Raw genomic sequence first — 110291 nt, 5'->3', positions numbered from 1 at the left:
TCGACGAGCCGGCCTGATCGGCTTGTCACTCCGTCCACGGATATCCGAGCCAAGTTGGGGCGCCCGGCAGCGGGCGCCCCTTTGGTGCCTGCGGACATGACCCGCGTGCTCGAGCTTCGGGGCATCACCAAGCGGTTCGGTGCCGTCACCGCGAACGAGGACGTGTCGCTGCATCTCGACCAGGGCGAGATCGTCGCGCTGCTGGGTGAAAACGGCGCGGGCAAGACGACGCTCATGTCGATCCTGTTCGGCCACTACACCGCGGACGCCGGCACCGTGCGGGTGGATGGCGCCGAGCTGCCGCCGGGCCGATCGCGCGCCGCCATCCAGGCGGGCGTGGGAATGGTGCACCAGCATTTCGCGCTGGCCCCGAACCTGAGCGTGCTCGACAACATCGTCACGGGGACCGAGCCGCTCTGGCGCCCGGTTTCGCGCCGGTCGGCGGCGCGGGCCAAGCTGGCGGGCCTGATGGACCGCTTCGGCCTGACCGTGGACCCCGACTCCCTGGTGGCCGACCTGTCGGTGGGCGAATGCCAGCGGGTCGAGATCCTGAAGGCGCTCTATAACGACGCGCGCATCCTGATCCTGGACGAACCCACCGCCGTGCTGACCACGCAGGAGGCCGAGCGCCTGTTCGCCACCCTGCGCGAGATGACGGGGCAGGGGCTGTCGCTGATCTTCATTTCCCACAAGCTGAACGAGGTCATGGCCGCCGCCGACCGCGTCGTGGTCCTGCGCGGGGGGCGCGTGGTAGCCGAGCGCGCGACGGAAGCGACGTCGAAGGACGAGCTGGCCGAGCTGATGGTTGGCCGCCGGGTCGAACGGCCGCGCCGTCCGCCCGCGACGCCCGGGCCCGTGGTGCTCGAGGCGCGGGACCTGCGGCTGTCGGGCCGCGGCGGCGCGTCGCTCAACGGTGTCAGCTTCGCCCTGCGATCGGGCGAGACGCTGGGCATCATCGGTGTCTCGGGCAACGGCCAGACGACGCTTGCCGGCCTGGTGTCGGGACTGTACGCGCCCGATAGCGGTGCCCTGCTGGTGAAGGGGCGCGAGATCACCCGCCACGCGGTCCCCGACGCCATTGCAGCCGGGATCGGACGTATCCCCGAGGATCGCCATGCCGAGGGCGCCATCGGCGACCTGAGCCTGTGGGAAAACGCGGTGCTCGAGCGGATCTGGTCGCCGGAATTCTCCCGCCGCGGCCTTGTCCGCCGCCGGGCGGCGCGCGCCGCCACCGCCGAAATCATAAGGGGCTACGACGTGCGCGGGGCGGGCGTGGACAGTCGCATCCGCCTGCTGTCGGGGGGCAACATGCAGAAACTGATCCTCGGACGGGCGCTGAGCGCGGATCCCGACATCCTAGTGGCCGCGCAGCCCAGCCGCGGGCTGGACGAGGGTGCCATCGCCGCCGTCCACGCGCGGCTGCTCGAAGCGCGGGCGCGCGGCGCCGGCGTTCTGCTGATCTCCGAGGACCTGGACGAGGTTCTGGCGCTGTCGGACCGGGTCCGGGCCATCGTTGGCGGCCGCCTGTCGCCCGCGATCCCGTCCGACGACGCCGATGCGCGGCGGCTGGGGCTGATGATGGCCGGCGACTGGGCCGCGGCCGGGGAGGACGCCCATGCGGTTTGAGCGGCGCGAACGCCCGTCGCGCGCGCTGAGCGTGCTGGCGCCGCTGGGCGCGATCGTTGCCGCGTTGCTGGTGGCGGGTGTTCTCATCGCCATCGCGGGGGCCAACCCGCTGACCGCCTACGCGCTGATCCTCGACGGTGCCTTCGGCTCGCGGCTGGGCTTTTCCGAGACGCTGACCCGCACCACGCCGCTGATCCTGACGGGGCTGGCCGCCGCCGTCGCCTTCCGCGCGCGGGTCTGGAATATCGGGGGCGAGGGGCAGTTCTACCTGGGCGCGCTGGCCGTCGCCGCCATCGGCATGGTGCCCGCGCTGGCCGGGCTGCCGTCGCCCCTGGCCATCCTGGTCTGCGCGGCGGCGGGCGCAGCGGCGGGGATGGTCCTGTTACTGGTGCCGCTGGGCCTGCGCCTGCGCTTCGGCGTGGACGAGGTGGTGACCACCCTGCTGTTGAACTTCGTCGCGGTGCTGTTCGTGTCGCTGATGATCGAGGGGCCGATGAAGGATCCGCTGGCCTTCGGCTGGCCGCAATCGGTGCCGATCCCCGACAACGCCATCCTTCCCACGCTGATGGACCGCACGCGGCTGCACGCGGGGCTTCTGATCGCGCTGGCGCTGGCCGTCGCGGTCTGGTGGGTGCAGGCGCGCAGCGTCTTCGGGCTGGGCGCGCGGGCCGCCGGGCTCAGCCCCCGCGCCGCCGCCTTCGCGGGTGTGCCGCTGGCGCGGACGCTGCTGCTGGTGGGGTGCCTCTCGGGCGGGCTGGCGGGCCTGGCCGGCGCGGTCGAGGTCATGGGCGTGAAAGCCTACGTCACCACCGACCTGTCGCCGAACTATGGCTACTCGGGCATCGTGATCGCCATGCTCGCCAATCTGAACCCGCTGGGCGTGATCGCCGCCGCGCTGTTCTCGGCGGTGATGTTCGTGGGCGCCGACAGCATGAGCCGCGCGCTGTCGATCCCGTCCTACATCGCCGATGTCACCGTGGCGCTGTCGCTGCTGACCATGCTCGTGGCGATCTTCCTCACCCAGTACAGGATCCGGCGATGAGCGTGATCTTCGACATCCTCGCCGCCGTCGGCCTGTGGGAGGCGGTCCTGCGTATCGCGACGCCGCTGATCTTCGGCACGCTGGGCGTGTTGCTGTGCGAAAGGGTGGGGGTGCTGAACCTGGGGATCGAGGGGATCATGACCTTCGGCGCCATGGTGGGCTGGCTCACCGTCTATTCCGGCGGGGATCTCTGGACCGGCATGGCCGCTGCGGCGCTGGGCGGGGCGGCCTTCGGGCTTCTCCACGCGATCCTGACCGTGCCGCTGGGCCTGTCGCAGCACGTGACCGGCCTTGGCATCACGCTGTTCGCGTCGAGCTTCGCCTACTACGTCTTTCGCCTTGCCGTGCCGGTCGCCACCTCGCCCCCCACGGTCGAGCCGTTCCGCCCGTTGGACGTGTTCGGCCTGGCCGACCTGCCCGTGGTCGGCCCGGTCCTGTTCGGCCAGACGGCGCCCACGTACCTCGCGCTGGCGCTGGTCGTGGTGCTGGCCTGGGTGATCTATCGCACGCCGCTGGGGCTGGCGCTGCGCATGGCCGGGGAAAACCCGCACGCGCTGGACGCGCAGGGCGTGGACCCGATCCGGCTCAGGATCTGGGCGATCATGGCGGGATCGGCGCTCATGGCGATGGGGGGTGCGTTCCTGACGCTCGCGGCCTTCAATTCGTTCTTTCCCACCATGGTGCAGGGGCGCGGCTGGATCTGCGTGGCGCTGGTGGTCTTCGCCTCGTGGCGGCCGGGCCGGGCGTTGCTGGGGGCGCTGCTGTTCGCGTTCTTCGACGCGTTCCAGCTGCGGCTTCAGACGGTCGTGGACGGCGTGCCCTACCAGTTGTTCCTGATGGCGCCTTACCTGCTGTCGATACTCGCGCTGATCGTCATGGCGCGGCGGGCGCGGGTGCCGCAGGCGCTGATGCAGCCCTATCGGCGGGGCGAACGCTGACGGCGCCGGGTTTTTCGGCAGGGCGCCCATTTTGGCAGCATTTTCTTGACCGGCGGTCTGAGAAGCCGCAGCCTCGCCGGGCGGGCTCTGGCCATCGCGCGCGTCTCTGGCATCACTCGGGCGCCAACCATACGCGGACGGCAAACCGTCCCGCAACGACCAAGGGGAAAACACATGCTGCACCGTACGATCCTGGCGATGGGCCTGCTGGGCGCCACCGCCGCCCACGCGCAGACCGACCTGCCATTTGCGCTGGACTGGAAATTCGAGGGCCCCGCCGCGCCCTATTTCGCCGCCATCGACCAAGGCTTCTACGAGGAAGCGGGCCTGAACGTCACGATCGAGGCCGGCTCCGGCTCGCTCGACGCGATCCCGAAGGTGGCGACCGGCGCGTTCCCGGTGGGCATGGCCGACATCAACAGCCTCGTGCGGTTTCTCGACCAGAACCCCGGCGCGCCGGTGATCGGCGCCATGATGCTCTATGACAAGCCGCCCTTCGCGGTGATCGGCCGGGCCTCGCAGGGGATCGACGGTCCGAAAAGCCTTGAGGGCAAGGTTCTGGGCGCGCCGCCGCCCGACGGCGCCTGGGCGCAGTTCCCGATCTTCGCCGCCGAGAACGACATCGACGTGGACGCCATCACGGTCGAGCCCGTGGGTTTCCCCACGCGCGAGCCCATGCTCGCCGAGGGCGAGGTGGACGCCATCACCGGCTTCAGCTTCACCTCCTACCTGAACGCCGCCCGCCTGGGCGTGCCGGAAGATGACTTGGTCACCCTGCTGATGGCCGATTACGGCGTGGACCTCTACGGCAACGTCATCCTCGTCAATACCGAGTTCGCCGAGGCCAACCCCGAGGTGATCGAGGGCTTCCTGTCGGCCACCGCGCAGGGCTGGGCCGCCGCCGTTGCCGACCCCGCCGGCGTCATCCCGTCGTTGATCGAGCGGAACCCGGCCGCCGATGCCGAGCTCGAGCAGCGCCGGCTGGAGCTGGCCATCGACGCCAACGTCCTGACCGACGCGGTGCGCGAGAACGGCTTCGGCGTCATCGACGACGACCGCTTCGCCAGCGCGCTGGAGCAGATCGGCACCACCTACGAGTTCCAGTCCGAGCCGGACGCGTCGCTGTATTTCACCGACGCCTACCTGCCCGAGGGCGGTTTCTCGCTGACCGAGTGAGCGCGTGACCGACGATCCGCTCATCGACATCCGGGGCGTGCGGCACACCTTCCGCACCGCCTCGGGTCCGCTCAAGGTGCTCGACGGGCTCGACCTGTCGGTGCCCGAGGGCGGGTTCGTCGCCGTGGTCGGTCCGTCCGGCTGCGGCAAGTCCACGCTGACCCGGCTGGTGGCCGGGCTGATGATCCCGGACGAAGGCGCGGTGCGCGTCCATGGCGCGCCCGTCACCGGCCCGCGATCGAACGTGGGCATGGCGTTCCAGAATCCCGTGCTGCTGGAGTGGCGCAGCATCCTCGACAACGTGCTGCTGCCGCTCGAGATCGTGCCCACCAAGCTGAGCAAGCCCGAGCGCGAGGCCCGCGCCCGCCGCCTGCTGGCGCTGGTGGGGCTGGAAGGGTTCGAGAACAAGCGCCCGTCCGAGCTGTCGGGGGGCATGAAGCAGCGCGCCTCGCTCTGCCGCGCGCTGATCCACCAGCCCGAGGTCCTGATCCTGGACGAGCCCTTCGGCGCGCTGGACGCTTTCACGCGCGAGGACCTGTGGCAGACCATGCACCGCGTGAAGGAGGAAGAGCCCTTCACCGGCGTGCTGATCACCCACGACCTGCGCGAGTCGATCTTTCTGGCCGACCGGGTCGTGGTGCTGTCGGGGCGTCCGGCGCGCACGCAGTTCACGCTCGAGGTGCCCGATACCGGGCGCCGCACGCTCGACCACCTCTACACCCCCGAGGCCGCCGAGATGCTGAATACCCTGCGCCACCAGATCGAGATCGCGCAGGGACGTGCGCCCGCCGCGCAGGCCGCGGAATGAGCGCGCGCAAGATCCTCGTGCCGCTGGCGGCCATGGTCGTGTTCCTCGCGCTGTGGGAGCTTCTGGTCTGGGTCATGGGCTGGCCCAACTACAAGATGGCGTCGCCGTCGGACCTGATCCCGGCCTTCCAGCGCTACTGGGGCCTGTTCCTGGAAATGGGATGGCAGACGCTGTGGCGCACGGTGGTCGGCCTGCTGCTGGCGGTGGTTTTCGGCGTGGCGCTGGGCATGATCATGGGCTTCTCGCGCACCATGCGCGACGCGCTCTACCCCCTGCTTGTGGGGTTCAACGCGGTCCCGAAGGCCACCGTCGTGCCGATCGTGGCGCTGATGTTCGTGGGATGGCACGATTTCAACACCGTCCTGATCGCCTTCATGATCAGCTTCTTTCCCATTGCGGTGTCGGTCAGTATCGGCCTGTCGACGCTGGAGCCTGAATACCGCGACATCCTGCGGTCGCTGGGCGCGTCGCAGGCCACGATCTTCTGGAAGATCGCCCTGCCCAAGACGCTGCCCGAGTTTTTCGGCGCGCTGAAAGTCTCGGTCACGCTGGCCTTCATCGGCACCAACCTGATGGAGATCGTGTCGCCCCACGGGCGCGGGCTGGGCGCGCTGTTCGATTCCGGCAAGACGAACTCGGACTACCCGCTGATGTTCGCGGTGCTGATCGCCTTGGCCTTCCTGGGCATCGTTCTCTACTACATCGTCGTCGCGCTCGAGCGGATCTTCGCGGGCTGGGCCGACCGCACGGTCTGACTTGCGGGCCGGGCGCGCGTCCGACAGGTTGGCGGCGCCGCAACACCGGAAGGCCGCCCCATGACCGACACAGCCGCCATGCCCATCGCCATCGTCGGCGTCGGCAAGATCGCCCGCGACCAGCACATCCCGGCCATCGCCGCCGACGACCGGTTCACGCTTGCCGCAACGGTCAGCCGTTCGGGCGGCGTCGAAGGTGTCGAGAATTTCGAGACGGTCGAGGATCTGCTGGGCGCGCGGCCGGACATCCCGGCGCTGTCGCTCTGCATGCCGCCGCTGCCCCGTTTCGCGGCCGCGACCGCCGCGCTGGCCGCCGGGCGCCATGTCATGCTGGAAAAGCCGCCCGGCGCCACGGTGGCCGAAGTCTTCAAGCTCGACCGGCTGGCCCGCGCGCGCGGGGTCACCCTGCACGCCACCTGGCATTCGCGCTGCGCCGATGGCGTCGCGGCCGCCCGCGCGTGGCTGCGGGACCGTCAGATCACCCGCCTGCGCATCGACTGGCGCGAGGACGTGCGCAAGTGGCACCCGGGGCAGGACTGGATCTGGCAGGCGGGCGGTCTGGGCGTGTTCGACCCGGGCATCAACGCGCTGAGCATCATGACCGAGATCCTGCCGCACCCGCTGCACCTTTCGGGGGCCGATCTGCACTTCCCCGAGAACCGCGAGACGCCCATCGCCGCCGACCTGCGCTTCGCCGGGCCCGGCGGAATCGACGCCAGCGCGGGCTTCGACTGGCGCGAGGAGGACGGCGAGGTCTGGGAGATCACCGTCGACACCGATGCGGGCGAGCTGCGCCTCGTCGACGGAGGCGCCCGGCTGCTGATCGACGGGACCGAACAGCCGGTCGAGGGGCCGGGAGAATACCCCGCGCTCTACCACCGCTTCGCCGAGCTGATCGAGACGGCGCAAAGCGACGTGGACCCCGCGCCGCTGATTCACGTGGCCGACGCCTTCATGCTGGGCAGGCGCATCGTGGTCGAGCCGTTTCACGATTGAACTTGCCGCCTGTCCGGGCTTCTGAGGAACCAACCCGGCGCAAGGACCCTTTTGGTTGCAAGCATCCAACGCAAAAGGGGCCCCCATGCAAATCACCCTCACCGTGAACGGTGCGGCGCGCGAGGTCGATATTGATCCGCGCACCACGCTGCTCGACGTCATGCGCCATCACCTCGACCTCACCGGCTCGAAGAAGGGCTGCGATCACGGCCAGTGCGGCGCCTGCACGATGCTGGTCAACGGCCGCCGCATCAACGGCTGCCTGTCGCTGGCCGTCATGCATGACGGAGACGAGATCACCACCATCGAGGGCCTGGGCGACCCGGGCAACCTGTCGCCGCTCCAGGCCGCCTTCGTGCGCAACGACGGCTACCAGTGCGGCTATTGCACGCCCGGTCAGATCATGTCCGCGAAGGGCATGTACGACGAGTTCAACAAGGGCTGGCCGTCGCATGTCAGCGACGATCTGACCGCCGAGCCCAACTTCTCCACCGCCGAGATCAAGGAACGGATGAGCGGGAACCTCTGCCGCTGCTCGGCCTATCCCGGCATCTGCAAGGCCATCGAGGAAAGCGCCGAAGAAGAGGGTCTGACCACAAGAAAGGCCGCGGAATGAAAAGCTTCGACTACGTACGCGCGTCGGGCATCGCCGACGCACAGGACACCGCCGGGCGCATCATCGCCGGCGGCACCAACCTGATCGACCTCATGAAGCACCAGATCGAAACGCCGCCCAAGCTGGTGGACGTGACCCGTCTGGAAATGACCGAGATCGAGCAATCCGCCCATTCGCTGCGCATCGGCGCGCTGGTCACAAATTCGGACCTCGCCGCCCATGACACGGTGCGCCGCGACTACCCGGTGTTGAGCCGTGCGCTGCTGGCCGGTGCGTCGGGGCAGCTACGCAACAAGGCGACGACGGGCGGCAACCTGCTGCAACGCACGCGGTGCCCGTATTTCTACGACACGACGCAGCCCTGCAACAAGCGCGCGCCGGGCAGCGGCTGCCCGGCAAAGGAGGGGATCAACCGGATCCTTGCCGTGCTGGGAACGTCGCCAAACTGTATCGCCACGCACCCCTCGGACATGGCGGTGGCCATGCGGGCGCTGGACGCGCGGGTCGAAATCGAAAGTCCCAATCGTGGGACCGAGATGCTGACCCTCGACGAGATGTACGTCCTGCCGGGCGATGACCCGTCCAAGGAAACCGTGCTCGAGGCCGGCGACCTGATCACGGCCGTGCACCTGCCGCAGCCCCCCAAGGGCAAGCAGACCTACCGCAAGGTGCGGGACCGCTCGTCCTATGCCTTCGCTCTGGTCAGCGTCGCGGGGATCGTCGATGTCGAGGACGGCAAGATCACCGAGGCCGCGCTGGCCTTCGGCGGCCTGGCGCCGCGCCCCTGGCGCGACGGCGCGGTCGAGGACGTCCTGGTGGGCGAAGCACCGTCCGATGCGCTTTTCGACAAGGCCGCCGATGTCCTTCTGCAGGACGCGCAGGGCTTCGGCGAGAACGATTTCAAGATACCGCTCGCCCGCCGCACGCTGAAAGCGGTGCTGGCCGAGCTGACGGGGGTGACCCAATGACCGAACATCTGAAGATGGACCAGGTGCAGCCGCACCTTCTGGACGAAACCGGACAGGGCGTGCTGAGCGTGCCGATGCCGCGTCCCGAAGGCCCGCTGAAGGTGACGGGCCGCGCGCCCTACGCCGCCGAGTACAAGGCCGAGGGCATGGCGACCGGCGTGATGGTCCGCGCCGCCATCACCAAGGGTACCTACGCCGTCGACACCGCGTCGGTCGAGGACATGCCGGGCTATCTGGGCGTGTTCACCGACAAGATGGTGCGCAACGCGGCACAGGGCACCATGGGCACCAACCCGGCGCAGATGGGCGACAAGATCCTGTATCTCGGGCAGCCCATCGCCGTCGTCGTGGCCGAGACCTTCGAGCAGGCGCGCGACATCGCCGCCGTGCTGAAGGTCGACTACACCGAGGACGACGACGCCGTTTGCGATTTCGACGGCGTGAGCGACTGGCCCGACAGCGACAAGCCCGACCAGGGCGACCTGGACCAGGCCATGTCCGACGCGACCTTCACCGTCGACAGCATGTACACGACCAAGCCCCACAACTCGGCCGCGATGGAGCCGCACGCGGCGCTGGCCGAGTGGGACGGCGACAAGCTGACGCTGCACGGGTCGTTGCAGATGCTGGGCTACAACCGCGACGAGGTGGCGGATTCGCTGGGCATCGACGCGAAAAACGTGCGCCTGCTGGCACCCTATGTGGGCGGCGGCTTCGGCTCCAAGCTGGGCATGTCGCCCGATTGCGTCGGCGCCGCGGTCGCGGCCAAGGCGCTGGGCCGGCCCGTCCGGGTGGTCCTGAGCCGCAACAACGTGTTCGAGATGATCGTCCTGCGCACCGCGACGCGGCAGCGCCTGCGTCTGGCCGCCGACAAGGACGGCAAACTGCTGGGCCTGGGGCAGGAGAACTGGCAGTCGAACCTGCCCGACGAACCCATGGCCGAACCCGTCGACCTGGCGACCCACTTCCTCTACGGCGGCGAGAACCGCCGTTACGGCCAGCACGTGGCGATCCTGAACCGCCCCGCGTCGGGGTCCGTGCGCGCGCCAGGCGAGGCCGTGGGCATGCTCGCGCTGGAAAACGCCATGGATGAGCTGGCCGAGAAATCGGGCATCGACCCGATCGAGCTGCGGTTGCGCAACATCCCCGAGAAGCACCCCGAGACCGGCGTGCAATACTCTGCCCGTTCGCTGGCCGAGGCGCTGACCGAAGGCGCCAAGGCGTTCGGCTGGGACAAGCGGCAGAAGGCCGGCACGCGGCGCGAGGGCGAGTGGTATATCGGCATGGGCGTCGCCTCGGCCGCGCGCACCAACATCCTGATGGAAAGCCGCGCCAACGTGACGCTCAACCCCGACGGAACGGCGCTGGTGCAGACCGACATGACCGATATCGGAACGGGCACCTACGCCATTCTCGGCCAGATCGCGGCCGAGATGCTGGGCCTCGATCCGCAGAAGGTGACCGTCGAGCTGGGCGATACGGACCTGCCGAAAAGCTCGGGCTCGGGCGGTTCCTGGGGCGCGGCCTCGGCGGGCTCATCGGTGTTCCTGGGCGCCAAGGCGATCCGGCGCAAGCTGGCCGAGCGGCTGGGCTGCGATGTCGAGGCACTGCGGTTGCAGGACGGCGTCGCCACCGGTGGCAACAACCGCCGCCCGCTGGCCGAGCTGATGGACGCGCCGATCACCGAAGAAGGCCATATCGAGCCGGGCCAGACCGACGAGGACTTCCACCAGGCCGGCTACGGTGCGCATTTCGCCGAGGTCGCCGTGAACGCGGTGACGGGCGAGGTGCGCGTGCGCCGGATGCTGGCGGCCATGGCGGCCGGACGGATCCTCAACCACCAGACCGCGACCAGCCAGGTCTGGGGCGGGCAGATCTGGGGCATCGGCACCGCGCTGACCGAGGCGATCGAGCACGATCCGCGTACGGGCCACGTGGTGAACAACGACCTGGCCGAGTACCACGTGCCGGTGAACCTGGACGTGGGTGACCTCGAGGTGATGTTCATCGACGAACGCGACGACGCATCGAGCCCGATCCAGGCCAAGGGCATCGGCGAGCTGGGGCTTTCGGGCGCCGGGGCTGCCGTGACCAACGCGATCTACAATGCGTGCGGTGTGAGGGTGTACGACTATCCGGCGACGCCCGACCGGATCTTCCCTCACCTGCCCTGAGCCATGACCGGGCCGCCCGCCGATCGGGCGGCCCGCTTTTTTCTGTGCCCTGCGATCCCTTTGGACGGGTGGTGCCTCGGTCCGGTGGACGCCCCGCGGCAAAGCGGCTAGACAGCGCCGACCGCCTGCAAGCAAGGGACCACGCGTGAGCCGGGCCAGCCGCCGCACCAATTCGCCCTACAGCGACCGCGCCATGTTCGCCCGCTTCTGGCGCGATTACCTGCGGCCGCATACGCGCATGGTGATCCTCGCCGCGATCCTGATGACGATCGAGGGCAGCACGCTGGGCGCGCTGTCCTACATGCTGAAGCCGGTCTTCGACCTGGTCTTCGTCGCGGGCCGCGAGGATGCGATCGTCTGGGTCGGCCTCGGGATCATGGGGCTGTTCGTGCTGCGCGCCGTGACGGGCGTGGCGCAGAAGGTCATCATGACCCGGGTGGCGATCCTGACCTCGACCAAGATGCAGGACGACCTGCTGGGCCATGTCCTGACGCTCGACAATGCCTTCTTCCAGAAGATGCCGCCGGGCACGATGATCAGCCGCGTGATCTCGGACGCCGAACAGACCCAGGGGCTGTGGCAGGCGCTGATCCTTGGGGCGGGCCGCGACGTCATCAGCCTCGTGTCGCTGTTCGTGGTCGCGTTGCTGATCGATCCGGTCTGGACGGTGGTCGCGATGGTCGGCACGCCGCTTCTGATCCTGCCGAACATTTTGCTGCAAAGGTATCTGCGCCGCAAAAGCGCGCGGTTGCGCGACATCACCGCCGACCGGACCACCCGGCTGGATGAGGTGTTCCATGGCATCACGCCGGTCAAGCTGAACGCGCTGGAGGCCTACCAGACGCGCCGCTTCACCAAGCTCACGGGCGATTTCGTCCGCGCGCAGGTCAAGACGGCCGCGGGCGCCGCCACGCTTCCGGGGCTCATCGACATCGCGGTCGGGCTCGGGTTCTTCTGCGTCCTCGTCTACGGCGGGCAGGACATCATCGACGGCGAGAAGACCGTGGGCGATTTCATGTCCTTCTTCTCGGCCATGACATTGGCGTTCCAGCCGCTGCGCCGCCTGGGGTCGCTCGCGGGCACCTGGCAGCGCGCGGCCGCCAGCCTGGAACGGGTGTTCCAGCTGTTCGACACGACACCTACCGTGGAGGCGCCCGGCGCCACGGCGAAACGTCCCGACCTGCCGGACACCACCATCCGGTTCCACGACGTCGCGCTGTCCTACGGCGACACCGACGTGCTGCGCGGCGCCGCGTTCACGGCCGAAGACGGGTCGACCACCGCGCTCGTGGGGCCATCGGGCGCGGGCAAAAGCACAGTCTTCAACGTGCTCACCCGCCTGGCCGAGCCCCAATCGGGCCAAGTCACGATCGGCGGGATGGATATCCGCGACATGGAGGTCGGCGGCCTGCGGTCCATGATTTCGGTGGTGACGCAGGACGCGATCCTGTTCGACGAAACCATCCGCGAGAACATCCTGCTGGGCCGCACCGACGTGTCCGACGACGCGTTGCAGGCGGCGCTGGACGCGGCCTTCGTCACCGATTTCCTCGACACCTTGCCGCAGGGGCTGGACACCCCCGCCGGGCCGCGCGGATCGGCCCTTTCGGGGGGGCAGCGGCAACGCGTGGTCATCGCGCGGGCGCTTCTGCGCGATACACCCATCCTGCTTCTGGACGAGGCGACATCGGCGCTGGACACCGTGGTCGAGAAGAAGGTCCAGAAGGCGATTCAGTCGCTGTCACAGGGCCGCACCGTCCTGGTAATCGCGCACCGGCTGTCCACGATCACCGCCGCCGACCGGATCGTGGTCATGGACGCGGGCCGCGTGGTCGAGACGGGGACGCACGACGATCTGCTTGCCGAGGCAGGGCTTTACGCGCGACTTCACTCGCTCCAGGTCGAGCGGAAATAGCCCGCTTGCACCCCGGCGTGCGGCCCGCGTAACGTGACGCGACGCCCCTAGCGCAAAGCCCTGGCCCCCGATGCTCACACTTCCGCTCGATCCGGCCATCCAGGCAATTCTGGCCTTCGCCGTCGTGATCGTGATGTTCGTGCTGTTCGCGCGCGAGACCTATCCGACCGAGGTCGTCGCCATCTCGGGCGCCGCGATCATGTTCGCGCTGGGCCTTCTGCCCTACGAGGCCGCGCTCGAGGTGTTGTCGAACCCCGCGCCCTGGACAATCGCGGCGATGTTCCTGATCATGGGCGGGCTGGTGCGGACGGGGGCGTTGCAGGCCCTGACGGAACTGGCCGATGCGCGGGCCGAGGACAACCCGCGGACCGTTTTGATCCTGCTGCTTATCGCGGTCGCGCTCGGGTCGGCCTTCATGAACAACACGCCCGTGGTCGTGGTGATGATCCCGGTCTTCGTGCAGCTGTCGAAGCGCCTGGGCGTGGCGCCGTCCAAGATCCTGATCCCGCTCAGCTATGCCGCGATCCTGGGCGGCACGCTGACGCTGATCGGCACGTCGACCAACCTGCTGGTGGACGGCGTCGCGCGGGCGCAGGGGCTCGAGCCGTTCTCGATCTTCGAGATCGCGCCGCTGGGTCTGGTGCAGGTGGCGATCGGCGGGACCTTCATGGCGCTGGTCGGACGCAGGCTGCTGCCCGAGCGGCACAGCCTTGGCGTCATGCTGTCGGACCGGCGGCAGATGAAGTATTTCACCGAGCTCGCCATCCCCGAAGGCTCGGGGCTGATCGGCCGCCCGGTGCTGGAGGTCGAGCTGTTCAAGCGCGAGGGCGTGCGCGTGGTCGACGTGCTGCGCGGGGACGCCTCGCTGCGGCGCGACATGAACGGCGTCGAACTGGCCGCGGGCGACCGCGTGGTGCTGCGCACCCAGATGTCGGAGCTCCTGAGTCTCCAGCAGAACCGCGACCTGCGCAGCGTCGACCAGCTGGGCTCGGTCGAGACGGAAACGGTCGAGGTCCTGATCACGCCGGGCTGCCGGATGATCGGGCGCAGCCTGGGCGCGCTGCGCCTGCGCCGCCGATACGGCGTCTATCCGCTGGCCGTGCACCGGCGGAACCAGAATATCGGCCGCCAGCTGGACGAGGTCGTCGTGCGCGTGGGCGACACGCTGCTTCTGGAAGGCAACGGCGCCGATATCAGCCGGCTGGCCCAGGACATGGAGCTGGTGGACGTCTCGAAACCGACCGACCAAGCGTATCGCAGGCAACGCGCGCCCTATGCTGTGGGCGCGCTGGCGGTGGTGGTCGTCCTGGCCGCGCTGGGCGTGGCGCCGATCCTCGGGCTGGCCGTGATGGCCGTCGCCGTTGTCCTGCTGACCCGCTGCATCGACGCGGACGAGGCGTTTTCCTTCGTCGAGGGCCGGCTGCTGGCGCTGATCTTCGCCATGCTCGCCGTGGGCGCGGGGCTCGAGGCGTCGGGCGCGGTGGCCATGCTGGTCGGCTGGCTGTCGCCTCTCTTCGCCGACCTGCCGCCCGTGCTGGTGCTGTTCTGCGTCTACGTCCTGGCCAGCACGCTGACCGAGATGGTGTCGAACAACGCGGTGGGCGTGATCCTGACGCCCATCGCGATCCAGCTGGGCACGTCGCTGGGCATCGACCCGCGCGCGCTGGTGGTGGGGGTGATGTTCGCCGCCTCGGCCGCGTTCTCGACGCCCATCGGATACCAGACCAACATGCTGGTCTATGGCCCGGGCGGCTACCGATTTTCCGACTACCTGCGCGTGGGGATCCCGATGAACCTGCTTCTGGCCTGCACGGCCACCCTGACCATCCCGCTGATCTGGCCGCTGTGATGCGCTGGATCGTCCTTCTCGCCTGCCTCGCCACGGCCGGATGCGCCACCGGCTCCGCGCCCTCGGCATCCGGCGGGGCCGGGGTGCGGCCCGTGGCGGTGACCCTGTTCCGCGACACGGTCACGGCACGGATGAGCGACGGGGGTCTCTGCACCGGCGTGCGCGAGGGCCGGGCGGGGCCGTGGTCCACCACGCTGGCGGGCTGCCCCCAGACCTGGCCGGTCGCTGTCCTGCGGCCGACCGGGCGGCCGCGCCTGCCGCTGGCGCCCGCCGCGGAGGCGCCCTGGGTCACGATCACCCCGCCGGATCGCCCCGCCCTGGGCTTCGGCCCGCGCGTGGGGTCTTGATGCGCCCGGCCCTCGCGGCCTATATCCCTGCCGATCCAGGATACATGATGAGGTAAGCCATGGCGGGCCATTCCAAATGGGCCAACATCCAGCATCGCAAGGGCCGCCAGGACGCCGCCCGGTCGAAGCTGTTTTCCAAGCTGGCAAAGGAAATCACCGTGGCCGCCAAGATGGGCGACCCGGACCCCGACAAGAACCCGCGGCTGCGCCTCGCGGTGAAGGAGGCGAAATCGTCGTCGGTGCCGAAGGACGTGATCGACCGCGCCATCAAGAAGTCGCAGGGCGGAGACGCCGAGAACTACGAGGAAATCCGCTACGAGGGCTATGGCCCCAACGGCGTGGCGATCATCGTCGAGGCGATGACCGACAACCGCAACCGGACGGCCTCGACCGTGCGCTCGACCTTCTCGAAGAACGGCGGCAACCTGGGCGAGACGGGCAGCGTGTCCTTCATGTTCGACCGCAAGGGGCAGGTGATCTACCCGGCCGATGCAGGCGACGCCGATGACGTGATGATGGCCGCGATCGAGGCCGGCGCCGAGGACGTGGAAAGCTCGGAGGACGGCCACGTGATCTGGTGCGCCGACACCGACCTGAACGAGGTGTCCACCAAGCTGGAAGAGCAACTGGGCGAATCCGAGACCACGAAGCTCGTCTGGCGGCCGCAGACCACCACCGAGATGGACCTGGACGGCATGCATAAGCTGATGAAGCTGATGGACGCGCTGGACGATGACGACGACGTGCAGAACGTCACCGCCAATTTCGAAGCCTCGGACGAGGTGATGGAACAGCTCGGCTCGGAGTGAGCCGCCCCGATCGCTGGCGCGATGCGAGAGGCGCTGCCTCTCGCGCTCTCCGAGGTATTTACCGAAAGATGAAGGGGCGGGCCGCGGGTCCGCCCCTAGTCGTTCCGGAAGAAGGGAACGATGAAGGCGATGCAGGCCAGCAGGAACAGCACGCTGCCCGCGAGCGCCCAGGGGCTGCCGATGCTGGCCACGATGAAGGCGCAGGCCGAGCCCACGAAGAGCAGCCAGCCGATGAAGTCGATCTGACGGTTGGTGATCCTGCGTCGTCCGTCGTCGTGGCGGTGGAAGGCGAGCTTTTGCGGGCCGCGGGGCTTGCGGCTCATTTCAGCTGGCTGTCCTTGCTGCCGCGCCGGTTGATGCCGCCGCGCGCATTGTAGCTGCCGTCACGTTCCTGCTGGCAGTCGATGCAGAGCTGCACGCCGGGTTTCGCCGCGCGCCGGGCCTCGGGGATCGGTTCCTCGCATTCGGCGCAGTGGGTGCGGCTTTCGGCCTTCGCCCGTGCCTGCGCCGCGCGCATGCGCTGCAATTCATCCGAGATCGAGGCTTCGATCTGTTCGTTCACGGCCCCGTCGCGGGCCCATCCGCCTGCCATGGCTGATCCTCCTGTCGCGGGAGCGAAACGCGCCGCGCGCGCGCCCGTTCCGCTCACCCCACGCTTGTCGCCCCTCGGCCTTGGGTCTAGCAAGGGCGAATGAACGCCCTCCTGTCCGGCTTCGCGCTGGGCTTTTCCCTTATTCTCGCCATCGGCGCGCAGAACGCCTTCGTCCTGCGCCAGGGGCTGAGACGTGCCCATGTGCTGCCGGTTGTCCTGACCTGTGCCCTGTCCGACGCGGTGCTGATCACGGCGGGCGTGGCCGGGTTCGGCGCGCTGGTGCAGGCCGCGCCCTGGATTACCCCGGTGCTGAGCTGGGGCGGCGCGGCCTTCCTCGTGGTCTACGGCGCGTTGGCCATGCGCAGCGCCATCGCGGGCGGGGCGGCCATGCGGCTGGACGACGGGCCGCGTGAAAGCCTGCGCTCGGCGGTGCTGACATGCCTCGCGCTGACCTGGCTGAACCCGCATGTCTACCTGGACACCGTGGTCCTGCTGGGGTCGGTCGCGGCGGGGTCCGATAGCCGCCTGCTGTTCGGCGCGGGCGCGGTGACGGCGTCCTTCGTGTTCTTCTTCGGCCTGGGCTACGGCGCGCGGCTGGTGGCGCCGCTTTTCGCGCGGCCGGTGGCGTGGCGCGTGCTCGACGCGCTGGTGGCGGCGGTCATGTGGGCCATCGCGCTGAAGCTGGTGTGGCCATGAGCGGCGGTCAGAACCGGCCCGTGGCGGGCGCGCTGTGGATGCTGGTCACTGGCCTGCTGTTCGTGGCCGTGACCGCCACGGTCAAGCACCTGGGCGACCGGGTGCCCGCGCCCGAAGCGGCATTCCTGCGCTATCTGCTGGGGCTGGTCTTCCTGCTGCCGATGCTGGGCGGGCTGCGCCAGGCCCGGCTGGGCCGGCGGGCGCTGACGCTGTTCTCGGTGCGGGGGCTGGTGCACGCACTGGGTGTGATGCTGTGGTTCTATGCCATGACGCAAATTCCCATCGCCGAGGTGACGGCGATGAACTACGTCTCGCCGGTCTACGTCTCGCTGGGCGCCGCGCTGTTTTTGGGCGAGCGGCTGCGCTGGCCGCGCATGGGCGCGATCGTCGTGGCGCTGATCGGCGTGCTCATCATCCTGCGGCCCGGTTTCCGCGAGGTGAGCACCGGCCACCTGGCCATGGTCGGCACCGCGATTTTCTTCGCCGGGTCCTACCTGATTGCCAAGATCATGTCGGACGAGGTGGCGCCGTCGGTGGTGGTCGCCATGCTGTCGATCTTCGTGACCATCGGGCTGGCGCCCTTCGCGGTGGCGGTCTGGGTCTGGCCCACCTGGTCCGAGCTGGGCTGGCTGTTCCTGGTGGCGACGCTGGCCACCACCGGGCATTTCACCATGACGCTCGCCTTCCGCGCGGCGCCCATCACGGTGACGCAGCCCGTCACCTTCCTGCAGCTGATCTGGGCCACGGCGCTGGGATACTATGCCTTCGGCGAGGGGCTGGATGCTTTCGTGGTCCTCGGCGGCGTGATCGTCATCGCCGCCGTGCTGGTCATCACCCTGCGCGAGGCGCGGATGCGCGCGGTGCAGGAGCCGGCCCAGACGCCCTAGGCTCGGGCGTGGCCAGCGCGGTGTCCTCGGGCGCGATGAACCGCGCGCCAAGGCGCCGCAGCCAGTCGTCGGTCAGGGCGCGGGCCGTGTCGCCCGTGTCCTGCGCGCGGGGATAAAGCGGCCGGTCGCGGTCGGTGGCCACCGGCAGGTCCCACCCGTCCGTCGTTTCCATGAAGCGGGCCACGCCCGCGGGGCCGAACTGGTCGAGGAAGCCGCGCACCACCACGTCGAGATAGCTGAGCAGGATTGGGCAGGGCGTCTCGGCCCCCGTGGCGTCGGGGATCGCGTAGACCGCCACCTGAGCCGCGGGGCCGAGGTCATGCTCCAGCCCCAGAGCGTCCAGCCGGTCGTAGCCCCGTTCGCGATGGTCGAGCGCGGCCCAGTCGGCGCCGGGCACCGGCGCCACCAGCCCGTCGATCGCGTGGCCCGGCGCGCGATGGGCCGTCAGGAAGGCCGCCGGGCGCAGCCGCGTGGCCCGCCAGCGCCGCCGCCAGCCGGGCAGGCGGGCGCGTGCCACGGGGCCGTAGTTGTGCGAGCCGATGTTCACCAGGCTGCCGTAGCCGAAGAAATAAGGGTCGTTCATGGGGGCCGAGCTAAGCGCGCGCCCGGGTCTTGGCAAGGGCCGCGGAATTGTGGCATGAGTCATGATAGCGACGGGAGACACTGGATCCCAGGGCCGAAGGAGCAACCGCCCCGGTAAACTCTCAGGCAAAAGGACCGCCGCTGACAGACACTCTGGAGAGTCCCCGGGCCACATGCCGGGGCGCCGAAGGGATAGCGATCTCAGGCGCAAGGACAGAGGGGGCATCTTCGCTGGGCGCCGCGCGCCCGTTTGATGCCGGAGGGGCCGATGGCCGACCAAGACCTGAAGACCACGCCGCTGCACGCGCTGCACGCCGAGCTGGGCGGCCGCATGGTGCCCTTCGCGGGCTACGAGATGCCGGTGCAATACGCCCCCGGCGTCATGAAGGAACACGTCCACTGCCGCAGCCATGCGGGCCTGTTCGACGTGAGCCACATGGGGCAGGTCATCCTGCGCCCCGGTTCGGGCGACGTGGTCGATGCCGCCCGCGCGCTGGAGTCGCTGGTGCCGCAGAACTTGCTGGGGCTGGCCGAGGGGCGGCAGCGCTACGGGCTGTTCACGAACGAGGCGGGCGGGATCCTCGACGACCTGATGATCGCCAATCGCGGCGACCACCTGTTCCTGGTCGTCAACGCCGCCTGCAAGGCCGACGACATCGCCCACATGCGCGCCCGCCTGCCCGGGGACGTGACGGTCGAGGAGATCACCGACCGCGCGCTGCTCGCGTTGCAGGGCCCCGATGCCGAGGCCGTGCTCGAGTCGCTGGCGCCGGGCGCGGCGGGGATGTCGTTCATGGATGTCCGCACGCTGGCCTCGGACTGGGGCGATCTGTGGGTCTCGCGCTCGGGATACACGGGCGAGGACGGCTTCGAGATCTCGGTCCCGGCCGACCGGGCCGAGGCGTTCGCGCGCGCGCTGCTGGATCACGACGCGGTCGCGCCCATCGGGCTCGGGGCGCGGGATTCGCTCCGGCTTGAGGCTGGGCTTTGCCTTTACGGAAACGATATCGACGCGAGCACGACGCCGATCGAGGCCAACCTGCTTTGGGCGATCCAGAAGTCGCGGCGGCCGGGCGGCGAGCGGGCCGGCGGTTATCCCGGCGCGGACGTGATCGGCGCCCAGATCGACTCCGGGGTCCAGCGGCTGCGCGTGGGGCTGCTGCCCGAAGGGCGCGCGCCCATGCGCGCCGGCACGCCGATCTTCGCCGACGAAGCCGACGCCGATCCCATCGGTGCCGTCACATCGGGCGCCTTCGGCCCGTCGATAGAGCGGCCCATGGCCATGGGCTACGTTTCGATTGACCATTCCGACGTCGGCACCAAACTCTGGGGCGAAGTGCGCGGCAAGCGCCTTCCCGTAACCGTCCAGTCCATGCCGTTCCGACCGGCGACATACAAAAGGTAGACCCGATGAAATTCACCGAAGAGCACGAATGGCTGCGTCCCGAGGATGACGAGGCGGATGTCGTCACCGTCGGCATCACCGAGCACGCGGCCGAGCAGCTTGGCGATCTCGTCTTCGTCGAACTGCCCGAGGAAGGCACCACCGTCGCCAAGGAGGACGAGGTCGTGGTGATCGAGTCGGTGAAGGCCGCCTCCGACATCATGGCGCCCGTCGATGGAGAGATCATCGAGGTCAACGCCGCCCTGGTCGAGAACCCCGCGCTAGTGAACGAGGACCCTCTGGGCGCCGGCTGGTTCTTCAAGATGAAGGTCGCGGATATCGGCGATCTCGACCAGTTGATGGACGAAGCCGCCTACAAGAAATTCATCTGAGCGGCCCCGATTTTTCCTGCGAAAAATCGCCCGCGTTCGACGGAGACACGATCATGCCGTTCCAGCCTACGGATTACGACCCCTATGACTTCGCCAATCGCCGCCATATCGGGCCCTCGCCGTCCGAGATGGACGAGATGCTGGGTCTGCTGGGGGTCGAGACGCTGGATCAGCTGATCGACGAGACCGTTCCCAAGGCCATCCGCCAGTCCGAGCCGCTGTCTGGTGAGCCGCTTTCCGAGCGGGAACTGCTGTGGCACATGCGGCAGGTGGCGAAGAAGAACCAGGTCTACTCGACCATGATCGGGCAGGGCTATCACGGCACGGTCACGCCGCCCGCGATTCAGCGTAACATCCTGGAAAACCCGGCCTGGTACACGGCCTATACGCCCTACCAGCCCGAGATCAGCCAGGGCCGGCTCGAGGCGCTGCTGAACTATCAGACCATGGTCTGCGACCTCACCGGGCTCGACATCGCGAACGCGTCGCTTCTGGACGAGGCCACGGCGGCGGCCGAGGCCGTGACCATGGCGCAGCGCGTTTCGAAATCGAAGGCGAAGGCGGTCTTCGTCGACGGGAACTGCCACCCGCAGAATATCGACGTCATCCGCACCCGCTGCGCCCCGCTGGACATCGAGGTGATCGTCGGTGATCCCGCGGACATGGACGCCGGCGCCGTCTTCGCGGGCGTGTTCCAGTACCCCGGCACCCATGGCGGGCTTACCGATTTCACCGATGTCATCGCGGCGCTGCACGACAAGCAGGGTCTGGGCATCGTCATCGCCGATCCGCTGGCGCTTACCGTGCTGAAAGAGCCGGGCGCCATGGGGGCCGACATCGCCGTGGGCAGCACCCAACGGTTCGGCGTGCCCATGGGCTATGGCGGGCCGCACGCGGCCTACATGGCCTGCAAGGACGCCTACAAGCGCGCCATGCCGGGGCGGATCGTAGGCGTCAGCATCGACGCGCGCGGCAACCAGGCCTTCCGTCTGAGCCTGCAGACGCGCGAGCAGCACATCCGCCGCGAGAAGGCCACGAGCAACGTCTGCACGGCGCAGGCGCTTCTGGCCGTGATGGCGAGCTTCTACGCCGTATTTCACGGCCCCGAAGGCCTTAAGGCCATCGCGCAGCGCATCCACGCCAAGACCGTGCACGTGGCCGAAACCCTGCGCGAGGCCGGGTTCGACGTGCAGCCCGAGGCCTATTTCGACACGATCACGGTCGAGGTCGGCGCGCTGCAGGGGGCCATTTTCGACGAGGCGGCGCGCCAGCGCATCAATCTGCGCCGCGTGGGCAAGACCCGGTTGGGCATCACCTTGGACGAGACCACGCGGCTGGAGACCATCGGCCGCCTTTTCTATTCTTTCGGAATCGATCGCGACCCCACCGTGCCCGACCGTCTGCGCCTGCCGCTGGCCCTGCAACGCGAGAGCGCGTACCTGACCCACCCGGTCTTTCACATGAACCGGGCGGAAACCGAGATGATGCGCTACATGCGGCGCCTGTCGGACCGCGACCTGGCGCTGGACCGCGCGATGATCCCGCTTGGCAGCTGCACCATGAAGCTGAACGCGGCGGTCGAGATGGCGCCGATCACCTGGCCCGAATTCGCCATGCTGCACCCCTTCGCCCCCGCCGACCAGGCCGAGGGTTACGCCGAGATGCTGACCGACCTGTCGAAGCGGCTGTGCGAGATCACGGGTTACGACGCCATGTCGATGCAGCCCAATTCCGGCGCGCAGGGTGAATATGCCGGCCTTCTGACGATCATGCGCTATCACCAGGCCAACGGCGAGGGCCACCGCAAGGTCTGTCTCATCCCGGTGAACGCCCACGGCACGAACCCCGCCAGCGCACAGATGTGCGGGATGAAGGTCGTCGTGGTCAAATGCACCGAGCGCGGCGACGTGGATGTCGAGGATTTCCGCGCCAAGGCCGAGGCGGCGGGCAGCGACCTGGCCGCCTGCATGATCACCTATCCCTCGACCCACGGCGTGTTCGAGGACACGGTGCGCGAAGTCTGCGAGATCACCCACCGCCACGGCGGGCAGGTCTACCTGGACGGCGCGAACCTGAACGCCATGGTGGGCCTGTCGAAACCGGGCGAGATCGGCTCGGACGTGTCCCACCTGAACCTGCACAAGACCTTCTGCATCCCCCACGGCGGCGGGGGCCCCGGCATGGGACCCATCGGCGTGAAGGCGCACCTGGCCGATCATCTGCCGGGCTATGACCTCGAAGGTGCAGGCGCGTCGGGCGCGGTGAGCGCGGCGCCGTTCGGCTCGGCCTCGATCCTGCCGATCAGCTGGGCCTACTGCCTGCTGATGGGCGGCGCGGGCCTGACCCAGGCGACGAAGGTGGCGATCCTGAACGCCAACTACATCGCCCGGCGGCTCGAAGGGGCCTACGACGTGCTCTACCGCGGGCAGAACGGCCGGATCGCCCATGAATGCATCATCGACACCCGGCCCTTCGACAAGTCGGCCCACGTGACCGTGGATGACATCGCCAAGCGCCTGATCGACAACGGCTTCCACGCGCCCACCATGAGCTGGCCGGTGGCCGGCACCCTGATGGTCGAGCCCACGGAGTCCGAGACCAAGGCCGAGCTCGACCGGTTCTGCGATGCCATGCTGTCGATCCGTGACGAGATCCGCGCCATCGAGGATGGCGGCGATGCCGAGAACAACCCGCTGAAACACGCGCCCCACACTGTCGAGGACCTGGTGGGCGACTGGGACCGGCCCTACAGCCGCGAGGAAGGGTGCTATCCGGCGGGCGCGTTCCGCGTCGACAAGTACTGGCCCCCGGTCAACCGCGTGGACAACGTCTATGGCGACCGCAACTTGATCTGCACCTGCCCGCCGCTGGAGGACTACCTGGAGGCGGCGGAGTAGGCGCACCGATCCGGGCGGCGCGCGGGTTTCCGTCCGCGCGCCGTGAGTATTTCCGGACCAGTGATGCAGGGGCGTGGTCCTTCGGGACGCACGCGCGGCCTATATGTCGGCGAAGTGGCTGGCATTGCGTTCCTCGCCCAGGGCCTCGACCACCGACTCCTTGGCGTCGCCGGCGGACGTTGCGGCCATGTGCCGGGCCGGTGCGACCGCGGCGATGCGGTGCATATCCTCGATCATCAGGATGCCGTCGCGGGCGTAGCTGAGCGCGCGGGCCGACAGCGCCATGGCGGCATCGGACACCGACGGATCGCGATGCTTTGCAAGCGTCGCGTAGGCCCGCTGCACCGACAGCTGAACCTCGACGAAGGTGCGCCCGTCGCGGGCGATGGGATCCAGCGTCGCCAGAAGGGTCGTTGCCCGATCCATCGGATGCACGAACACGCGGGGGGCGCTGGGCTCCTCCATCTCGGTCTCTTGCGGATGGGTGGCCATGAGCCTGGCCAGGCGACCGATGACATCGATGGCGGTGCGCGGGTCGTTGATACCGGGCGAGAGCGCGCGCATGGCGATCTCGGACAGTACGATCAGGCCTTGGTTCGCGTCGTTATCGGGCGTGCGGCGGTCACCGATCACCACGGCTGCCGCGAGGGTCGACGCGAGTTCTTCGTCGAGCGTGTCGATCTGGACAAGCCCGAGCGGCGCGCCTTCGTCGACCCAGTCGCCCGGGCCGACCGCCAAGTAAATCGCGGCGCCCCGGTCGCGGGCGATCCGGTCCAGCGCGGCGGTGTCGATATTCTGCACGAACCCGAAGCCCTCGGCGTGGAAGGCCGGCGCGTCCTGGGGAATTTCTGTCTTTCGAATGTCCCGGCCGCCCAGGAACGGCGCGTCGCGGCGGGACTTCAGGCAGGCCCGCGCGCGTTCTTCCACCCGATCGATCGTCGCCTCGACCGATCCAAGCCCCGCCAGGTGGGCCACCCAGCGCAGAACGGCGATCACCACGAAGATGATGACCCCCACGGACACGACATAGATAAAGGGCACGTCGCGGGCCTTGATGAAATCGATATTCAACAGAACGGTCAGCGCGAGCGCGTAGATGAAGGCGCCGATAAAAGTGGCGATCACCGTCTGCGTGCGACTGTCCTCCTGCAGCAGCCGGTGCGCGCGAGGGGTGGCGTTGGCATCGGCGGCCAGGTGTGCGCTGACCATGATCGACAGCGAGAACGTGGTCACCGTCAGCATGGAGTTCGTCAGGATCGACAGCAGCGCGTCCAGCGCCTCGGCCGATACGGACAGCGCACCCGGCAAGGGCAGGGACGGCACCAGCGGCGCCACACCGGCGACGACAACCGCCAGCGCGGACAACAGGGCCGCACGGACCCAGAGGCGGCGGGCGAATTGGCGGAAGGACCAGAGGATTTGCGTGATCATCCGTTGCCAGATAGCGCGCCCTGCGCCGCTTGACACGGCCGGGGACATGAGCCATTCACCGCCGCAGTGGGGCCGTAGCTCAGTTGGGAGAGCGCGTCGTTCGCAATGACGAGGTCGTCGGTTCGATCCCGATCGGCTCCACCAAACTCCCCCTTCGCGCCGGCCCGCATCGACGCCCCTGACCGGGCGAACGAACTCTTTCGACCGGAGCCGAACCATGCGCACCCCCCTGATTTTCGACGGCCACAACGACGTTCTGACGCGGCTTTGGTCCTCGGGCGCAGGCGCGGCGGGCTTCGGGAGCGACGCGGGCGCCATCAACGCACCGGCCGCGCGAAAGGGCGGGTTGGGCGGCGGGTTCTTTGCGCTCTGGGTGCCGTCGCCCCCCGACGGATCCGACAGCGCGGCGGCCATGCGCGAGCAGCGCTATGACCTGCCCCTGCCGGGGCCGGTCGCGCAGGACACCGCCATGGAGGTCGTCACGGCGCAGGCGGCGATCTTCGACGCGCTGGTCGAGGCGGGCGAGCTGGTGGCCTGCCGCACGGTCGAGGACCTGCGCGCCGCGCTGGCGGGCGACGGCGGCCTGGCCGCCATCCTGCACCTCGAGGGGGCCGAGTGCATCGGTCGAGACCTCGCGGAGCTGGATCGGCTGCACGCGCGCGGGTTGCGGTCGCTGGGCCCGGTCTGGTCCAGGCCCACGACCTTCGGACACGGCGTGCCCTTCCGCTTTCCGTCGACCGGAGATACCGGGCCGGGCCTGACCGAGGCGGGCAAGCGGCTGGTCGCGCGGTGCCATGAGCTGGGCGTGTTGGTGGACCTGTCGCACATGACCGAGGCGGGGTTCTGGGACGTGGCGGGGCTGGAACGGCGTCCACTGGTCGCCACCCATTCCAACGCCCACGCCATCTGTCCCAGCGCGCGCAACCTGACGGATCGGCAGCTGGACGCGATCGCCGACAGCGACGGGATGGTGGGGATCAACTTCGGCACAGCCTTCCTGCGCGAGGACGGCAAGCGCACGGCCGAGACCGGACTCGATCCGCTTTTGCGCCATCTCGACCACCTGATCGGGCGTCTGGGCGAGGATCGCGTCGGCTTCGGCTCGGATTACGATGGCACGCTGGTGCCCGAGGCGCTGACCTCGTCGGCCGACCTGCCGGTGCTGCGGGAGGCATTGCGCGGCCACGGGATCGACGATGCGCTGATGCAGAAGCTTTGCCACGAGAACTGGCTGCGCGTGCTGGATCTCTGCTGGCGCTAGGTCGCGGCACGGCTCGACGGGAAAGGGACGCAGCTCAGCGCAGGTGCGCGTCGAGACCGTGCAGCATGGCGAGGCAGGCGGACAGCTGGTCGCGCGCGATGAACTCGTCTGGTTTGTGCGCCTGGGCGATATCGCCGGGACCGCAGACGACGGCGTCCATCCCGATGGACTGGAACAGCCCGGCCTCGGTCCCGAAGGGGACCACGTCGCTGCCGTTCGCGCCGGTCAGGGCCTGGGCGATCTCGGCGGCCGCGTTCGCGCCGCAGGGGGTCAGGCCGACCACTTCGCCGATGGTGCGGGTTTCAATTTTCGAACCTTCGTGCACCGATTTCATGGCCGGAAGCAGGACATCGTTGCAGTAATCCCGCATTTCTCCGGTGGCGAAGGCCTGGTCCTCGGGGTTGACCGGCCGCAGCTCCCAGTCGACCTCGGCATGGTCGGCGATGACGTTATGGGCGATGCCGCCGCGCAGGCCGCCGACCTGGAGCGTGCTGCCCGGCGGATCGAACCGGCTATCGACCGGGGCGCGGGCGGCCAGTTCGCCCCTCAGGTCCAGCAGGCGGGCCACGAAGCGGGCGGCGTATTCGGTGGCCGAGACGCCGAGGCCCGGGTTCGACCCGTGGCCCGCGAGCCCGTGGAAGCTGGTCGTGTACTCGCAGCAGCCCTTGTGGCCGTCGATCACCCGCATCGACGTGGGCTCGCCGATGATGGCGAGGGCCGGGCGGATGTCCCAACCGGACATCTCGGCCACGAGGGCACGCGCGCCAAGGCAGCCGACCTCTTCGTCGTGGGTGAAGCAGAAATGCACCGGGCGCCGCAGCGTGCCCTGGGCGTAAAGCGGCGCGAGCGCCATGCAGGCCGCGATGAAGCCCTTCATGTCGCAACTGCCGCGGGCGTAGAGCAGCCCGTCGGCCTCGGTCAGCGCGAAGGGGTCGGTGGACCACTCCTGCTCGGTGACCGGGACCACGTCGGTATGGCCCGACAGCACGATGCCGCCCGAAATGTCGGGGCCGATGGTGGCGAACAGGTTGGCCTTGGTGCCGCTGTCGTCGGTCATGATCCGGCAGCGCGCGCCGGCGTGGTCCAGCCGGTCGGCGAGGTGGCCGATCATCGCCAGGTTGCTGTCGGACGAGACCGTGGGAAACGCCACGAGGTCGGCCAGGTGCGCCTCGCAGGTGGCGAGGTCGGTCATTTCGCCACCAGGGTCCGCGGCACGTCGGCCAGGCATTCGGCCGGACCTTCCTCGCGGATGACGATGGTCTCGGTGATCTCGAGGCCCCAGTCCTTCATCCACAACGCGGGCATCAGGTGGAAGGACATGCCAGCGCGCAGCGGCGTCAGGTCGGCCTCGCGCAGCGACACGGTGTGCTCGCCCCAGTCGGGCGGATAGCTGAGCCCGACCGCGTAGCCCACGCGCCCCTGCCGGTCGATGCCCGCCTTCGCCAGCTCGGCCTTCAGCGCCACGGCGATGTCGCAGGCCCGGTTGCCGGGGCGCGCGGCGTCGAGCGCGGCCTCGATCCCGCGCTGCACGGCGGCCTCGGCATGGCGCATCTCGGACGGGGGATCGCCCAGGTAGACGGTCCGGCACAGCGGCGCGTGATAGCGGCGATAGCAGCCCGAAATCTCGAAGAACGTCGCCTCGTTCGCCTGGAAGGGGCGTCCGTCCCATGTCAGGTGCGCGGCGGCCGCGTCGGGCCCCGAGGGCAGCAGCGGCACGATGGCCGGGTAGTCGCCCCAGGCGCCCTCGACCCCGATCAGCGCGTCGCGGTAGATGTCGGCCACCAGTTCGTTCTTCGGCAGGCCCACCGCGACCCGGTCCATGATGCCGTCGATCATCTTGGTCGAGATCGCGGCGGCCTTGCGCATGAAGGCCAGCTCCTCGTCCGACTTCACGGTGCGCTGCCAGTTCACGAGGTTCGTCGAATCGACCCAGGCGGCATCGGGCAGGGCGCCGCGCAGCGCGTCCATGGCCGCGGCGGTGAAATAGTAGTTCTCCATCTCGACGCCGATGCGCGCGCCGCCGTATCCCAGATCCGCCAGTATCGCGGCCAGGTGCTGCATCGCGTGCCGCTCGTCCGACTGCACCCAGTCGTCGGAGTAACTCAGCACGCGTTCGTCGGGGATCCAGCAGGTGCGGTGCGCGCCGAAGCTGTCCATGTGCCGGCCCCACCACATCGGGTCGGCCTCGAGCTGGATGATGACCCCCTGGTGGACGTAGAAGGACCAACCGTCATAGCCGGTCAGCCACGCCATGTTGGACGGGTTTGTGACGAACAGCACGTCCACCCCGTCGGCCGCCATCTGCGAGCGCACCAGCGACAGCCGCCGCTGGTATTCCGAGACCGAGAAGGCGGGGGCGTAGTTCGGCATCGGCGGGACCTTTCCTTGGCGCGTTCGGCACAGCGCAAAACCAATCGGGCCCCGCGGTCAAGGGGGCAGGGGTTTCAAGTCGCGTGCCGGGGCGGTAAGCCCTGCCTTGACGCCACATGCACGAAAGGGACCCCGCCATGGATGACATCGGCCGCAACGACCAGCTGGCCCAGTGGGACCGGGATTACTTCATGCACCCCTCGACGCACTTGGCGCAGCACGCGCGGGGCGAGGCGATGGGCCGCGTGATCCGGGGCGCATCCGGCGTCCATATCGAGGATCGCAACGGCAACCGCCTGCTCGACGCGTTCGCGGGGCTCTATTGCGTCAACGTGGGCTACGGCCGGCCCGAGATCGCCGATGCCATCGCCAAGCAGGCGAAGGAGCTCGCCTATTACCACGCCTATGTGGGCCACGGGACCGAGGCCGCGATCACGCTGTCGAAGATGGTGCTGGAGCGCGCGCCCGACCACATGTCGAAGGTCTATTTCGGGCTGTCGGGCTCGGACGCGAACGAGACCAACATCAAGCTGGTCTGGTACTACAACAACATCCTCGGCCGGCCCGAGAAGAAGAAGATCATCTCGCGCTGGCGGGGCTACCACGGCTCGGGCCTGATGACCGGGTCGCTGACCGGGCTGCCGCTGTTCCACGACAAGTTCGACCTGCCGCTGTCGCCGATCCTGCACACCAGCGCGCCCTACTACTACCATCGCGACGACCCCGATCAGAGCGAGGAAGAGTTCTCGGCCCAGTGCGCGGCCGAGCTGGAAGAGCTGATCGCGCGCGAGGGCGCCGACACCATCGCGGCCTTCTGGGCCGAACCGATGCTGGGCACGGGCGGGATCGTGCCGCCGCCGAAAGGCTACTGGGAGGCGATCCAGCCGGTGCTGGAGAAGCACGACATCCTCCTGGTGGCCGACGAGGTCGTGACCGGCTTCGGCCGCCTCGGGTCCATGTTCGGATCCGAGCATTACGGGATGCGGCCCGACCTCATCACCATCGCCAAGGGGCTGACCAGCGCCTACGCGCCGCTGTCGGGGTCGATCGTATCCGACAAAATGTGGAAGGTGCTCGAGCGGGGCACGGACGAGAACGGCCCCATCGGCCACGGTTGGACCTACTCGGCGCACCCGGTGGGCGCGGCCGCGGGGGTGGCGAACCTCCAGCTTCTCGACGATCTGAACCTGATCGAAAACGCCGGCACCGTGGGCGCCTACCTGAACCAGCGCCTGTCCGAGACCTTCGCCGATCATCCCCACGTGGGCGAGGTCCGGGGCGAGGGCATGATCGCCGCTGTCGAGTTCGTCGAGGACCGCGACCGCCGCAAGGCCTTCGATCCGGCGAAGAAGACCTGCGCCAAGGTCGCGACCGAGCTTCTGTCGCAGGGCGTCATCGCGCGGGCCATGCCCGGCGGGGACATCCTGGGCTTCGCGCCGCCCTTCTGCCTGACCCGCGAGAACGTGGACGAGATCGTCGACAAGACCGCCAAGGCGGTGCGCGCGGCGGGCCTTTAAGGCCCGTTCGTGGCCCCGGCGGCCGATCCGCTGTTCGAGCCGCTGGTCCTGCCCTGCGGCGTCTTGCTGAAGAACCGCATCGCCAAGGCGGCCATGTCGGATTCGCTCGGCGACGGGGCGGGGCGGCCCACCTCGGCGCAGGGACGGCTGTACGAACGTTGGGCCGAAGGCGGCGTCGCGCTGTCGATCATCGGCGAAGTGCAGGGCGACCCGTTCGCGGCGGAGAAGCCCGGCAACCTTGTCCTCAATGGCGAGTCCGATCTCGAAGCCTTCGCCGCGCTGGCCCGTCGCGGCAGTGACAACGGCGCGCAGATCTGGCCTCAACTCGGGCACGCGGGGGCCATGGCCCATCCACCCATCGGTCGAGCACGGGGTCCCAGCGCGTTGGACCTGCCCGGATTGCGGGCGGAGGCGCTGTCGGGCGAAGCCATCGCCGCGCTGCCCGGACAATTCGCCGAAACGGCCCGGCTGGCCAGTCGGGCGGGATTTGGTGGCGTACAGGTGCACGCGGCTCACGGGTTCCTGCTGAGCCAGTTCCTTTCGCCCCTCTTCAATCGACGCGAAGATGCCTATGGCGGCCCGATCGGCAACCGGATGCGTCTGCTGCTGGAGGTCGTGCACGCGGTCCGCGCGGCAGTGGGTCCCGATCTTGCGGTGGCCGTGAAGCTCAACGTCACGGATCGGTTGGAGGGCGGGCTCATGCCCGATGAGTCGCTGGAGGTGATCCGCGCGCTCGACACCACGGGGATCGATCTTATCGACCTGAGCGGGGGGACCTATTTTCCCGGCGCCGTCTCGGCCTCGGACAGCGGCGGGTCCGGCCCCTATTTCGTCGATTTCGCTCGCCGTGCCCGACGGGAAACGTCGGTGCCGCTGATGGCCACCGGCGGGTTCAAGACCCGCGCGCAGGCGCGGGATGCTGTCGCCAGCGGCGCGGTCGACATGGTCGGGCTGGCCCGGGCGCTGGTCGTCGCGCCGGAACTGCCGAACCGGTGGCAGGCGGGCAGGGACTTGGAACCTGCCTTTCCGCGCTTCACGGATCCGCCCGAAGGCGGCGTGACCGCGTGGTACACCATGCGCCTGACCGAGATCGGCGAGGATCGCGAAACCGACACGCCCGGCGCGTTGCAGGATGCGATCGACCGCTACGAGGGGCGCGATGCCGCGCGGGTTGCCACCTGGCGCGACCGTTTCGGGGCGCCGGGCTAGGCGCCGCCGGCCACCCGATCGCATTCGGCCTGCGGCGTGCGGCGTGCGGCGCGTCAGGTGATCCGGGTCCCGTCGCCGTCCCGCACAAGGTCCCCGTGCATCGCGACAAGGTGCGTGTGAACCCTTTGCAGGCTGGCGGGGCGATAGGGGCGGAAGCCCTCGGTCTTGGCGTCCGCGATCCAGCGGTCGTGCACCGACGCGTGGACCTCGTCGAGCGCCGAAGGGCCTTCGCGATCCAGCGGGCGCATGCGCATGACCGCGTTCAGGGCGCCGGTCGGGGGCTTCGAGGTATTGCGCAGCGGCCCCATCGGATTCTGCGACGCCTTGATCCGGGCCAATGCCGGCGCGTCGAAGGCCAGCCCGGCCTCCCGCGCACCTTCGATGATCCATTCCAGCCCGATACACGACAGGTCGATGATGTCGCCGCCCCCGCCGACCGACCCGTGGTCGCCCGCGAAGAACTGCTCGAGGTAAGGCGTGCCCGCGCCGCTTTCGGCCTCGGCATTCAACTCGGCGAGGTTGTCCCACCGGGTGGGAGCAAAGGCGCGCCGGCGTTCGTCCAGTGCCACCGCGTGCCGGGCGCTCTGAACCATGCTGGACAGGTTCGCGTCGTGGAACCTGTACTTGCTGGCGGTCCAGCGGCCCAGCACCGCCACCGACGCCGGCACCCCCAGCGCGCCGACCGAGTCCCAGACGCCGAGGTAGCGGATCCGCAGGATCGGCGCGTCCGGCATGCCTTGGGAAAGACGCCACGCATGCTCGGCTTCGGAGGTCACGACCCGCCGGGAGATGCCCGCGCGAAAGGCGTGGCTTTCCTCGGTCGCCGGGTGCGTGGTGTCGTCATCCATCGTGCGATAGCGCGCGACGGCCTTGGGAATCTCGGGCATGGCATCGCGGTCGATGATGCCGGTCGAGCGGATGAATCCCGTCAAGGACCGCGCCGTGTAGGCCCCGCGGGAGAAGCCGAGGATGAAGATCTCGTCGCCCGGCTCGTAGAGGAAGACCAGGTGGCGGTAGGCCTCGACGATGTTGGACATGAGCCCGAGGCCGAAGGCGCCCCCCAGCAGTGAATCCATCTTCCTGAGCCATGGCGTCGGGCCGCGACCGGTGCCGACACCCTGGACGTAGATCGGAACCTGGACGGTCCCGGCCTCATCCTTGAGCCGCATGGCCTGCGAAAACCGGACCACGTTGGTTGGGGTTATGCTGTCGGACCGGTTCCAGGTCCCGTCGCATAGAATGACGATGCGTTTCATCGTGGTTCTCCTGAAAAGTGTTTGCTCAAAAGCGGCGTGTATCGGCCGAAAAATAGTGGCCGCCGCCTCCGTCAGCCTCATCCGATGCGGGGCGCAGATCAACCCGGAATTGATCGACCGTCCCGCCTGTCGCGGCGGGCAGAAGGCCTACCTGGCCCGATCGAGGTGCAATCCCGTCTCGACCCCTCACGTCGAGACAGCGGTTGCGAAGCCGGGACCGCGGGCGCCGCGCGGCTCGCTTGCGGCGCGGGCCGACCGCCGACCGGGCCAGTCGACTTGCCCCAACTGACATGCTAGGTGGACCAGAAGGTTACCAGTGGAGGAAATGCGCGACATCATGCCAGAACTCGATCCAGACCGCCTGTTCCCGGCCGATGCCCGGACCCGCGACATCGCGCGCCAGCTGCATGCGGGCATCGCGGACCGCCCGATCCTCAGCCCCCACGGCCATTGCGACCCGTCCTGGTTCGCCGAGAACGCACCGTTCAGCGACCCGGCGCACCTGTTCGTGGTGCCCGACCACTACATCTTCCGGATGCTGGTGTCGCAGGGTGTGCAGCTGTCGGACCTGGGGGTGCCCCGTGTCGATGGCGGGCCGGTCGAGACCGATCCGCGCAAGATCTGGCGTCGGTTCGCCGCGCATTACCACCTGTTCCGGGGCACGCCCACGCGGCTGTGGATCGACCACGCGCTGTCCCATGTTTTCGGCGTCGACGCGCCGCTCGAACCCGGGACGGCGGACGCGATCTACGAGCAGGTGGATGCCTGCCTGTCGAAGCCCGAATTCCGTCCGCGCGCCCTGTTCGAGCGCTTCAATATCGAGCTTCTGGCGACCACCGACAGCGCGCTGGACGACCTTGCGCAGCACGACCGCATCCGCGAGGCCGGCCTGCCGGGCCGCGTGATCCCGACTTACCGGCCCGACGCGGCGATCGATCCCGAATACGAGGGCTTCGCCGAGAACGTCGCGCAACTGGGCAATCTGACAGGGTGCGATACCGCCTCGTGGGACGGCTATCTCGAGGCGCATCGCAGCCGCCGCGCGTATTTCCGTGCGCGCGGGGCCACCGCCACCGACCACGGCCACCCCACCGCCCGCACCGAGAGCCTGGATGCCGACGCCGCGGCGCGGCTGTTCCGCACCTGCCTGTCCGGCGAGGCCACGGCCGAGGAGGCCGATGCCTTCCGCGGCCAGATGCTGACCGAGATGGCGCGGATGAGCGTCGAGGACGGCATGACGATGCAGATGCACATGGGTTCGCACCGCAACCATTCGGGGCCGATCATGCGCAGCCACGGGCGCGACAAGGGCTTCGATATTCCCCTGCGCACGGATTTCGTGCGGGCGCTGAAGCCGATGCTCGACACCGTCGGGCTTGAGCCGAACCTGCGCATCATCCTGTTCACGCTGGACGAAACCACCCTGTCGCGCGAACTGGCGCCGCTTGCCGGGGTCTACCCGTCGCTGCTGCTGGGACCGCCCTGGTGGTTCTTCGACAGCCCCGAGGGGATCATGCGCTTTCGCCAGCTGACGGGCGAAACGGCGGGCATCTACAACACCGCCGGTTTCAACGACGACACGCGGGCCTTCTGTTCGATCCCGGCCCGCCATGACGTGTCGCGCCGGGTGGACTGCGCCTGGCTGGCCGGACTGGTGGCCGATGGACGGATCGGCATGAACGAGGCAGAGGAAATGGCAGGACAATTGACCACCGATCTCGTGAAGAAGGCCTACGGGCTATGAGCGCGCGCCTGGCCCGCAGCCGCCCCGCCCCCGAAACCGGCATCGTGCATTTCGGCCTGGGTGCCTTCGCCCGCGCCTTTGCCGCGATCTTCGTCGAGCAGGCGATCGAGACGCATGGCGGCGACTGGGGCATCGTCGGCGTCAGCCTGCGCTCGCCCGACACCCGCGACGCCCTGAAGCCGCAGGACTGGACCTATACCGCGGTCGAACTGGGCCCCGACGGCGAGACGCCGCGCCACGTGCAGGTGCTGTCCGACGTGCTCGTCGCCCCCGAGGCGCCCGGGGCCGTGTTCGACGCGCTCGACAAGGCGAACCTGGTGACCCTGACGGTGACCGAGAAGGGCTATTGCCACGTGCCGGCCACCGGAAAGCTGAACCGCGACAATCCGGACATCGTGCAGGACCTGTCCGACCCGGCGCGCCCGGCCTCGGCGCTGGGCTATATCGCCCGCGCGCTGGACGCCCGACGCAAGGCCGGGCGCGCGCCCTTCACGGTGATGAGCTGCGACAACATCCCGTCGAACGGCAACCTGCTGCGCGGGCTTGTCCTGGACCTCGCGGCCGAGATGGACGCCGGGCTGCGCGACTGGATCGCCGAGACCGTCGCTTTCCCCTCGACGATGGTCGACCGGATCGTTCCGGCCACCACCGAGGACGACATCCGGCATATCGAGGGCCTGATCGGCGCCCATGACGCGGCGCCGGTCCGGCACGAGCCGTTCCGGCAGTGGGTGATGGAGGATCGCTTCTGCGCCCCGCGTCCCGATTTCGGATCCGTCGGGGCCGAGCTGGTCGAGGACGTCGCCCCCTACGAGCACATGAAGCTGCGCTGCCTCAACGGAACGCACTCGTCGCTGGCCTACCTGGGCTATCTCGCGGGCGCCGAAACCATGTCGGACACCGTCGCGCGGCCGCCCCTGGCCGCCTATGTCCGCCACCTGTGGGACAACGAGATCACGCCGGTGCTGACCGCGCCGCCGGGCGTCGACCTGTCGAACTACACCGCGTCGCTGTTCGACCGATTCGCCAATCCCGCGATCCATCACCGGACGTGGCAGATCGCCATGGACGGCTCGCTGAAGCTGCCCCAGCGCATCCTGGATAGCGTGCGCGAGAACCTCGACGCGGGCCGCACGCCCGAAGGTCTGTTCCTGGCCATCGCGGCGTGGATGCAGTTCTCGTCGGGCAAGGGGCTCGACGGAGCGCCGATCGAGGTCAAGGACCCGATGGCCGACCGCCTGGCCGCCTGCTGGGACGGGACCACCGACCCGGACGAGATCGTGGGCCGCTACCTGGCGCTGGACGAGATCTTCGACCCGGCCTTCGCGGCGCGGCCCGAAGTGCCCGAGGGTCTGGCCCACGCGCTGCGACATCTGCGGGCCGACGGCGCCGAGGGCGCCGCCGGAGCCGTCGCCGGCTGACGAATCGTCGGCCTGACCGGAGGGGTCAGGCCGACAGGCCGACCTTGTCGTGGCTGAGCGCCGCGATCACGCCGCGCAGTTCGGCCAGGCCACGCAGCCGGCCGATCGCGGGATAGCCCGGCTGGGCGTTTCGCCCGTGGTCGTCCAGCAGGTTCTGCCCGTGGTCGGGCCGGAACGGGATCTCGGTATCGCTGCGCCCGGCGTCACGACGGCGCTTCTCTTCGCGCAGGGCCGCGGCGACCAGCGCCACCATGTCGGTGGCTCCGCCCAGGTGCTCGTCCTCGAAGAACGAGCAGGGCAGGGTGTCGGAGTCCCGCGACACGTTGCGCAGGTGCAGGAAATGTACGCGGTCGCCCAGACGCTCCATCATGCCCGGCAGGTCGTTGTCGGCCCGCGCCCCGAGCGACCCGGAACACAGCGTGACGCCGTTCGCCGGCACGTCCACCGCGTCCAGCATGGCGCGGTAGTCGGCCTCGGTCGACACGACGCGCGGCAGTCCCAGCAGCGGGAAGGGCGGGTCATCGGGGTGACAGCACAGCCGCATCCCCAATCTCTGCGCCACCGGCGCGACCTCGGACAGGAAATCGACCATATGGGCGCGCAGCCGTTCGTCCGAGACCGTTTCGTAGGCCGCCAGGTGGCCTTTCACGTCTTCCATGGTGAAATTGTCGGCGGCCCCCGGCAGGCCGAAGACCACGTTCCGGGCCAGGGCGGCCCTGTGGTCGTCGTCCATCTCGGCGGCCCGGCGCGCGGCGGCCTCCGCCACGTCCTCGGGGAAGCTTTCGGCGGCGCCCGGGCGTTCCAGCACGTGAATATCGAACGCTGCGAAGTCGATCAGGTCGAATCGCATGCAGGTCGCGCCGCTGGGGCGCGGCCAGGCCAGGTCGGTGCGGGTCCAGTCGAGCACCGGCATGAAGTTGTAGCACACGGTCTCGATCCCCGCTGCCGCGAGGGCCTCGAGGCTTTGCTTCCAGGCTGCGACATGCTCGCGCCACGGGCCGCTCTGCCGCTTGATATCCTCGGACACCGGGATGCTTTCGACGACTTCCCATGCAAGGCCGGTGGGGCTTCCATCGGGGTGGTGGGCGATCTCGTTCTGCCGGCGCGCGATCTCGTCGCTGCTCCAGGCCGTGCCCGTGGGTACGTGGTGCAGGGCCGAGACGACCCCCTCGACGCCCGCCTGTGCCATGTCGGCGGGGCTCACCTGGTCCTTGGGTCCGAACCAGCGCCATGTCTGCCGCATCGAATGCCTCCCTCTTGTCAGCCTTTCCCGATTTATGGGCGAGTGGCGCGCGGATCGAAAGAGAAATCGTATTGACTAGCATGTTAGTTGGCATAGGCTGTGCGCCGGGAGGAACGAATTGATGATCGACCCGAACGTCGCATCGCATGAGCTACCGGCAGCCGAGCGCATCGACCCGCGCCAGGCGGTCGGGCCGCAGCTGTGCGGCGTCATGCGCGATCAGATCATCCGCGGCGAACTCGCACCGGGGAGCCGTCTGCTTCGAACCGAAATCGCGACGAAGTTCGGGATCAGCCGCCAGCCGGTCAGCGACGCCTGCGCGCGCCTGGCCGAGGAAGGCCTCGTCGATATCCTGCCCCAGCGCGGCACCTTCGTGAGCCGAATCAACGTCAGCGCGGTCCTGTCCGCCCGGTTCGTCCGCGAGTCGGTCGAGGTCGAGATTGTTCGCCGCCTGGCGGCCGAGCGCAGCACGGCCATGCTGGACGAATGTGCCCGCCTGCTGGAAGAGCAGCGCCGCCAGATCGACACGCCGGACCAGCTGCCGTTCATGGCGCTGGACGAGGCGTTTCATTTCCACCTGTCCCGGTCGGCGGGTCAGGCCGCCGCCTGGCGCATCCTGCAACCGCTGAAGACCCAGATGGACCGCCTGCGCCATATCTCGGCGCGCGAGCTGCCGCGCCGCCTGCTGATCGAGCAGCACGAGACATTCGTCGACGCGATCGGGCGGCGCGACCCCGAAGCCGCCGTCGCGGGCATGCGCGATCACCTGCGACAGATGCTGGACGACCTGCCGGCGCTGATCGAAAGCCATGCCGACTATTTCGACACGCGGGGGGCGGTGCTGTGACGCTGGATGCCTCTGCCTTCACCACCGCGTTCCTGCCCCGCTGGCTGGACCGCGTGACCGACGACGAAAACGGCGGCCTCCTGGAATGGCTGGACGACGAGGGTCAGCCCGACATCGAAGGGCCCCGTACGACGCTGGCGCAGGCGCGCTGCGCTTTCGTCCTGTCGCATCTTTATCTCGCCACCGGCGTGCCGCGCCTGAAAGACGGCGCGATCCACGCCTGGCGCTTCCTCGACAGCCACCTGCGCGACGCGGACGATGGCTACCGGGCCGCTGTGGCTGCCGACGGCGCACCGATGGATGATGCAGCCAGCGCGACCCGCCGGTCCTACGATCACAGTTTCGTCCTTCTGGCGCTCGTCACGCTCGAAAAGGCCGTGCCGGGCACCGTTCCGCCGGACCGGGTGCCGTCGCTCTGGGCGTTTGTCGAGACGCTGACCGACCCGGCCACCGGGGCGCTCTGGGAAGACGACGCCATGGAACGGGACGGGGCCGGGCCCGGGATGCGCCGTGGCCAGAACCCGCAGATGCACATGCTCGAAGCCGTCTTGCAGGCCTACGAGATGACGGGCGATCCCGTCTGGCTCGACCGGGCGACCGGATATGTCACGCTGGCTCGCGATCACCTTGTCGATCCTGACACCGGCGCGATCCGGGAATGGGTCGGTGCCGACATGGGGCCGCTCGCGGGTGCCGATGGCGGGCGGCGCGAACCCGGCCACCAGTTCGAATGGGCCTGGCTGCTCCATCGCTATGCCGAGCTTGGCGGCGAGGTTCAGGTGGCCGGGATGGCCGATGCCATGATCGGCTTTGCCGAGGCGCACGGCCTCCGCCGCGATGGCCCCATGGCCGGCGCGCCGTTCGACGCGCTGGATCCGGCGGGCGCGGTGCGCGAGGACACTCACCTGCTGTGGCCCATCACGGAGGCCGGCAAGTATTACTCGGCCCGGCACCTGGCCACCGGCGACAGCGGCGCCGCCGAAACGGCCAACGCGCTCTGCCGGCTGATGTTCGACCGCTATTTCCCGGCCGGCCCCGCGCCGCGCTGGCATAACAAACTCGACGGGCGGGGGACGCCGATCCAGCCGATCGCGCTCAGCCGCCTCGTCTACCACGTTGCGCTGTTCCTGACGGAAGGCGCGCGCGCCGGTCTCTGGTCATTGGCCGGGACCGAATCGCCCGATACCATCATGCATAGGGAGGAATTCACATGATGAACCGACTGACCTCGACCGCGCTGACCGGCGCCCTTGTCCTGGCTGCCGGTGCGGCCGCAGCCCAGGAGTACACCCTGGGCCTGTCCACGTCGCAGCCCACGTCCGACCCGCTGACCCAGGCCATGCTGGCCGCGGAAGAGCGTATCGAAGAGCGTACCGACGGTGCGGTCGACGTGACCGTCTACCCGTCGTCGCAGCTGGGCGAGGACAACGACGTTCTCGAGCAGATCCGCAACGGCGCCCCGCTGGCGGTGCTGGTGGATGCCGGCCGCCTGGCCCCGTTCAAGTCCGAGCTGGGCATCCTGTCGGCGCCCTACCTGGTCGACGACTACACGCAGTACGAGGCCATCACCACGTCGCCCGTTTACGAAGAGTGGGTGGACGAGCTGGCCGAAAGCTCGAACCTGCGGCTGCTGAACTACAACTGGTTCCAGGGCACGCGACAGGCCTTCACCCAGAAGCTGATCGAAAGCCCCGAGGATCTCCAGGGCGTTCGCATGCGGACCATCGACGCCCCGATCTGGGTCGCCACCATCAACGCGATGGGCGCGACGGCCGTGCCGATGGCGTGGACCGACGTCTATTCCGGCCTGCAGCTGGGATCGATCGACGCCGCCGAGGCGCAGCTGACCGGTGCCGAGGGCATCAATCTGCAGGAGGTGACCACCAACGTGGCCTTCACCAACCACATCCAGCTGTTCACCGGCCTGGTCGTGTCCGAGGAGTGGTTCCAGGGTCTGCCGGAAGACATCCGCAACATCGTCGACGAAGAACTCGACGCCGCGGGCGTTGAAGCGACCGAGAACACCGTCGCCGCGCTGGACGCGGTGCAGGGCCGCATGGAAGAGGCCGGCGTGTCGTTCAACGAGGTCGACCTGGCCCCGTTCCGCGAGGCGACGCTGGGCGTCTACGAGGAAGTCGGCCTGACCGACGCCCGCGAGGCGCTGCAGCCCTACCTGCCCGGCGGGTCGGAATAAGGGGGCGCGCCGGGATGTCTGACAATACCGGGGATTCCGGCGCCCATCGCGACGGCGGCCAAGACCAAGGGTCGCCGTCCGCCGCGACCGGGCGGCGCGGTGCGGGCGCGGTCCTGTGGTCGATCTACGATCGGCTGGAGACCGTCCTGACACTCGTCGCCCTCTCCGCGACCATCCTGACGGTGCTGATCGCCGCCGTCGGGCGAACGGCGGGCATGCCCGTCCGCTCGGCGCCGCAGCTTGCGCTGCTGTTCCTGATCTGGGCTATCATCCTGGGCGCGGATATCTGCCTGAAGAAGGGCGAGCACATCCGCGTGTCGGTCATCGCGGATTCGGTGCCGAGCGTGATCCGCAGGATCCTGGCGGCGCTGCACCTTCTTCTCATCGTGCCGTTTCTCGTTTTTCTCGCGTGGTACGGGTTCGACCTTGCCGCCGGCAACTGGCAACGCCAGCTCGGCGCGACGGGCCTGAGCTACGGTCTCATCACCCTTGCGCTTCCCGTCGGCAGCCTGCTGTTCCTCGTCTCGATCGCGCGGCGGTTCTTCAGCTATGGTCTCGACGCGACGCTGGAGCCGCAGGACCACCATCTCGAGTCCCCCCTATGACGTCGATCCTCATTCTCTGCGCCGCGCTGACGCTGATCTTTCTTGGCATGCCCGTTGCGTTTTCCATCGGCATCAGCGGGACGGCATATTTCCTGCTGCCCTCGACGGTGCTGCCCGACAGCACAGCGGTTCAGCGGATCGTGGCCTCGAGCCAGTCCTTTCCACTGCTGGCGGTGCCTCTCTTCATCCTGCTGGGCAACCTGATGAACCGAGCGGGCATCACGCCCCGGCTCATCGACCTCGCCATGACGCTGGCCGGCTGGATGCGCGGCGGGCTGGCACAGTCCACTCTGATCCTGTCGGCGCTGATGGGCGGCATCTCGGGCTCGGCCGTGGCCGACGCGGCGATGCAGGCGCGCATCCTCGGCAAGCCCATGACCGAAGAGGGCTACGATTCAGGCTTCACCGGCGCGCTGCTGTCGGTGGGCGGGCTGATCACGGCGACGCTGCCGCCCTCGCTGGGTCTGATCCTTTACGGCTACCTGGGCGAGGTTTCGATCGGCCGGCTGTTCATCGCCGGCGTCGTGCCGGGTGTTCTGCTGACCATCGCGCTGATGGCCACGACCTGGGGCATCTCGGTGCGCCGCAACTACAAGCCCGCGCGCACCACCTTCCCGACGCTGGCCGAGGTCGGCCGGGGCTTCTACCGCAGCTTCTGGGCGGTGATCTTCCCGATCTGGCTGCTGGTGGGGATCCGATTCGGCTTCTTCACACCGTCCGAGGCCGGCGCCTTCGCCGTGGTCTATGCCCTGATTGTCGGCGGGCTAATCTACCGCGAGCTCACATGGCGCAGCATCTACGAGGCGATGATGGAAAGCGCGCGCGATATCGGGATGATCATGCTCATCATCCTGTTCTCGGGCGTCTTCGGCTTCGTCATCACCTTCGAACGCGTGCCCCAAAGCCTGACCGAATTCACGCTCAGCGCGATCGAGGATCCCACGGTCCTGCTGTTCGTGGTCTCGGGCTTCCTGCTGGCGCTGGGCATGTTGATCGAGGCCACCGTCTTGGTCATGCTGCTGACGCCGATCCTGGTGCCGGTCATCACGGCGGCCGGAATCGACCCGGTGCATTTCGGGCTGATCATGATGACCCTCGTCACTTTCGGGGGCATGACCCCGCCAGTGGGCGTGTCCATGTTCACGGTCTGCGGGATCCTGAACGCGTCTTACGTGGGGTATTCCATCCGGCTGATCCCGCTGGCCTGTGCGGTCATGGCGGTGGTCGTGGCGATGATCCTGTTCCCGAACCTGGTCCTGTTCCTGCCCGCCCTGTTGATGTGATGCGTGACCGATCTGTTCCAGCAGAACAGGTCCGCCCCGGCCGCGGACCCGCCTTGCGCGATGTAGCTTAAGCTTTCCGGCTGTTTCGCCGGCCCAGAAACACCCAGGCGCAGGCGAACATCAACGTCATGGACAGCAGGAACGGCGCACCCGGCAGGTAGAAGGGCGTGCTGTCGGCGGTCGCGACCCAGAAGACCTGCGTCATCAGCAGCGGCGACACGATCATGGCCAGTGCCCCCGCGCTGGTCAGAAGACCCTGCAAACCGCCCTGGCTGTTGTCCGGTATGGCGCGGCTCATCAACCCCTGCAGCGCGGGCGTCACCACGGCCCCCAGCGCGGTCAGCGGTGTCAGGATCAGCGCGATGGTCCCGTTGGCCACGAATGCCAGCGCGATGAAAGCGCAGGTGTTGAAGGCCAGCCCGTAGATCACCGTGCCCCGGTCGCCCAGCCAGCGGAGCACGAAGCGGATCAGGAACCCCTGCACGATCGCCAGCGAAATGCCGAACATCGCCAGCGAGACACCCACCATTTGCGGATCCCAGCCGAAGCGCGCCTTGGCAAAGTAGGCCCAGATCGCCGGGTAGACGAAGAAGGCGACCTGGTAGAGGAAGAACATCAGCACCAGCCGGCTGACCCCCGGCGTGCGGCCCAGATCCAGCAGCGCGCCCAAGGGGTTGGCCCGGGCCCAGGCGAACGGGCGGCGGATGCGGTCGGTGACCGTTTCGGGAAGGATGAAATAACCGAAGACCAGGTTCAGCGCGGCCAGCGCGCTGGCCATGTAGAACGGCGCGCGCGTCCCGTACTCGGCCAATAGCCCACCGATCAGCGGCCCCAGCACGAAGCCCACGCCGAAGGACGCCCCCACCATGCCGAACCGGGCGGCCTTCTGCTCGGGCGTCGAGATGTCCGCGACGAAGGCCGTGGCCGTCGACTGTGTGCTGGCCGCGATGCCGCCCACGATCCGGCCCGCCAGCAGGATCCAGATGCTGCCCGCCAGCGCGATCACCAGGTAGTCGAGGCTCATCACCAGCAGCGACATCAGCAGGACGGGGCGGCGGCCGAAACGGTCGGAGAGCGTGCCCAGCAGCGGCCCGAATAGGAACTGCATCACCGCGAAGGACGTGGACAGGATCCCGCCCCAGATCGCGGCCTGGGCGAGGTTCCCGCCCGACACGTCCTCGATCAGGTCCGGCATCACCGGAAGGACAAGACCGATCCCCATCGCGTCGATCACCAGCGTGATCATGATGAAGGTCAGTGGCAGGCGGCTGTCCATGGGCGCTCCGGTTGCGACCGGGTCCGTCCGGTCGCGCGCCTCTTGGCCCTCGGGCGGTACGACTGTCAATCCGCGCGCCCCGCCAGCGCGGCCAAGCGTCGCGCCAGATCACCGGGCGCGGCGAAGAACGGCGAATGTGCCGTCGCCATGGTCTGAACCTCGCCATCGGGGAAATCGGCGGCCATCTGGCGCTGGAACCCGGCCGGGATCGCCCGGTCGTCGTCGCAGACGATATAGCTGCGGGGCACGTCGGGCAGGCGGGGCAGGGCGGTCGCCTGCGGCGCGGTGGGCTGCGGGGTCAGGTGCGCGCGGGCGAATTCGACCGTGCCCGGCGGGCAGTCGTGGTAGAACAGCGTCTCGACCCGGTCGGGGTCGAAGGTGAAGCTGGCACCATCTTCGGCGCGGCGGATATGCGGCACCAGAGGCTGGTCGGGCCAGTCGCCGCGCATCTGCGACAGGCTGCGCCCCGGCGTGGGCACGTAGGCGCACAGGTAGACGAGCCGCGCGATCTTGTCCGGCGCCGCCAGCGCGGCGGCGGTGATCGGGAAGCCGCCCATGGAGTGGCCGACCAGCGTCACCGGCGTGTCGATGGCCTCGACGATCCGCGCCGCGTAGGTGTCCAGCGTCACGTCGGCGGGGGGCGTGCGGTCCGCGCCGTGTCCGGGCAGGTCGATGGCGCGCGCCGGTTGGCCCAGGGCCTGCAGTTCGGCCAGCGTGTCCCGCCAGCACCAGGCCCCGTGGCATGAACCGTGGATCAACAGCAGTTCAGACATGGCCTGTCGCCGTGATGAAGTCGTTGAGCACGCGGGCGTATTCCTCGGGCTTTTCCACGCAGGGCAGGTGGCCCGCGCCGCGGATCAGGTGAAACTGCGATCCGGGGATCAGGCCCACCGTCTCGCGCACCAGGTCCGGCGGCGTGCTGTCGTCCTCGGATCCCGCGATGCCCAGCGTGGGCAGGCGCAGCGACGCGGTGGGGGTGTAGAAATCGGTATGCGAGATCGCGGCCGAGCAGCCGCCATACCCGTCGGCCGGCGTCCGGGTCAGCAGGTGGCGCCATTTCATCACTTCGGGCGTGGCGCGGAAGGCGTCCGAGAACCAGCGCTGCATCACCGCGTCGGCCAGCGCCTCGACCCCGCCCATCTTCAGCGTGTCGATGCGGTCCTGCCAGATCTCGCGCGTGCCGATCTTGGCCGCGGTGTTCGAAAGAACCATGGCGCGCACCTGGTCCGGCCGCTTGACCGCTAAGCCCTGCGCGATCATCCCGCCGATGCTGAGCCCCACCAGCAGGCAATCGCGCACCTCCAGGTGATCCAGCAGCCGTTCGAGGTCGGTGACCAGCTGCCCCATGGTGTAGGGCATCTTCGGGCAGTCGCTGAGCCCGTGGCCGCGCTTGTCATAGCGGATGATCCGCGCGCCTTGCGGCATTATGGGCAGGATCGCGTCCCACAGCCGCATATCGGTGCCCAGCGAATTGGCGAAGACGATGGCCGGGCCATCGGCTTTGCCGGTGTCCTCGTAGTGGACATGGAAGCCGTCGAGTTTCGCGATGGGCATGGAACGTATCCTTTGCGATTGTCGGATAAGGTCAAGTCTCGGCGTGAAATCGCGCGCGGGACGGACCGAGACGTTGGAAAAGATCAAGCATCGCCGAAGCGCTCAAGCGCCGTTGCGAAGGTCTCGGGGTCCACGTTGCCCCCGGACGCGACGCAGACGACCGTGTTGCCGTCTACCTGGTCGGACCGGAACAGCGCGGCGGCCAGCGCGATGGCGCCGCCGGGCTCGAGCACGATCTTCAGCCGCTTGAAGGCCACCGCCATGGCGCGCAACGCCTCGTCGTCGCTCACGGTCAGGCCGGGGCCGCAGAGACGGTGCAGGATCGGGAAGGTCAGGTCACCGGGCGCGGGCGTCATGACGGCGTCGCAGATGCTGCCGGACTGCCTGTCGTTGCGCTGGATCGTGCCGGACCTGAGCGACCGCGCCACGTCGTCGAACCCCTCGGGCTCGACCGGGCGGGCGCGCAGCCCCGGCGCCCGGCTGTCCAGCGCCAGCGCGACTCCGGATGTCAGGCCCCCGCCGCCGCAGCAGACCAGGACGTCGCCCGTGGCGTGGGGCAGGTCGGCGGCGATCTCCAGACCGACCGAGGCCTGACCGGCGATGACCTCGGGGTGGTCGTACGGCTTGATCAGCGTCAGGCCACGCGCGTCGGCCAGCGCTGCGCCGATCTCCTCCCGGCTTTCGCTGTCGCGATCGTAAAGCACCACTTCGGCCCCGAAAGCGCGGGTGTTGGCGACCTTCAGGGCTGGCGCGTCGGACGGCATGATGATCACCGCCGGCACGCCCATGCGGCGCGCGGCCAGGGCCACGCCTTGCGCGTGATTGCCCGACGAATAGGCCAGCACGCCGCGCGCGCGGGTCGCATCGTCCAGCGCGCTCAGCGCCGACCACGCGCCGCGGAACTTGAAGCTGCCGGTGTGTTGCAGGCATTCGGGCTTCACCAGAACGTGGCGGCCGGCGATCTCGTCGAGGAAAGGCGAGGACAGCAGCGGCGTGTGCCGAACGTGCCCGTCGAGCCGCCGGGCGGCGGCCAGAACCGCGTCGATATTCACAGCAGCGCCCGCCAGGCCGCGATGGCCTCCAGCGCCTCGGGCTCGTCCAGGAAGGGAACGTGCCCGCGTCCGGGCACCTCGGCCACGATCATGTCGGGCCGCCGGCGGCGCATCTCGGTCAGTGTTTCGGGGCTGAGCAGGTCGGAATTGGCGCCCCGGATGCAGGCCAGTGGCAGGCCCGCCATGGCGTCGAACAGGGGCCAGAGGTCCGGCGCCGGCTGCGCGCCCGCGGCCTTCACCGCCTCCGCCAGCGCGGGATCGTAGTTGATGACCAGCCCGTCCTCAGTCTGGTGATAGTGCTTGCGCACCTCCTCGGCCCATCGCGTCTCGGGCACGCCTTCGAACCCGGCCATCAGGCTCGCGCGCATTGCGGTCGCCTCGGCATGGGTCTTCTGCGGAGGGTTTCGGCCGATATAGGCCATGATGACGTCCAGCCCCCCGGTCGCGATCTCGGGTCCGATATCGTTCAGGCAGACCCCCGCCACGCGGTCCTTCGCCGTGGCCGACAGCATCATGGCGATCAGCCCGCCCCGCGACGTGCCGAGGATGGCGGCGCTTTCAAGGCCCAGGTGGTCGAGCAGTTCCAGCGCGTCGCGCGCCTCGAGCGGGACGGTATAGGTCTCCGGCGCGGCCCAGTCCGACAGTCCCCGGCCGCGGTAATCCAGCGCGATCACCCGCGCGCCGTCCAGGTGCGGCGCGACGTAGTCGAAATCGGTGGAATTGCGGGTCAGTCCCGACAGGCAGAGGATCGGCTGACCTTCGCCCCTGTCGGAATAGTGCAGCCGCAGCCCGTCGGACGTCGTGAAGTCAGGCATCTGCCGCGATCTCCGGTATCGTTGTGAGATCCGACAGAACATGGGCGGGCCGCCCCGGCAAGCGATCCAGCGGCGCGCCGGCGCGGTTCACCCAGACTGTGACAAACCCGTAGGCGGCGGCGAACCCCGCGTCCCAGCCGTTCGACGACACGAACAGCACCTGCTCCGGCGTGCAGCCGAAGCGCTGGCCGACCATGTCGTAGACCGCGCGGGCCGGTTTGAAGACGCCCACCTCCTCGACCGACAGGACGGCATCCAGCTGTTCGCCGATCCCGGCCGAGCCGACCGCGCCCTGCAACATCTCGGGCGCGCCGTTGGACAGGATGGCGGTCGCGAGGTCGCGCTGCTTCAGCTTGGCCAGCATGGCGGGCACCTCGGGGTAGGCCGAAAGCTCCCAGTAGAGCGCCAGGAGCCGCTCGCGCAGCTCGGGATCGTCCGCCAGGCCGGCCGCTTCGAGCGCCCAGTCCAGCCCGTCCTGCGTGACCTGCCAGAAATCCGTGTGCGTCCCGGCGGCGGCGCGCAGCCAGCTGTATTCAAGCTGCTTCAGCCGCCAGTCGCGGGCGATGTCGCCCCATTTCGCCTTTAGCGCGTCACGGCCGGGCTCGTCTGCCGCGTCGCGGGCGGCGGCAGAGACGTCGAACAGCGTGCCGTAGGCGTCGAAGACACAGGTCGTGATGGGCATGGCGGGCCTCCCTCGGGTTGGCGCGACGGTGCCACAGCCCCCGCCGGGGGAAAAGGGCCGGCGGGGTCAGGCCCGGTCGGACGCGGGCAGGATGACCCCTTCGACCAGCGCGTGCAGGCGGCCCAGATGGCCGGTCATGGTGGCGGGACGCGAGATGTCCGATGTCATGACCACCACCAGCCGCCGGTCGGGCACCACGTAGATCATCTGCCCGCCGTAGCCGCGGGCATAGCGCACCTGCACCCCGTCCACAGTCCAGAGAAACCAGCCATAGCCATAGGCGTGCCCGGGAATGTCGGCGGGGGCGGTGTGGCGCCACGACGCGTCGACCCATGCCTCGGGGACGATGCGGGTGCCGTCCAGTTGCCCACCGTGCAGGTAGGCCTGCCCGAACCGCAGCATCCCCCGGGGCGACACACGCATGTCGTTGCCGCCGAGATAGTTTCCCTGCGGATCGCGCGTCCAGGGCGGCAGCGCCAGGTCCAGCGGATCGCCGAGACGCTCCTGCGCCAGGCGGTGCAGGTCCGTGTCCGCCGCGTTGGCCAAAGCGGTGCCGAGGATGTGGGTGTTGGCTGTGGAATACAGCCGCTCGGTCCCGGGGTCGGCCACCATGGGCGCCGACAGCGCGTCGTAAATCCAGTGGTCGCCCGCGACCCAGCCGCCATAGGTCGACCCGGCGAAGGGCGTCAGCCCCGATTGCATGGTCAGCAGGTGCCGAAAGCTGATCTGGCGCAGACGATCATCCCCGCGGCGCGGGATCACCCGGCCCAGGTACGGGGCGACGGGCGCGTCGACCGACGGGATCTCGCCCCGCTCCAGCGCGATGCCGCACAGCGCCGAGACCAGCGTCTTCGACACCGACTTGACGTTAACTGGCGTGTCGAGGTCCGGCCCGCGGAAGGTCTGGGCCACGGCCAGCGCGCCGTCCTGCGAAATCAGAAGCGCGTGCAGCTGGTCGAGACCGCGCGCCAGCGTCGCGGCCGGCGCGAAGGCGGAGTCGGCCCGTGCCGCGCGGGGGGCCAGAATGGCGGCCGAAAGCGTTGCAAGCGCGTCTCTTCTGCTGAAAACGGGGTCTTTCATGGACCTTTTTTGCCATTTTCGCGTTTTTCGCGCCACTGCCGGTTTACAGACCGGGTCAGTTTTCCCATGTGTGAGGAGAGCCACATGAGCACCCGCCGAGATTGGCGGCCTCGACGAAATTTCCCCTTACATCGAAGGAGAACGACATGAGCCAAGCGAAGGCAGGCGATACCGTATCCATGCATTATTCCGGCGCCCTGGCGGACGGGACCAAGTTCGACAGCTCGGAAGGCCGCGATCCGCTGGAATTTCAGCTGGGCACCGGCCAGATCATCCCGGGTCTCGACGAAGCGATCACCGGCATGGAAGTCGGCGACAAGAAGACCGTGACCGTCGCCCCCGAGAACGGCTATGGCCCGCGCGACCCGAGCCGCATCCAGGCCGTCCCGCGTGAGCAGATTCCCGATCACATCCCGACCGAGCCGGGCACCCAGCTGCAGATGCAGACCCCGGACGGGCAGACCATCCCCGTCGTCGTGGCGCAGGTGTCGGACAGCGAAGTGACGCTGGACGCCAACCATCCGCTGGCCGGTCAGGAACTGACCTTCGACGTCGAGCTCGTTGACATAAAGGCCGCCTGAGGCAGCCGGGTCGGACACTCTCGATCCAGACGCAAACAGGCCGCCCCTCGGGGCGGCCTGTTTCGTTTCGCGCGGTATCCCGCAAATCAGATGTTGTCGGATTGCGGCATTCCCAGCACGTGATAGCCGCCGTCCACGTGGATGATCTCGCCGCTGGTGCAGGCGCCGTAGTCCGAAGCAAGGTACACCGCCGTGCCGCCCACCGCCTCGAGCGTGGCGTTATCGCCCAGGGGCGCGTTCTGCGACGTGTGCTTGAACGTCTTGCGCGCGCCCCCGATCGCCGCGCCCGCCAGCGTTTTCATCGGGCCGGGCGAGATGGCGTTCACCCGGATGCCGTCGCGGCCCAGGTCGTTGGCGAGATAGCGCACCGAGGATTCCAGCGCTGCCTTGGCCACGCCCATCACGTTGTAGAACGGCGTGACCTTGTTCGACCCCTGGTAGGTCAGCGTCAGCACCGTGCCGCCGTCGGGCATGAGCTCTGACGCGCGGCGGGCCACGTCGATGAAGGAATAGCAGCTGATCGACAGCGAGTTCTGGAAGTTCGCCCGCGTCGTGTTGATGAAGCGGCCCGTCAGCTCGGACTTGTCGGAATAGGCGATGGCGTGGACCACGAAGTCCATCCGGCCCCAGCGGTCCTTCAGCATCGCGAAGGCCGCGTCCATGCTGGCGTCGTCGGTCACGTCCACGTCCACCAGGATGTCGCTGCCCACCGACTGCGCCAGCGGCTCGACCCGTTTGCCGAAGGCTTCGCCCTGGTGGGTGAAGGCCAGCTCGGCGCCCTCGTCGGCCATGGCCTTGGCGATGCCCCAGGCGATGGAGCGGTCGTTCGCCACGCCCATGATCAGGCCGCGCTTGCCCTTCATCAGGTCAGCCATGGCGCCTACTCCTTGAACTTGCTCAGTAGCATCGACCCGTTCGTTCCGCCGAAGCCGAAGGAATTGGTCATCACGGTATCCAGTCCCGCGTTCTCCACCAGCTCGGTCGCGATCTCGCCGGGGCGTATGGCGGGATCCAGTGTCTCGACGTTGATCGACGGCGCGATGAAGTCGTTCTCGAGCATCAGCAGGCAGTAGATCGCTTCCTGCGCGCCGGTGGCGCCCTGGCTGTGGCCGGTCATGGACTTGGTCGAGCTGATCGGCGGCGCGCTGCCGTCGCCGAACGTGCGGCGCACGGCCTCGACCTCGCCCACGTCGCCGACGGGGGTCGACGTGCCATGGGCATTGATATAGCCGACGCGATCCTGGTCGAAATCCTTCAGCGCCAGCTTCATCGCCCGCTCGCCACCCTCGCCCGAGGGCGCGACCATGTCGTGGCCGTCGCTGGTGGCACCGAAGCCCGTGACCTCGGCATAGATCTTCGCGCCGCGGGCCTGAGCGTGTTCCAGGCTTTCCAGGACCACCATGCCGCCGCCGCCCGCGATGACGAAGCCGTCACGGTTCGCGTCGAAGGCGCGGGACGCCTTCTGTGGCGTGTCGTTGTACTTCGCCGACATCGCGCCCATGGCATCGAAGAGGCACGACAGCGTCCAGTCGAGCTCTTCCCCGCCGCCGGCGAACATCACGTCCTGCGCGCCCAGCTGGATCTGCTGCGCGGCCATGCCGATGCAGTGCAGCGAGGTCGAGCAGGCCGAGGTGATCGAGAAGTTCATGCCCTTGATCTTGAATGCCGTCGACAGGTTGGCACTGACCGTCGAGGACATGCACTTGGGCACCGCGAAGGGGCCGATGCGCTTGGGGCTGCCCTTTTCCAGAACCGTCTGGTGCGCGCTGAGCATGGCGCTGGTGGACGGCCCGCCCGACCCGGCAATGAGACCGGTGGACGGGTTCGACACCATGTCGTCGGTCAGGCCCGCGTCGGCGATGGCCTGCTGCATGGCGATATGGGCATAGGCCGCGCCTGGCCCCATGAAGCGCAGCGTGCGCTTGTCCACATGGTCGGCCACGTCGATCTTCAGGGTGCCGGCGATCTGGCTGCGAAAGCCGTGTTCGACCATTTCGGGGCTGGCCTCGATGCCCGACTGGCCGGCCTTCAGCGCGGCGGTGACTTCCTCGGCGGAATTTCCGATGGGCGAGACGATGCCCAGCCCGGTGACGACGACGCGTTTCATTGGCAGGTCTCCGATGTGGGACGGGGCATTGCGACGCTCCTCGTGATGGGGATCAGGATTCCGACAGCGCGACCTTCATGCCGCTCACCTGGTAGATCAGCTCGCCATCGGCGTGAACCGTGCCGTCGGCCACGCCCATGGTCAGGCGGCGCGACTGCACGGCCTTGGTGAAGTTCACGTTGTAGGTCAGCATCTTGCGGTCGGGGCGGACCATGCCGGTCAGCTTGACCTCGCCCACGCCAAGGGCATAGCCGCGGCCGGTCCAGCCGCGCCAGCCCAGGTTGAAGCCGGTCAGCTGCCACAGGCCGTCAAGGCCCAGGCAGCCCGGCATGATCGGGTTGCCGGGAAAGTGGCATTCGAAGAACCACAGGTCGGGATGGATGTCGAACTCGGCAACCACGTGGCCCTTGCCGTGCTCGCCGCCGTCGCCCGAGATGTCGGTGATCCGGTCCATCATCAGCATGGGCGGCTCGGGCAGCTGGGCGTTGCCGGGGCCGAACAATTCGCCCCGGGCGCATTTCAGCAAATCGTCGCGGTCGAAACTGGTGGGATAGGTGGTCATGCCGGATGGCCCCCCTCGGCCGGATCTGGTCGTGCTGCGGTTTCACCGCGTCTATCACCGCCACTTTGGCGCGCGCAAGGGCAGGCCACCGCCATTGCCGATTGAAACCACGGGGTTTTCGCCTGTATAGACGAGCCATGGACAATCGTGACCTTACCCTATCCGACACGGCGCTCCAGACCGGGGCCGACTGGCTTGCCGGCGCGGCGCTCCGGCCCACGCGACAGCGCGTCTCGCTTGCCGCGCTGCTGGTGGGCGACGGGCGGAACCGGCACGTGACCGCCGAAAGCTTGCACGACCTCGCCCGCCGGGCAGGGGAGCCGGTGTCTCTGGCGACGGTCTACAACACCCTGCGGGCGTTCTGCGACGCGGGTCTCATGCAGGAAGTGAACGTCGAGGGGTCGCGGTCGTATTTCGACACGCGCACCGACGACCACCCGCATTTCTTCTGGGAGGACGAGGCCCGGCTCAGCGACGCGCCCGCCGACCAACTGACCATCGCACGCCTGCCCGACGCCCCCGAGGGGATGGAAGTCGCCTCGGTCGAGGTCGTCATCCGCCTGCGCAAGCGGGGCTGAGCCGCCCGCTCAGAACCACTGGCCGGGTTCGATCAGCCCCAGATCCAGCAATTGCTGCGATTCCCAGTCGAAGCGCACCGAGTTGTGCCATGTGAAATGGCTGACCGCCCAGCGCGACCCGGGATTGGTGCGCAGCGCCTTCGCGGCCCGGAAAGAACAGATCGCCGCCGTCAGGTTGTTGTGCCACGGGCAGGCGTAGGTGTTCATCTCTTCGTCCGTCAGCGTGTGATCGGGGCGCAGCCGCAGACCCGGCTTGGCGCGGAAGATCCCGATCCGGTCAATGCGGCGGCTGTCCTCGGGCACGTGTTCCTCCAGCCGCCAGCGTAACCCGCCGAAGAAATTCAGCTGCCGCTCCTTCGGATGGTTGTGGTTGGCGGGGTCAGCTCGCGCGGTCGCGTAGTATCCTGATTGGTCCAGATGCGCGTCTTCATGCGAAACCCCGTCCGGATTGGCGACGAGGTCCGCGGCGTAGAGATCGACCACGTAGGTCAGCATCGCGTCGCGCCGTTCCTCCGCGTGGAAGGCCAGAAGTTCGGCCACCGAGCGCGTTTCGCAGAAGGGATAAAAGAGGTATTCCGCGTTGTAGGCGTAGTGGATCCACTGTCCCGGCGCCGCGTCGATAACCGCGTTGACCGCGGCGACAGTGGCTTCGCGGCCGCCCGGGCGCCAGCCGACCCGGAGGACGCCGTCGGGCGGGGGCGCCGCGGGATGCACGTGGTCGGGCGCCATCAGCACGATCGAGCTGAACCCCAGCCGGACCATGTGTGCGAGCGTGGTGTGCAGTTCGACTGCATCCTCCGCAAGACAGACCGCGACAGGTCCCCCACGGCTCAGATCCGGCGGCGCGCTGCGGAAATGGTCGAGATCGCGATAGTCCTGCACGATTGCCCTTCTTCGTCGTCCACACCCACATTGCGCATCTGCCGGCATTTGCAAAGCGTCGAAGGGCCGGCGTTGCCTGTCAGGCGGCGCTGCGATAGAGCACGCCCAACCCATTCGCTCCGATCGAGGCGTTCGCCCATGTCCCAGTCGCGCAAGCTGTATATCAAGACCTATGGCTGTCAGATGAACGTCTACGACAGCGAACGCATGGCCGAGGCGCTGGGCGGGCAGGGCTATACCCAGACCGACACGCCCGACGACGCCGACATGATCGTGCTGAACACCTGCCACATCCGCGAGAAGGCGGCCGAAAAGGTGTATTCCGAGCTCGGACGGTTCCGCCAGTTGAAGGCCGACAAGCCCGACCTGAAGATCGGCGTGGCGGGCTGCGTCGCGCAGGCCGAGGGCGAGGAGATCATGCGCCGCCAGCCTCTGGTCGACCTCGTGGTCGGACCGCAGAGCTACCACCGCCTGCCCGCGCTCGAGGCCAGGGCGCGCGCCGGCGAGAAGGCGCTCGACACCGATTTCCCCGAGGAAGCCAAGTTCGACGACCTGCCGGCCCGGCCCAAGGCGACGCGCGGGCCGACCGCCTTCCTGACGGTGCAGGAGGGCTGCGACAAGTTCTGCGCCTTCTGCGTCGTGCCCTATACCCGGGGCGCCGAGGTCAGCCGCCCCGCCGCCCGCGTCCTGGACGAGGCGCGCGGCCTGGTCGAGCGTGGCGTGCGCGAGATCACCCTGCTGGGCCAGAACGTGAATGCCTACCACGGCCACGATGGCGGTCTGGCCGGCCTTGTGCTCGACCTTTCGGCGATCGATGGGCTGGAGCGCATCCGCTACACGACCTCGCACCCCAACGACATGGACGACGCCCTGATCGCGGCGCATGGCGAGATCGGCAAGCTCATGCCCTACCTGCACCTGCCCGTGCAGGCGGGCTCCGACCGGGTCCTGAAGGCGATGAACCGCAAGCACACCGCCGAAAGCTACCTGCACCTGATCGAGCGGATCCGCGCCGCACGCCCCGATATCCTGCTGTCGGGCGATTTCATCGTCGGCTTCCCCGGCGAAACGGAAGAGGACTTCCAGGCCACGCTCGATCTCGTGGCCGAGGTCGAATACGGCCAGTGCTACAGCTTCAAATATTCGCCGCGCCCGGGCACGCCCGCGGCCGAAAAGGCCCACGTGGACGAGGCGACGAAGGACGACCGCCTTCAGCGTCTGCAAGCCCTGCTGAAATCGCAGCAGCACGCCGTGCAGGACCGCATGGTGGGCCGCGAGGTCGGGGTCCTGTTCGAGAAGGCGGGGCGTGAGCCGGGACAGATGGTCGGCAAATCCGAGTATCTGCATTCCGTGTTCGTCGACGCGCCGAACGCGCGGGTGGGCGATCTGGTGCCGGTGACCGTCACCGCCAGTGCGCCGAATTCCCTGGCAGGACGCCTGCGCGCGGCGGCCTGACGCGACACGGACGTCCATCTCGCGCACCGCTCCACGCCAAGGATCCAATCGTTGCAAGTGGCGCCCATCGTTGCGGAATTAGCGACGGTGGGCTTTTTTATTCGTCTTCACAAAGACCTGAAAGGGGGTATGGTCGAACCCGATACGGGGGATGTCGGCCAATTCGCTGCGGTCCGACAACGCATTTCAAGAAACAAGGAGGCAGCGGTGACATCTTTTTTCTCTAACCTTGCACGCCTGACGCTGGTCGCGGGGCTGGCCATGGGCAGCGCCGTCTGGGTGGGTGGCCCGGTCGAGGCGCAGCAGCGTGCGGTCGGCACGATCTGGATCGACCCGGACGGGTGCGAACACTGGGTGCGCGATGACGGCTGGGAAGGCTATGCCTCGAACCGCCTGACCCGCAAGGGCACGCCGGTCTGCCACGAGATCGAGACCTGCGGCGTGATGAGCAGCGATGTGCTCTTCGCCACCGACAGCGCGCGGATCGGTGCCCAGGGCCGCAAGATGATCGCCGAATTCTTCCAGAAGTCGGGTAGCCGCGCCTACACCATCATCGGCCATACCGACAGCCGCGCCAGCGACGCCTACAACCTGCGCCTCAGCTATAACCGCGCGAACGCGGTGGCGCGCGTCGCGGCAGGCGTCGGCGCCGCCATCAACGATATCCGCGGCTACGGCGAGCGTCAGCCCGTGGCATCGAACCGGACGGCGGCGGGCATGCAGAAGAATCGCCGCGTCGAAATCCTGTGCATTAGGTGAGCGCCATGACCAAGACACCTTTCATCATCCTGGCCGGCGTGCTGGCCCTCGCCGCTTGCGGGCCGAAGACCAATCAGACCATCGACCGCGGCTTCGATTCGAAAAGCCTGCAAAATCTCACCAAGACGCCCGGTATCTGGGTCGATGGCGACGGCTGCGAACACTGGGCCATCGACGATGGCATCGAGGGCTACCAGACCAACCGCCTGGACCGTTATGGCAAGCCGGTCTGCGGCCTGCTGCCGCCGTTCACGCTGCACGGTCCCGACGGCGTGGGCTCGCCCGTGCCCGACCCGATCTAGGTCACGCGACTTTCCTGGCAGACAAGCCGCGCGGGCGTTCGCTTCGCGCGGCTTTTTCGTTCAAATGCGTGGCCGTCGCGGCGAACGGCACCACTTTCCCTTGCGTGGGCGCCCTGAAGGCCCCACCATATCTACATCATAACCGCCATTTCGGAGGACTGTTTGGCCCTTCCCCCCAGCCAAGCCACCGCAACGTCCGACATTGCCCTGGCCAACCGCCCCGGCGAAACGTTGCTCGAATTTCCAGACAATCGCCTTCTGATCGACCTTTGCGGCCAGTTCGACGCCAACCTGGCGATGATCGAGCAGGCGCTCGAGACGCAGATCGTGCGCCGCGGCAACCAGTTGATGGTCATGGGCGACCCCGATGCAACGGCGCGCGCCGCCGATGTATTACAGGGGCTTTACCAGCGGTTGGAGGCGGGCAAGACCGTCGAGCCGGGGGACGTGGACAGCGCCCTGCGCATGGGCCCGGTCGAAGACGACACCACCGCGCCGGACGCGCAGATGGAGATGTTCCAGCGCGGCCCGATCGAGATCAAGACCCGCAAGAAACTGGTCGAGCCGCGCACCGACGCGCAGAAGGCCTATGTCCGGTCTCTGTTCGACAATGAACTGGCCTTCGGCATCGGGCCGGCGGGCACCGGCAAGACCTACCTCGCCGTCGCCGTCGGCGTGAACATGTTCATCAACGGGCAGGTCGATCGCATCATCCTGAGCCGCCCGGCCGTCGAGGCGGGCGAGCGGCTGGGCTTCCTGCCAGGCGACATGAAGGACAAGGTCGACCCCTACATGCAGCCGCTCTACGACGCGCTGAACGATTTCATGCCGGGCAAGATGACCGCCAAGCTGATCGAGGAAAAGCGGATCGAGATCGCGCCGCTGGCCTTCATGCGCGGGCGCACGCTGTCGAACGCCTTCGTGGTGCTGGACGAGGCGCAGAACGCCACCGGCATGCAGATGAAGATGTTCCTGACGCGCCTGGGCGAGGGGTCGCGCATGGTCATCACCGGCGACCGCACGCAGATCGATCTGCCGCGCGGGCAGGTCTCGGGCCTGTCGGATGCCGAGCGGCTGCTGAAGCAGATCCCCAAGATCGGGTTCAACTATTTCACCTCGCGCGATGTCGTGCGCCATCCGCTGGTTGCCGCCATCATCGAGGCCTACGAGGCCGATGGCTGACACCTCCGCTTCCCGGTCCGATGCCGACACGCAGGGGGACCCCGCGCTTCTGGTGGACGTCGTGCTCGAGGATGCCCGTTGGAACGCCATCGGGCTCGAGACGCTGGCCGATACCAGCGCGCGGGCCGTGCTGGACCACCTGGGCCTCGGACACGGCTGGGAGATCAGCCTGCTGGCCTGTGACGACGACCGGATCCGTGTGCTTAACGGCGATTTCCGCGGCAAGGGCACACCGACCAACGTGCTGTCCTGGCCCTCGGACGAACGCGGCGCCGATGCGTCCGGGGCCATGCCCGATCCGCCGGATCCGACAGACCCCGAGCTGGGCGATATCGCCATCGCCTTCGACACCTGCGCGCGCGAGGCCGAGGCGGGCGGGCTTGCCTTGGGCGACCACGCGACACATCTGATCGTCCACGCGACGCTGCACCTGTTGGGCTTCGACCACGAGGACGACGCCGATGGCGACCTGATGGAGCGTCTCGAAACCGAAATACTTGCGCGACTGGGGCTTCACGATCCATATGCGCCACAGGATGCGACCGACGGAAAGGTGAGATGACCCACGCAGACGACACGGGCGGTGGCCGGCAGGCCCCCGAACCCGACGACGAAGAGAGTTCCGACAAGGGTTTTTTCGGACGGCTCTTCGATGCTTTCGCCCCCTCCGAGGACGAGGAGGACGACGGCTCGCCGCAATCGCGGACGCCCCCCGGGCTTCTGAACCTGCGGCGGATGCGGGTCGAGGACGTGGCGATCCCCTCGGTCGAGATCGTATCGGTCCCGGTGGAGATCACGCTGGAAGAACTGGTCGACGTCTTCAAGGAGTCGGGCCTGACCCGGCTTCCCGTCTATGACGGCACGCTCGATTCGCCGCTGGGCATGGTGCACCTGAAGGATTTCGCCCTGCGCCACGGCTTCGGCGGACACACGAGCCATGACCTGCGCGAGATGATGCGCCCGCTGATCTACGCGCCGCCCTCCATGCCCATCGGGGTCCTTTTGCAGAAGATGCAGACGGATCGGATGCACATGGCGCTGGTGATCGACGAATATGGCGGGGTCGACGGCCTCGTGACGATCGAGGACCTGATCGAACAGGTCATCGGCCAGATCGAGGACGAGCACGACACCGAGGAAGACAAGTTCTGGACGGTGGAGCAGGGCGGCAGCTACCTGGCGCAGGCCAAGACCCCGCTGGACGAGTTCGAGGACGAGATCGGGATGCGGCTGGTCGACCCCGAGGAAGAGGAAGAGATCGATACCCTCGGCGGGCTGGTGGTGCTGTTGACCGGCCGTGTGCCCACCCGGGGCGAGGTTATCCCGCACCCTGCGGGCCCCGAGTTCGAGATCATCGACGCCGACGCCCGCCGGCTCAAGCGTCTGCGCGTCCGGGTGCCCGATACCACGGATGAGTGACGGCGCGGCGCCGACCCGCGTGGCAACCGGGCGGTGGGCCTATCCGCTCGCGGCGCTTGCCGGCGCGGTCGCAGGACTGGGGCAGGTGCCCTTCGCGCTTCCGCCCGTCGCGCTGGTCGCCCTGGCGCTTGCCGCCCGTATCGCGTGGCGCGCGGCGGGCCCGCGCCGCGCCGCCTGGGTCGGGCTGGCCACCGGCACCGGCTATTTTGCCGTCACCCTGCATTGGATCGTCGAGCCGTTCTTCGTGGACGTGGCGCGCCATGGCTGGATGGCGCCCTTCGCCCTGGTCTTCATGGCCGTGGGGTTCGGCGCGTTCTGGGCCGGGGCCTTCGCGCTGGCGCGCTGGCTTGGCGGTGACCGGGGGCGATTCGTGCCGGCCTTCGCGCTGTCGCTGGCGGGGGTCGAGCTGCTGCGCACCTACCTGCTCACCGGCTTTCCCTGGGCCTTGCTCGGCTATGTCTGGACCGAGACGGCCGCTGCGCAACTGGCAAGCTGGATAGGACCGCACGGCCTGACGCTGCTCACCGCGCTGGCGGTGGGTATCGCGGCGGTCGCGTCCGGCTGGCTGCGGCCCGCCATGGGCCTCGTGTCGCTGTGGGCGCTGGTCATGCTGGGTGGGATGCTGGTTCCACCCGCGCCCGAGGCCACCGCCGACGCGCCGGTGCTGCGCCTGGTGCAGCCCAATGCGCCGCAGGATCGCAAGTGGGATCCGGACCACGCGCAGACCTATTTCCGCCGCCTGCTGGACGCCACCGCGGATCGCGGTGTCGGGTCGCGTCCGGACCTGGTCGTCTGGCCCGAGACCGCGATTCCCTACAGCATCACGCCGGGCCACCCGGCGCTGGACTTCGTGGCAGACGCCGCCGGGGGCGTGCCGGTCGCCTTCGGCGTGCAGCGGATCGACGGCGCGCGGATCTACAACTCGCTTCTCCTGCTGGGGCCCGAGGGCGGCATCGAAGACACGTACGACAAGCACCACCTGGTGCCCTTCGGCGAGTTCATCCCGCTGGGCAGCCTTGCGCGCTACCTGGGCCTGCGCAGCTTTGCCGCGCAGGACGGCTACGGCTACTCGGCGGGGCCGGGCCCGCGGCTAATGGATTTCGGCCCCCTGGGTCGCGCGCTGCCCCTGATCTGCTACGAGGCGATCTTTCCGCAAGACGTCTCGGGCGCGCCCGAGCGGCCCGACTGGCTGTTGCAGGTGACGAACGACGCGTGGTTCGGCACCTTCGCCGGCCCGCAGCAATCGCTTGCGCAGGCGCGCATGCGCAGCATCGAGCAGGGGCTGCCCATGGTGCGCGTGGCCAATACCGGGATCTCGGCGGTGATCGACGCGCGCGGGCGGGTTCTGGCATCCCTGCCGCTGGGCGAAACGGGATTTTTCGATCATCCGCTGCCGCCGGCGGGCGCGCCCACGGTCTATGCTCGCACCGGCGACTGGCCCTGGGTCGCGCTTGTGTTGCTGGGTCTGGCGGCGTCGGCCGTGCTCGCACGACGCGAAAGACAGCTTGATCGGCAGCTGTCAACCGAATAGGGGCATTGGAACCCGAGGGTGCGCAACGGCTTCCTGACGCGTATCCCATGACCTTAATGGAGCAATTCATGCCACGGCAGGACTATATCTTCACCTCGGAATCCGTTTCCGAGGGGCACCCCGACAAGGTGTGCGACCGCATCTCCGACGCTGTTCTGGACGCCTTCCTGGCCGAAGAACCCGAGGCCCGCGTGGCGGCCGAGACCTTTGCGACGACGAACCGCGTCGTGATCGGCGGCGAGGTCGGACTGTCTGACAAGGCCAAGCTGGACGACTACCTTGGCCGGATCGAGGGGATCGCCCGGGACTGCATCCGCGACATCGGCTACGAGCAGGACAAGTTCCACTGGAACACCTGCGAGGTGACGAACCTGCTGCACGCCCAGTCCGCCCATATCGCGCAGGGTGTCGACGGCTCCGAGGACAAGGACGAGGGTGCGGGCGACCAGGGCATCATGTTCGGCTACGCGGTCGAGGACACGCCCGAGCTGATGCCGGCGCCGATCCACTACGCCCACCAGATCCTCAAGCGCCTGGCCGAGGTCCGCAAGGACGGGACCGAACCGACGCTGGGTCCCGACGCCAAGTCGCAGATCTCGCTGCGCTACGAGAAGGGCAAGCCGGTCGAGGTCAGCCAGATCGTGCTGTCCACCCAGCACGCACACGACACCCAGACCAGCGACGATATCCGCGCAATCGTCGAGCCCTATATCCGCGAAGTCCTGCCCGATGGCTGGCTGACCGATGCGACCGAGTGGTGGGTGAATCCCACCGGCGTCTTCGTCATCGGCGGACCCGACGGCGACGCGGGCCTGACCGGGCGCAAAATCATCGTCGACACCTATGGCGGGGCCGCGCCCCACGGCGGCGGTGCGTTCTCGGGCAAGGATCCCACCAAGGTCGACCGCTCGGCCGCCTATGCCGCGCGCTACCTCGCCAAGAACGTGGTGGCCAGCGGCATGGCCAAGCGCTGCACCATCCAGCTGAGCTATGCCATCGGCGTGGCCAAGCCCCTGTCGATCTATGCGGACACCTACGGCACCGGCGAGGTCCACGAGGAGCAGATCGAGAAGGCCTGCTATGCCTGCATGGACCTGACCCCGCGCGGCATCCGCGAACACCTGCAACTGAACCGCCCGATCTATCAGCGCACGGCGGCCTACGGCCATTTCGGCCGCGCGCCCGAAGCCGATGGCGGCTTCTCGTGGGAGCGGACCGACCTGGCCGACGCGTTGAAAAAGGCGGTCTGACCGCCTGACGGGCGCCCCGCGGCGGCCTAGCCGCGGCCGTGGGGCGCCTCCCAGTCCAGCACCGGGTTGATCGGAATGATCCGGTGCGGATTAATGTTGTCGTGGCTGTAGTGATAATGCTGCACGATGTGGTCGAAGTTCACCGTGTCGGCCACCCGCCCGCCATCCGGCGTCCGCCACTGGTAAAGTTCGCGCGTGTAGGCCCACAGGTTGGGATAATCCACGATCCGGCGGCGGTTGCACTTGAAGTGCAGGTGGTAGACCGGGTCGAACCGCACCAGCGTCACGAACAGGCGCCAGTCGGCTTCGGTGATGCGGTCGCCCAGAAGGTAGCGGTTGTTGGCCAGAACCCCCTCGATCCAGTCCAGGCTGTCGAACAGCGGCACGACCGCGTCCTCGTATGCCGATTGCGACGTGGCGAAGCCTGCCTTGTAGACCCCGTTATTGACGGTTTCGTAGATCCGTTCGTTCACCGGCTCTATGGCGTCGCGAAGGTCCTCGGGCCAGTAGTCGTCGGTATTGCCGGTGATCCCGTCGAAGGCCGAGTTCAGCATCCGAATGATCTCGGACGATTCGTTGCTGACGATGGTCTCGCGTTGCAGATCCCACAGGATCGGCACGGTGACGCGGCCCGTCGTCTTGGGGTCCGCGCGCAGGTAGATGTCTCGCGCGAAGGGCAGGCCGTAGACGGTGTCGCCGGTGGCACCGGGGTAATCGCTGTCGAAGCTCCAGCCGTCGCCCAGCATGTGGGGATGCACCACCGACACGCCGATGATGTCCTCGAGCTGCTTGAGTTTGAGGAAGGCCAGCGCCCGGCTGGCCCAGGGGCAGGCGTAGGAGACGTAGAGGTGATAGCGGTGCGGTTCGGCCCGGAAGCCGCCTTCACCCGTGGGGCCGGCGCTGCCGTCGGCGGTGATCCAGTTGCGGTAGTCCGAGCTCGAGCGCTTGAATTCGCCACCCGTGCTCTCGGTGTCGTACCATTGGTCCGTCCAGATGCCGTCCACCAGCTTGCCCATCGCGCGTCTCCTTCCAAACTGCGTTGATCTGACACCTAGGACGCGCGCGGCCCGCAGACACCGCGGAGCGGCTGCGCGCCCGCGCACATCTGCGCGCATTCGTCTTTGCAACGCCCCCGCACGGGGTGTAAGGCAGTCGCGACGACGCCCCAAACCACGCACGGTCGGGGCCGGACAGGTGACCGTCACGCGGCCCGACCCAGACCGGGGGGCCGGGGCGGTATCGTCAGGGTATTCCCGGCGCGCCCGAATGGCCCCGCCCCGAACAGGAGCCCGCCCATGCGCCTTGCCATCTTCCTCGCGATCCTGCCCGTCCCCGCGCTTGCCCATGTGGGGCATCTCGGGCCGCTCGCGGGTCACGATCACTGGGTCGCCGGTGCGGGCCTTGGTATCGCAATCGGGATCGGCCTCTGGCAGGCCGCGAAGGAGCGCAAGCGCGGCAAGTCCGAGCCGAAGGCGGAACCCGAGGAGAGCGAAGAGGAGCAACCGGCGTGAGCCGGACCGGCGTCATGATCTGCGGCCACGGCTCGCGCAGCCAGTCGGCCGTCGACGAGTTCGCGACCCTGGCCGAGAAGCTGCCCGCCCGGCTGCCGCGTGACTGGGCCGTCGATTACGGCTACCTCGAATTCGCCAACCCGGTGATCCGCGACGGGCTGGACCGCCTGCGCGAGGCCGGCTGCGACCGGATCCTGGCAGTGCCCGGGATGCTGTTCGCCGCCATGCATGCCAAGAACGACATTCCGACGGTGCTGAACACCTACGCCGCGCAGCACGGGATCGAGATCCGCTACGGGCGCGAGCTGGGCGTGGACCCCAAGATGCTGGCGGCCGCCGCGGGCCGCATCCGCGATGCCGTCGCCGCCGCCGATGCCGAACACGGCAAGCTCGACCTGCACGACACCTGCCTGGTGGTCATCGGGCGCGGGGCCTCGGACCCCGACGCGAACGGCAACGTGGCCAAGATCGCGCGAATGCTGCACGAGGGCATCGGCTTCGGCTGGCACGAGGTGGGCTATTCCGGCGTGACCTTCCCGCTGGTCGAGCCGTGCCTGCAGCACGTGGCCAAGCTCGGCTACAAGCGCGTGGTGGTTTTTCCCTACTTCCTGTTCTCGGGCATCCTCATCGACCGGATCTACGGCTTCACCGACCGCGTGGCCGGCGCGCATCCCGACACGCAGTTCGTGAAGGCCGGCTACCTGGGCGACCACGACCAGGTGCTCGCCACCTTCGCCGAACGGGTGCTGGAGCTGAACACGGATCACCCGATCCCCAATTGCGGCATCTGCCCCTTCCGCGAGCAGGTGCTGGCCTTCGAGGGCGGGCGCCATGCCCATGTCGCACCCGCCGAGCGCCTGACCGCCGACCACCCGGCCGCGGGGCCGGTGCCGCCACCCACCTGTGTGCTGTGCAAGTACCGCACCCAGGTGCTGGGCTTCGAGGCCGAGGTGGGCGCGGTGCAGGAAAGCCACCACCACCACGTGGAAGGGCAGGGCGCCAGCGCGCCGGGCTCGAACGTGGCCGACTGCGCGCTCTGCGACAGCTTCTGCACCGGGCTTTGCCGGCTCGAGGCGCAGCATCACCACGATCACCATCACCACCATCATCACGGCGACGGCGATCATCACCACCATCACCACGCCGAGTATCCCCACGCCAATCATCCCTGGGGCCCCGAAAGCGCGCGCCGGACGAAGGCCTGAGCGGCTTCATCTTTCCCCAAATACCTCCGCCGGAGGCATCCGACCTTTCCAGAAAGCGATCCCGTTGCGCCCCTACGAAAAAGATCCCGGCCGCATCTACGCGCAAAGCTTCGCCACCGTGCGGGCCGAGGCGCGGCTGGACCGATTCCCGCCCGGCATGGACGCGCTGGCCATCCGCCTGATCCACGCCTGCGGCATGGTCGAGGTGGCCGACCGGCTGGCCTTCTCGGACCGCGCGGTCGAGGCCGGGCGCGTCGCACTGGCCGCCGGCGCGCCGATCCTGTGCGATTGCGAAATGGTGGGGGCGGGCATCATCCGCCGCCGGTTGCCCGCGGACAACGACGTGGTGGTGACGCTGAACGATGCGGGCGTGCCGGACCTGGCCCGCAGCCTCTCGACCACGCGTTCGGCCGCGGCGGTGACGCTCTGGCCCGATCTTCTGGACGGCGCCGTGGTGGCGATCGGCAACGCGCCCACGGCGCTCTTTCAGCTGCTCGAGCTGCTCGACGCGGGCGCGCCGAAACCCGCCGTCATCCTGGGGTTTCCCGTGGGCTTCGTCGGAGCGGCCGAATCGAAGGCCGAGCTGGCCGCGAACCCGCGCGGCTGCGATTTCGTGGCGCTGCGGGGCCGGCGCGGCGGGTCGGCCATGGCGTCGGCCGCCGTCAACGCACTGGCCGCGGGGCTGGAGACCGACACCCATGTCTGAGCCCTGGCTGCATATCGTCGGCATCGGCGAGGACGGCATGGCGGGCCTTTCGCCGGCCACCCGCGCCGTGGTCGAGGCCGCCGAGATCATCGTCGGCGGCGACCGCCACCATCGACTGTCCGACGCCGTCACGGCCGAGCGGGTCAGCTGGCCGTCGCCCTTCGACGCGCTGATCGACATGCTGCGGGGCTATCGCGGGCGCCGGGTCGTGGTGCTGGCCACGGGCGATCCGCTGTGGTTCTCGGTCGGCGCGCGCATCGGGCGCGCGATCCCGGCGGGCGAGATCCTGTACCACCCGCAACTGTCGGCCTTCCAGCTTGCCGCCGCGCGACTGGGCTGGAGCCTTGCCGATGTCGAGACGCTGACCGTCCACGGCCGCCCGGTCGAGCAGATGATTGCCTTCATCCAGCCCGACGCGCGGCTGCTGATCCTCACCACCGGGGCCGAGACGCCGGCCCGCATCGCCGCCTTCCTGGCCGAGCGCGGCTTCGGCGCATCGCCCATGACCGTGCTCGCCAACATGGGCGGCGCGGACGAGGCGCGGTTCGACGGGACCGCGGAAAGCTGGGACCACGAGGTGCCCGCCTTCAACACGCTGGCCGTCGACTGCGTGGCCGCGCCCGATGCCGCGTTGCTGCCCCGCGTGCCGGGGCTGGACGACGACCTGTTCCGCCACGACGGCACCATGACCAAGCAGGAGGTGCGGGCGCTGACCCTGGCCAAGCTCATGCCCATGCGCGGCGCGCTTTTGTGGGATGTCGGCACAGGCTGCGGGTCGGTGGCGGTGGAGTGGATGCGCGGCGCCCGCTATGCCCGCGCCATCGGGATTGAGCCGCGCGCCGACCGCCGCGCCATGGCCGCCGCCAACGCGCTGGCGCTGGGCGCGCCGCGGTTGGAGCTGATCGAGGGCGAGGCGCCCGCGGCGCTGGACGGTCTCGACGCGCCGGACGCTGTGTTCCTGGGCGGCGGGCTGTCGGCCGAGGTCTTCACCGCCGCCTGGGCGCGGCTGAAGCCCCTGGGCCGGCTGGTGGCCAACGCCGTGACGCTGGAATCCGAGGCCGTGCTGATGGAGCTGCATGCCCGCCACGGCGGACAGCTCGTGCGTCTGCAGGCGGCGCGGGCCGAGCCCGTGGGCCGGTTCCGCGGCTGGCGTGCGGCGATGCCGGTGACGCAGTGGAGCCTGATCAAGCGATGAGCGGGTTGCGGGCCGGGCGACAAGGTATTTGTGGAAAGATGAAGCCGGGCCGGGGCGCGTCCCGGGCGCGTGTCGCGCTGGCCCGCGGGGCCGTGCGATGAGCGGCGTGCTTTACGGGGTCGGTGTCGGGCCGGGGGACCCCGAGCTCGTGACGCGCAAGGCGGCACGGCTGATCGCCGGCGCGCGCGTCATCGCCTACCCGACGCTGGCCGGCGCGCCCAGCTTCGCCCGGGCCATCGTGGCGGACCTGATCCCCGGGGACGCCGAGGAAATCGTCATGGACCTGCCCATGCGCGCCGCGCGAGAGCCGGCACAGGCGGTCTACGACGACGGCGCCGCGCGGATCGCCGCCGCGCTGGAGGCGGGCCGCGACGTGGTGTGCCTGTGCGAGGGCGACCCGTTCTTCTACGGCTCGTTCATGTATCTCTACGCCCGGCTGCGCGACCGCCACGCGGTCGAGGTCGTGCCCGGCGTGAGCTCGGTCATGGCGGGCGCGGCGCGGGCGGGGCTGCCGCTGGCCGCACGCAACGAACGGCTGACCGTCCTTCCGGGGCCCTTGCCCGAGCCCGAGCTGCGCGCCCGGATCGACGGGGCCGAGGCGGTCGCGATCCTGAAGGTGGGCCGCCACCTGCCCAAGATCCGCGCCGTGATCCGCGACCTGGGGCTGGAGCCGCGCGCGATCTATGTCGAGCGCGCGACGCTGGCGGCGGAACGGATCTGCCCGCTGTCCGAGGCGCCGGAGAAGGCGCCCTATTTCTCGATGATCCTGCTCAACAAGGGGGATGACCCGTGGCTGTGACACCCGTGGTCCTGGCGCTGTCGCGCTCGGGCGAAAGCGTCGCGCATCGCGTGGCTGACCTGCTGGGCGCGCCGGTACATGGCCGTGCGGGCCGGGTCGACCGTGCCGATGCGTGGTTCGACAACGCGCTGGACCACGCGCGCGACCTGTTCGCCGCCGGGCATCCGGTGGTGGGTGTCTGCGCCAGCGGCATCCTGATCCGCGCCGTCGCGCCCCTTCTGTCGGACAAGCGGGCCGAACCGCCGGTGCTGTCGGTCAGCGACGACGGCGCCGTGGTCGTGCCGCTTCTGGGCGGGCACCGGGGGGCCAACCGGCTGGCGGCGCGAATCGCCGACGGTCTGGGCGCGCGCGCTGCCGTGACCACGGCGGGCGACCTGGCGCTGGGCGTGGCGCTGGACGCGCCGCCGCCGGGCTACGTGCTGGAAAACCCCGAGGCCGCGAAGGACGTCATGGCGCGGCTGCTGGCGGGCGAGGGGGCGCAGGTCACGGGCGACGCGCCCTGGCTGGCGGACCTGCCGCGCGGGGACGGGCCGGTGGTCGCCTGTTCCGCCGCACCGGTCGAGGCGGAGCTCGTGTTCCGTCCGCAGGTGGCGGTCCTGGGGCTCGGGGCATCGCGCGACTGCCCGGTGGACGAGATGGCGGCCCTGGTGGACCGGGTCCTCAACGAGGCGGGCATCGCGCCGGGGGCCGTCGCAGCGGTGGCGAGCTTGGACCTGAAAGGGGACGAGCCGGCGATCCTGGCGGTCGCACGGCGGCTGGGGCGGCCCCTGCGCCTGTTCGACGCCGCGGCGCTGGAGCGTGAAAGCCCGCGCTGCGCCAACCGCTCGGACGTGGTGCTGGCCGAGATCGGGACGCAGGGCGTGGCCGAGAACGCGGCGCTGGCCGTGGCCGGCGCGGACGCGACGCTGGCCGTGGCGAAGCAGAAGACCGCCCACGCCACGGCGGCCCTGGCGCTGGCGCCCGCGCCGCTGGTCGACCTGCCCGGACGGGCGCGCGGGCGGCTGTCGGTCGTGGGCATCGGACCGGGCCAAGCCAGCTGGCGCACGCCCGAGGTCAGCCGGCTGTTGGCGGAGGCCGATACGCTGGTGGGATACGGCCTTTACATCGACCTGCTGGGCCCGCTGGCGGCGGGCAAGGAACGGCACGATTTCCCGCTGGGGGGCGAGGAGGACCGCTGCCGCCACGCGCTGGAGCTGGCCGGGCAGGGGAACAACGTCGCGCTGGTTTGCTCGGGCGATGCCGGGATCTATGCCATGGGGGCGCTGGTCTTCGAGCTGATGGACCGGACCGACAAGGGCGTGAGCGACGCGGCCCGCAGGGTCGAGGTCGTCTGCTCGCCCGGCGTCTCGGCCTTGCAGGCGGCGGCTGCGCGGGCCGGCGCGCCATTGGGTCACGACTTCTGCGCGATCTCGCTGTCGGACCTGCTGACCCCGCGCGAGGACATCGTGAAACGCCTGCACGCGGCGGCCCATGGCGATTTCGTCATCGCCTTCTACAACCCCGTCTCGAAGCGCCGCCGCACCCTGCTGACCGAGGCGCGGGACATCCTGCTGGATCACCGCCCGGCCGATACGCCGGTGCTGCTGGCGTCGTCGCTGGGCCGTCCCGAGGAGGAGATCCGGTATCGCCGGCTGGACCAGCTGGACGTGGACGAGGTCGACATGCTGACGGTCGTCCTGGTCGGATCCAGCCAGTCGCGGCTGGCACGCCTGGGCGAAGGGCCGCGCATGTTCACGCCGCGGGGCTATGCCCGCAAGGTCGGGCTGTGAGGCGGGCGTTCGGCATCAGGTATTTCAAGAAAGGTGAAGCGCGATGACGGTCTATTTCATCGGCGCCGGGCCCGGTGATCCGGAGCTTCTGACCCTGAAGGCGCAGCGGCTGATCCGGGCCTGTCCGGTCTGTCTTTATGCCGGGTCGCTGGTGCCCGAAGCTGTGGTGGCCGAGGCGCCCGAGGGCGCGCGCGTGCTGGACACCGCGCCCATGACGCTGGACGAGACCCACGCCGAGATCCTGGCCGCCCATGGCCGGGGACAGGACGTGGCGCGGGTGCATTCGGGCGATCCGTCGCTTTACGGCGCCATCGCCGAGCAGATCCGGCGGCTGAAGCGCGACGGGATCGACTACCAGATCGTGCCCGGCGTGCCGGCCTATGCCGCGGCCGCGGCCGCGCTGGGGCAGGAGCTGACGGTGCCGGGCGTGGGCCAGTCCATCGTGCTGACGCGGATGAGCATGAAGTCGACCTCGATGCCCGAGCACGAGACGCTGGAGACTTTCGCGCGCTCGCGCACCACGCTGGCGCTGCACCTGGGCGTGCGCGCACTGCGCGAGATCGAGCGTCAGCTGGTGCCCTACTACGGCGCCGATTGCCCGGTGGTCGTGGCCTACCGCGTGGGCTGGCCCGACCAGCTGTTCCTGCGCGGCACGCTGTCGGATATCCGCGAGAAGGTGCGCGCGGCGAAGATCACGCGGACGGCGCTGATCCTCGTCGGGCCGGTCATGGGCGAGGTCTCCGATTTCGAGGACAGCGCGCTTTACGATCCGGCGATGCCGCACGTCCTGCGACCGCGCGCCGCGAAGGGATGACCTAGGCGTAAAGTGTTAGTCTCCCCGGGACTTGCCGTAACGACAAATCGATCCAACTCTGGTATACAATTTTCCGGGGGGAACGGTAATGAGTGCATACCTACCTGAGGATCTGGCGCCCGAGCAAATCATCGGCCGCGCCCGGCTGATTGCCCGGCAGCGACGTTTGTCCGTGGTGTCGAACGGCCGGCGCATCCCGGTTCTTCATCTTTGGAAGGGCGGTTTCGCGGTGGCGCCCGACATGGCGCGGCACCTGCGTGGCCTGGTCGAGCTTTACGAAGGCGAAAAGCTTCTGGGATGGTGCTTGGTCAGCTCGGGCACGATCGAGGCGGATGCCCACAGGTTCGATTTCAAGCGCTTCACCGCCTGCGCGGAGAACGCGCCGGTGGATTTCGTGCGCATCCTGCCGAAACCGCCGACCAGCGATATTCACATCTGATCATTTGCGCGGCCGTCGATCAGCACGGCCGTGCCCAACCCGCCCGCCGCCGCGATCGCGGCGAGGCCGAGGCCGGGCGCGCACGCCAATTCGTGCACCAGCCGCACCAGGTTGACAGCGCCCGAGGCCCCGATGGGATGCCCGCGGGCCAGCGCCCCGCCGCCGACATTCATCCGCTCTTCCGGAAGGGACAGCGCGCGCGCGGTGGCCATGGCCTGCGCGGCGTAGGCCTCCATCAGCTCGATCCGGGACAGGCCGCCCGGCCCGATCCCGGCGCGGTCCAGCACCTGCGCGATGGCCGCGTCCGGCGCAGCGGCGGGGTTGGCGGGATCCGCCCCCAGCGTGACACCCTCCGCGATGCGCGGGGCCGTCGGCGCATCGTCCGAGCGGACCAGCAGAACGAAGGCCGCGGCGTCGGCGGCCACGGCGCTGTTGGCGGCCGTGATCTGGCCCACCAGGGGCTGCGCGCGCGCGGCAATCCGCGGGGTGAGGGCGCGGGTGAAGCTGTCGCGGTCGAGCCCGGCCATCGGCACGAGTTCGGGCGAGCGCGGGGGCCGGGCCATGGCCTTGGCATGGCTGCCTGTGGCGAAGGCGTCCATCTCGTCCCTGCTCAACCCCACCCGGGTCGCGAGCGCATCGGCGGCCGCGGCGAGGTCGGGGTCGGGAAAGCCCGCGGGCGCGAAGGGCGGCCGGTCGTAGAAGCGGGGCGCGTCGGGCGTGCCGGTGGCGCGCAGCGGTCTGCGCGAATAGCTCTCGGCCCCGCCCGCGATGACGCAGCGCGCCGCCCCCGAACGGACCAGCGCGGCCCCCAGCAACACGGCATCCAGACCGCCGACGCATTGACGGTCGATCGTCAGACCGGCGACCCGCTGCGGCAGGCCCGAGGCCAGCGCGGCCAGCCGGGCCGGGTTGCCGCCCGCGCCCAGGGCGTTGGCGCAGATCAACTCGTCCACGTCGTCGGGTCCGCACCCCGCGCGTTCCAGCAGGGCGCGGATCACCGGCGCCGCGATCTCGTGCGGCTGAAGCCCCGCCAGGGCGCCGCCGCGCGGCGCCACGGGGCTGCGGCAGGCCGACAGGATGGCGACGCCGGTCACGCCAGCGCGGCGAGAGTGTGCGCCAGGCCGTCGAGGTCGGGCTTGCCGGACGGCAGGCGGGGCAGGGTGGGCACCGTCACGACCCTGTGCGGGGTCCCGGCCGCGCCCACGGCGCGCCGGCAGTCCGCCAGCAAGGCCGCGTCCAGCGACGGATCCGCCTCGCCCTGCCGCACCGCCACCAGCCGCGCGCCGCGCCGCGGGTCGGGCACGGCCACGACCGCCACCGGCGCCCCGGCCCGGTCGGCCAGGAACTGCTCGGCCGGCTCGGGGCTGACCAGCCGGTCGGCGACGTTCACCCGGCGCCCCGCGCGCCCCGTGACGACGAGGCGGCCGTTTTCCATGCGCCCGAGCTCGCTCACGGTGACGAAGCCGTCCGCGTTGCGTCGGGTCAGCGGGTCGGCGCCCGCGTCATAGCCGTCGAAAAGGTAGGGCGAGCGCACCCAGATCAGCCCGTCGCGCAGGCGCAGCTCGACCCCGGGGAAGGGCGTTCCGTCCACCGTGACGAAGCTCAGCTCGGACGCGCCGTAGAAGGTGCTCAGCCGGGCCGTGGGAAACGTGCCGCGTGCCGCCTCGGCCTGCGCGGCGGTCAGGACCCCGCCGCCGACGATCAGCCGGTCGAGCGTCGGAACCGCGCCCCGGCCGGCGAGCAGTCCAAGCTGCGTCGGCGTCGTCCAGAGATGCGTGGCGCCGTGGTCGCCGAGCGCGCGCAATTGCGCGTCGGGCCGCATACCCTGCAAACCCAGCAATCCCGCGCCCAGCCCGGCGGCCTCGGCCAGCGCGTAGAGCGTCAGGGAGTGGCCGACATGGCCCAGCGTCGCCACGACCGAGCCGGGCCCGACATCGAACAGCCCCGCGTTGACCTCGAAGCTCGCGCGCCAGCTGGCGGCACTGCGGCGGATGACCTTGGGCGCGCCGGTGGTGCCGCCACTGGCCACCCGGATCCACCGCCCGTCGCCGCCCGTGTCGCGCAGCCCGTCCGGCCCCGCGGTGATGTCGCGCCCGGCGGCCAGCGCGTCCAGCAATCCGCCGTCATCCCCGGCGACCAGCCGCGCCGCGCGGTGACGCTCCAGCCTCATTCGATGGGATCCATGAGCGCGTCGCGCTGGGTGCAGTCGCGGATCACGTCGTCGCCGCAGCGGCGCGGCTCGAGGTCGCGCGTGAGGCAGATGCGCACCTCCTGGATGCGGCGGTCGCGGCAGGTTACGGTCAGCGCGTCTGGAAAGAGGCCGGGGTTGTCCTTCAAGAACGCCTCTTCCACCACGCGGGCGGGCAGGCGGACCGGCGTGTCGAGCCGCCGGAACACCGCCGGTATCTGCACGGCGTCGAAGGCTTGGCGCGCCCGGTCGAAATAGTCGCGCGGTGCCAGCCCGGCGCAGCGGCCGTGTTTCTTCCACTGGTACCACGCCGCGCCGGGGGCGCCCATGATGTCGGCCATGGCGGCGGTCTGGGCACGGCTGGGGTCGGCTTGCGCTGTGTTGCAATATTCGGGATAGCCGCGGTCGTATTGCGGCCACAGCCCGTGCAGCACCCATCCGAAATCGGCATCCGCGGCGCATTGCGGCGATCCGCGGTCGTCGCCTTCCAGCGCGCACCAGCTGGGCGACCAGGACAGCGCGAGAAGGTAATAGTCGAACGCCCCGGCGCGATCCTGCGCGGTCGCGGGGCCGGATGACAGCAGGATCGCGGCGGCGAAGACGTGAAGAAGGCGTATCATTTGGGGTCTTTCCACGAAGGCACGGGCCGACTATATGCACCTTGAGTTCCCCGACAATGCGAACTTGGGCCCTGGGGGCCCGGCCCCTGATCCGGGCCACGGGGAAGACATGTCTGAGATGAGGAGCGCCAAGCGATGTCCGAAAAGCCGATCATGGCCAAAGCCACCGCCGTCTGGCTGGTGGACAACACGACGCTGACCTTCAAGCAGGTCGCCGATTTCTGCGGCCTGCACGAGCTCGAAGTGCAGGGCATCGCCGACGGCGACGTGGCGGCCGGTGTGAAGGGCTTCGACCCCGTCGCCAACAACCAGCTGACCGCCGAGGAGATCGAGAAGGCCGAGGCCGACCCGCTCCACAAGCTGAAGCTGAAGTTCAACCCGTCCGCCGTGGGCGAGGAAAAGCGGCGCGGCCCGCGCTATACCCCGCTGTCGAAGCGGCAGGATCGCCCGGCATCCATCCTGTGGCTGGTCAAGTTTCACCCCGAGCTGGCCGACAGCCAGATCGCCAAGCTGGTGGGCACCACCAAGCCGACGATCCAGGCCATCCGCGAGCGCACGCACTGGAACATCAACAACATCGAACCCATCGACCCCGTCGCCCTGGGCCTGTGCAAGCAGACCGAGCTGGACCAGCAGGTCCAGAAGGCCGCCGCCAAGAAGGCGCGCGAGGGCGCGGTCATGTCCGACGAAGAGCGGCGCAAGCTGGTCTCGACCGAGCAGTCGCTGGGTGAAGACAACGAGCCCAAGATGCCGTCGGCGATCTCGGGGCTCGAAACCTTCAGCCTGTCGGACACGGGCGAGGAGCTGGAAGAGGAAGACGACCGCGACGTGGCCGACGCCGACAGCTTCTTCAACCTGCCGAGCGAAAGCGGCTCGGACGACGAACAGCCCTGATCGGCGCACGACATTCTGTATGAAAAGGGCGGCTTTGGCCGCCCTTTTTCGTTTCGCGATCCGCCCGATTCAACCTGCGGTATTGGGCGTTTCCACCAGATCGTCTGAAATCATCAACTTCCGTGATTTTTCCGCCACTTTTTTGGCGGAGTTCACGCGATGGCTGACGTGATGCTCGCCCGCGTAAGTCTCGCCATGCGATTTATCCGGCCAAGATCCCGCACCAAGCGGGACAAGGGACCGCGCATGTCGGGCCCGCACTGTTGAGGTTCAGAGCAGCGATCAACCGCGACACGTTCGCGGCGACCATCGGCCTGCGCTGAAGGTGCCCCAGGGCGCCGTGGGAAGAGGGTCGGGCTGGATGAACGGTATCCGTATATCATTGGCATGTCTCGCGCTGGCGGGCGCGCTTGCGCTGTCGGGCTGCATGCCGACCGCGTTGTCGTCGAACCGGACGATACAGCAGCGCATGGAAACGACGCAGTATCGCATGGTCGATACGCAGCGCGCGTGGCTGCACGTGCCGCAAGGGCTTCTGACGCTCGAGCGGGACCTTCAGGGTGTGCGCGAACAGCGCATCGCGCTGCCCAACGACACGTCGCTGTCGGGCGACAATTTCGTGCTGTTGCGCACCCGCGGCGGGGGCGCGCTGCGCGGCGCGCGGTTCGACCTGGAGCGCTTCGTGGAGCTGTCGGGCGGTGCGCCCTATCCGTTCCGGAGCCTGAGCAACCGCAACATGCGCACCGGGTCGGATGCGCTGGGCGCTTTCTTCTGGACCGAACAGGCCATGGGCCCCGGCGTCACCTGCGTCGCCGCCGTCCGCAGCCTGGACCGGGCGGCGCGCCCGCTGCCCGGCCGCGCGGCGGCGGTCGACGTGATGATGCGCAACTGCGTACGGGGCGACGCGCGTGCCGCGCTCGCGCCGATCCGGGCCGAAACCCTTTCGGCCACACCGGCGGCGGGGGCGGGGGCCACCGGCGCAGCACCGACCCTGCGCAACCGCTCGCCCTTCGCGGCGCCGACCGGGGGCTGAGCCATGGCGTTCTTCAAATCCAACCGGCAGCTTCCGATCGCCGAAGCGGCGTCGGTCAGCCTTTGGGTCCTGGTGGGTGCCATCGGCGTGATCCTGGCGTCGATCCCGATCTCGACCTGGGCCCAGGCTCTTCTGGGGGTGACGGGCGTGCTGTGCGTCGTGTTGTTGCGCCCGATGGCCGACCGGGCCGCGCCCCGCTTCGCGCTTCTGGCGATCGCCGGGGCGCTGGTCCTGCGCTACTGGATCTGGCGGGTGACCGAAACGCTGCCGGGGCTCGACGCGCCGTTGTCCTTCACCTGCGCCATGCTGCTGCTGATCACCGAGACCTACGCGATCCTGGTGTTCTTCCTCACGACCTTCATGACCGCCGATCCGCTGACACGACCGGTGCCGCCGACCGTGCGGGTGGATGAGCTGCCCACCGTTGACGTGCTGGTGCCCAGCTATAACGAGCCGGCCGCGATGCTGAAGGTGACGCTGGCCGCGTGCCGGAACATGCACTACCCGGCCGAGAAGCTGCGCGTGGTGCTGTGCGACGATGGCGGCACGGACCAGCGGGTCAACAGCGAGGATCCCGCGACGGCGCGGGCGGCGGCCGCGCGGCGGGCCGAGCTCCAGGCGCTTTGTGCCGATCTCGGGGTGCTATATTCCACCCGGGCCCGCAACGAACATGCGAAGGCCGGGAACATGTCGGCAGCGCTGGCCCTGCTCGACGGGGACCTTGTCGCCGTGTTCGATGCCGACCACGTGCCCAGCCGCGATTTCCTGGCGCGGACCGCGGGGTATTTCCTGAAGCACGACGACCTGTTCCTCGTGCAGACCCCGCATTTCTTCCTCAACCCCGATCCGATCATGCGCAACGTGGGCACGGTCAGCCACTGCCCCCCCGAGAACGAGATGTTCTACGGTCATATCCACCGGGGGCTGGATCGCTGGGACGGCGCGTTCTTCTGCGGCTCGGCCGCGCTGATCCGGCGCGACGCGCTGGACAGCGTCGGCGGTTTCTCGGGCGAAACCATCACCGAGGACGCCGAGACGGCGCTGGACATCCACGCCTCGGGCTGGCGGTCGATCTACGTCAACCGCGCCATGATCGCCGGGCTTCAGCCCGAAAGCTTCGTCAGCTTCATCCAGCAGCGCGGGCGCTGGGCCACGGGCATGATGCAGATGCTGCTGCTGAAGAATCCGCTGATGCGCCGCGGCCTGAGCGTGACCCAGCGCCTGTGCTACGTGAACTCCATGAGCTTCTGGTTCTTCCCTCTGGTGCGGATGGTGTTCCTGCTGGCGCCGCTGGCGTACCTGTTCTTCGGGCTCGAGATCTTCGTCGCCACCCGGGCCGAGGTCGTGGCCTACATGGCGACCTATGTGGCCACGTCCTTCATCGTGCAGAACGCGCTGTTCAACCGGACGCGGTGGCCCTTGATGTCCGAGCTCTACGAGACGGCGCAGGCGCCCTATCTCAGCCGCGCGGTCCTGCGCACCTTCGCGAAGCCGCGCGCGGCCCGGTTCAACGTCACCGCCAAGGACGAAACCCTGGACGAAACCGCGATCAGCCCGATCGCCGCGCCGCTGTTCTGGCTGTTCGGCCTGCTGGCGCTGGGCGTCGTCGCGGCGGGCGTGCGGTATTCGCTCTATCCCGGCGACCGCGAGGTGCTGCAGGTCGTGGGCGGCTGGGCGGTGTTCAACCTGGTGCTGGTGGGCGCCGCGCTGGCCTGCGTGCGCGAGACGCAACAGCGCCGGGGCGCCCCGCGCGTCAAGCTCGACGAGCCTGCCATCGTCGCTTTGGCGGGGCATCCGAACCGCAAGATGGCCGCGACGGTCATCGATGGCTCCCTGTCGGGCCTGTCGCTGGAGATCGCCGGTGGCCCCGACATAGCGCCCGGCCAGGTGGCCGAGGGGGCACCGCTGCGCGTCCTGCCCGCGCTGGTCGAGGCGCCGTCGCTGGCGCACCCGATCTCGGGCCATGTCCGCTGGTCCCGCCGCGAGCGCGGCAAGATCGCCATGGGCATCGCCTACGACGAGAACCAGCCGACCATCGTGGCCGAGACGGTGGCGCAGATGATCTATGGCAAATCAAGCCGCTGGGCCGCCATGCGCGATCATTACTTCCACGAGAAGGGCTTGCTGGGCGGTATCCTGTATATCCCGCGGCTGTCGCTGCGCGGCACCGTGTCGGCCTTTGCCGCGCTGGCGGCCGAGCCGGGGCGCCGCCGCCGCGCCGCGCAGCGGGCACTGCACTCGACCATCGCGCTCGAGCCGCCGGCCCATATCGTGGCTTTCGCCGGGTACGAGGATTTCGCGGCCACCGGTCAGACCGTGCCCTTCGCGCCCGAGACCGATGACGACCTGGTGGCCGAGCCTGCCGCCGCCTTTGCCGGGTTGCGCGCCAACGGATCCGGCGCCCAAGGGATGGAGCGCGGCCAATGATCCTTCGCTCGCACACGATCATCTTCGCGGCCCTGGCGGCCTGCACGCTGGCCGCGGCGCCCGGCATTGCCCCGGCCGAAGAGGGCGGCATGATCCGCATCCCCGACCTGACGGCGGTCGACGAGACCGCGCCGGCCACCGGCAATATAGACGTGGTCGCGGGCGAGATGGACCTGCCTTCCGCCGCCGCGGCGCGCATGCAATTCCACCGGCCCGCCACCGGGCCGGTCCCCGTCGCGGTCGAGGCCCGCGAACCGATCCTGTCGCCGCTGCTGTCGCCCATGCCGATCCTGCCCGGTCAGACCCGCCTGCGGCTGCAGGGTGAATTTCCCGAGGCCGAGTTCACGTTGTTCCTGCCCCAGGGCACCCCCCGGGGACAGCTGGTGCTGGACCACGAAAGCGGTGTGGATGTCCTGCCCGACAGGTCATCGATGGAAGTCTTCGTGAACGACGTGTCGGTGGGCACGTTCCCCTTGGGCAAGTCGTCCGGCGACGCGCCGGACAGCCTGGCCGTTCCGTCGAACGTCTGGCTGCCCGGCGCGAACCGCGTCCGCATCGCGCTGTCGCAGGTGCACCGCATCTATTGCGGGCCCGAGGCGGCGTTCGACCTTTGGACCGATCTCGACCTGGCGACGTCGGGCGCGCTCATCGACGAACGGCCGACGATCTCGGGGCCCGCGGACTTCGTGGCCGCCGTGGCGCGCGACGCGGCGGCGGGACGCGCGATCGAGCTGCGCGATCCCGGTGGCATCGCCGAGGGGGTCGCGGCCACGCTGGACATCGCGGCTTACCGGCTCAGCCGGATGATGGGCGGTCACACCTTGCGCTACGCCGAAAGCGGCGGCTGGCCGGTGGTCGCGGCGCCTGCGGAAGGAGACACGCCCGATGGCGCCGAGGACACAACGGATGCGGTCGAGCCGGCACCTGAAGCACCCTCGCACGCCCGCATCACCCTGATCCACCGTGGTGCGCTGGCCATCGATGACGGCCGCCCGGACATGGAGTTCCGTCGCGCCGGCGACGGGGCCGAGGTGCTGGTCCTGCGGCTCGACCCGCAATCGTCGAACCAGCACGTGGACGCCGCCTTGGGCGTGGCGTTCGATGAGCTGATGGCCCATGTCCGGGAAGACGCGCCCGGTCTGTCGCCGACCAGTGGCCTTGCGGTGGGCGCCGGGACCCTCATGCGGCCCGGCGGGCCGGTGCGCCTGTCGGATCTGGGCATGCAGACCATCCGAACCTCGTCGCATTACTTCCATCGCAGCCAGGTCTTCACCCTGCCGCGCGACTGGTTGATCCTGACCGCGCAAAAAGCGGTGCTGCACCTCGACTACGCCTACGCGCGCAAGCTGCCGAATGAGGCCAAGCTGCTGATCAAGGTCAACGGTGAGACGGTCCGCCTGCTGCCGCTGGTGGACGAAGGCGGCGTGTTGATCGAACAGTTCCCGGTCAAATTCGGCGCCAACCTGCTGCGCGAAGGGCCGAACCTCCTGCAGTTCGAGGCGCTGATCCCCGGCGCACCGTCGGATTTCGCCTGCCCCGAGAACGCCTTTCCCAAGCTCGAGATCCGGGGCAGCACGACGCTGACCGTTCCCGCCTCGCCGCGGATGCGCGTGCCGGACCTGCGCGGGGCCACCGCGGCGCTGAGGGCGGGGAATTTCGACCTGTCCTCTTCGGGTGCCGAAGATCTGTCGATGGCCGACCGGCTGTCGCTCGTCACCGCCCTCGGGATGCCGTCCGAGGGTGCGGCGCACCTTACCGTGCTGAGCGCCGACGCCCTGCCACGTCTTCCCATGGGGGATTATACCTTCTCGCCGCTGGCCCTGCGCGACGTCCTGACCAAGTCGCCCATCGTCGAATTGCCGCTGCCGGCGTATGACGCCCGGATCGGCGAGGTGCCCGACGACAGCCCCTTCATCGGTCCCGCCACCGGTTCCGAGCCGCCTCGCACGGCCCGCCTGGCCGGCCTGTTCGGGCAAGCGGTGGGCACGGTCGCGGCGAACATCGCCGCCGTCCAGGCGCGGCTGCTGCCGGACGCCGATGCCGACGCCGATGCCTGGCTCGACGCGCAGCGTGGGCAGGCGATCCTGTTGCAACTGGACGTGACCCGGCCCGACCGCCTGTGGCTGGTGCTGGGCCCCCGGACGGATTTCGCCCACGTGGCCGCGCGACTGGCGGCGGGCCGGCGCAGCATCGCGGGACCGAACGGCCAGATGGCGGTGCTGGGCCATGACGACACCTGGCGCAGCTGGGCCGACAGCCGCCGCATGCCCGAGCTGCGCGAGCGTCTGACCCTCGCCAACTTCCGGCAGGTGGCCGGGAATTACGCGTCGTGGCGCCCGCTCTATTTCACCGCGGCGCTGTTCGGCGTGGCGCTTGTCTTCGCGGCCCTCGCCCTGCGGCTGGTCGTCCTGACGCGGAGGCCGGATTGATGCTGCGGCGCGATCTGCTGGCTGGCCTGGCGGCGTTGCCGCTGGCCCGTAACGGCCTTGCCCTGGCGGCGTCCGGGGCGGGCGACCACCCGCTGGCCCGCGCCTGGGCGGCGTGGAAAGCGGCGCATCTGGAGGCATCGGGCCGGGTGGTCGACGGCCTTCAGGGCGGTGCAAGCCATTCCGAGGGGCAGGGCTATGGCATGGTGCTGGCCAGCGCTCTGGGCGACGAGACGGCGTTCGACGCCATGCTGGACTGGACGCTGGCGCACCTGGCCCTGCGCGACGACGCGCTGCTCTGCTGGCGCTGGCTGCCGGACGCGGCCACGCCCGTGCCCGACCGCAACAACGCGTCGGATGCGGACCTGTTCTTTGCCTGGGCGCTCATGCGCGGGGCCGACCGGTTCGACCGGCCCGCGCTGGCCAGCCGTGCCGGGGCGAGCGTCGCCGCCCTGTCGGCCCGCTGCATCGCGCCCTGGCCGGGACAGGAGGGGCGACTGTTGCTTGTGCCGGGGGCCGAGGGCTTCGCCATCGACGGCGGCCACGTGATCAACCCGTCCTATTACATGCTGCGCGCCATGCAGGAGCTGGGCGCGCGGTTCCGCGACGCCCGGCTGGTGGCGGCGGCGCGGGACGGAAACGAGTTGCTCGCCGACCTGGCGCGGCTCGGTCCCGTGCCCGACTGGGTCGAGGTGACCGCCGAGGGCTTGGGCAACGCGCTGCAATTCTCGTCCAACGCGGGCTACGAATCGCTGCGCGTGCCGCTCTGGATGATCTGGTCGGCCCGACCGGATCACCCGGCCGTGGCGCGTGCCTATGCGCCGGGTTCGGCCCGCGCGGTGCCCGACGGGCTGACGGCGACGGTCGTCGACGGGAAGACCGGTGCCGTGCTCGAGACCTCGGCCGATCCGGGCTACCGCGCCATCGCCGCGCTGACCGCCTGCGCGGTCGATCGCAACATGGGCTCGGCCATGCCGCCCTTCGACGCCGCGCAGCCCTATTACCCCGCCACGCTGCACCTTTTCGCCTATCTCGCCCAAATGGACGTGCTTCCCGAATGCTTCCCCATCTGATCCCGCACCGTGCCGCCCTGCTGGCCCTCGCCCTTGCCACCGTGTCGCCCGTGGCCGAGGCTCGCGATCTTCCCGCCGCCGAGCTGCGCGCCCTGAAATACTACGTCGAGACCGGCGACCGCAGGTCCGCCAGCGCCGAGCTCGCCCGGCTGAAGGCGCGTTATCCCGATTGGACGCCGCCCAACGACCTGACCCGGATCGGCAGTGGCGCGTCGGCGGCCGACGGCCCTGGCGACGAGGCCAATCGCGTCTGGCGGCTGATCGAGATCGGCAATCTCGAAGCGGCCCGCGGGCGTCTCGACCACCTGAAGGCGGTCCATCCCGACTGGCAGCCGCCGGCCGAGATGGAGGAGCTGTTGTCGCTGGCCGAAACGCAGGCCGCGTTCGACGGTGCCATCGCCGCCGGCGACGCCCCCGCCGCCATCGCGGCGGTCCGGGCGAATCCGTCCATCCTGCGCTGCGACCGGGTGAACAACGCGTGGCAACTGGCGACGATGCAGCACAAGACCGGCGACACGGACTTGGCGCTGGCCACCTATCGCGGGGTCCTGGGCAGCTGCACCGATACCGGCGTGCTGGTCGCCACGTTGCAGAAGGCCCATTCCATCGGCACCCCGGCCGACACGCGCACGCTGGCCGAATTCGCCCGCGCCCGCCGTCCCGCCGCGCGGGCCTCGATCGACACGGCCGAGAGGCAGCTGATGGGGGCCGGCGACGCCACCGCGCCCGCGCCGGCCCGGACGGCCACGGCCCGGCCCGCCAGTCGCGCCGTGGCGGCGCCCTCGACCCCGCCCGCTCGGACGGTGCCGGTCGCGCCGGAGGCGGGCGCCACCCGGCCAAGGGGCGCGCTGCCCGACACGGGCGACGCCCGGGTGGCTTCGGTGCGTGACGCGGCGCGGGCCGGGGCCTGGGCGCAGTGTCTCGACCGCTCGACGGCGCCGCGCTCGGTCGACGTGCTCTACGAGCGCGGCTGGTGCGCCTATAACCAGAACCGATCGCTCGAGGCGCTGGCGGCCTTCCGCACCGCCTCGACCTCGGGGCTCGACGCCGTCGTCCGGCGGGATGCACGGTTCGGCATGATCCTGGCCTTCCTCGCCAACCAGATGACCGAGGATGCCGCCCGGCTCGCGGCGACCACCGACCTGACGGACGAGCAGCGGTTGCAGGTCGAGGCGGTCATCCTGGACCAGCGCGGCGTGCGGGCCTTCCAGCAGGACGATTTCCGTGGCTCGATCACGTATCTCGACGCGCTCGAACGGCTGACCGGTGGCATCCGCCGCGATCTCGCGATCATGCGGGCCTATGCGCACCTGAACGCGGGCGACCGGCGCACGGCCTATCGCCAGTTCGAAGACCTGCACGACCAGCTGGCCACGCCCGAGACCCGCAAGGGCCTGAACGCCGCCCGGGGCTGATCGCCGGTCCCGACGCGGCGGACGGAAATGGGGCGCGTTGCGCCGTGCCGTGCGGGGCGGCGCAGCATGTCGGGTTGACGTCGGCCCGGCGGGCTGAATATCTCGCGCCGAAGCTTGAGCAGGCGGGCGCATGAACGACATCTGGGCCGGGATCGCGTCGGCGATCCGGCTGATCCTTACCGCCGACGCGAACCTGGTCGAAATCTCGCTCAGGTCGTTGCAGGTCACGCTCAGCGCGCTGGCCATCGCCTGCCTGATCGCGCTGCCGCTGGGCACGTTCCTGGCGATCCAGCGGTTCCGGTTCCGCCGTGGCGTCATCGCGGTGCTGAACGCGCTGATGGGGCTGCCGCCGGTGGTGGTCGGCCTCGTGGTCTATATCCTGCTGTCGCGCGCCGGGCCCTTCGGGGTGCTGAACCTGCTATTCACCCCAACGGCCATGGTGATCGCGCAGGTCATCATCATCACGCCCCTGATCGCGTCGATCACCCACCAGGCCATGCGCGATCTCTGGGCCGAGTATCACGACCTGCTGATCTCGCTGAACACCGGCAAGCTGCAGCGCGTGGCGACCCTGATCCGCGACGGGCGGCGGTCGCTGATGACGGCGGCGCTGGCCGGGTTCGGCCGCGCCATCGGCGAGGTGGGGGCGATCATGATCGTGGGCGGCAATATCGAGCATCACACCCGCGTGTTGACCACCGCCATCGCGCTGGAGACCGGGCGCGGAGATTTCGCCCTGGCGCTGGGCCTTGGGTTCGTCCTGATCGGGCTGGCGCTGGGGGTGAACCTGCTGACCCACTGGCTGGGCCGAACCGAGGTCGAGGGCAGATGGTGAGCCTGTTTCCCCTGACCCTGACCGAAGGCCTGGTGCGCCGCCGGGGGCGGGTCATCATGGGGCCCGTCTCGCTGACCGTCGAGGGGCGCGGGCTCACGGTGCTAATGGGGCCGAACGGGGCGGGCAAGTCGACCTTGCTGAAGGCGCTACACGGGATCGAGCGGTTGAGCGCGGGCCGCCTGGGCCATGGCTGCCCCTCGGACCAGTCCCACGCTGCGCAGGCCTTCGTGTTCCAGACGCCGGTGGTGCTGCGCCGCTCGGTCGCCGCGAACCTGGCCTATCCGCTGAAGCTGCACGGGGTCGGCCGCGCCGAACGCGCCCGGCTGATCGAGGACTGGTCCGCCCGCATCCGCCTGTCGGACCGGCTGGACCAGCCCGCCGCGCGCCTGTCGGGCGGCGAGCGCCAGAAGCTCGCCACTGCCCGCGCGTTGATCCGGTCGCCGCAACTGCTGTTCCTGGACGAGCCGACGGCCAATCTCGACGGCCGTTCCACGCGCGAGATCGAAGACCTGTTGCGCGCGGCCCGCGACGGCGGCACAAGGATCGTCATGGCGACCCATGATTTCGCACAGGCACGGCGTCTGGCAGACGACGCCTGGTTCATGATGAATGGCCGCATCGTCGAAACGGGGCCATCGCCGCAGTTCTTTGACACACCCACGCGGTCGGAAACCCGCGCGTTCCTCAGGGGGGATATCCTGGAATGAAAGCCTTTCTATCAATTCTTCTGGCCGTTTGGGCCGGGGTCGCCGTCGCGCAGGACCGTACCATGCGCATGGCGGTGACCACGTCGTTCGAGAACTCGGGCCTGGCGGATGTCCTGCTGCCCGCGATCGCCGAGGATACGGGGATCGAGGTGCAACTGCTGGTCGTGGGCACCGGCCAGGCAATTCGCCTGGGCGAGGCGGGAGATGTCGATGCCGTCCTGGTCCATTCGCGCCCGGCCGAAGAAGCGTTCGTCGCCGCCGGCCACGCGCCCTACCGCCGCGAGATCATGTATAACGACTTCGTGCTGATCGGGCCCGAGGCTGACCCGGCGGCCATCGCCGACACCGGGACGGCGGCGGAGGCCTTGGCGGCCATCGCGTCCACCGGTGCACCCTTCGTCAGCCGCGGCGACGACAGCGGCACCCACAAGGCCGAACTGGCGCTTTGGGACGCGGCCGACGTGGCGCCGCGCGGCGACTGGTACCGTCCCGTGGGCGCGGGAATGGGCGCCGCCCTGAACACGGCCGCCGGAATGGATGCCTATATCCTGGCGGACCGCGCGAGCTGGCTGAACTTCGCCAACAAGGGCGATCTCGCGCTGCTGTTCTCGGGCGACCCGGTGCTGTTCAACCAGTATGCCTACCTGCCGGTGAGCCAGGACGAGCATCCGGACGTCCGCGCCGACCTGGCGGCCGAGCTGGAGGACTGGCTGGTCTCCGACACCGCGGCCGAGCTGATCGACGGCTACCGCGTCGCGGGCGAGCAGCTGTTCACCTTCAACGCCTCGCCGGCCGAATGAGGACAGGGGTTGCGCTCATCGCGCTGAGTCTGGCGCTTTCGCCCGCCACGCCGGGCGTCGCGCAGGGCCTGCGCGACTGCGACACGTTCGAGGCCAATGCGCGCAACCTCGTCTTCCCCGTGGACGCCAACACCCGCAGCTTCGCCAATGGGGCCGTGCGTTTCATCACCTTGGACACGGGCGGCGAGCCCGCCTGCTGTTCGACCCATCTCATGGTGCTGCTTCCGGACCCGGAGGAGCCGTTCGATATCTGCCGATTGATCTCGCACCGGGACAGCCTGGGCTTCACGGGCCTGTCGCTGGACCGGGCGGATGTCGGCTATGACCCCGCGCGGGGGCTTCGGGTCGCCATCCCCGGCGTGGTACAGGACGGCTCGGGCCCACGGCCGCTGACCCTGACGGTCGGGGTGAACCAGCAGACCGGCGTCGTCACCGCGGATATTGCCCCGCGATGATCCTGGGCGTGGGCACAGACCTGGCGAATATCGACCGGATCGCCGGCACGCTCGAGCGGTTCGGCGACCGCTTCCGCAACCGCGTTTTCACCGAGACCGAGCAGCGCAAGGCGGAACGCCGCGCCGACACGCCCGGCACCTACGCCAAGCGCTGGGCCGCGAAAGAGGCGTGTTCGAAGGCCCTTGGCACCGGGCTGCGCATGGGCATCGCGTGGAAGGACATGGCCGTCAGCAACCTGCCCACCGGCCAGCCTGTGATGCATGTCACCGGCTGGGCGGCGGATCGCCTGGCCGCCATGACCCCGCCGGGGCACGAGGCGATCATCCACGTGACGCTGACCGACGATCACCCCTGGGCACAGGCCTTCGTGGTGATCGAGGCGCGGCCCATCGGCGCCTCGGCAACCACCTGAGCGGACCGGCTGGCGCCAATGCGAGAGGCGCTGCCTCGCGCGCTCTCCGGCGCATTTCGGAACAAGGGGGAGGGGGCGGGGCCGCCGCGTGACGGCGGGAACCGGGCCCGGGCACCCGCGTTCGTCGTGGCAATCAGGACAAGGATCACAGCAATGGCCGAAACCGAGCCGACCGAGGCCGAAACCGCGACGCTGGCCCGCGCCATCACCCGCGCGCAAGGCCTGACCGAGCGCGGGCAGGGCGCGCCCATCGTGGCCGCCGTGATGGATGGCGACAAGGTCATGGCCTGGGGTGACAACGAGGTCCACGTGGACCAGGACCCCACCCGCCACGCCGAGATCGTGGCCATCGCCCATGCCTGCGCGGACCAGGGCCATCCGGACCTGTCGGGCAAGACGCTGATCACGACGTTGCAACCTTGCGAGATGTGCCTGGGCGCGCTGCGCTTCGCCGGGATCTCGCGCGTGGTCTTCGCCGCGGGCCGGCCGCGCGTGAAAGACGGGTATTTCCAGTTCCACGGGCTGGAACTGGCCGATTTCGCCGCCGCCTGCGACGGAGATCTGGACTGGGCCGGTCACGTGATGGAAGACGATGTGCTGAACCTTTACGGTGCGCGCGAGGCCTCGGCTTGACACCCCGCGGCAGGCCACTCATGTAGCGGCAGCTTGCGACGAAGGGGGCCCCCATGGCCAAGGCCGAAAAGACCGACGGCATTCTCGAGACGGTCAAGACCATTGTCTACGCGCTGCTGATCGCGGGGATCTTCCGCACGCTGTTCTTCCAGCCCTTCTGGATCCCGTCGGGGTCGATGAAGGACACGCTGCTGGTGGGCGACTTCCTGTTCGTCAACAAGATGGCCTACGGCTATTCCGAGCATTCCTGCCCGTTCTCCATGTGCAAGTTCATCGACGGCCGCTGGCTGGGCTCCGAGCCCGATCGCGGCGACGTGGTGGTGTTCCGCCACCCGGTCACGGGCAGCGATTTCATCAAGCGGCTGATCGGGCTGCCGGGCGACACGGTGCAGGTGCAGCAGGGCGTGGTGTACATCAACGGCGAGGCCGCCCCGCAGGAGCCCGCCGGCGAATTCGTCGAGACCTACGAAAAGCAGGGCCCGCTGGGCAACCTGCCGCAATGCTCGAACGCGGGCGTCGCGCTGGGGTCGGACTGCGTCAAGCAGCGCTATAGCGAGACGCTGCCCGGCGGCGTCACCCACGACATCCTCGATATCCGTGAGGCGAGCCTCGACACCACGCCGGTCTATACCGTCCCCGAAGGCCATTATTTCTTCATGGGCGACAACCGCGACAACTCGACCGACAGCCGGGTTAGCCCGTCGGCCATGGGCGTGGGCTTCGTGCCTTACGAGAACCTGATCGGCCGCGCCGACCGCGTGATCTTCAGCTCGGCCGGGCGGTCGATGCTGTTCTTCTGGACCTGGCGCGCCGACCGCTTCTTCGAAGAGATCATATGAAGCTGTCGGCCGAGCAGACCGCGTTCGCCGAACGGCTCGGCCACCACTTCCGGGACCCCGAGCTGCTGATCCGCGCGCTCACCCACAGCTCGATCGGCTCGCCCACCCGGCCCGACAACCAGCGGCTGGAATTCCTGGGCGACCGGGTGCTGGGCCTCGTCATGGCCGAGGCGCTGCTGACCGCGGATCCCGACGCGCCCGAGGGGCAGCTGGCGCCGCGTTTCAACGCCTTGGTGCGCAAGGAAACCTGCGCCGCCGTGGCCCGCGATTGCGACCTGGGCGCCGTGCTGCGACTGGGCCGGTCCGAGATGATTTCGGGCGGGCGGCGGAAAGAGGCGCTGCTCGGCGACGCGATGGAGGCCGTGATCGCGGCGGTCTACCGCGACGGCGGGCTCGAGGCGGCCCGCAAGATCATCCTGCGGCATTGGTCAAAGCGGCTTGAGACGGTCGAGGCCGACAGCCGGGACGCCAAGACCGCGCTGCAGGAATGGGCGCAGGCGCGCAAGCTGCCGCCACCCAGCTATGTCGAGGTCGGGCGCAGCGGTCCCGATCACGCGCCCGTCTTCACCATCGAGGCGCGGCTCGAGACCGGGCAGAGCGCGCGGGCCGAGGCGCCGTCGAAGCGCGGCGCCGAGCAGCAGGCGGCCGCCGCCCTTCTGGACCGGCTGGAGTGAGCGACACCCGCGCCAACCTGCTCGGGGCGGCATTCATGGTGCTGGCGATGCTGGGCTTCGCCATCGAGGACGCATTGTTCAAGGCCGCCACGCGCAGCGCGTCGGCGGGGATCGGCACGCTGATCTTCGGGACCACGGGGCTTGTCCTGTTCCTGCTCTTGTCGGCCCGGGCGCGCGAACCGGTCTGGTCGGCGGATTACCTGTCGCCGGTGATGCTCTGGCGCTCGGGCTTCGAGATCGGGGGGCGGCTATTCTACGCATTGGCGCTGGCCTTCGCGCCGCTGTCCACGACCTCGGCCATCCTGCAGGCCGCGCCGCTGGTGGTGACGCTGGGCGCCGCATTGGTGCTGGGCGAGCGTGTGGGGCTGTCGCGCTGGGTCGCCACGGGCATCGGGTTCCTGGGCGTGCTGCTGATCCTGCGGCCCTTCGGCGAAGGCTTCAGCCCCGCGTTGCTGTTCGCCGTCGGCGGCATGATCGGCTTCGCCGGGCGGGACCTTGCCACGCGCGCCTCGACACCGCGGCTGTCGCGCTGGCAATTGGGTGTCTCGGGCTTCGCCATGGTGGTCATCGCGGGGGCAGTCATCACGCTGACCGAAGGCGAAAGCCGCCTGCCGGATCTGCCCGGGCTGCTGGCCCTGCTGGCGGCGGGATCGGTGGGCGTTGCGGCGTATACATCGCTGACCGGCGCGATGCGCACGGGCGAGGTGTCGGTGGTCGCGCCGTTCCGCTATGCCCGGCTGATCTTCGCGCTGATCCTGGCGGCGGTGCTGTTCGGCGAGCGGCCGGACATCGCGACCTATGTCGGTGCCGTGCTGATCGTGGGCAGCGGCATCTTCACGCTGGTGCGCTCGGGCCGTCAGAAGACAGCGTGATCGCCACGCGCGTCGCTGGTGCCAGTGGCGGCCAGCCGGGCGTAGTGGTCGCGCAGGGTGTCGTTGCCGGTCTCGGGCGTGGCGTCGGCGTCATAGCGGCCGGTGACCGGGTCCCAGACCAGCATCGACTCGGTCGCGTAATAGTGCCCGATCCGCGCAAGCTCGGCCTTGGTGCGCAGGCGGGGTAGGGCGGCGGCGCCCGCGTCCAGCAGCCGCGCGGCCCCCGACAGGATCCGCGGCGACACGCTGCGGAAGCGGGGCGTGCGGCCCAACGCATCGAATAGCATGTGACCCTGTTCGCGCGGGGTAATCGCGGGTCCGGGGCCGCCAATGGGGAGGATGCGGTTGCGCTTGTCATGGTCCGACAGGCAATCGGCCATGAACCGCGCAAGGTCCCGGTCGCTGATCGGCTTGCACGCCGTCAGCCGCCCGTCGCCGAAGAGCAGAAACGGCTTGCCCGCGCGCAACCGGTCGATCTGCCCCGACAGCGATTTGAAATAGGCGGTGGGCCGCACGATGGACCAGTCGAGTCCGGCGGCCTGCCAAGCCGCTTCGGCCCGGAGCTTGGCGTGCTGAAAGGACAGGTGTGGCTTCTGCACGCAGATGGCCGACAACAGCACTGCCCGTTGCGCCCCCGCGTCACGGGCCGCGTGCAGGGCGTCGACGGTGGCGCGGTGGTCGATGGCCTCGGCCTCGGCCGGAACGCCGGTGCGCGAGGCGAGGCAGGACACCACCGCGTCGACTTGCGCGCCTGCCAATCCGTCGCGGCGGAGCGACGCGGGGTCCTCCACCCGGGCCACCCGCGCATCGACCCCGGGCGGCGCCGATACACCGGGCCGGAGCGGGCAGATCACGTCGTGGCCGCGCGCCACCAGCTCGGACGCCACCGTGCGCCCGATGGTGCCGCTGCTGCCCAGAAGAAGAACCCGCATGCCCGCCATGGCCGCAGCCTAGGGGGCGCCGCCGGCCGGGCCAAGCGTTCTGGCAAAGGCGACCGCGATGGGATAGACCGCCGCCTTGACCCGATAGGAGACACCCACATGACCACACGCGCCGGCTTTGTCGCCCTGCTGGGCGAGCCCAACGCGGGCAAGTCCACGCTGCTGAACCGCATGGTGGGCGCCAAGGTCAGCATCGTGACCCACAAGGTGCAGACGACGCGCGCCCGGATCCGCGGCGTCGCGATGGAAGGCGACGCGCAGCTGGTCTTCGTCGACACGCCCGGCCTGTTCCAACCGCGCCGCAGGCTCGACCGCGCCATGGTCGCCGCCGCGTGGTCGGGGGCGGCGGATGCCGACATCGTCGTGTTGCTGGTCGAGGCGCATCGCGGCCTGACCGACGGGGTCGAGACGATCCTGTCGGCCCTGGAAGAGCGCGAGATCAGGACGCCGGTCGTGCTGGCCATCAACAAGATCGACCGGGTCGAGGCCAAGACCTTGCTGGGCCTGACGGCGAAGCTGAACGAGCGCTACGACTTCGCGCAGACATTCCTGATCTCGGCCGAGCGCGGCAGCGGCACCGATGATCTGAAGGCGTGGCTGGGCGGCGCGCTGCCCGAAGGGCCCTGGCTCTATCCCGAGGACCAGATCGCCGACCTGCCCATGCGGATGATCGCCGCCGAGATCACACGCGAGAAGCTGACCCTGCGCCTTCACCAGGAACTGCCCTACCAGCTGACGGTCGAGACCGAGGGCTGGGAGGAACGCGACGACGGCTCGGCCCGGGTCGACCAGGTCATCTATGTGGTGCGCGACGGGCACAAGGGTATCGTGCTGGGCAAGGGTGGCGAGACGATCAAGGCCATCAGCCAGGCCGCGCGGGCCGAGCTAACCGTGTTCACGGGCCGCAAGGTCCACCTCTTCCTGCAGGTGAAGGTCCGGCCCGGCTGGCTGGACGAGGCCGAGCGCTATACCGAGATCGGGCTGGATTTCGGCGATGGCGCCTGAGAGCGACGGATTTCCCGTGATGGTCCGGGGGCGGTCTTGGCCCGGCTGACCGCCGATTTCTGGGTGCGCGCCTATCTGCGGCGGCTGGCGGTCGAGGACATCCCGGCCTTCGTCACCGCGCGCGGCGACGATACCGCCGGCGCGGTGCTGGTCGTGGTTGCCACGCTGGACGGGCAGGCGCGCGCCTTCCAGCGCAGCTTCGACCTCGAGACCGGCGCGCGCATGTGGATGGAGCTGACCAGCGGCCCGGAGGCCGACGTGGCCGCGTCGGTCGCCAGCCAGCGGCGCATGGATCCCGACCTGTGGGTGATCGAGGTCGAGGATCGGCAGGGGCGCCACCTGCTGGATCAGCCGGGGCTGGAATGATCGAGTGGCGCGAGGAGGGCCTGGTTTTGGCCGTCCGCCGCCACGGCGAATCGGGCGCCATCGTCGACGCGCTGACCCCCGATCACGGCCGCCACCTGGGCGTTGTGCGGGGCGGGGCCGGCCGGCGGCTCGCGCCGCTTCTGCAACCGGGCGCGCAGATGGCCTTCACCTGGCGCGCGCGGCTCGAGGATCACCTGGGCAACTACACGGTCGAGCCGGTGCGCTCGCGCGCGCATCTCATGGGCGACGCGCTGGCTCTGGCGGGACTGACATCGGTCACGGCGCTGCTGGCCTTCGTGCTGCCCGAGCGCGAGGAGCAGCCGCTGCTCTACGCCCAGAGCACGGACCTGCTGGACCGGATGGGCGACGACGCCGACTGGCCGCTGTCCTACCTGTTCTGGGAGGTCTCGCTGCTGGAGCAGCTGGGCTTCGGCCTGGACCTCACCTCCTGCGCCGCCACCGGCAGCCGCGAGGACCTGGCCTACGTGTCGCCGCGCTCGGGCCGGGCGGTTTCGCGGGACGGGGCGGGCGACTGGGCCGCGCGGCTGCTGCCGCTTCCGCCCTGCCTTCTGGGGCAGGGACCGGCCAGCGCGACCGAGCTCATGCAGGGTCTCGCCATCACCGGCCATTTCCTGGGGGAACGGGTGGCGCCCGCCTTGGGCGAGCGTCCTCTTCCCGCCGCCCGCGCGCGCCTGGTCGAACGGCTGGAGCGTCAGTTCCTGGCCTGAAACACCATCTCGGTGCCGCCGGGGTCCGACAGGATCAGGGTCGGCCCCGACACCTCGGCCAGGGTCACCGCGCGCAAGGCTGCGAAATACGCGGTCTCGAGCGCAAGGTCGGGGCAGGCGCGTTTGGTCGCGCGGATGGCTCCGAATTCGATCCACGGGTAGGGCACGGTCTGCGCCGCGGAAAACGCGTTGCAGGGCCCAGTGCCGGTGACGCCATCCTGGCCGGGAAAGCTCAGCGTCGCATCGGCCCCGAAGGGCGCCCCGTTCAGGCTTTGCAGGACGTAGGCGTCGGCCGGCGCGTAGCGCGCGACGCTTTCATCGCGCTGGCATCCCGCCGCGACCGCAAGCGCGACTCCGAACGAAAGCGCCGCCCCCAGCTTCATCTTTCCAAAAATACCTATGGCGATACCCGTCAATCCGCGTCGGCGGGGCAACGGCAGCGACGCGCCTCAGCCAACGCGGCCGCGCACCCGCGGACCCCGAGCGGCCCGGCCGTCCCCCTCACCCCAGAAGCCGGCGCGCGATCACCTGCGCCTGGATCTCGGCCGCGCCTTCGAAGATGTTCAGGATCCGTGCGTCGCACAGGATGCGGCTGATCGGGTATTCCAGCGCGAAGCCGTTGCCGCCGTGGATCTGCAACCCGTTGTCGGCCGCCGCCCAGGCCACGCGGGCGCCCAGCAGCTTGGCCATGCCCGCCTCGAGATCGCAGCGCTTGCCGGCGTCCTTCTGGAAGGCGCTGAAATAGGTCAGCTGGCGGGCGACCGCGATCTCGACCGCCATCATCGCCAGCTTCCCGCTCACCCGCGGGAAGGCGATCAGGGCCTTGCCGAACTGCTTGCGGTCGGTGGCATAGCGCATGGACGCGTCCAGCGCCGATTGCGCCACGCCGATCGCCCGCGCGGCGGTCTGGATGCGGGCGGACTCGAACGTCTCCATGAGCTGTTTGAAGCCCTGGCCTTCCTCGCCGCCCAGCAGGTTGTCGCCCGCCACGCGGAAATCGTCGAAATTGACGGTGTATTCCTTCATCCCGCGATAGCCGAGCACCTCGATCTCGCCGCCCGAGATGCCAGGGTCCTGCCACGGGGCGTCGTCGGTGCCGGGGGTCTTCTCGGCCAGGAACATGCTGAGGCCACGGTAGTCGCTGGTGCCCGGCACCGTGCGGGCCAGCACCGTCATCACATGCGTGCGCGCGGCGTGGGTGATCCAGGTCTTGTTGCCGTTCAGCACCCAGTCGTCGCCGTCGCGGGTGGCCTTCGTGCGCAGCGACCCGAGATCCGATCCGGTGTTGGGTTCGGTGAAGACGGCCGTGGGCAGGATCTCGGCCGAGGCTAGACCGGGCAGCCACCTTTCCTTCTGCGCCTCGGTGCCGCCGCAGAGGATCAGCTCGGCCGCGATCTCGGAGCGGGTGCCAAGGCTGCCCACGCCGATATAGCCGCGCGACAGCTCCTCGCTCACCACGCACATGGAGGCCTTCGACAGGCCGAAGCCGCCGTATTGCTCGGGGATGGTCAGGCCGAAGACGCCCAGCTCGGCCATCTCCTGGATGACCTCCATCGGGATCAGCTCGTCCTTCAGGTGCCATTCGTGGGCGTAGGGCTCCACCCGGTCGACGCTGAAGCGGCGGAACTGTTCGCGGATCATCTCGAGCTCGTCGTCGAGGCTCGAGCGGCCGACGGTGATCTCGGCCGACTGCTCCTGCATCAGGGCCACCAGCTCGCTTCGGGCGGACTGGGTGTTGCCCTGGCGGCTGAGCGTCGTGACCGCGTCGGTGGCGAAGGCGGCCAGATCGTCGGCCCCGAGCTCCAGGTCCTGCGGGCGCAGCATTTCGCCCTGGCTCATGGGCAGGCCGCCCGACATCTGCGACAGGTATTCGCCGAAGGCGACCTGGAGGATCAGGCGCTCGAGCGGGCGCAGATGCCCGGACGCGTCCAGCCGTGTCGCCCAGTCGTGCATCTGGTGCAGCGCCTGCACGTAGGTCGCGAGCCAGGCCAGCCCGTGCGCCGCGGTCTGGTTGGCTTCGATCAGCTTGGCCGAGACGCGGTCATTCTCGGTAACGCGCGCACGCAGACGGTCCTTCGCCGTGGCCAAAAGCGCGTCGGCGGCGGGCAGGGCGTCGGCGGTCAGCGACAGCAGGTTCTCCAGCACGGCGCTGGGGGCGGTCAGATCGGTCAGGTCCTGTCCGTCATGGGGCATCGTGGGTCTTCCTTATGCTGCAGTTGCGAAGGGGCCTAGCCCGCCGACGTCCGACGCGCAAGAAGATTTCAAACGGATCACCGCTTTTGCACGAAAATGACGCAGCGACTTTGTTGCGTCGTTTTCACTGGCACCCCGACACGGGCTGCGCCTAAGTCGCGCCATGGATGCCCTTACCGACCTGCTCAGCCCCTCCGTGCTGCTTTACGCGGCGTGCGTCACCCTTGTCGCCGGGTTCGTGAAGGGCGCGGTGGGCTTCGCGATGCCTCTGGTGATGATCTCGGGCATCTCGGTCCTTGTCGAGCCCCGGCTGGTGGTGGCCGGCATCGTGCTGCCGATCCTCATGTCGAACGGTTTGCAGGTCCTGCGCGCGGGGCTGGGGCCGGCCTGGGACGCCATCGTGGATTATCGCCGCTACATCCTGATCGTCTTCGTGATGATCCTGATCTCGGCGCAGTTCGTGACGGTGATCCCGGCCCAGACCATGTATCTCGTGCTGGGCATCCCGGTGGTGGTCCTGTCGGCGCTGCAACTTCTTGGCGTGCGGTTCAGGATACCGCCCCACCGCCGGACCCTGGCCGACTGGGGGCTTGGGTTGGCGTCCGGCACGCTGGGCGGGCTGGCGGGCACCTGGGGGCCGCCGACGGTGCTGTACCTGCTGGCGCTCGACACGCCCAAGGCGCGGCAACTGTCGGTGCAGGGGGTGGTCTACGGCCTTGGGTCGGTCGCGCTTTTGGCCGGGCACCTGCAATCGGGCGTGCTGAACCGCGAGACGCTGCCGTTCTCGCTCATGCTGCTGGTGCCCGCGGCGCTAGGTATGTGGGTGGGGTTCCAGCTGGGCGACCGGCTCGACCAGGAGAAATTCCGCAAGATCACCCTGATCGTGCTGATCGTGGCCGGGCTGAACCTGATCCGGCGCGGCCTGATCGGCTGACCGCCACCGTCCCGCATGAAACAAAGGGGACCGCCGGTGGCGATCCCCCTCGGAAAATCACGGATCTTTCGGCGCTTATCCCAGCGCGATGGCGCGCACGTCGTCGTCGATATGCGTTTCGTACTGGGCGAAGTTGTCCGAGAACATCTTGACCAGTTTCGCCGCCTGCGCGTCGTAGGCCGCGCTGTCGTCCCAGGTGCGGCGCGGGTTGAGCAGCACGTCCGGCACACCGGCGACCGAGGTCGGCACGTCGAAGCCGAAATTCGGATCCTTGCGGAACGGCGATTTTTCCAGCGACCCGTCCAGCGCGGCCGACAGCAGCGCGCGGGTGGCCTTGATCGGCATCCGCTGGCCTTCGCCGAAGGCGCCGCCGGTCCAGCCGGTGTTCACCAGCCAGCAGGTCGCGCCGTGCTTGGCGATCTTCTTCTTCAGCAACTCGCCGTAGACCTCGGGGCGGCGCGGCATGAAGGGCGCGCCGAAACAGGTCGAGAAGGTCGGTTGCGGCTCGGTCACGCCGCGCTCGGTCCCGGCCACCTTGGCGGTGAAGCCCGACAGGAAGTGATACATCGCCTGCGCGGGCGTCAGCCGCGCGATGGGGGGCAGCACGCCGAAGGCATCGCAGGTCAGCATGATGACGTTCTTCGGGTGCCCGCCCAGAGCCGTGTCCGAAGCGTTCGAGATATAGTTCAGCGGGTAGGCGCAACGCATGTTGGCCGTGAGGCTGTCATCGTCGAAGTCCAGGTCGCGCGTGTCGGGATCAAAGACCATGTTCTCGATCACGGTGGCGAATTTCTGGGTGGTCGCGAAGATCTCGGGCTCGGCCTCCGGGTCGAGGCCGATGGTCTTGGCGTAGCAGCCCCCTTCGAAGTTGAAGGTGCCGCGGTCCGACCAGCCGTGTTCGTCGTCGCCGATCAGCACGCGGGCGGGGTCGGCCGACAGGGTTGTCTTGCCGGTGCCCGACAGGCCGAAGAAGACGGCGGTGTCGACGGGATTGCCCGGCGCGTGGTTGGCCGAGCAGTGCATCGGCATGATGCCCTTCTCGGGCAGAAGGTAGTTCAGCAGGGTGAACACCGATTTCTTGTTCTCGCCCGCGTACTCGGTGCCGCCGATCAGGATCAGCTTGGCGTCCATGTTGATGGCGATGACCGTGTCGGACCGGCAGCCGTGCTTCGCGGGGTCGGCCTTGAAGCTGGGGCAGTTGATGATGGTGAAATCGGGCGTGAACTCGGCCAGCGCGTCGCGGTCGGGCCGGCGCAGAAGGTGACGGATGAAAAGGCCGTGCCAGGCAAGCTCGGTGATGACCCGCACGTCCAGCCGGTGCGCGGGATCGGCCCCGCCGAAAAGATCCTGCACGAAGTAGTCGCGGCCCTTCATGTGCTCCAGCATGTCGGCGTGCAGCGCGTCGAACTTGGCGGGCTCCATGGGCGGGTTGTTTTCCCACCAGATGCTGTCCTCGACCGACGGGGTGCGGACGACGAACTTGTCCTTGGGCGAGCGGCCCGTGTGCTTGCCGGTGGCCACCAGAAGGGTGCCGCCCTGGCCGATCTTGCCTTCGCCCCGACCCAGCGCGGCTTCCATCAACAGGGGTTCGGTCAGGTTGTACTGGACGGACCCGAGCCCGGTGATGCCCTGATGCTCCAGCGTGTGGTCGGGGTTGCAGATGCCGTCGGTCATGGTCGCTCGCGCTCCGTCATTCCGACCGGCGGGCTGCCGGCCAGGGGGGCTGTTAGCATAACAGAATGGCGCGAGATAGTGACAGCATTGAAAGTTATCGATAACAAGACGCGGTTTAGCGCAATCAAATTGCGCGGCTTACGCCGGGGAAGGGGTCAGTCGTCCCACTGCGATAATTTAGCCATCATTAACGACTTTCCTGCCAGATCTCGGGGAGGATAAGTCGGTGATTCGCGAAATTTGTTGCCTTGGTCGGACCAAACCGGGATTATGGCGGAAAATAAGACAATAATTCGACCAGGCAAAAATCGCGCAGTATAAGGACACATCCCATGTCGAAGATTGCATTGGTGGATGACGACAGGAACATCCTGACGTCCGTCGCCATGACGCTCGAGGCCGAGGGCTTCGAGGTCGAGACCTACAATGATGGCCAGCAGGCGCTGGAGGCCTTCAACCGCAAGCTGCCGGACATGGCCGTTTTCGACATCAAGATGCCCCGCATGGACGGAATGGATCTGTTGCAGCGCGTCCGCCAGAAGACCGCGATGCCGGTAATCTTCCTCACATCCAAGGACGACGAGATCGACGAGGTCCTGGGCCTGCGCATGGGCGCCGACGACTACGTGAAAAAGCCGTTCAGCCAGCGCCTGCTGGTCGAACGCATCCGTGCGCTCCTGCGCCGGCAGGAGGTGCTGTCGGGCGAGGAGGTGACCGAGGTCGAGGCGAGCCAGGTGATGACCCGGGGCGAGCTGAAGATGGACCCGGCGCGCCACGCCGTTACGTGGAAGGGCAAGGACGTTTCGCTGACCGTGACCGAGTTCCTGCTGCTGCAGGCGCTGGCGCAGCGTCCCGGCTTCGTCAAGTCGCGCGACCAGTTGATGGATGTCGCCTACGACGACCAGGTCTACGTGGACGACCGGACCATCGACAGCCATATCAAGCGCCTGCGCAAGAAGATGCGGTCGGTCGACAACGATTTCTCGGCGATCGAGACGCTCTACGGTATCGGCTACCGTTACAACGAAGAATAGAGCCATGACCATGGCGTCCGAGGCAGACCTCCCGCAGAAGGGCAACCAGCAGGCAAAGGTCGTGCTGGGCGAGGACTGGGTGCGCGCGGACGCCACGGCCGAACGCGAGCTTCGGACCAAGCACGACCGCCGCGGCCTGCTGTCGATGAACCGCTCGCCGCTGGCGCGCAAGATCATCACCTTCAACTTGCTGGCGATCATGGTGCTGGTGGCGGGTGTGCTGTTTCTGAACCCGTTCCGCGACTCGCTGGTCATGCAACGCGAGGCGGCGCTGGTGAACGAGGCGGCGCTGGTGACCTCGGCCTTCGAGGCGCAGCTTTTGCAGGATCCCGACGCGCGGTTCGGCCTCGGGCTGGATGCCAAGGCCACTCTCGAGGCGATCAAGCTGAACCCCAACTCCGAAGCCTTCGTCTTCGACCGGGACCAACGCATCATCGCGACCACACGCGAATTGCCCACGCGGGAGGCCATTGCCGTGCGTGGGGTGAACGAGGACAACCGCCGTACCGTGATCTCGGACGCGCTCGACAGCGTCTGGACCAGCGTCGCCTCGCTTCTGTCCAAGGAGGATCCCGCGCAAGCCGAGGCCGAAACCGAGCGTCTGGCCGCCAACCTCGTGGCGCGCACCTATCGTGGCGAGACGCAGGTTGAGACCGGACTGGTCCGCGACGGCCGCGTCATCTTCGCGGTCGCCTCGCCCATCGTGCAGGGCGACGAGATCCTGGGCGTGGTCGGCCTGACTTCGGGCGCGGGCGAGATCGACCGTCTGGTCCGCGCCGAGCGCGAGCAGGTTCTGCAGATGTTCGTGATAGCCATCCTGGTCAGCATCGGCCTGAGCCTCGTGCTGGCCTCGACCATCGCCAACCCGTTGTCGGACCTCGCCGCGGCGGCCGAGATCGGGCGAGACAAGAACGCCCGCACGGTCCGGCCCTCACGCATCCGCATTCCCGATCTCAGCGCCCGTCCCGACGAGATCGGTCGGCTGTCGGGAGCGCTGCGCGGGATGGTCGCCGCACTATATGACCGGATCGACGCCAACGAACAGTTCGCCGCAGACGTGGCCCACGAGATCAAGAACCCGCTCGCCTCGCTCCGCTCGGCGGTGGGCAGCCTGCGCTTCGTCAAGAAGGAAGAGCATCGCGACAAGCTGCTGGACGTCATCGATCACGACGTGCGCCGGCTGGACCGGCTGGTCAGTGACATCTCGAACGCATCGCGGCTGGACAGCGAGCTGGTGAAGGAGGAGGAAGAGTGCTTCAACCTCCTGGCGATGCTCAGCAATATCGCGGAATACCTTGGCCGCGAGGCTGCCGAGAAGAAGGTCGAGTTCATCGCCGACCTGCCCAAGGATCCGATCATCATCGACGGGCTGGAAAGCCGGCTGGCACAGGTCTTTGTGAACCTCCTGACCAACGCGATTTCCTTCTGCGACGAAGGGGACGCCATCCGCGTCTGGGCACGGCGTCGAGACAATCGCGTGCTGGTGGTGGTCGAGGATACCGGCCCCGGCATCCCGGAAAGCGCGCTGGGCAAGATCTTCAATCGCTTCTACTCGGAACGGCCCGAGGGCCAGTTCGGCAACAACTCGGGCCTCGGCCTGGCGATCTCCAAGCAGATCGTTGAGGCGCATGGCGGCGTGATCTGGGCCGAGAACATCCAGCCCACGGATGCCGACCCCACGTCCGAGCCCCTGGGCGCGCGCTTCGTGGTCGGCCTCCCGGTCTGATGACGGGCGATCCCGCGCCGGTCCATGCCAGCGCGGTGGCCCTCGGGGGGCGGGGTGTCCTCGTTCTGGGCGCGGTGGGCGCGGGCAAGTCCAGCCTCGCGCTGGCGTTGATGGCCCATGGCGCGCGCCTTATCGCCGATGACCGCATCTGCCTTGCCCCGCGTGACCAGCGCCTCTTGGCCTGGGCGCCGAAGACCCTTTTGGGCCGGATCGAGGCGCGCGGCGTCGGCATCCTATTTGCCGATCCCGCACCGCCCACGCCCATCGCGCTGGCCGTCGACCTCGACCAAGCCGAAGCTGACCGCATCCCGCCAAAACGCAGCTGGGCGCACTGCGACATCGCGGTCCCTTTGATCCTCGGGCGTGCGAACCCATCTCTGCCTCATGCGATTCTGCAATGGATGAAGGGCGGACGCGCTGACGATCCCTGACGCGGATTTCCTAGCGCAAGCGCATCACATATCCGTCTGGCCTCTCGCAGCTGCGGCGAAAGCGCTTGCGGATCCTGTGTCCGGGGTGTCAAATTTTACAAGGGAGCTTGAACGCCGCGCGTGGAAAGATCGCGGCACAGGCAAAGGGTTCACGCCTTGATCGGCATCGTCATCGTCGCCCATGGTGGGCTTGCTCAGGAATTCTTGTCCGCCGTCGAGCATGTCGTCGGCCGGCAATCCGGCGTGCGCGCGATCTCGATCGAGCCCGAATGCGACCGCGGAAGAAAGCAAGCCGAGATCTGTGCCGCCGCGGATGAGGTCGATTCAGGTGACGGCGTCGTGGTGGCGACGGACATGTTCGGCGGTTCTCCGTCGAACCTGTCGCTGCTGGCTTGCAACCCCGATGACCGGCGCATCGTCTACGGCGCCAACCTGCCGCTGCTCATCAAGCTCGCGAAGTCGCGGCACCTGAGCGTGGGCGAGGCCGTCAGCGCATCCCTCATGGCTGGCCGCAAATATATCGACTCCATGTCCGAGCCGCAGCCCGACCTGCGCATCGCCGGGGGCAAGCGGTGAATGGCGACCCGCAGCCTTGAAATCATCAACGAGAAGGGCCTGCACGCCCGCGCCTCGGCCAAGCTGGTCGAAACCGTGGAAGGCTTCGACGCGCAGGCCCAGATCCACCGGGATGGTCAATCGGCCGCAGGCGACAGTATAATGGGGCTCTTGATGCTGGCGGCGTCACGCGGCACCACGATCGAGGTGGAAACCACCGGACCCGAGGCCGACGCGTTGGCCGATGCCATTGCCGCCCTTGTGGCCGACCGTTTTGGCGAGGGTATGTGACGCCAGCTGGGAGGAGCGAGAGCGCCGCGATGACCAATTCCCTGGCCTTCAAGCGGGCCGCCCGACTGGGCAAGCCTGATACGCCTCCGCCCGCATTAGCCGGGCAGGGCGATGGCAGCAGCCTGTCGGAACAGAGCTATGACCGCCGCCGCCTGAGCTATGCCACGACCTTTCCGCACCCGGTCCAGCGCCGCATCATCCAGAGCATGGAGTTCTGCACCGGCAAGCTGCGCCTACTGCGCCTGATCCGCCGGTTCGAGGCCATTGGCGTGCCGCACGGCCAGCCGTTCTGGGCGCAGGCCCTCGGGGTCATGGGGATTTCGCTGGAGACACCGGACGAGCAGATCGATCGCATTCCGGCGTCTGGCCCGCTGGTCATCACCGCGAACCACCCCCACGGGTTGGTGGACGGCATGGTCCTGGCCGAGCTCATCGGGCGGCGGCGCACCGACTACAAGATCCTGACCCGCTCGCTTTTGACCGGCGTGGTCGAGATCGACCGATTCATGATCCCGGTGCCCTTCGCCCACGAACCGGACGCGTTGCAGCAAAGCCTCGAGATGCGGAAGGCCGCCATGGCGCACCTGGCACGTGGCGGCTGCGTGGTGCTGTTCCCATCGGGCGTGGTGGCGGCGTCGGAAACGGCGTTCGGCCCCGTGGTCGAGCCGCCCTGGAACCCCTTCACCGCCAAGATGATCCAGCGCTCGGGCGCCGCCGTGGTCCCGGTCCGCTTTCCCGGAGCCAATTCGCGCGCCTACCAGGTGGCGGACAAGCTGTCGCCGGTTCTGCGGCAGGGGTTGCTGCTGCGCGAGGTGGTGCGCGCACTGAACAAGGCGCAGCGCCCCGTCGTGGGGCACCCCATCGCGCCCGAAACCGTCGCAGCGCATGCGGGCGACGGGCGACGTTTCATGGCCTGGCTGCGCGAGCATACGCTGTCCCTGGGCGAGGACTAGGCCCGTCCGGCGCGGATCAACGGGTCGGGACCGGCTCGTCCCCGCGATAGTCGTAGAAGCCCCGGCCGGCCTTGCGGCCCAGCCATCCGGCCTCGACATACTTGGTCAGAAGCGGGCAGGGGCGGTATTTCGTATCGGCCAGCCCGTCGTGCAGCACGTTCATGATGGCAAGGCAGGTGTCGAGCCCAATGAAATCGGCCAGCTCCAGCGGGCCCATCGGATGGTTCGTGCCAAGCTTCATCGCCTTGTCGATGGACTTCACGTTGCCCACGCCCTCGTAAAGGACATAGACCGCCTCGTTGATCATGGGCATCAGGATCCGGTTGACGATGAAGGCCGGGAAATCCTCGGCGGTCGCCGCGGTCTTGTCCAGCCGCTCGACGACATCCTGGCAGGCCTTGAACGTCTCTTCGTCGGTGGCGATGCCGCGGATCAGTTCCACCAGGCTCATCACCGGGACGGGGTTCATGAAGTGGAATCCCATGAACTTCTCGGGCCGGTCGGTCTTCGACGCCAGCCGCGTGATCGAGATCGACGAGGTGTTCGAGGTCAGGATCGTCTCGGGCTTCAGGTGCGGCACGAGCTCGGCGAAAATCGCGTCCTTCACCGCCTCGCGCTCGGTCGCAGCCTCGATCACCAGGTCGGCCTGTCCGAGTTCGGCGAGGGTGCCGGTGGTGCTGATCCGCGCCATCGCGGCGTCGCGGTCCTCCTGGCTAATCTTCTCGCGCGCGACCTGACGATCCATGTTGCGGCCGATCAGCTCGACCGCCGCGGTCAGCGCATCGCCGTTCACGTCGTTCATCACCACGTCATAGCCGGCCAGCGCGCAGACATGGGCGATACCGTTGCCCATCTGTCCGGCGCCGATCACGCCCACCCGTTCGATCGTCATGTCGCGAGATCCTTGTCCGCTGAATTGGCTGGCGCGACCTTATGCGCGGCCCACGCGGCGATGCAACCCGACAGCGCGGGCCGCCCGATAGCGCGAATTGTCCAGTTAGCGTTTTTCCAACTTCCTCATGCGATTTCTCCCGCCGGGTGAGTGAAACGAGATGCGTCGGGGGATGTCGCGATGGCGATCGAAAGACTGGGCCAGGGGCCCTTGGACTATGCTGTGTGCACCTATGGCGCGTCGCGGCTCAGGTGCCGCGGGCCGCGGCGCCACCTGGACGGGGGCGACTACGTCGCCGTGCTGGGCGGGATCGAGACGTTCGGCCGCTTCATCGAACAGCCCTATCCCGACCTGCTCGAGGGCGCGCTGGGGATGAAATGCGTGAACCTTGGCGTGCCGCACACGGGGCTCGACGCCTGGCTGGCCGACGAGACCTTTCTCGACATTTGCGCGGGCGCGCGCGTGACCGTCATCGCGGTGCCGGGGGCCCACATGCTGCGAAACCGGTTCTACACGCTGCACACTCGACGCAACGACCGGGTGGTGCGCCAGACCGAATTTCTCGAGCGGGTCTATCCCGACCTGGACCTGTCGCAGAACTTCTTCGTGCGGCACCTGCTGGCCGATCTGGCCGCCAAGTCGGAACGGCGTTTCGCGCTGATCCGGACCGAGCTCCAGTCGCTGTGGGTTTCACGCATGAACCAGCTTTGCGCGCGGATCGGCGGCGACGTGGTGCTGGTCTGGCTGGGGGAGCGGTCACCCGATGCGGGCGGCAATCTTCCGGACGACGGCGACCCGCCGCTTGTCTCGCGCGAGATGCTGCGGGCGCTGCGTGGCCGGATCAAGGCCACGATCGAGGTGATCGACGCCTCCGACACGCGAGAGGCGGCGCTGGAGGCCAAGGTGTTCGCACCGCACGAGGCCGAGGCGGCGCAGCGTGTGCCGGGGCCCCTTGCCCATGTGCGGGTGGCGGAGAGCCTGGCGCGCGTCCTGCGCAGCCAGCTGGATCTGAAAGGACCCGCCGGTCCAAGGCTCCAGCGTCGGTCTGCCTGAAACGAAAGGGGCCCGCCGCGATGCGACAGGCCCCTCGGTCCGGCTGTTGCCTGTCTGGGCGTTACAGCTTGCTTTCCAGCTCGGGCACCGCCTCGAACAGATCGGCAACAAGTCCGTAGTCTGCGACCTGGAAGATCGGCGCTTCTTCGTCCTTGTTGATGGCGACGATGATCTTGCTGTCCTTCATGCCGGCCAGATGCTGGATCGCCCCCGAGATGCCGACCGCGACATAGAGGTCGGGCGCGACGACCTTGCCGGTCTGGCCCACCTGCCAGTCGTTCGGAGCATAGCCAGAGTCGACCGCAGCACGCGAGGCGCCGACGGCGGCGCCCAGCTTGTCGGCCAGCTTCTCGATCATGGCGAAATCTTCCTCCGAACCGACACCGCGACCGCCGGACACGACGATACCGGCGCTGGTCAGGTCGGGGCGGTCGGATTCGGCCACGTGATCCTCGACCCATTCCGACAGGCCCGGCGCGTCGCCGGTGGCCACGTCCGACACCTCGGCCGAGTTGCCGGTGCCCGCCGCGTCGAAGGACGAGGTGCGGATCGACACGACTTTCTTCGTGTCCTTGGACTTCACCGTCTGGATCGCGTTGCCGGCGTAGATCGGACGTTCGAACGTGTCCGCATCCACCACGCCCGAGACGTCGGTGATGACCATCACGTCCAGCAGCGCTGCGACGCGCGGCAGGATGTTCTTGGCGTCCGTGGTGGCGGGGGCGACGACGTGGTCGTAATCGCCAGCCAGGCTGACAATCAGGGCGGCGGTCGGCTCGGCCAGGCGGTGACCGTAGATCGCGTCCTCGGCGACCAGCACCTTGGCTACGCCGTCGATGGTCGCGGCTTCCTTGCCCGCGTCGGCGGCCTCGGCGCCGCAGCACAGAACGTGGATATCGCCCAACGGCTTGCAGGCGGCCACGGCCTTGGCGGTGGCGTCCATGTTCAGCGTGCCGTTGTCAACTTCACCCAAAAGCAGAACAGTCATCAGATCACCCCCGCTTCGTTCTTCAGCTTGTCGACCAGCTGGTCGACGGATTCCACGATGATGCCGGCCTTGCGCTCGGGCGGCTCCGCGGTCTTCACGATCTCGAGCCGGGGGCTGACGTCGACGCCGTAATCGTCCGCCGTCTTCTCATCCAGCGGCTTCTTCTTCGCCTTCATGATGTTGGGCAGCGAGGCATAGCGCGGCTCGTTCAGGCGCAGGTCGACCGAGACCACGGCGGGCATCTTGACCTTGATCGACTGCATGCCGCCATCGACCTCGCGCTTGACCAGCGCGTGGTCGCCATCGACCTTGATTTCCGATGCGAAGGTGGCCTGCGACCAGCCCAGTAGGGCCGCCAGCATCTGGCCGGTGGCGTTCATGTCATTGTCGATGGCCTGCTTGCCGCAAAGCACCATGCCCGGCTGTTCCTCGTCGACCACGGCCTTCAGCAGCTTCGCGACGGCCAGCGGCTCGATATCGGTGTGCACGTCATCGGCGGCGGTGATCAGGATCGCGCGGTCGGCGCCCATGGCCAGGGCGGTGCGCAGGGTTTCCTGCGACTGCTTCACGCCGATCGAGACGACGACGACCTCTTCGGCGTCGCCGGCCTCCTTCATGCGGATCGCCTGTTCCACGGCGATCTCGTCGAAGGGGTTCATGGACATCTTCACGTTGGCCAGGTCCACGCCCGAGCCGTCGCCCTTGACCCGCACCTTGACGTTATAGTCGATCACCCGCTTGACGGGGACGAGAATTTTCATCGGTCATCCTCCATTCGTTTGGCGCAGACCCTAGACCCTTGGTTCGGGCGAAGACAGAGGGAAAACGACGCATTTCCGCCGTTTGACGCAGTGTTCCGGCCGCTGATCCGTGTTGTGTGGAACAGCCCGCCCGCAGAGCGGCGCGTCGTGGCTCAGCGGTTGGCACCCGGCTTCCACAGGATGTCCTCGCGGCCGTCGTCATTGGCGATGCGCGCAGCGCAGAAACACCAGTCCGACAGGCGGTTCAGGTACCGCACCGCCGCCGGGTTCACGTTTTCCCGCGTCGCGAGCTCCATGGTCAGACGCTCGGCCCGGCGCGTGACGGTGCGGCACAAGTGCAGATGCGCCGACAGCGCGCTGCCGCCCGGCAGGATGAAGCTGCGCAAGGGCTCCAAAGCGTCGTTCATGGCGTCGATCTCGCGCTCCAGCCGGTCGGTCTGGGCGTCGGTCATCCGCAGCGGCGAGTATTCGGCCTCGGCGTCCTTCTCCATGTCCGGACGGCAAAGGTCGGCGCCCAGGTCGAACAGGTCGTTCTGGATGCGCGCGATCTGCTGGGCCACCTCGCCGGTCGCGTGCAGCCGCGCGAGGCCGAAGGTGGCATTGACCTCGTCCACCGTGCCGTAGGCGGTGACGCGCGGGCTGTGCTTGGCGACCCGGGTGCCGTTGCCCAGGGCGGTTTCGCCCGCGTCGCCGGTGCGGGTGTAGATCTTGTTCAGTACGACCATGGTTCAGCCTCCCGTGCGGCGGAAGAAGACGAAGATCAGGATGATCACCACGGCGATCCCCTGCGCGTAGATCCGCCAGCGCATGTACTTGTTGGATTGCTTGGCGGAATCGGCACCGCCCTTTCCGAATGTGCTGATACCCTTCAGCAGGATCGCCAGCACCACGAGCACGGCGATCACGACGAGAATGAAAAGCGGATCACTGAACATGGGATCTCCGTCTGTTATCCAAGCCGTGCCACTTAGCGGGCCGCGCCGCGAAGGCGACCCTGCGCAGCCCGCGCGGTGGCCGCAACCCTAACCGCGGGCGCAAAGCGCGTCCAACGCGGCGCGCGGCAGCAGCCGCCGCGCGGCGGCCATGAGGTGGGTGGGCACCGTCACCTTGTAATGCGACCGTGGCCGGGGCGTGGTCAGGGCCTTCAGCAGCACGCGCGACACCGCGCCCGGCGGCAGCTGGAACAGATCGCCGCCCGACGGCTCGTAGAGGCGTTTCAGCAGGCTCCGCTCGTATTGCGCGCGCCGCGACGACGACTCCCAGTCGATCCAGCGTTCGAAATGCGGGATGGAATTGGCGCGGATCCGCGACGCGATGGGCCCCGGTTGCAGGGTGATGACGTGGAGGGGCGTGTCGCGCATCTCGATCCGCAGGGTGTCGGTCAGCCCTTCCAGCGCGTATTTGCTGGCCGAGTAGGCGCCGCGCCAGGGCAGGGGGACGAAACCCAGAACGCTGGAGCACTGGACGATCCGCCCGTGACCCTGGCGGCGCATGACGGGGATCGCGGCACGCGTCAGGTGATGCAGGCCGAAGACATTGGCCTCGAATACGGACCGCAGGGCGTCCGTCGGAAGGTCCTCGACCGCGCCTGGGCAGGCGAAGGCCGCGTTGTTGTAAAGCGCGTCGAGCGTGCCGCCTGTGCGCTCCAGCACACCGGTGAGGGCGGCGTCGATACTGGCACTGTCCGACATCTCGATCTGGGCCGTCTCGACCCCGGCAGAGCGGAACCGCGCCGCGCTGTCTTCGTCGCGCACGCCCGCGAAGACGCGCCAGCCCGCGCGATGCAGAGTCATCGCGGCATCGAGCCCGATTCCGCTGGAACAGCCGGTGATGAGAATGCTGCGCACCATGGTCGCCGGTCCCCGCTCAAAGAAAAACCCGCCACCGGAATGGGGCGGGTTCGTCTGCGGCGCAAGGGGTGGTGTCAGCCCTGCTCGGGCTGAAGGAAGCGGCCGAAGATATAGGCCTCGATCCCGCTGTCAGGGATGAAGATGCGCATCCAGCCGTCCGGCGTTTCCGAAAGCACCTCGACCCGCTGGTCGCGGACGACCTGGTCGACCACCTGGTTCGCGGTGGACGGGCCGGAGCGCACGTTGACGCGGTTGCCGGTCACAACGTGAAGATCCTGTTGCGGCAGCATGGGCTGCAGGCTGGCTGTCTGGATGGTGGCCAGTTCTTCCGGTTCGGGTGCTGGGGCGTTCGTGGCGGCCAGTGCGCGTTCTATCGCACCGCGTTCATCGTCGAGCGCAAGACGCGTGGTCTCGGCGGGCTCGGCCACCTGGGCCGCGGCGCTGAAATCGGGATCGTCGCTGCCCATCGGACGCTCCACGTCGCGGCCGGCCACGGCCATGGTCACGCCAATGCAAAGCAACAAGCCAAGGCTCAATCGAATCATGGAATCGCCCCCTTCAAATCACCACAAGGTTACCATGAGATAACTGCGCAACTGAGAAAAAGTTCGCCGATCGCGCGCGATTTGGCGTCTTTACCAGACTTCCGGCGAAGGCTATCCCCGAACCATGAGCGACGATCCCGCCGATCCCGAAGACATTCCCACCCCGGATTCGCTGACCGAGTCGCTGTCGCGCGCGATTGGCGAGCGCTACCTGACCTATGCACTCAGCACGATCATGCACCGCGCGCTGCCCGATGCGCGCGACGGGCTAAAGCCGGTCCACCGGCGGATACTGTTCGCGATGCGTGAACTCAGGCTCGGGTCCACCGGCGGTTTCCGCAAGTCCGCCAAGATCTCGGGCGACGTGATGGGCAACTATCACCCCCATGGCGACGCGGCGATCTACGACGCGATGGCCCGGCTCGCGCAGGAATTCAACGTCCGCTACCCGCTGGTCGACGGGCAGGGCAACTTCGGCAATATCGACGGCGATAACCCGGCCGCCAGCCGCTATACCGAGGCGCGGATGACCGCGGCGGCCGAGGCGTTGCTGGAAGGCCTGAACGAGAACGCCGTCGATTACCGCGAGAACTATGACGGCACGCTGACGGAACCTGTCGTGCTGCCCGCGTCTTTCCCGAACCTGCTGGCCAACGGATCCTCAGGCATCGCCGTCGGCATGGCGACGAACATCCCGCCCCATAACATCGTCGAGCTGTGCGATGCGGCCGTCCACCTAATCAAGACGCCCGACGCGCGCGACGACACGCTGCTGAACTACGTGAAGGGGCCGGATTTTCCCACTGGCGGCGTGATCGTCGAAAGCCCCGAGAGCATGGCCGAGACCTATCGCACCGGGCGCGGCGGCTTCCGCCTGCGGTGCAAGTGGGAGAAGGAGGACCTGGGCCGCGGCCAGTGGCAGATCGTCGTCACCGAGATCCCGTACCAGGTGCAGAAATCCAAGCTGATCGAGAAGATCGCCGACCTGATCCAGACCAAGAAGCTGCCCATCCTCGCCGATATCCGCGACGAGTCGGCCGAGGATGTGCGCGTGATCCTCGAGCCCAAGTCGCGCAGCGTCGATCCCGAGATCCTGATGAACATGCTCTACAAGCAGTCGGACCTCGAAACGCGCTTCGCGATGAACATGAACGTCCTGATCGACGGCCGCACGCCCAAGGTCTGTTCGCTGAAGGAAGTGCTGCGCGCCTTCCTCGACCACCGCCGCGACGTGCTTTTGCGCCGCTCGCGCCACCGGCTCGAGAAGATCGACCACCGGCTCGAGGTGCTGGAAGGCTTCATCATCGCCTTCCTCAACCTCGACCGGGTGATCGACATCATCCGCTACGACGACGACCCCAAGCGCGCGCTGATGGCGCAGGACTGGGGTACCATTCCGCCCCGCGCCACGGACGAGCGGGATTACGTGTCGCCCCTGCCCGGGGACGGCGAGACCGACCTGAGCGAGGTGCAGGCCGAGGCGATCCTCAACATGCGGCTGCGCGCCCTGCGGCGGCTGGAGGAGTTGGAGCTTCGGCGCGAACGCGATGCCCTGCTCGAGGAGCGTGCGGCGCTCGAAGACCTGCTGGCCACGCCCGACGTGCAGTGGGCCCGGATCACCGACCAGCTGCGCGAGACCAAGAAACAGTTCGGCAAGGATTACGAACGGGGCCACCGCCTGTCGCGGATCGAGGAGGCGGTCGAGGTCGAGGACGTGCCGATCGAGGCCATGATCGACCGCGAGCCGATCACCGTGGTGTGCAGCCAGATGGGCTGGATTCGCGCCATGACCGGCCATATCGACCTGGGCCGCGAGCTGAAGTTCAAGGACGGCGACGGACCGCGTTTCATCTTCCACGCCGAGACCACCGACCGCTTGCTGCTCATGGGGTCGAACGGACGGTTCTACACCTTGCCCGCCTCCGGCCTGCCCGGTGGTCGCGGCATGGGCGAGCCGGTGCGCCTGATGGTCGACCTGCCCAACGAGGCGCAGATCGTCGAGCTGCGCATCCACCGCCCCGGCGGCAAGCTTCTGGTCGCGTCCTCGGCCGGCGACGGATTCGTTCTGCCCGAGGATGACGCCGTGGCGCAGACCCGTGCGGGCAAGCAGGTGCTGAACGTGCGCGCGCCCGCCACCGCGCTGCTGGCCAAGCCCGTGAGCGGCGATCACGTCGCCACCGTTGGCGAGAACCGCAAGGTCCTGGTCTTCCCGCTGGACGAGCTGCCCGAGATGGCGCGCGGCAAGGGCGTGCGGCTGCAGAAGTTCAAGGATGGCGGCCTGTCGGACGCCACCACCTTCACCCTGTCCGAGGGCCTGTCGTGGCGCGACCCGGCCGGTCGGACCCGCACCGAGACCGACCTCGCCGAATGGACGGCCAAGCGCGCGGGGGCGGGCCGGATGGCGCCGCGTGGCTTCCCGCGCGACAACAAGTTCACCTGAAGGAGCCGCCGATGATCCTCCGCCTCCTGGCCCTCGTCGGCCTCGTCACGCTTGCCGGCTGCGCCGCGAATTCCCTCGATGAGACGCCCGAGGCGCTGGGCGACTTCCGGCTGGGCTACAACATCGTGCAGGCCCGCGACGTGGAGCAGGGACCGTTCTCGCGCGAGGCGACGAAGGACGAACTGACCACCGCCCTGGCCGACGCGGTCGAGGCGCGGCTGGGCCGCTATGACGGCGACGGGCTCTACCATCTCGGGATCGCCATCGGCGGCTACGTGCTGGCGCTGCCGGGCCTGCCGGTGATCTACACCCCGAAATCGGCGCTGATCTTCGAGGTCAACGTCTACGACAACGCCACCCAGCAGCGTCTGAACGCCAAGCCGCACCGCATCACCGCCTTCGAAGGGGTCGAGAACATCGCGCCCATCGTCGGGTCGGGCCTGGTGCGCGGCAAGGAAGAGCAGCTGGAAAACCTGGCCACGGACGGGGCGCGCGCGCTCGAGAACTGGCTGATCCGCAACGCCGAATGGTTCACCCCCGAGCCGGGGCAGACGCGCGTGGAATTCGACCGCGACGCGCTGGATGCGCAGGCGCAGGCGGCCATCGCGGCGCGGCCCTGACGGGGCGCGCCGGGCCGGTCGGACCGGCCTTGCAATTCCGCCTTTCGGTCGCTAATCAGCCCGCGTCAATCCACCCGGGCCAAGCCCCTGTCGCGGCCCCCATTTTACACCAGACGAGGCGCTGACTTTCATGGCGAAGGCAAAGTTCGAACGCAACAAACCGCACGTGAACATCGGGACCATCGGTCACGTTGACCACGGCAAGACGACGCTGACCGCGGCGATCACGAAGTATTTCGGTGACTTCCGCGCCTACGACCAGATCGACGGCGCGCCCGAGGAGAAGGCCCGCGGCATCACGATCTCGACCGCGCACGTGGAGTACGAGACCGAGGCCCGCCACTATGCCCACGTGGACTGCCCCGGCCACGCCGACTACGTGAAGAACATGATCACCGGCGCCGCGCAGATGGACGGCGCGATCCTGGTGGTGAACGCCGCCGACGGCCCGATGCCGCAGACGCGCGAGCACATCCTGCTGGGCCGCCAGGTCGGCATCCCCGCGATCGTGGTCTACATGAACAAGGTCGACCAGGTGGATGACGAGGAGCTGCTGGAGCTCGTCGAGATGGAAATCCGCGAGCTGCTGTCCTCCTACGAGTATCCCGGCGACGACATCCCGGTCATCCCGGGCTCGGCCCTGGCCGCGATGAACGGCGAGAACCCCGAGAT

Annotated in this window: 111 protein-coding genes, 1 tRNA gene and 3 riboswitches (1 of these 115 running past the window's edge); of the genes, 78 read left to right on the top strand and 34 right to left on the bottom strand. The window is 68.7% G+C overall.

What is annotated here, in order from left to right; genetic code table 11:
• The 15 genes from BMX96_RS04790 to BMX96_RS04720 all read left to right on the top strand — a co-directional run.
• On the top strand, window positions 1-17 hold the 3' end of the coding sequence (locus tag BMX96_RS04790) for a BMP family protein (protein WP_091844488.1). Its footprint begins 976 nt before the window's first position; only the last 17 of its 993 coding nucleotides appear in the window; the start codon falls outside the window, past its left edge; the stop codon is at window positions 15-17.
• A gap of 79 nt (window positions 18-96) precedes the next feature.
• On the top strand, window positions 97-1626 hold the full coding sequence (locus tag BMX96_RS04785; RefSeq protein ID WP_091844487.1) for an ABC transporter ATP-binding protein: 1530 nt from the start codon (window positions 97-99) through the stop codon (window positions 1624-1626).
• Window positions 1616-2668: an ABC transporter permease gene (locus BMX96_RS04780; RefSeq protein ID WP_091844486.1), complete on the top strand. Its 1053-nt coding sequence runs from the start codon at window positions 1616-1618 to the stop codon at window positions 2666-2668. The genes BMX96_RS04785 and BMX96_RS04780 overlap by 11 nt, the downstream gene beginning before the upstream one ends.
• A complete protein-coding gene (locus BMX96_RS04775) occupies window positions 2665-3606 on the top strand; it encodes an ABC transporter permease (protein WP_073129357.1) in 942 nt (313 codons plus the stop codon). Before BMX96_RS04780 ends, BMX96_RS04775 begins: the two co-directional genes overlap by 4 nt.
• A 174-nt stretch (window positions 3607-3780) precedes the next feature.
• Window positions 3781-4782 carry an ABC transporter substrate-binding protein gene (locus BMX96_RS04770; protein ID WP_073129356.1) on the top strand — a complete coding sequence of 334 codons (1002 nt, stop codon included), beginning with the start codon at window positions 3781-3783 and terminating at the stop codon, window positions 4780-4782.
• A gap of 4 nt (window positions 4783-4786) precedes the next feature.
• On the top strand, window positions 4787-5590 hold the full coding sequence (locus tag BMX96_RS04765) for an ABC transporter ATP-binding protein (protein WP_091844485.1): 804 nt from the start codon (window positions 4787-4789) through the stop codon (window positions 5588-5590).
• Window positions 5587-6345 (top strand): ABC transporter permease, encoded by a 759-nt coding sequence (locus BMX96_RS04760; protein ID WP_073129354.1) that lies wholly within the window; start codon window positions 5587-5589, stop codon window positions 6343-6345. The genes BMX96_RS04765 and BMX96_RS04760 overlap by 4 nt, the downstream gene beginning before the upstream one ends.
• 60 nt (window positions 6346-6405) lie before the next feature.
• Window positions 6406-7341, top strand: coding sequence for a Gfo/Idh/MocA family protein (locus tag BMX96_RS04755; RefSeq protein WP_236736959.1), 936 nt, complete (start codon window positions 6406-6408; stop codon window positions 7339-7341).
• An 85-nt stretch (window positions 7342-7426) separates the two neighbouring features.
• On the top strand, window positions 7427-7957 hold the full coding sequence (locus BMX96_RS04750; protein WP_091844484.1) for a 2Fe-2S iron-sulfur cluster-binding protein: 531 nt from the start codon (window positions 7427-7429) through the stop codon (window positions 7955-7957).
• Window positions 7954-8925, top strand: a complete 972-nt coding sequence (locus BMX96_RS04745; RefSeq protein ID WP_091844483.1) for an FAD binding domain-containing protein — start codon at window positions 7954-7956, stop codon at window positions 8923-8925. Before BMX96_RS04750 ends, BMX96_RS04745 begins: the two co-directional genes overlap by 4 nt.
• Complete coding sequence (locus tag BMX96_RS04740; RefSeq protein WP_091844482.1) at window positions 8922-11099, top strand: xanthine dehydrogenase family protein molybdopterin-binding subunit; 2178 nt, start codon at window positions 8922-8924, stop codon at window positions 11097-11099. Before BMX96_RS04745 ends, BMX96_RS04740 begins: the two co-directional genes overlap by 4 nt.
• A gap of 193 nt (window positions 11100-11292) precedes the next feature.
• A complete protein-coding gene (locus BMX96_RS04735; RefSeq protein ID WP_091844829.1) occupies window positions 11293-13014 on the top strand; it encodes an ABC transporter ATP-binding protein in 1722 nt (573 codons plus the stop codon).
• Window positions 13015-13084: 70 nt separating this feature from the next.
• Window positions 13085-14863 (top strand): SLC13 family permease, encoded by a 1779-nt coding sequence (locus BMX96_RS04730; protein ID WP_091844481.1) that lies wholly within the window; start codon window positions 13085-13087, stop codon window positions 14861-14863.
• On the top strand, window positions 14863-15210 hold the full coding sequence (locus BMX96_RS04725) for a hypothetical protein (protein ID WP_091844480.1): 348 nt from the start codon (window positions 14863-14865) through the stop codon (window positions 15208-15210). The genes BMX96_RS04730 and BMX96_RS04725 overlap by 1 nt, the downstream gene beginning before the upstream one ends.
• Before the next feature lie 59 nt (window positions 15211-15269).
• A complete protein-coding gene (locus BMX96_RS04720; protein WP_091844479.1) occupies window positions 15270-16019 on the top strand; it encodes a YebC/PmpR family DNA-binding transcriptional regulator in 750 nt (249 codons plus the stop codon).
• A gap of 95 nt (window positions 16020-16114) precedes the next feature.
• Here BMX96_RS04720 and BMX96_RS04715 read toward each other — a convergent pair whose 3' ends face one another.
• Together BMX96_RS04715 and BMX96_RS04710 are read right to left on the bottom strand one after the other, a co-directional pair.
• Window positions 16115-16342 carry a cytochrome oxidase subunit III gene (locus BMX96_RS04715; RefSeq protein ID WP_236736958.1) on the bottom strand — a complete coding sequence of 76 codons (228 nt, stop codon included), beginning with the start codon at window positions 16340-16342 and terminating at the stop codon, window positions 16115-16117.
• Window positions 16339-16611 carry a DksA/TraR family C4-type zinc finger protein gene (locus BMX96_RS04710; RefSeq protein WP_091844478.1) on the bottom strand — a complete coding sequence of 91 codons (273 nt, stop codon included), beginning with the start codon at window positions 16609-16611 and terminating at the stop codon, window positions 16339-16341. The genes BMX96_RS04715 and BMX96_RS04710 overlap by 4 nt, the downstream gene beginning before the upstream one ends.
• A gap of 99 nt (window positions 16612-16710) precedes the next feature.
• On the opposite strand from BMX96_RS04710, the gene BMX96_RS04705 reads away from it, so the two are divergent.
• The gene (locus tag BMX96_RS04705) at window positions 16711-17307 is read left to right on the top strand and encodes a LysE/ArgO family amino acid transporter (RefSeq protein WP_091844477.1); all 597 of its coding nucleotides are present in this window, start codon (window positions 16711-16713) and stop codon (window positions 17305-17307) included.
• A complete protein-coding gene (locus BMX96_RS04700; protein ID WP_236736957.1) occupies window positions 17304-18194 on the top strand; it encodes a DMT family transporter in 891 nt (296 codons plus the stop codon). The genes BMX96_RS04705 and BMX96_RS04700 overlap by 4 nt, the downstream gene beginning before the upstream one ends.
• On the opposite strand, the gene BMX96_RS04695 is transcribed toward BMX96_RS04700, so the two are convergent.
• Complete coding sequence (locus BMX96_RS04695; protein ID WP_091844476.1) at window positions 18139-18777, bottom strand: gamma-glutamylcyclotransferase family protein; 639 nt, start codon at window positions 18775-18777, stop codon at window positions 18139-18141. The two genes, BMX96_RS04700 and BMX96_RS04695, sit on opposite strands and share 56 nt — an antisense overlap.
• A gap of 61 nt (window positions 18778-18838) precedes the next feature.
• Window positions 18839-18924: riboswitch (glycine riboswitch) on the top strand.
• A 1-nt stretch (window position 18925) separates the two neighbouring features.
• Window positions 18926-18997: riboswitch (glycine riboswitch) on the top strand.
• Window positions 18998-19044: 47 nt separating this feature from the next.
• On the opposite strand from BMX96_RS04695, the gene gcvT reads away from it, so the two are divergent.
• From gcvT to gcvP, 3 genes are read left to right on the top strand one after another with little or no spacing between them, the layout of a single operon-like run.
• Window positions 19045-20181 carry a glycine cleavage system aminomethyltransferase GcvT gene (gcvT, locus tag BMX96_RS04690; protein WP_091844475.1) on the top strand — a complete coding sequence of 379 codons (1137 nt, stop codon included), beginning with the start codon at window positions 19045-19047 and terminating at the stop codon, window positions 20179-20181.
• Between the two features lie 5 nt (window positions 20182-20186).
• Complete coding sequence (gene gcvH / locus BMX96_RS04685) at window positions 20187-20552, top strand: glycine cleavage system protein GcvH (protein WP_073129342.1); 366 nt, start codon at window positions 20187-20189, stop codon at window positions 20550-20552.
• A gap of 53 nt (window positions 20553-20605) precedes the next feature.
• Complete coding sequence (gene gcvP / locus BMX96_RS04680; RefSeq protein ID WP_091844474.1) at window positions 20606-23449, top strand: aminomethyl-transferring glycine dehydrogenase; 2844 nt, start codon at window positions 20606-20608, stop codon at window positions 23447-23449.
• A 99-nt stretch (window positions 23450-23548) separates the two neighbouring features.
• Here gcvP and BMX96_RS04675 read toward each other — a convergent pair whose 3' ends face one another.
• A complete protein-coding gene (locus BMX96_RS04675; protein WP_175481658.1) occupies window positions 23549-24880 on the bottom strand; it encodes a DUF2254 domain-containing protein in 1332 nt (443 codons plus the stop codon).
• A 68-nt stretch (window positions 24881-24948) separates the two neighbouring features.
• Here BMX96_RS04675 and BMX96_RS04670 point away from each other — a divergent pair.
• A tRNA-Ala gene (locus BMX96_RS04670) sits at window positions 24949-25024 on the top strand.
• Between the two features lie 73 nt (window positions 25025-25097).
• Window positions 25098-26141 carry a dipeptidase gene (locus tag BMX96_RS04665; protein ID WP_091844472.1) on the top strand — a complete coding sequence of 348 codons (1044 nt, stop codon included), beginning with the start codon at window positions 25098-25100 and terminating at the stop codon, window positions 26139-26141.
• Between the two features lie 34 nt (window positions 26142-26175).
• Here BMX96_RS04665 and argE read toward each other — a convergent pair whose 3' ends face one another.
• Window positions 26176-27333, bottom strand: coding sequence for an acetylornithine deacetylase (gene argE / locus BMX96_RS04660; RefSeq protein WP_091844471.1), 1158 nt, complete (start codon window positions 27331-27333; stop codon window positions 26176-26178).
• Window positions 27330-28511, bottom strand: coding sequence for a M24 family metallopeptidase (locus tag BMX96_RS04655; RefSeq protein ID WP_091844470.1), 1182 nt, complete (start codon window positions 28509-28511; stop codon window positions 27330-27332). Before BMX96_RS04655 ends, argE begins: the two co-directional genes overlap by 4 nt.
• Before the next feature lie 146 nt (window positions 28512-28657).
• On the opposite strand from BMX96_RS04655, the gene BMX96_RS04650 reads away from it, so the two are divergent.
• Both BMX96_RS04650 and BMX96_RS04645 read left to right on the top strand, forming a co-directional pair.
• Window positions 28658-30028, top strand: a complete 1371-nt coding sequence (locus tag BMX96_RS04650) for an aspartate aminotransferase family protein (protein ID WP_091844826.1) — start codon at window positions 28658-28660, stop codon at window positions 30026-30028.
• A gap of 9 nt (window positions 30029-30037) precedes the next feature.
• A complete protein-coding gene (locus BMX96_RS04645; protein ID WP_091844469.1) occupies window positions 30038-31237 on the top strand; it encodes an oxidoreductase in 1200 nt (399 codons plus the stop codon).
• Between the two features lie 53 nt (window positions 31238-31290).
• On the opposite strand, the gene BMX96_RS04640 is transcribed toward BMX96_RS04645, so the two are convergent.
• Window positions 31291-32493, bottom strand: a complete 1203-nt coding sequence (locus tag BMX96_RS04640; RefSeq protein ID WP_175481657.1) for a phospholipase effector Tle1 domain-containing protein — start codon at window positions 32491-32493, stop codon at window positions 31291-31293.
• A 337-nt stretch (window positions 32494-32830) separates the two neighbouring features.
• Here BMX96_RS04640 and uxaC point away from each other — a divergent pair, with 337 nt between their 5' ends.
• Both uxaC and BMX96_RS04630 read left to right on the top strand, forming a co-directional pair.
• Window positions 32831-34237, top strand: coding sequence for a glucuronate isomerase (uxaC, locus tag BMX96_RS04635; protein WP_091844825.1), 1407 nt, complete (start codon window positions 32831-32833; stop codon window positions 34235-34237).
• Window positions 34234-35658, top strand: coding sequence for a mannitol dehydrogenase family protein (locus tag BMX96_RS04630; RefSeq protein ID WP_091844467.1), 1425 nt, complete (start codon window positions 34234-34236; stop codon window positions 35656-35658). Before uxaC ends, BMX96_RS04630 begins: the two co-directional genes overlap by 4 nt.
• 25 nt (window positions 35659-35683) lie before the next feature.
• Here BMX96_RS04630 and uxuA read toward each other — a convergent pair whose 3' ends face one another.
• Complete coding sequence (uxuA, locus tag BMX96_RS04625) at window positions 35684-36901, bottom strand: mannonate dehydratase (RefSeq protein ID WP_091844466.1); 1218 nt, start codon at window positions 36899-36901, stop codon at window positions 35684-35686.
• Window positions 36902-37022: 121 nt separating this feature from the next.
• Between uxuA and BMX96_RS04620 the strand changes: the two genes are divergently transcribed.
• The 5 genes from BMX96_RS04620 to BMX96_RS04600 are packed head-to-tail and all read left to right on the top strand — an operon-like array spanning window position 37023 to window position 41830.
• Window positions 37023-37748, top strand: coding sequence for a GntR family transcriptional regulator (locus tag BMX96_RS04620; protein ID WP_091844465.1), 726 nt, complete (start codon window positions 37023-37025; stop codon window positions 37746-37748).
• Window positions 37745-38962, top strand: a complete 1218-nt coding sequence (locus BMX96_RS04615; protein WP_175481656.1) for an AGE family epimerase/isomerase — start codon at window positions 37745-37747, stop codon at window positions 38960-38962. Before BMX96_RS04620 ends, BMX96_RS04615 begins: the two co-directional genes overlap by 4 nt.
• Entirely contained in the window at window positions 38959-39942 is a 984-nt protein-coding gene (locus BMX96_RS04610) for a C4-dicarboxylate TRAP transporter substrate-binding protein (RefSeq protein ID WP_214606829.1), read from the top strand. Before BMX96_RS04615 ends, BMX96_RS04610 begins: the two co-directional genes overlap by 4 nt.
• Window positions 39943-39956: 14 nt before the next feature.
• Window positions 39957-40547: a TRAP transporter small permease gene (locus BMX96_RS04605; protein WP_091844463.1), complete on the top strand. Its 591-nt coding sequence runs from the start codon at window positions 39957-39959 to the stop codon at window positions 40545-40547.
• Window positions 40544-41830 carry a TRAP transporter large permease gene (locus BMX96_RS04600; RefSeq protein ID WP_091844462.1) on the top strand — a complete coding sequence of 429 codons (1287 nt, stop codon included), beginning with the start codon at window positions 40544-40546 and terminating at the stop codon, window positions 41828-41830. The genes BMX96_RS04605 and BMX96_RS04600 overlap by 4 nt, the downstream gene beginning before the upstream one ends.
• Before the next feature lie 67 nt (window positions 41831-41897).
• Here BMX96_RS04600 and BMX96_RS04595 read toward each other — a convergent pair whose 3' ends face one another.
• The 7 genes from BMX96_RS04595 to BMX96_RS04565 all read right to left on the bottom strand — a co-directional run bounded on the left by BMX96_RS04595 (window position 41898) and on the right by BMX96_RS04565 (window position 48289).
• Window positions 41898-43106 (bottom strand): TCR/Tet family MFS transporter, encoded by a 1209-nt coding sequence (locus BMX96_RS04595; RefSeq protein WP_091844461.1) that lies wholly within the window; start codon window positions 43104-43106, stop codon window positions 41898-41900.
• Window positions 43107-43171: 65 nt separating this feature from the next.
• The gene (locus BMX96_RS04590; RefSeq protein WP_091844460.1) at window positions 43172-43879 is read right to left on the bottom strand and encodes an alpha/beta fold hydrolase; all 708 of its coding nucleotides are present in this window, start codon (window positions 43877-43879) and stop codon (window positions 43172-43174) included.
• On the bottom strand, window positions 43872-44660 hold the full coding sequence (gene pcaD, locus BMX96_RS04585) for a 3-oxoadipate enol-lactonase (RefSeq protein ID WP_091844459.1): 789 nt from the start codon (window positions 44658-44660) through the stop codon (window positions 43872-43874). The genes BMX96_RS04590 and pcaD overlap by 8 nt, the downstream gene beginning before the upstream one ends.
• 83 nt (window positions 44661-44743) lie before the next feature.
• Window positions 44744-45712: a threonine ammonia-lyase gene (locus BMX96_RS04580; RefSeq protein WP_091844458.1), complete on the bottom strand. Its 969-nt coding sequence runs from the start codon at window positions 45710-45712 to the stop codon at window positions 44744-44746.
• On the bottom strand, window positions 45709-46527 hold the full coding sequence (locus tag BMX96_RS04575) for an alpha/beta fold hydrolase (RefSeq protein ID WP_091844457.1): 819 nt from the start codon (window positions 46525-46527) through the stop codon (window positions 45709-45711). The genes BMX96_RS04580 and BMX96_RS04575 overlap by 4 nt, the downstream gene beginning before the upstream one ends.
• Window positions 46520-47209, bottom strand: a complete 690-nt coding sequence (locus BMX96_RS04570; RefSeq protein ID WP_091844456.1) for a haloacid dehalogenase type II — start codon at window positions 47207-47209, stop codon at window positions 46520-46522. The genes BMX96_RS04575 and BMX96_RS04570 overlap by 8 nt, the downstream gene beginning before the upstream one ends.
• 66 nt (window positions 47210-47275) lie before the next feature.
• On the bottom strand, window positions 47276-48289 hold the full coding sequence (locus BMX96_RS04565) for a serine hydrolase domain-containing protein (RefSeq protein ID WP_091844455.1): 1014 nt from the start codon (window positions 48287-48289) through the stop codon (window positions 47276-47278).
• 146 nt (window positions 48290-48435) lie between these two features.
• Here BMX96_RS04565 and BMX96_RS04560 point away from each other — a divergent pair, with 146 nt between their 5' ends.
• Window positions 48436-48870 (top strand): FKBP-type peptidyl-prolyl cis-trans isomerase, encoded by a 435-nt coding sequence (locus BMX96_RS04560; protein WP_073129311.1) that lies wholly within the window; start codon window positions 48436-48438, stop codon window positions 48868-48870.
• Between the two features lie 86 nt (window positions 48871-48956).
• On the opposite strand, the gene BMX96_RS04555 is transcribed toward BMX96_RS04560, so the two are convergent.
• The 3 genes from BMX96_RS04555 to fabA are packed head-to-tail and all read right to left on the bottom strand — an operon-like array spanning window position 48957 to window position 51539.
• Window positions 48957-49745 (bottom strand): enoyl-ACP reductase FabI, encoded by a 789-nt coding sequence (locus BMX96_RS04555; RefSeq protein WP_073129310.1) that lies wholly within the window; start codon window positions 49743-49745, stop codon window positions 48957-48959.
• A gap of 5 nt (window positions 49746-49750) precedes the next feature.
• Window positions 49751-50977, bottom strand: a complete 1227-nt coding sequence (gene fabB / locus BMX96_RS04550) for a beta-ketoacyl-ACP synthase I (RefSeq protein WP_091844454.1) — start codon at window positions 50975-50977, stop codon at window positions 49751-49753.
• Window positions 50978-51029: 52 nt separating this feature from the next.
• Window positions 51030-51539, bottom strand: coding sequence for a bifunctional 3-hydroxydecanoyl-ACP dehydratase/trans-2-decenoyl-ACP isomerase (gene fabA / locus BMX96_RS04545; protein WP_091844453.1), 510 nt, complete (start codon window positions 51537-51539; stop codon window positions 51030-51032).
• Between the two features lie 137 nt (window positions 51540-51676).
• Here fabA and irrA point away from each other — a divergent pair, with 137 nt between their 5' ends.
• On the top strand, window positions 51677-52117 hold the full coding sequence (gene irrA, locus BMX96_RS04540) for an iron response transcriptional regulator IrrA (RefSeq protein ID WP_091844452.1): 441 nt from the start codon (window positions 51677-51679) through the stop codon (window positions 52115-52117).
• 9 nt (window positions 52118-52126) lie between these two features.
• On the opposite strand, the gene BMX96_RS04535 is transcribed toward irrA, so the two are convergent.
• Complete coding sequence (locus BMX96_RS04535) at window positions 52127-53047, bottom strand: hypothetical protein (protein WP_407944651.1); 921 nt, start codon at window positions 53045-53047, stop codon at window positions 52127-52129.
• A 90-nt stretch (window positions 53048-53137) separates the two neighbouring features.
• On the opposite strand from BMX96_RS04535, the gene miaB reads away from it, so the two are divergent.
• From miaB to metK, 8 genes are all read left to right on the top strand, one after another.
• Window positions 53138-54454, top strand: coding sequence for a tRNA (N6-isopentenyl adenosine(37)-C2)-methylthiotransferase MiaB (miaB, locus tag BMX96_RS04530; RefSeq protein ID WP_091844451.1), 1317 nt, complete (start codon window positions 53138-53140; stop codon window positions 54452-54454).
• A 261-nt stretch (window positions 54455-54715) separates the two neighbouring features.
• On the top strand, window positions 54716-55213 hold the full coding sequence (locus BMX96_RS04525; RefSeq protein ID WP_091844822.1) for an OmpA family protein: 498 nt from the start codon (window positions 54716-54718) through the stop codon (window positions 55211-55213).
• Between the two features lie 5 nt (window positions 55214-55218).
• On the top strand, window positions 55219-55515 hold the full coding sequence (locus BMX96_RS04520; protein ID WP_091844821.1) for a hypothetical protein: 297 nt from the start codon (window positions 55219-55221) through the stop codon (window positions 55513-55515).
• Between the two features lie 207 nt (window positions 55516-55722).
• A complete protein-coding gene (locus BMX96_RS04515) occupies window positions 55723-56697 on the top strand; it encodes a PhoH family protein (RefSeq protein WP_175481672.1) in 975 nt (324 codons plus the stop codon).
• Window positions 56690-57259, top strand: coding sequence for an rRNA maturation RNase YbeY (gene ybeY / locus BMX96_RS04510; protein WP_091844449.1), 570 nt, complete (start codon window positions 56690-56692; stop codon window positions 57257-57259). Before BMX96_RS04515 ends, ybeY begins: the two co-directional genes overlap by 8 nt.
• Window positions 57256-58116 (top strand): CBS domain-containing protein, encoded by an 861-nt coding sequence (locus BMX96_RS04505; protein WP_091844448.1) that lies wholly within the window; start codon window positions 57256-57258, stop codon window positions 58114-58116. The genes ybeY and BMX96_RS04505 overlap by 4 nt, the downstream gene beginning before the upstream one ends.
• Window positions 58109-59647: an apolipoprotein N-acyltransferase gene (gene lnt, locus BMX96_RS04500; RefSeq protein ID WP_091844447.1), complete on the top strand. Its 1539-nt coding sequence runs from the start codon at window positions 58109-58111 to the stop codon at window positions 59645-59647. The genes BMX96_RS04505 and lnt overlap by 8 nt, the downstream gene beginning before the upstream one ends.
• A 14-nt stretch (window positions 59648-59661) precedes the next feature.
• A riboswitch (SAM-SAH riboswitch) is annotated at window positions 59662-59711 on the top strand.
• A 4-nt stretch (window positions 59712-59715) separates the two neighbouring features.
• Window positions 59716-60897 (top strand): methionine adenosyltransferase, encoded by a 1182-nt coding sequence (gene metK, locus BMX96_RS04495; RefSeq protein WP_091844820.1) that lies wholly within the window; start codon window positions 59716-59718, stop codon window positions 60895-60897.
• A gap of 26 nt (window positions 60898-60923) precedes the next feature.
• On the opposite strand, the gene BMX96_RS04490 is transcribed toward metK, so the two are convergent.
• The gene (locus BMX96_RS04490; protein ID WP_091844446.1) at window positions 60924-61913 is read right to left on the bottom strand and encodes a glutathione S-transferase family protein; all 990 of its coding nucleotides are present in this window, start codon (window positions 61911-61913) and stop codon (window positions 60924-60926) included.
• A gap of 279 nt (window positions 61914-62192) precedes the next feature.
• Here BMX96_RS04490 and BMX96_RS04485 point away from each other — a divergent pair, with 279 nt between their 5' ends.
• From BMX96_RS04485 to BMX96_RS04450, 8 genes are all read left to right on the top strand, one after another.
• The gene (locus tag BMX96_RS04485; protein WP_091844445.1) at window positions 62193-62408 is read left to right on the top strand and encodes a DUF6732 family protein; all 216 of its coding nucleotides are present in this window, start codon (window positions 62193-62195) and stop codon (window positions 62406-62408) included.
• 14 nt (window positions 62409-62422) lie between these two features.
• On the top strand, window positions 62423-63613 hold the full coding sequence (locus BMX96_RS04480) for a sirohydrochlorin chelatase (protein WP_091844819.1): 1191 nt from the start codon (window positions 62423-62425) through the stop codon (window positions 63611-63613).
• A gap of 64 nt (window positions 63614-63677) precedes the next feature.
• A complete protein-coding gene (locus BMX96_RS04475; protein ID WP_175481655.1) occupies window positions 63678-64319 on the top strand; it encodes a precorrin-8X methylmutase in 642 nt (213 codons plus the stop codon).
• Complete coding sequence (cbiE, locus tag BMX96_RS04470) at window positions 64312-65514, top strand: precorrin-6y C5,15-methyltransferase (decarboxylating) subunit CbiE (protein ID WP_091844444.1); 1203 nt, start codon at window positions 64312-64314, stop codon at window positions 65512-65514. Before BMX96_RS04475 ends, cbiE begins: the two co-directional genes overlap by 8 nt.
• Window positions 65515-65611: 97 nt before the next feature.
• The gene (gene cobI, locus BMX96_RS04465; protein ID WP_091844443.1) at window positions 65612-66313 is read left to right on the top strand and encodes a precorrin-2 C(20)-methyltransferase; all 702 of its coding nucleotides are present in this window, start codon (window positions 65612-65614) and stop codon (window positions 66311-66313) included.
• The gene (gene cobJ, locus BMX96_RS04460; RefSeq protein WP_091844442.1) at window positions 66304-68082 is read left to right on the top strand and encodes a precorrin-3B C(17)-methyltransferase; all 1779 of its coding nucleotides are present in this window, start codon (window positions 66304-66306) and stop codon (window positions 68080-68082) included. Before cobI ends, cobJ begins: the two co-directional genes overlap by 10 nt.
• Window positions 68083-68125: 43 nt before the next feature.
• Window positions 68126-68896, top strand: coding sequence for a precorrin-4 C(11)-methyltransferase (gene cobM, locus BMX96_RS04455; RefSeq protein WP_091844441.1), 771 nt, complete (start codon window positions 68126-68128; stop codon window positions 68894-68896).
• A gap of 88 nt (window positions 68897-68984) precedes the next feature.
• Window positions 68985-69335: a hypothetical protein gene (locus BMX96_RS04450; RefSeq protein ID WP_073129294.1), complete on the top strand. Its 351-nt coding sequence runs from the start codon at window positions 68985-68987 to the stop codon at window positions 69333-69335.
• Here BMX96_RS04450 and BMX96_RS04445 read toward each other — a convergent pair.
• From BMX96_RS04445 to BMX96_RS04435, 3 genes are read right to left on the bottom strand one after another with little or no spacing between them, the layout of a single operon-like run.
• Window positions 69326-70429, bottom strand: a complete 1104-nt coding sequence (locus BMX96_RS04445; RefSeq protein ID WP_091844440.1) for a thiolase family protein — start codon at window positions 70427-70429, stop codon at window positions 69326-69328. The two genes, BMX96_RS04450 and BMX96_RS04445, sit on opposite strands and share 10 nt — an antisense overlap.
• Window positions 70426-71505, bottom strand: coding sequence for an AMP-binding protein (locus tag BMX96_RS04440; RefSeq protein ID WP_091844439.1), 1080 nt, complete (start codon window positions 71503-71505; stop codon window positions 70426-70428). Before BMX96_RS04440 ends, BMX96_RS04445 begins: the two co-directional genes overlap by 4 nt.
• Window positions 71502-72143, bottom strand: a complete 642-nt coding sequence (locus BMX96_RS04435; RefSeq protein WP_091844438.1) for a ribonuclease T2 family protein — start codon at window positions 72141-72143, stop codon at window positions 71502-71504. Before BMX96_RS04435 ends, BMX96_RS04440 begins: the two co-directional genes overlap by 4 nt.
• A gap of 135 nt (window positions 72144-72278) precedes the next feature.
• On the opposite strand from BMX96_RS04435, the gene BMX96_RS04430 reads away from it, so the two are divergent.
• From BMX96_RS04430 to BMX96_RS04360, 15 genes are all read left to right on the top strand, one after another.
• Window positions 72279-73037, top strand: coding sequence for a DUF1013 domain-containing protein (locus BMX96_RS04430; protein WP_073129290.1), 759 nt, complete (start codon window positions 72279-72281; stop codon window positions 73035-73037).
• Between the two features lie 361 nt (window positions 73038-73398).
• Window positions 73399-74070, top strand: coding sequence for a hypothetical protein (locus BMX96_RS04425; RefSeq protein WP_139209969.1), 672 nt, complete (start codon window positions 73399-73401; stop codon window positions 74068-74070).
• Between the two features lie 3 nt (window positions 74071-74073).
• Window positions 74074-76497: a UDP-forming cellulose synthase catalytic subunit gene (gene bcsA, locus BMX96_RS04420; protein ID WP_091844436.1), complete on the top strand. Its 2424-nt coding sequence runs from the start codon at window positions 74074-74076 to the stop codon at window positions 76495-76497.
• On the top strand, window positions 76494-78926 hold the full coding sequence (locus BMX96_RS04415) for a cellulose biosynthesis cyclic di-GMP-binding regulatory protein BcsB (RefSeq protein WP_091844435.1): 2433 nt from the start codon (window positions 76494-76496) through the stop codon (window positions 78924-78926). Before bcsA ends, BMX96_RS04415 begins: the two co-directional genes overlap by 4 nt.
• Window positions 78926-79996 carry a family 8 glycosyl hydrolase gene (locus tag BMX96_RS04410; RefSeq protein WP_091844434.1) on the top strand — a complete coding sequence of 357 codons (1071 nt, stop codon included), beginning with the start codon at window positions 78926-78928 and terminating at the stop codon, window positions 79994-79996. The genes BMX96_RS04415 and BMX96_RS04410 overlap by 1 nt, the downstream gene beginning before the upstream one ends.
• Complete coding sequence (locus tag BMX96_RS04405) at window positions 79981-81411, top strand: hypothetical protein (RefSeq protein WP_091844433.1); 1431 nt, start codon at window positions 79981-79983, stop codon at window positions 81409-81411. The genes BMX96_RS04410 and BMX96_RS04405 overlap by 16 nt, the downstream gene beginning before the upstream one ends.
• Before the next feature lie 130 nt (window positions 81412-81541).
• Window positions 81542-82246, top strand: coding sequence for an ABC transporter permease (locus BMX96_RS04400; RefSeq protein WP_091844432.1), 705 nt, complete (start codon window positions 81542-81544; stop codon window positions 82244-82246).
• Window positions 82240-82953 carry an ATP-binding cassette domain-containing protein gene (locus BMX96_RS04395; protein ID WP_091844431.1) on the top strand — a complete coding sequence of 238 codons (714 nt, stop codon included), beginning with the start codon at window positions 82240-82242 and terminating at the stop codon, window positions 82951-82953. The genes BMX96_RS04400 and BMX96_RS04395 overlap by 7 nt, the downstream gene beginning before the upstream one ends.
• Complete coding sequence (locus BMX96_RS04390) at window positions 82950-83753, top strand: ABC transporter substrate-binding protein (RefSeq protein ID WP_091844430.1); 804 nt, start codon at window positions 82950-82952, stop codon at window positions 83751-83753. Before BMX96_RS04395 ends, BMX96_RS04390 begins: the two co-directional genes overlap by 4 nt.
• Window positions 83750-84208, top strand: coding sequence for a hypothetical protein (locus tag BMX96_RS04385; RefSeq protein WP_091844429.1), 459 nt, complete (start codon window positions 83750-83752; stop codon window positions 84206-84208). Before BMX96_RS04390 ends, BMX96_RS04385 begins: the two co-directional genes overlap by 4 nt.
• A complete protein-coding gene (gene acpS, locus BMX96_RS04380; protein ID WP_073129280.1) occupies window positions 84205-84621 on the top strand; it encodes a holo-ACP synthase in 417 nt (138 codons plus the stop codon). The genes BMX96_RS04385 and acpS overlap by 4 nt, the downstream gene beginning before the upstream one ends.
• Window positions 84622-84774: 153 nt before the next feature.
• Complete coding sequence (locus BMX96_RS04375; protein ID WP_175481654.1) at window positions 84775-85254, top strand: nucleoside deaminase; 480 nt, start codon at window positions 84775-84777, stop codon at window positions 85252-85254.
• Between the two features lie 53 nt (window positions 85255-85307).
• The gene (gene lepB / locus BMX96_RS04370; protein ID WP_091844427.1) at window positions 85308-86093 is read left to right on the top strand and encodes a signal peptidase I; all 786 of its coding nucleotides are present in this window, start codon (window positions 85308-85310) and stop codon (window positions 86091-86093) included.
• Window positions 86090-86767 (top strand): ribonuclease III, encoded by a 678-nt coding sequence (rnc, locus tag BMX96_RS04365; protein WP_091844426.1) that lies wholly within the window; start codon window positions 86090-86092, stop codon window positions 86765-86767. Before lepB ends, rnc begins: the two co-directional genes overlap by 4 nt.
• Complete coding sequence (locus tag BMX96_RS04360) at window positions 86764-87639, top strand: DMT family transporter (RefSeq protein ID WP_236736955.1); 876 nt, start codon at window positions 86764-86766, stop codon at window positions 87637-87639. Before rnc ends, BMX96_RS04360 begins: the two co-directional genes overlap by 4 nt.
• On the opposite strand, the gene BMX96_RS04355 is transcribed toward BMX96_RS04360, so the two are convergent.
• A complete protein-coding gene (locus BMX96_RS04355) occupies window positions 87624-88580 on the bottom strand; it encodes an NAD(P)H-binding protein (RefSeq protein WP_091844425.1) in 957 nt (318 codons plus the stop codon). The two genes, BMX96_RS04360 and BMX96_RS04355, sit on opposite strands and share 16 nt — an antisense overlap.
• Before the next feature lie 99 nt (window positions 88581-88679).
• Here BMX96_RS04355 and era point away from each other — a divergent pair, with 99 nt between their 5' ends.
• Genes era through recO form a run of 3 tightly spaced genes read left to right on the top strand, consistent with a single transcriptional unit; the run spans window position 88680 to window position 90679 of the window.
• On the top strand, window positions 88680-89585 hold the full coding sequence (gene era / locus BMX96_RS04350) for a GTPase Era (protein WP_091844424.1): 906 nt from the start codon (window positions 88680-88682) through the stop codon (window positions 89583-89585).
• A gap of 36 nt (window positions 89586-89621) precedes the next feature.
• Window positions 89622-89951: a DUF1491 family protein gene (locus BMX96_RS04345; RefSeq protein ID WP_091844423.1), complete on the top strand. Its 330-nt coding sequence runs from the start codon at window positions 89622-89624 to the stop codon at window positions 89949-89951.
• The gene (gene recO / locus BMX96_RS04340; protein ID WP_091844422.1) at window positions 89948-90679 is read left to right on the top strand and encodes a DNA repair protein RecO; all 732 of its coding nucleotides are present in this window, start codon (window positions 89948-89950) and stop codon (window positions 90677-90679) included. Before BMX96_RS04345 ends, recO begins: the two co-directional genes overlap by 4 nt.
• Here recO and BMX96_RS04335 read toward each other — a convergent pair.
• Entirely contained in the window at window positions 90664-91062 is a 399-nt protein-coding gene (locus BMX96_RS04335) for an META domain-containing protein (RefSeq protein ID WP_091844421.1), read from the bottom strand. The two genes, recO and BMX96_RS04335, sit on opposite strands and share 16 nt — an antisense overlap.
• A 118-nt stretch (window positions 91063-91180) precedes the next feature.
• Window positions 91181-92872, bottom strand: coding sequence for an acyl-CoA dehydrogenase family protein (locus BMX96_RS04330; protein WP_091844420.1), 1692 nt, complete (start codon window positions 92870-92872; stop codon window positions 91181-91183).
• 163 nt (window positions 92873-93035) lie between these two features.
• On the opposite strand from BMX96_RS04330, the gene BMX96_RS04325 reads away from it, so the two are divergent.
• Entirely contained in the window at window positions 93036-93806 is a 771-nt protein-coding gene (locus BMX96_RS04325) for a sulfite exporter TauE/SafE family protein (protein WP_091844419.1), read from the top strand.
• A gap of 75 nt (window positions 93807-93881) precedes the next feature.
• Here BMX96_RS04325 and BMX96_RS04320 read toward each other — a convergent pair whose 3' ends face one another.
• Window positions 93882-95480: a phosphoenolpyruvate carboxykinase gene (locus BMX96_RS04320; RefSeq protein ID WP_091844418.1), complete on the bottom strand. Its 1599-nt coding sequence runs from the start codon at window positions 95478-95480 to the stop codon at window positions 93882-93884.
• Window positions 95481-95812: 332 nt separating this feature from the next.
• Between BMX96_RS04320 and BMX96_RS04315 the strand changes: the two genes are divergently transcribed.
• The 6 genes from BMX96_RS04315 (at window position 95813) to BMX96_RS04290 (ending at window position 100470) form a co-directional block, all read left to right on the top strand.
• Window positions 95813-96514, top strand: a complete 702-nt coding sequence (locus tag BMX96_RS04315; protein WP_091844417.1) for a response regulator transcription factor — start codon at window positions 95813-95815, stop codon at window positions 96512-96514.
• A gap of 4 nt (window positions 96515-96518) precedes the next feature.
• Window positions 96519-98240 (top strand): sensor histidine kinase, encoded by a 1722-nt coding sequence (locus tag BMX96_RS04310; protein ID WP_091844416.1) that lies wholly within the window; start codon window positions 96519-96521, stop codon window positions 98238-98240.
• A complete protein-coding gene (locus BMX96_RS04305; protein ID WP_091844415.1) occupies window positions 98240-98671 on the top strand; it encodes an HPr kinase/phosphorylase in 432 nt (143 codons plus the stop codon). Before BMX96_RS04310 ends, BMX96_RS04305 begins: the two co-directional genes overlap by 1 nt.
• A gap of 156 nt (window positions 98672-98827) precedes the next feature.
• A complete protein-coding gene (locus BMX96_RS04300) occupies window positions 98828-99247 on the top strand; it encodes a PTS sugar transporter subunit IIA (protein WP_073129266.1) in 420 nt (139 codons plus the stop codon).
• Window positions 99248-99517 (top strand): HPr family phosphocarrier protein, encoded by a 270-nt coding sequence (locus BMX96_RS04295; RefSeq protein WP_091844414.1) that lies wholly within the window; start codon window positions 99248-99250, stop codon window positions 99515-99517.
• A gap of 29 nt (window positions 99518-99546) precedes the next feature.
• Window positions 99547-100470: a lysophospholipid acyltransferase family protein gene (locus BMX96_RS04290; protein WP_236736954.1), complete on the top strand. Its 924-nt coding sequence runs from the start codon at window positions 99547-99549 to the stop codon at window positions 100468-100470.
• 16 nt (window positions 100471-100486) lie between these two features.
• Here BMX96_RS04290 and BMX96_RS04285 read toward each other — a convergent pair whose 3' ends face one another.
• A complete protein-coding gene (locus BMX96_RS04285) occupies window positions 100487-101362 on the bottom strand; it encodes a 3-hydroxybutyryl-CoA dehydrogenase (RefSeq protein WP_091844413.1) in 876 nt (291 codons plus the stop codon).
• A 180-nt stretch (window positions 101363-101542) separates the two neighbouring features.
• On the opposite strand from BMX96_RS04285, the gene BMX96_RS04280 reads away from it, so the two are divergent.
• Window positions 101543-102415, top strand: a complete 873-nt coding sequence (locus BMX96_RS04280; RefSeq protein ID WP_091844412.1) for a DUF6473 family protein — start codon at window positions 101543-101545, stop codon at window positions 102413-102415.
• 61 nt (window positions 102416-102476) lie between these two features.
• Here BMX96_RS04280 and BMX96_RS04275 read toward each other — a convergent pair whose 3' ends face one another.
• The 6 genes from BMX96_RS04275 to BMX96_RS04250 all read right to left on the bottom strand — a co-directional run bounded on the left by BMX96_RS04275 (window position 102477) and on the right by BMX96_RS04250 (window position 106559).
• Window positions 102477-103403 carry an electron transfer flavoprotein subunit alpha/FixB family protein gene (locus tag BMX96_RS04275; protein WP_091844411.1) on the bottom strand — a complete coding sequence of 309 codons (927 nt, stop codon included), beginning with the start codon at window positions 103401-103403 and terminating at the stop codon, window positions 102477-102479.
• Window positions 103403-104164 carry an electron transfer flavoprotein subunit beta/FixA family protein gene (locus BMX96_RS04270; RefSeq protein WP_091844410.1) on the bottom strand — a complete coding sequence of 254 codons (762 nt, stop codon included), beginning with the start codon at window positions 104162-104164 and terminating at the stop codon, window positions 103403-103405. The genes BMX96_RS04275 and BMX96_RS04270 overlap by 1 nt, the downstream gene beginning before the upstream one ends.
• Before the next feature lie 152 nt (window positions 104165-104316).
• Window positions 104317-104889, bottom strand: coding sequence for a cob(I)yrinic acid a,c-diamide adenosyltransferase (locus BMX96_RS04265; RefSeq protein WP_091844409.1), 573 nt, complete (start codon window positions 104887-104889; stop codon window positions 104317-104319).
• 3 nt (window positions 104890-104892) lie between these two features.
• Window positions 104893-105099, bottom strand: a complete 207-nt coding sequence (locus BMX96_RS04260; RefSeq protein WP_073129258.1) for a twin transmembrane helix small protein — start codon at window positions 105097-105099, stop codon at window positions 104893-104895.
• A gap of 87 nt (window positions 105100-105186) precedes the next feature.
• Window positions 105187-106014, bottom strand: coding sequence for an SDR family NAD(P)-dependent oxidoreductase (locus BMX96_RS04255; RefSeq protein ID WP_091844408.1), 828 nt, complete (start codon window positions 106012-106014; stop codon window positions 105187-105189).
• A gap of 74 nt (window positions 106015-106088) precedes the next feature.
• Window positions 106089-106559 carry an SH3 domain-containing protein gene (locus BMX96_RS04250; RefSeq protein ID WP_091844407.1) on the bottom strand — a complete coding sequence of 157 codons (471 nt, stop codon included), beginning with the start codon at window positions 106557-106559 and terminating at the stop codon, window positions 106089-106091.
• A gap of 124 nt (window positions 106560-106683) precedes the next feature.
• Between BMX96_RS04250 and BMX96_RS04245 the strand changes: the two genes are divergently transcribed.
• From BMX96_RS04245 to BMX96_RS04235, 3 genes are all read left to right on the top strand, one after another.
• A complete protein-coding gene (locus BMX96_RS04245; protein WP_091844406.1) occupies window positions 106684-108999 on the top strand; it encodes a DNA topoisomerase IV subunit A in 2316 nt (771 codons plus the stop codon).
• 11 nt (window positions 109000-109010) lie between these two features.
• Window positions 109011-109619 carry a hypothetical protein gene (locus BMX96_RS04240; RefSeq protein WP_073129254.1) on the top strand — a complete coding sequence of 203 codons (609 nt, stop codon included), beginning with the start codon at window positions 109011-109013 and terminating at the stop codon, window positions 109617-109619.
• 130 nt (window positions 109620-109749) lie between these two features.
• The coding region (locus BMX96_RS04235) for a GTP-binding protein (protein ID WP_139209967.1) at window positions 109750-110291 on the top strand (542 nt) is incomplete at its 3' end.

This window comes from Palleronia pelagia (assembly GCF_900110115.1).
Lineage (GTDB): Bacteria > Pseudomonadota > Alphaproteobacteria > Rhodobacterales > Rhodobacteraceae > Palleronia > Palleronia pelagia.
Note: the sequence above shows the minus strand (reverse complement) of the source record. Positions and strands in the feature narration are given on the sequence as shown.

Bases quoted from the DNA above. Each gene is read 5' to 3' on its own strand.
- BMX96_RS04785 (WP_091844487.1), top strand. From the start codon at position 97: ATGACCCGCGTGCTCGAGCTTCGGGGCATCACCAAGCGGTTCGGTGCC.
- BMX96_RS04780 (WP_091844486.1), top strand. From the start codon at position 1,616: ATGCGGTTTGAGCGGCGCGAACGCCCGTCGCGCGCGCTGAGCGTGCTG.
- BMX96_RS04775 (WP_073129357.1), top strand. From the start codon at position 2,665: ATGAGCGTGATCTTCGACATCCTCGCCGCCGTCGGCCTGTGGGAGGCG.
- BMX96_RS04770 (WP_073129356.1), top strand. From the start codon at position 3,781: ATGCTGCACCGTACGATCCTGGCGATGGGCCTGCTGGGCGCCACCGCC.
- BMX96_RS04760 (WP_073129354.1), top strand. From the start codon at position 5,587: ATGAGCGCGCGCAAGATCCTCGTGCCGCTGGCGGCCATGGTCGTGTTC.
- BMX96_RS04755 (WP_236736959.1), top strand. From the start codon at position 6,406: ATGACCGACACAGCCGCCATGCCCATCGCCATCGTCGGCGTCGGCAAG.
- BMX96_RS04750 (WP_091844484.1), top strand. From the start codon at position 7,427: ATGCAAATCACCCTCACCGTGAACGGTGCGGCGCGCGAGGTCGATATT.
- BMX96_RS04745 (WP_091844483.1), top strand. From the start codon at position 7,954: ATGAAAAGCTTCGACTACGTACGCGCGTCGGGCATCGCCGACGCACAG.
- BMX96_RS04740 (WP_091844482.1), top strand. From the start codon at position 8,922: ATGACCGAACATCTGAAGATGGACCAGGTGCAGCCGCACCTTCTGGAC.
- BMX96_RS04735 (WP_091844829.1), top strand. From the start codon at position 11,293: ATGTTCGCCCGCTTCTGGCGCGATTACCTGCGGCCGCATACGCGCATG.
- BMX96_RS04730 (WP_091844481.1), top strand. From the start codon at position 13,085: ATGCTCACACTTCCGCTCGATCCGGCCATCCAGGCAATTCTGGCCTTC.
- BMX96_RS04725 (WP_091844480.1), top strand. From the start codon at position 14,863: ATGCGCTGGATCGTCCTTCTCGCCTGCCTCGCCACGGCCGGATGCGCC.
- BMX96_RS04720 (WP_091844479.1), top strand. From the start codon at position 15,270: ATGGCGGGCCATTCCAAATGGGCCAACATCCAGCATCGCAAGGGCCGC.
- BMX96_RS04715 (WP_236736958.1), bottom strand. From the start codon at position 16,342: ATGAGCCGCAAGCCCCGCGGCCCGCAAAAGCTCGCCTTCCACCGCCAC.
- BMX96_RS04710 (WP_091844478.1), bottom strand. From the start codon at position 16,611: ATGGCAGGCGGATGGGCCCGCGACGGGGCCGTGAACGAACAGATCGAA.
- BMX96_RS04705 (WP_091844477.1), top strand. From the start codon at position 16,711: ATGAACGCCCTCCTGTCCGGCTTCGCGCTGGGCTTTTCCCTTATTCTC.
- BMX96_RS04700 (WP_236736957.1), top strand. From the start codon at position 17,304: ATGAGCGGCGGTCAGAACCGGCCCGTGGCGGGCGCGCTGTGGATGCTG.
- BMX96_RS04695 (WP_091844476.1), bottom strand. From the start codon at position 18,777: ATGAACGACCCTTATTTCTTCGGCTACGGCAGCCTGGTGAACATCGGC.
- gcvT (WP_091844475.1), top strand. From the start codon at position 19,045: ATGGCCGACCAAGACCTGAAGACCACGCCGCTGCACGCGCTGCACGCC.
- gcvH (WP_073129342.1), top strand. From the start codon at position 20,187: ATGAAATTCACCGAAGAGCACGAATGGCTGCGTCCCGAGGATGACGAG.
- gcvP (WP_091844474.1), top strand. From the start codon at position 20,606: ATGCCGTTCCAGCCTACGGATTACGACCCCTATGACTTCGCCAATCGC.
- BMX96_RS04675 (WP_175481658.1), bottom strand. From the start codon at position 24,880: ATGATCACGCAAATCCTCTGGTCCTTCCGCCAATTCGCCCGCCGCCTC.
- BMX96_RS04665 (WP_091844472.1), top strand. From the start codon at position 25,098: ATGCGCACCCCCCTGATTTTCGACGGCCACAACGACGTTCTGACGCGG.
- argE (WP_091844471.1), bottom strand. From the start codon at position 27,333: ATGACCGACCTCGCCACCTGCGAGGCGCACCTGGCCGACCTCGTGGCG.
- BMX96_RS04655 (WP_091844470.1), bottom strand. From the start codon at position 28,511: ATGCCGAACTACGCCCCCGCCTTCTCGGTCTCGGAATACCAGCGGCGG.
- BMX96_RS04640 (WP_175481657.1), bottom strand. From the start codon at position 32,493: ATGAAACGCATCGTCATTCTATGCGACGGGACCTGGAACCGGTCCGAC.
- uxaC (WP_091844825.1), top strand. From the start codon at position 32,831: ATGCCAGAACTCGATCCAGACCGCCTGTTCCCGGCCGATGCCCGGACC.
- BMX96_RS04630 (WP_091844467.1), top strand. From the start codon at position 34,234: ATGAGCGCGCGCCTGGCCCGCAGCCGCCCCGCCCCCGAAACCGGCATC.
- uxuA (WP_091844466.1), bottom strand. From the start codon at position 36,901: ATGCGGCAGACATGGCGCTGGTTCGGACCCAAGGACCAGGTGAGCCCC.
- BMX96_RS04620 (WP_091844465.1), top strand. From the start codon at position 37,023: ATGATCGACCCGAACGTCGCATCGCATGAGCTACCGGCAGCCGAGCGC.
- BMX96_RS04610 (WP_214606829.1), top strand. From the start codon at position 38,959: ATGATGAACCGACTGACCTCGACCGCGCTGACCGGCGCCCTTGTCCTG.
- BMX96_RS04605 (WP_091844463.1), top strand. From the start codon at position 39,957: ATGTCTGACAATACCGGGGATTCCGGCGCCCATCGCGACGGCGGCCAA.
- BMX96_RS04600 (WP_091844462.1), top strand. From the start codon at position 40,544: ATGACGTCGATCCTCATTCTCTGCGCCGCGCTGACGCTGATCTTTCTT.
- BMX96_RS04595 (WP_091844461.1), bottom strand. From the start codon at position 43,106: ATGGACAGCCGCCTGCCACTGACCTTCATCATGATCACGCTGGTGATC.
- BMX96_RS04590 (WP_091844460.1), bottom strand. From the start codon at position 43,879: ATGTCTGAACTGCTGTTGATCCACGGTTCATGCCACGGGGCCTGGTGC.
- pcaD (WP_091844459.1), bottom strand. From the start codon at position 44,660: ATGCCCATCGCGAAACTCGACGGCTTCCATGTCCACTACGAGGACACC.
- BMX96_RS04575 (WP_091844457.1), bottom strand. From the start codon at position 46,527: ATGCCTGACTTCACGACGTCCGACGGGCTGCGGCTGCACTATTCCGAC.
- BMX96_RS04570 (WP_091844456.1), bottom strand. From the start codon at position 47,209: ATGCCCATCACGACCTGTGTCTTCGACGCCTACGGCACGCTGTTCGAC.
- BMX96_RS04565 (WP_091844455.1), bottom strand. From the start codon at position 48,289: ATGAAAGACCCCGTTTTCAGCAGAAGAGACGCGCTTGCAACGCTTTCG.
- BMX96_RS04560 (WP_073129311.1), top strand. From the start codon at position 48,436: ATGAGCCAAGCGAAGGCAGGCGATACCGTATCCATGCATTATTCCGGC.
- BMX96_RS04555 (WP_073129310.1), bottom strand. From the start codon at position 49,745: ATGGCTGACCTGATGAAGGGCAAGCGCGGCCTGATCATGGGCGTGGCG.
- fabB (WP_091844454.1), bottom strand. From the start codon at position 50,977: ATGAAACGCGTCGTCGTCACCGGGCTGGGCATCGTCTCGCCCATCGGA.
- fabA (WP_091844453.1), bottom strand. From the start codon at position 51,539: ATGACCACCTATCCCACCAGTTTCGACCGCGACGATTTGCTGAAATGC.
- irrA (WP_091844452.1), top strand. From the start codon at position 51,677: ATGGACAATCGTGACCTTACCCTATCCGACACGGCGCTCCAGACCGGG.
- BMX96_RS04535 (WP_407944651.1), bottom strand. From the start codon at position 53,047: ATGCCGGCAGATGCGCAATGTGGGTGTGGACGACGAAGAAGGGCAATC.
- miaB (WP_091844451.1), top strand. From the start codon at position 53,138: ATGTCCCAGTCGCGCAAGCTGTATATCAAGACCTATGGCTGTCAGATG.
- BMX96_RS04525 (WP_091844822.1), top strand. From the start codon at position 54,716: ATGGGCAGCGCCGTCTGGGTGGGTGGCCCGGTCGAGGCGCAGCAGCGT.
- BMX96_RS04520 (WP_091844821.1), top strand. From the start codon at position 55,219: ATGACCAAGACACCTTTCATCATCCTGGCCGGCGTGCTGGCCCTCGCC.
- ybeY (WP_091844449.1), top strand. From the start codon at position 56,690: ATGGCTGACACCTCCGCTTCCCGGTCCGATGCCGACACGCAGGGGGAC.
- BMX96_RS04505 (WP_091844448.1), top strand. From the start codon at position 57,256: ATGACCCACGCAGACGACACGGGCGGTGGCCGGCAGGCCCCCGAACCC.
- lnt (WP_091844447.1), top strand. From the start codon at position 58,109: ATGAGTGACGGCGCGGCGCCGACCCGCGTGGCAACCGGGCGGTGGGCC.
- metK (WP_091844820.1), top strand. From the start codon at position 59,716: ATGCCACGGCAGGACTATATCTTCACCTCGGAATCCGTTTCCGAGGGG.
- BMX96_RS04490 (WP_091844446.1), bottom strand. From the start codon at position 61,913: ATGGGCAAGCTGGTGGACGGCATCTGGACGGACCAATGGTACGACACC.
- BMX96_RS04485 (WP_091844445.1), top strand. From the start codon at position 62,193: ATGCGCCTTGCCATCTTCCTCGCGATCCTGCCCGTCCCCGCGCTTGCC.
- BMX96_RS04480 (WP_091844819.1), top strand. From the start codon at position 62,423: ATGATCTGCGGCCACGGCTCGCGCAGCCAGTCGGCCGTCGACGAGTTC.
- cbiE (WP_091844444.1), top strand. From the start codon at position 64,312: ATGTCTGAGCCCTGGCTGCATATCGTCGGCATCGGCGAGGACGGCATG.
- cobI (WP_091844443.1), top strand. From the start codon at position 65,612: ATGAGCGGCGTGCTTTACGGGGTCGGTGTCGGGCCGGGGGACCCCGAG.
- cobM (WP_091844441.1), top strand. From the start codon at position 68,126: ATGACGGTCTATTTCATCGGCGCCGGGCCCGGTGATCCGGAGCTTCTG.
- BMX96_RS04450 (WP_073129294.1), top strand. From the start codon at position 68,985: ATGAGTGCATACCTACCTGAGGATCTGGCGCCCGAGCAAATCATCGGC.
- BMX96_RS04440 (WP_091844439.1), bottom strand. From the start codon at position 71,505: ATGAGGCTGGAGCGTCACCGCGCGGCGCGGCTGGTCGCCGGGGATGAC.
- BMX96_RS04435 (WP_091844438.1), bottom strand. From the start codon at position 72,143: ATGATACGCCTTCTTCACGTCTTCGCCGCCGCGATCCTGCTGTCATCC.
- BMX96_RS04430 (WP_073129290.1), top strand. From the start codon at position 72,279: ATGTCCGAAAAGCCGATCATGGCCAAAGCCACCGCCGTCTGGCTGGTG.
- BMX96_RS04425 (WP_139209969.1), top strand. From the start codon at position 73,399: ATGAACGGTATCCGTATATCATTGGCATGTCTCGCGCTGGCGGGCGCG.
- bcsA (WP_091844436.1), top strand. From the start codon at position 74,074: ATGGCGTTCTTCAAATCCAACCGGCAGCTTCCGATCGCCGAAGCGGCG.
- BMX96_RS04415 (WP_091844435.1), top strand. From the start codon at position 76,494: ATGATCCTTCGCTCGCACACGATCATCTTCGCGGCCCTGGCGGCCTGC.
- BMX96_RS04410 (WP_091844434.1), top strand. From the start codon at position 78,926: ATGCTGCGGCGCGATCTGCTGGCTGGCCTGGCGGCGTTGCCGCTGGCC.
- BMX96_RS04405 (WP_091844433.1), top strand. From the start codon at position 79,981: ATGCTTCCCCATCTGATCCCGCACCGTGCCGCCCTGCTGGCCCTCGCC.
- BMX96_RS04400 (WP_091844432.1), top strand. From the start codon at position 81,542: ATGAACGACATCTGGGCCGGGATCGCGTCGGCGATCCGGCTGATCCTT.
- BMX96_RS04395 (WP_091844431.1), top strand. From the start codon at position 82,240: ATGGTGAGCCTGTTTCCCCTGACCCTGACCGAAGGCCTGGTGCGCCGC.
- BMX96_RS04390 (WP_091844430.1), top strand. From the start codon at position 82,950: ATGAAAGCCTTTCTATCAATTCTTCTGGCCGTTTGGGCCGGGGTCGCC.
- BMX96_RS04385 (WP_091844429.1), top strand. From the start codon at position 83,750: ATGAGGACAGGGGTTGCGCTCATCGCGCTGAGTCTGGCGCTTTCGCCC.
- acpS (WP_073129280.1), top strand. From the start codon at position 84,205: ATGATCCTGGGCGTGGGCACAGACCTGGCGAATATCGACCGGATCGCC.
- BMX96_RS04375 (WP_175481654.1), top strand. From the start codon at position 84,775: ATGGCCGAAACCGAGCCGACCGAGGCCGAAACCGCGACGCTGGCCCGC.
- lepB (WP_091844427.1), top strand. From the start codon at position 85,308: ATGGCCAAGGCCGAAAAGACCGACGGCATTCTCGAGACGGTCAAGACC.
- rnc (WP_091844426.1), top strand. From the start codon at position 86,090: ATGAAGCTGTCGGCCGAGCAGACCGCGTTCGCCGAACGGCTCGGCCAC.
- BMX96_RS04355 (WP_091844425.1), bottom strand. From the start codon at position 88,580: ATGGCGGGCATGCGGGTTCTTCTTCTGGGCAGCAGCGGCACCATCGGG.
- era (WP_091844424.1), top strand. From the start codon at position 88,680: ATGACCACACGCGCCGGCTTTGTCGCCCTGCTGGGCGAGCCCAACGCG.
- recO (WP_091844422.1), top strand. From the start codon at position 89,948: ATGATCGAGTGGCGCGAGGAGGGCCTGGTTTTGGCCGTCCGCCGCCAC.
- BMX96_RS04335 (WP_091844421.1), bottom strand. From the start codon at position 91,062: ATGAAGCTGGGGGCGGCGCTTTCGTTCGGAGTCGCGCTTGCGGTCGCG.
- BMX96_RS04330 (WP_091844420.1), bottom strand. From the start codon at position 92,872: ATGCCCCATGACGGACAGGACCTGACCGATCTGACCGCCCCCAGCGCC.
- BMX96_RS04325 (WP_091844419.1), top strand. From the start codon at position 93,036: ATGGATGCCCTTACCGACCTGCTCAGCCCCTCCGTGCTGCTTTACGCG.
- BMX96_RS04320 (WP_091844418.1), bottom strand. From the start codon at position 95,480: ATGACCGACGGCATCTGCAACCCCGACCACACGCTGGAGCATCAGGGC.
- BMX96_RS04315 (WP_091844417.1), top strand. From the start codon at position 95,813: ATGTCGAAGATTGCATTGGTGGATGACGACAGGAACATCCTGACGTCC.
- BMX96_RS04310 (WP_091844416.1), top strand. From the start codon at position 96,519: ATGACCATGGCGTCCGAGGCAGACCTCCCGCAGAAGGGCAACCAGCAG.
- BMX96_RS04305 (WP_091844415.1), top strand. From the start codon at position 98,240: ATGACGGGCGATCCCGCGCCGGTCCATGCCAGCGCGGTGGCCCTCGGG.
- BMX96_RS04295 (WP_091844414.1), top strand. From the start codon at position 99,248: ATGGCGACCCGCAGCCTTGAAATCATCAACGAGAAGGGCCTGCACGCC.
- BMX96_RS04290 (WP_236736954.1), top strand. From the start codon at position 99,547: ATGACCAATTCCCTGGCCTTCAAGCGGGCCGCCCGACTGGGCAAGCCT.
- BMX96_RS04285 (WP_091844413.1), bottom strand. From the start codon at position 101,362: ATGACGATCGAACGGGTGGGCGTGATCGGCGCCGGACAGATGGGCAAC.
- BMX96_RS04280 (WP_091844412.1), top strand. From the start codon at position 101,543: ATGGCGATCGAAAGACTGGGCCAGGGGCCCTTGGACTATGCTGTGTGC.
- BMX96_RS04275 (WP_091844411.1), bottom strand. From the start codon at position 103,403: ATGACTGTTCTGCTTTTGGGTGAAGTTGACAACGGCACGCTGAACATG.
- BMX96_RS04270 (WP_091844410.1), bottom strand. From the start codon at position 104,164: ATGAAAATTCTCGTCCCCGTCAAGCGGGTGATCGACTATAACGTCAAG.
- BMX96_RS04265 (WP_091844409.1), bottom strand. From the start codon at position 104,889: ATGGTCGTACTGAACAAGATCTACACCCGCACCGGCGACGCGGGCGAA.
- BMX96_RS04260 (WP_073129258.1), bottom strand. From the start codon at position 105,099: ATGTTCAGTGATCCGCTTTTCATTCTCGTCGTGATCGCCGTGCTCGTG.
- BMX96_RS04255 (WP_091844408.1), bottom strand. From the start codon at position 106,014: ATGGTGCGCAGCATTCTCATCACCGGCTGTTCCAGCGGAATCGGGCTC.
- BMX96_RS04250 (WP_091844407.1), bottom strand. From the start codon at position 106,559: ATGATTCGATTGAGCCTTGGCTTGTTGCTTTGCATTGGCGTGACCATG.
- BMX96_RS04245 (WP_091844406.1), top strand. From the start codon at position 106,684: ATGAGCGACGATCCCGCCGATCCCGAAGACATTCCCACCCCGGATTCG.
- BMX96_RS04240 (WP_073129254.1), top strand. From the start codon at position 109,011: ATGATCCTCCGCCTCCTGGCCCTCGTCGGCCTCGTCACGCTTGCCGGC.